This is a genomic window from Xanthomonas sp. JAI131 (assembly GCF_013410075.1).
GTDB classification, from domain to species: Bacteria; Pseudomonadota; Gammaproteobacteria; order Xanthomonadales; family Xanthomonadaceae; genus Xanthomonas_A; species Xanthomonas_A bonasiae.
This window is the reverse complement of the sequence record NZ_JACCCN010000003.1, coordinates 109334-224676: the sequence shown is the minus strand read 5'-3', so window position 1 is coordinate 224676 and position 115343 is coordinate 109334. Positions and strand designations below refer to the sequence as shown.

Sequence of the window (115343 nt, the reverse complement as noted above, 5' to 3'; positions counted from 1 at the left end):
GACGTCACTGAACGCCCCGAGGCGGTCCAGGCCGGGGTGGTGACCCTGGTCGGCACCGATCCGGCGCGGATCGTGGCCGCGGTCGCGGCGGCCTGCGAGTTGCCGGCGCGGCCCGCGCGGTTCCTGCCCCACGCCAGCCCCTACGGCGATGGCCGCGCCTCGGCGCGGATCGTGGCCGCGCTGCGCGGCCAGTCCTTCGACAGTTTCGTGCCCGGCCGTGCCGCGCCGGTGTCCCACCTCCCTCTTTTTTCAGAATCGACGCCATGACCCAGACCCGCCGTTCCACCGCCCGTTTCCCCCAGGGTCTGCCGCTGGCCTTGGTCCTGTCGACCGCGCTGACTCCTGCCGCTGCCGCCGATTCCGTCGCCGGCCAGTTCGGCGAGTGGGCCGGCACCACCACGGTCACCCGCTCGATGACCCTGCGTGAGCTGGGCTTCAAGCAGCCGCTGGTGCTCAGCGGCCAGGAAAGCCAGCGCGACATCTACCTGCCGGTGCCGGCCGGCGTGCCGACCCGCGATGCGCAGTTGCAGGTCGATGCGCGCTACGTGCGCGGGCATACCGGGCGCACCTCCAGCCTGCTGTCGATCGACGGCGACCCGGTGTCGGCGCGTTCGATCACCGATGCCCAGGGCGACGTCAGCCAGCTGATCGGCATCGACGGCTTCGCGCGCCCCAACGGCTTCGTGCGCTTCGGCGTGGGCTGGTGGTCGGTGGTCTCCGAATACCAGTGCGCCGATCAGAGCGCGCCGGCCAACGTGCTGCGGCTGTCGCCGGATTCGCGCTTCAGCTACCGCTTCGACGGCCGCGCGATCGACACCGTGGCCAAGGCCTGGGGCGCGTTGCCGGCCACGGTGCGGCTGCTGGTGGAAGGCCGCGCCACCAGCGTGCAAAGCTACGACACCGCGTGGCGCGTGGGCACGGCGCTGGAGAACGGCGGCAAGCGCGTCGACGTGGTCGCGCTGCCGGCGGTGGGCGCGAGCGTGGACCTGCGCGGGCTGGCGATCCCGGCCAGCCTGGCCGGCATCCCCGCCTACGCGGCGTTGGCCGATGGCAGCGCCAGCCACCGCATCGGCAGCCTGGCCGAAGTCGGCGCGCTGCTGTCGCTCGGCGATGGCGGCCCGCTCGCGGTCGACGTGGCGGTGCTGAGCGATCCGTTGCGCGCCGGCGTGCGCGCCGCGCTGGATGCGCTGGGCAGCGAGGTCGCCAGCGCCGCGCCGGACGCGGCCGGCGCGTTCGCCGCGTGGCGCAAGGCCGACATGGCCGGGTTCGAACAGCCGGCCGGCACCGCGTCGGTGCAGGTGGCGCTGGTCGGCGGGCATCCGACCCTGCTGGTCGCCAGCGGCGCCGGCGCCAAGGTCGCCGGCCTGCTGACCCAGCAATGGCGCGCCTATGCGCAGGGCCGTGCGCTGCTGGTGAGCACCGCGCTGCTGCCGCCGGCCGACAAGGACGTGGTGCTGCTCGGCCGCCTCGGCGACATGGCCGGGACCCAGGACATCGTCTCGCGCGGCGACCGCACCGCGAACTTCGACCTGGGCGCGCTGTCCAGCGAAGGGCGCCTGCCCAGCGAAGTGGTGGTCGACGTCAGCGCGGCGCCGAACCCGGCCGGGCAGGGCGCGGTCGCCTCGATCTTCTTCAACGACTACCTGCTGGGCGCCAAGGTGCTCGACGCCGACGGCAAGCCGCAGCGCCTGGTCGCCAAGGTGCCGAGCTTCGCGCTGGCCGCGCGCAACCAGGTGCGGATCAGCTTCCTGCGCCAGCCGGCGCGCCCGTACTGCCATGATCCGGCCACCGGCTATCCGGTGTCGGTGCTGCCCAGCAGCCACATCCGCCTGGCCGATCGCAGCCTCGCCGCCGATTTCGTCGGCGCGGCCTCGCAGCTGGCCGGCGCGCACGAGGTGTTCGTGCCCAGTACATGGCTGCAGGACGCGCCGGCTTCGCTGGCCAAGGTGATCCATCTCGCCGGTGCGACCGGCGCCTCGCCGATGCAGGCGGTGCTGAAGGTCGGCGATGCCGGGACCGCGATCGCGCCGACCGGTGCCTACCTCAGCTTCGTGCTGGCGCCGCAGGGGCTGGCGCAGAGCGGGGCGGTACGCGACGGCAAGCTGGTGGTGTCCGGCCCGGGCAAGCAGGTGCTGCTGGACCTGGCCGGGCTCGATCGCGCCGCGCTGGTCGAAGTGGTCGGCAGCGGCGCCAACACCGGGGTGATCTACCGCGAGTTGGGCACGCAGGGGCCGCAGATCGCCGAACCGTTCCGGCTGATCCGCGGCAATCTGGCGCTGCTGGATGCCGACGGCGTGGTGCAGGACTTCGACGGGCAGGACCCGACCGGCGCGCGCATGGCCGAGCAGAGCAACCCGCAGCCGCTGTGGCAGCAGCACATGGTGTGGCTGGTGGTGCTGGTGGGCGTGATCGTGTTCATGCTGCTGGCCGCGCGGGTGGTGCAGGTGCGTCGCCGCCGCAAGTCCGCGCAGACCAACGGGCACTGATCGCCTGTGGACGGTCTGTACTGGAACATCTACCTGGCCAACTACTACGCCTTCCTGGAGACGGCGGCCGTGGTGGTCGCGGTGGTGATCCTGATCTCCAGCCTCGACGACCTGTTCATCGATGCCTGGTATTGGGCGCGCGAAATCTGGCGCAGCGTGATCCTCAAGCAGCGCAGCGAATACCGGCCGCTGACCCAGCAGGACCTGCTGCAGCGCCCGGAACAGACGCTGGCGATCATGGTGCCGGCCTGGGCCGAGTTCGACGTGATCGGGCAGATGGTCGAGAACATGATCGACGTGCTCGATTACCACGACTACATGGTCTTCGTCGGCACCTATCCCAACGATGCGCAGACCATCGCCGAAGTGGAACGCATGCGCCGCCGCTACAAGCGCATGCGCCGCATCGAGGTGCCGCACGACGGCCCGACCAGCAAGGCCGACTGCCTGAACTGGCTGGTCCTGGCGATCTTCGAGTACGAGAAGCAGAACGACATCGAGTTCGCCGGCGTGGTCCTGCACGACAGCGAGGACGTGCTGCACCCGATGGAGCTGCGCTTCTTCAACTACCTGCTGCCGCGCAAGGACATGATCCAGTTGCCGGTGACCTCGCTGGACCGCGAGTGGTACGAACTGGTGGCCGGCGTGTACATGGACGAATTCGCCGAATGGCACGCCAAGGACCTGGTGGTGCGCGAAAGCGTGTCCGGCATGGTGCCGTCGGCCGGCGTCGGCACCTGTTTCTCGCGCAAGGCGCTGCTGGCGCTGAGCGAGGCCAGCGACAACCAGCCGTTCAACACCGACAGTCTGACCGAGGACTACGACGTCGGCGCGCGCCTGGCGGCGATGGGCATGCACTCGATCTTCGCGCGCTTCCCGGTGCAGTTCCGCGTGCGCCGCCCGTCGTGGTTCGGTTGGGGCCCGGTGCGCGAGCGCACCCTGCACATGGCGCTGTGCGTGCGCGAATACTTCCCCGACAACTTCCGCGCCTCGTACCGGCAGAAGGCGCGCTGGGTGCTGGGGATCGGCCTGCAGAGCTGGGAAACCCTGGGCTGGCGCGGTTCGCTGGCGACCAAGTACCTGCTCGCGCGCGACCGCAAGGGCATCGTCACCTCGTTCGTCAGCGTGTTCGCCTATCTGATCTTCCTGCAGCTGTTGCTGTTCTGGCTGCTCAAGGTCGCCGGCGCGTGGGAGACCCAGTTCCCGACCATCTTCCAGAGCGGCACCTGGCAGATGAACGTGGCGCTGCTGACCACCGCCGCGCTGGCCACGCGCGTGGCGCAGCGCTTCTACTTCGTCAACCGCCTGTACGGCTGGGAACATGCGCTGATGTCGATCCCGCGCATGGTGGTCGGCAACATGATCAACTTCATGGCCACCGCGCGCGCCTGGCGCCTGTTCCTGCTGTACCTGCTGTTCGGCAAGCGCATGGTGTGGGACAAGACCATGCACGATTTCCCCAGCGCCGCGCAGCTGGTGCATACCCGCAGGCGCCTGGGCGAACTGCTGACGACCTGGGAAGCGGTCGAGCCCGAGCGCCTGGTGCAGGCGCTGCGGCAGCAGGAGGGCGGACGCCAGCAACCGCTGGGACGGATCCTGGTGGCGCAGGGCTGGCTGGACGACGAAACCCTGGCCGAAGCCATCGCCTTCCAGGGCGATCTGCCGCGCGCGGCGATCGACGTGGCGTATCTGCAGGCCGGGCAGTTCCCGTTGTCGGTGCAGGCCTGCGTGCAATGGCGGCTGCTGCCGCTGCCGTCGGACGTGCCCGGCGAAGTGGCGGTCGCGGTCTCCAACGCATTGTCCGAAGAGGAGCAGCAACGGTTGCTGCACGACCTGGACGCGAGCGTGCTGCGACAGGCGATCGCGCGCGAAAGCGAAATCAACGCCGGCCTGCGCCTGATCAGCGGCGAAAGCTACCGCGTCGACGCGGTGCCGCTGCTGGGCGATCTGCTGGTGGAACTGCGCCTGATCGCGCGCGACCAGTTCGAGCGCGTGCTGGACGAATACAGGCCGCAACGCGACGGCCGCATCGGCGACTACCTGGTCAAGCACGGCGTCGCCACCCAGGCGGCGATCGCCGCCGCCGTGCGCGAGCAGCATCGCCGTGCGGCCAACCCCCAGTACAGCATCGGCGGAGAGCTGAGCGCATGAGAATCAGCCTGCTCTCCAGCGTGATCGCCCTGAGCCTGCTCGGCCTGGGCAGCGCCACCGCGCACGCGCAGCAACTGCCGTTGGCCGGCGCCGCCTATCGCATCGCCGAGGATGCCTACGCGTCCTACGCCCGCGGCGATTACCAGCAGGCCAACCGCCAGGCGGCCGAAGCGGCGCGGCTGCGCCCGGACGTGGTGCGCCTGCGCCTGTTGCAGATCTACGCGCTGCAGAAGCTGGGTCGCGGCGACGAAGCGCGCGCGCAGGCGCGCCGTGCGCTCGCCGACGGGCTGCAGGATCCGGCGTTGCCGCGTCTGGCGGCCGCCGCGAACGCGGCATCCACGACGGCGTCCGGCGCAACGGCCGCGCGCGCCGGCGGCGCCCCCGCGCCACGCGTCACCACGCATCCCAGTGCCGCCGAGCAGGCCTATCGGCACGCCTTCGCACTCGCCACCCAGGCCTACGACGCCTACAACAACGACCGCATGGCCGAGGCCGCCGACAAGGCCGAACAGGCCTTCCGCCAACAGCCGCAGCAGGGCGCGTGGGCGGTCCTGTGGGTGTCGGCGCTGGAAACCCAGCAACGCTTCGAACAAGCCGAGGCCGCGGTCGCCACGGCGATCCAGCTGGGCGCGCCGAATGTCGCCGATCTGCAGGCCAAGCGCGTGGCGCTGGGCCGCCAGCGCGCGGTCAGGCCGGCGCAGCAGGGCTACCAGGCGTTGATCGAGCAGGAGTTCGGCGCGGCCGCCGGGTTCGCCCGGCAAGCGGTGGCGTATGCGCCGGACGTGGCGTCGCACCGTCTGCTGCTGATGACCGCGCAGTTGCTGGACGGGCAACTGGCCGCCGCCGAGGCCACCGCCGACGCGGCCCTGGACAACGACAGCGACAACACCGTGGCGCTGGTGATGCGCGCGTACCTGCGCCAGCGCCAGTTGCATACCGCGCAGGCCAATGCCGATTTCGACGCCGCCCTGCAGCAGGACTGGCTGGATGCGCAGCAGCGGCGCAACGTGCGCCTGTTGGCGGTGGATGCGGCCATTGCGGCAGGCGACCGCGCGCGTGCCGCACGCCTGTTGCAGCCGCTGCAGGGCGATTCGCTGGCGGACGAGGATGAGTCGGCGCGCAAGCAGATCGGCCAGGCCATCGCCCAGCGCGAGAAGGCGCTGCGCAGCGCCCGCCCGGCGCCGACACTGACCCTGGCGACGTACCCGGCACCGTTCCAGCAATGCCGCGATACGCCCTACGGCACCCAGTGCGAACTGACGCCGGCCGACCTGCAAGGCAACGGTGGCGCCGCGTCACGCGCCTATGCCGCGTACGCGCGGCAGGATTACCAGGACGCCATCCGCGAAGCGCAGCAGGCGCTGCTGCAGAGTCCGGACGACGGCAGCCTGCAGAACCTGCTCACCACCTCGCTGGCCGCCGGCGACCGCGCCCAGCGCACCCAGGCGCGGCAGCGCCTGGACAGCGCATTGCAGCAGCGTCCCGCCGACGCCGGCCTGCTGATGCAGCGCGGCTACCTGCAGCAGCGTGCCGGCCAACCGGCGCAGGCGCTCGACGATTTCCGCGCGGCCGAGGCCACCGGCAAGGCGCCGCCCAGCGTGATGCTCGACCAGGCCTATGCGAGCGCCGCCAACGGCGACAACCCGCAGGCGGTGGCGCTGCTGCGCAGCGCGATCGACCGCGCCGACCAGGGCACGCTGCCGCTGGACAAGGCGCAGCGCTACACCACGCGCAGTTCGATCGCCAACCTCGGGCGCGAGTGGGGCATCACCGCCGCGGCCGGCTACCGCGGTGCGCGCCAGGCCGCGAGCAACCTGGGCGGCACGGCGATCAGCACCCCGGGCGATTCGGTGTTCAGCACCCTGGAAGCGTTCTGGCGGCCCGAGGCGCTCAACAACCGCTACGGCACGCTGGAAGCGTATGCGCGCGCGGCCAACACGCTGTACGACGAGGGCGGCACGTTCGAATCGGTGCTCGCCGTGGACCCGTGCACCGGCGAAGCCACCGAGGACGCACGCGCGCGTGCCGAGCGCTTGAGCCGCTCGCGTTCCAGTGCCGGCTGGCCGTCCACGATCGGCTCGTTCGGCGTGCGCTACGCGTTCGGCCGCACCGGCCTGAGCGCGGGCATCGAGCGCCGCCAGTTCCTCGGCAGCGGCACCCGCAACGGCGGCGTCTATCCGGACGCGACCGCGATCCAGTGCCGCATCCAGCGCGACTCCAACCAGCCGCAGCAGATCAATACGCAGGCGCGCTATCGCCTGGACAGCGATGCCGGCGGCTGGATGTCCTACCTGACCTACGGCTTCTACCACGGCACCGGCGTGCGCACCGACGTGAACCAGTGGTGGACGCTGAGCGGCTATGCGCAGGCCGGCTACAGCTGGGACGACAACCGCGCGCGCTTCAGCGTGGATCGGCTGGACAGCAGCGGCGCGCCGGTCGAAACCCTGCTCGATTCCGATGGCCGCCTGCATCGCGCGCAATGGTTCGCCGCCGCGGAACTGCATGCCGGGCGCAGCTACCGCTTCGGCGCCGAGCAGACCCGCTGGGTGCTGACCCCATCTCTGGTGGTGGCCGCGGACTGGCTCGACCAGCGCTCGCGGGTCAGCGGCATCGACTACCCGCTGATCGGCGAGCAGGCGTTCGCCCTGTCCGACACCGACCGCAGCTGGTCGCTCGGCGCCGGTCCCGGCGTTGGCGTGCGCTACTGGTTCCGCGAGGACCGCTACAACGCGGCGCGGTCCTACCTGGACCTGAGCGTGCAATACCGCTTCGCGATCGGCGGTGGCGATACCCAACGCGCCAAGGGCCTGTTCGCCACCGCCACCTTCTCCTACTGATGCCTGCCGAAACAACTGCCATGACCGATCCTGTCGCCCCGATTGTTCCCGTGCCTACCCGCGCGCTGTGGCTTGGCCTGCTGTGCGCCTTCGCCGCCGCGCCGGTGCTGGCGCAGGCGCCAACTGCCCCAGCCAGCGCCAGCGCCAGCGCGGCGCAGGATTCCTCGATCGTGATGGTCGGCAAGGACGGCTGGTTGTTCCCTGCATGGGGCAGCCTGAGCGAGGTCGATGGCGCCGCGATCGGGCGCAACACCGCGTTGATCGCCGAGGCGCGCGCGGCGCTGGCGGCGGCCGGAATCACGCTGGAGGTCGTGGTGCTGCCGGACAAGGCGCTGTTCTACGAGGACAAGCTGCCCGACGGCAAGCGCATGAGCGATGCCGTCCGCGGCCGCTATGCGTTGGTCCGCGCCGATCTGGTGACGGCGCAGGTGCCGGCGGTGGATGCGCTGCAGGTGCTGCGCCAGGTCAAGCAGGGCGGGCAGGACGTGTTCTACCGCAGCGACCAGCATTGGACCCAACCGGCCGCCGACGCGGTGGCGATGGCGGTCGCCGCGCAGATCCGCCAGCAGCTGCCGCACCTGCAGGGCCAGGACGGCACCGGCATGGCCCTGGGCAGCGAGATCAAGGAACGCCGCTTCGGCGATCTGGCCGAACTGTTCCTGACCGATGCGCAGCGCAAGGCGGTCGGCCGCGACACCTTCAGCGTGCGCCGCCAGTCCGAGCAGCAGGCGCTGCTGGACGACGCGCCGGCACCGGTGCACGTCACCGGGCACAGCATGGTGCAGCCGTATTTCGGTTTTCCGCAGAAACTGTCCAACGCGCTCGATCGCCCTGTATCGGTCAACTGGAAGCCCGGCAATGTCGGCCACTGGACGACGCTGCTGGAGTATCTGGAATCGCCCGAGTTCCAGCAGCGCAAGCCGCAGGTGCTGGTGTGGCAGATGTTCGAGCCGACCTATGGGCAGGGCCCGGACGCGCGCGGCCAGTGGGACAACGCCTCGATCATGAGCGTGCAGCAGTGGCAGGCGCGCCTGCACAAGGCGCTGGGAAAGTAAGCCGATGAGTGCACGTCCCGGCGCGCCTGCGCCACTGCCTGTGGCGGCCCCGGCGCGCGCGCATATCGCCACGGCTGCGGTGCTGGTCGCGCTGCTGGTCGCCGGCCTGGCGTGCGGGAGCTGGATGCTGGGTCGCGCCCAACTGCCGGCGGCATCGCTGGCGCCGGCACGCTGGGCCGATGGCGAGGCCGGCCGCGCGATCAATGCGGCATTGAAGCTGCCGCTGCAGGAGCGTGCCGACCTGGTCGGCGCGGCGGTGCGCTATCGGCTGCTCGGCGATCCGGGACCGCAGGTCGCGCTGGGTTGTCCGGACTGGTTGTTCTACCGCGATGGCCTGCGTCCGCCTGCGGGCGCAGGCGCGGCGGTGTTCGCCCAGCGCGTGCGCCTGATGCGGCACTGGTCGCGGCAACTGCAGGCGCAGGGCGTGCACCTGCTGGTGGTGGTGGTGCCGGACAAATCGCGGATCGAGCAGGCGCATACCTGCGGCCTGCGCCATTCGGCGCCGATGCGCGCGCGGTTGGGGCAGTGGCAACAGGCGCTGGCCGCCGCGGGTGTGGCCTCGACCGATCTGCTGCCGGTACTGCAGGCAGGGCAGGCGCCGGTGTTCTTCCGCACCGACGTGCACATGAACCGCATCGGCGCGCAGCGCGCCGCCGACGCGGTGGCCGCCTCCGCGCTGCCGCTGCTTGGCGGGCGCGGCGGGCAGGCGTTCGCGGTCGGCGTGCCCGGCGCGCCGACGCCGCGGATGGGCGACCTGATCGTGCTGGCCGGGCTGGAGCATGCGCCGCCGGCCTGGCGCCCGGCACTGGATCGCGAACCGCAGCAGACCATCGCACCGCTGCGCAGCGGCGGCTTGTTGGATGACACGCCGCCGGTGGAGGTATTGCTGCTGGGCAGCTCCAACGGACGCCGCAGTCTGTTCGCCGAGCGCCTGGGCAATGCCCTGGGCCGCGAAGTGTGGAACCAGAGCCTGGACGGCGGCCAGTTCTCCGGTGCGCTGCTGGCGGCCTGGCCGCAGCGCGCGCACTGGCCGCCGAGCCTGAAGCTGGTGATCTGGGAATTCTCCGAAATGGCCCTGTCCCTGCCGCTGACCGAGGGCGAGCAGGCGGCATTGGCCGGGATCGACTGAGCGCCGACCGATGCTGTTCAATTCCTTCCTGTTCCTGCTGATGTTCCTGCCGATCGCGCTGGGCGTGCACTACCTATTGGGTGCGCTGCAGCCGCGCCTGGCCGCGCTGTGGCTGTGCGTGGCCTCGATCGTGTTCTATGGCTGGTGGAATCCGCAGTTCGTGGTGCTGCTGCTCGGCTCGATCGTGTTCAATTACCTGGTCAGCCTGCTCGTGCTGGCGCTGGCCCAGCGGCCACGGCTGCAACTGCTGGTGGTCGCGCTGGGCGTGGCCGCCGACCTGGCGTTGCTGATGCACTACAAGTACGTCGCGGCGATGGTCACCTTCGCGCACGGCCTGGGTGTCGACATCGGCCCGATGGATGCGTTGATCCTGCCGCTGGGCATTTCCTTCTTCACCTTCACCCAGATCGGCTACCTGCTCGACTGCCGCGCCGGTCTGGTCAACGACCGCAGCCCGCTCAGCTACGTGTTGTTCGTGACCTTCTTCCCGCACCTGATCGCCGGCCCCATCCTCCACCACAAGGAAATGATGCCGCAGTTCAGCAGGCGCGAGACCTACCGTTTCCACGCCGACAATCTGTCGGTCGGCGGCATGCTGTTCGTGATCGGCCTGGCCAAGAAGGTGTTGCTGGCCGACAGCATCGCGCCGTACGCCGACGCCGGTTTCGCCAGCACCGGGGAGCTGCAGTTCTGGGGCGCATGGGCCACCGCGTTGAGCTACGCACTGCAGCTGTATTTCGATTTCTCCGGCTACTCGGACATGGCGCTGGGGCTGGCGCGGATGTTCGGCATCCGCTTCCCGCTCAACTTCAATTCGCCGTACAAGGCGACCAGCGTGATCGACTTCTGGTCACGCTGGCACATGACCCTGACCCGCTACATCACCGCCTACCTGTACTACCCGGTGGCGATGGCGGTGACACGCTGGCGCAGCCGCCACGGGCGCGCCAGCGGCCCGGCCGCGGTGGCCTCGGCGGGCGGCTTCCTGTCGTTGATCGTGCTGCCCACGGTGTGGGCGATGGGCCTGGCCGGCATCTGGCATGGCGCCGGCCTGCAGTTCCTGATCTTCGGCCTGCTGCATGCCGCCTACCTGGCGATCAACCATGCCTGGCGCATCTTCGTCGTCGGCCGCACGCCGGCGGCGCTGCGCACGTTCAATCCGCTGCAGCATGTCGGTTACCTGTTGCTGACCTTCGCCGCGGTGCTGGTGGCGCAGGCGTTCTTCCGCGCCGACGGCGTGGGCGATGCATGGCAGTTGGTGCAGGGCATGGCCGGCCTGCGCGGCGCGGAAAGCCGGCACGGCCTCGGCCATGTCGCCGGCATGGGCCTGGGCGATGCCTGGCGCCTGCTGATCGGCCATCACGTGCAGTTGCTGTACATCGCGCTGCTGCTGGCGATCGTATGGCTGGCGCCGAACGCGCACCAGATCATGGGCGTGTACTCGCCCGCGTTGAGCAAGCCGAACCCGGCGCCGCGCGCGTGGATGCGCTGGCAGCCCAACCTGCCGTGGTTGCTGGCGATGCTCTCGCTGCTCGTGCTGTGCCTGTCGAGCCTGCACAAGGCATCGCGTTTCCTCTATTTCCAGTTCTGACAAGGTGAACCCCATGGACATGCAGACCCTCCAGACCCAGCTGAGCGACATCGTCGAGAGCGTGATCGGCACCCGCGTGCAGCCCGACGAATACATGGAATCGCTGTTCGATTCGATGTCCAAGGTGCAGCTGATGGTCGAGGTCAAGGACCGTCTCGGCGTGACCCTGCCGATCGACGAGATCGACACGCTGGTCGAATCGGTGCAGGTGCTGGCCGAGTACGTGGCCGCCCACCGGCGTTGAGCGCGGACCGCGCGAGGAGCCGCATGCATGCGCTTTGATTTCGAGCGATGCCGTTTCGTCGAGCGCGAACACGCCGCGCAGGCGCCCGCGCTGCGCGATGCCGATGGCGTGCTGGACTGGGCCGGGGTGTACCAGGCCACGCAGGAGTGGGTCGCCCGCGCGCAGCGCGCTGGCGTGCAGCCGGGCCATGCGCTGGTGATCTGGGGCCACAAGCAGTCCGCCTTCGTGGTGGCCATGCTCGGCTGCCTGCAACTGGGCGTGACCTACGTGCCGGTGGACACCATCAATCCGCCGGCGCGGCTGCAGCGCATCGTCGCGCTGGTGCATGCCGCCGCGGTCTACGACGCCGCCACCGATGCGTTCGGCCCTGGTGCCGACGACGCGCGCGGGCTGGCGGTGCCGGATCTGGCCTACATCATGTTCACCTCCGGCAGCACCGGCGATCCCAAGGGCGTGCAGATCGGCCGCGACAGCGTGGCCCTGTTCGCCGGCTGGATCCGCGACTGCCTGGCGCTGGGGCCGGCGCCGGCGTTCCTCAACCAGATGCTGTTCAACTTCGATTTCTCGCTGTTCGATCTGTGCGGCGCGCTCGGCCTGGGCGGGTGCTGCGTGCTGTGCCCGCGCGAGGTGATCGCCGACAGCGACCGTTTCGTCGACCATCTGCGCCAGTCCGACGTGGCGGTGTGGGCGTCCACGCCCTCGTTCGTGCGCCAGCAGCTGCTCAATCCGCGCTTCAGCGCCGAGCGCCTGCCCGCGCTGCAGGTGTTCGTGTTCGGCGCCGAGTCGCTGACCCCGCGTGTGGCCGAAGAGGTATGGGCGCGCTTTCCGCAGGCGCGCATCGTCAACTCCTATGGCCCGACCGAAGCGACCTGTTCCACCACCTGGGTGGAGATCGATGCCGCACTGCGCGCGGCCGCACCCAACCCGTTCCCGATCGGCGTGGCCAAGCCGTATGCCGAGGTGTTCCTCGACGCCGGCGAGATCTGCATGGCCGGCGACCACGTGATGCGCGGCTATCTGGACCGCCCCGACCTCGACCAGGGCGTGCTGTTCGAGCACAACGGCAAGCGTGCCTACCGCAGCGGCGACCTGGGCGAGGTCGATGCGCAGGGCCGGCTCTACTTCCGCGGCCGCAGGGACGACCAGATCAAGCTCAACGGCTATCGCATCGAACTGGCCGAAGTGGATGCGGCGCTGTCGACCCTGGACGGCGTGGTCGCCGGTGCTGCCGTGGTGCTGCGCCGGCCCGATGGCAGCCTGGTGCGGATGATCGGCTTCGTCGAACTGTCGGTGCCGGGCCTCGGCGCGGTACAGCCGCTGCCGGATGCGCTGCGTGACTGGAAGCAGCAACTCGGCCGCCGCGTGCCGGCCTACATGATTCCCTCCGAACTGATCGCCGTGGACGCGTTGCCCACCGGCAACAGCGACAAGGTCGATCGCAAACAATTGGAGCAGCGCTATGCCATGGCGCGCACGCTCCGCAGCCAGGAAACGCCACGATGAAATTGATGTTCGCATTGCTTGCCGCCACCGCGCTCGCGCCACTGGCCGCCACCGCCCAACAGGGCGCCGCGGAAGGCCGCCTCGCGCAGCTGTACGCCGCGCGCCCGCCGGCCGGTTCGGCGTTCGTGCGCGTGCTCAACCCGGGCGATGCCGCGCTCGAGGTCGGCATCGGCAATGGCGCTGCACAGCGCATCGGTCCGGCCACCCGCGCCACCCGCTACGCCATCGTCGAAGGCGGCAAGCCGTTCGCGCTGCGCGTGGCCGGCAAGGCGCGCGAGCAGGCGCAGGTCGCCGCGGGCAGCTTCACCACGCTGGTGCTGGACCCGGCCACGCCGTCGCGGCCGCTGGCGGTGCTGGCCGATGGCGGCGGCAGCAGCGACGCGCTCAAGGCCGAGATCCGCTTCTACAACCTGGCCGGCGGCTGCGGCCAGGCGCGGCTGGCGATCGCCGACGGCGGCGCGGTGGTGTTCCCGGCCGTCGCCGCGGGCGCCAGCAGCGCGCGTGCGATCAACCCGGTCAAGGCCCGCCTGGTGGCCACGTGCGGCAGCAAGGACAGCGCGCCGCTGGCGCTGCCGTCGCTGCAGCCCGGCGACCACTACAGCCTGTTCCTGAGCGGCAGCGGCAATGCGCCGGTGCTGCAGGGCCAGCTCAGCGGCACCGATCCGGTCGGCCGCTGAGCCATGCGCGAGCGCCCCGTGTTCCGCGAAGACCACACCCTGTTCCGTGCGCAGGTGCGGCGTTTCATCGACAGCCAGATCGCCCCGCACTACGCGCAGTGGGAGCGCGACGGCATCACCCCGCGCGCGCTGTGGCGTGCGGCCGGCGCGGCCGGCCTGCTCAACTGCCAGCTGCCCGAACCCTACGGCCTGGGCGGCGACGCCGGGCATGCCGCCTGCGTGATCGAGGAACTGGCGCGGGCGAATTTCCTCGGCATCGGCTTCTCGATCCATTCGGACATGGTCGCGCCGTACCTGATGCAGTACGGCAGCGACGCGGTGCGCGCGGCATGGTTGCCGAAGATGGCGCGCGGCGAGGCGATCGGCGCGATCGCGATGACCGAGCCCGGCGCCGGCAGCGACCTCAAGGCGATCCGCACCCGCGCCGTCCGCCACGGCGAGCACTACCTGCTCAACGGCCAGAAGACCTGGATCACCAACGGCAGCAACGCCGACCTGGCGGTGGTGGTGGCGACCGTGGCGCCGGAACTGGGCGCGCGCGGCTTGAGCCTGTTCTGCGTCGACACCGCACTGCCCGGCGTCGTCCGCGGCGCGCCGATGGCCAAGATCGGCCAGCACGCGCAGGACACCAGCGAGCTGTTCTTCCAGGACGTGGCGGTGCCGGTCTCGCACCTGCTCGGCGCGGAACAGCGCGGCTTCGATTACCTCGGCGAACAACTGGCCGCCGAACGCCTGGCGATCGCGCTGCGCGCCGCGGCCTCGGCCGAAGGCATGCTCGACCAGACCCTGGCCTACGTGCGCCAGCGCAAGGCGTTCGGCCGCCACCTGATCGACCACCAGAACACCCGTTTCGTGCTCGCCGACGCGGCGTCGCGGCTGGCGATGCTGCGCAGTTTCCTCGACCAGTGCCTGGGCGAGCACATGCAGGGCCGGCTGCAGGCGACCACCGCGGCGATGGCCAAGCTCAACGCCACCGAGATCCAGGGCCAGGTGCTGGACGCGCTGCTGCAGCTGCACGGCGGGTACGGCTACAGCAGCGAGTACGGCATCGGCCGCGCCTGGGCCGATGCGCGCGCGCTGCGCATCTTCGGCGGCACCAGCGAGATCCTGCGCGACATCATCGGCCGCGCCCTGTAGGCGCGCGCCGGGCGGCTATTGGCGCCCGGCGCGCCACTGCCGGCGCAGCGCCTGCGCGCGCGGCGAGTCCTGCGACAGCCACGGGTCCAGCGCGAACGCGAAGATGCCGGCGGCGCCGCTGCGCTGCGCCCACGCCAGCTGCTTCTGGATGCGTGCGGCATCGGCGGTCTGCGCCTGGAAGTGGCTGCCGTCGGCCGCCGAGCTGGGCAGTTCCTCGAACAGTTCGACCACCACGTCGAAGGCGACCTGGCGCGCGCGCAGCGACGCCAGCAGCGGATCCACGCCGTCCAGGTTGTCCAGCCCGGCGACGCCGACGCCGTCCTGCACCATCGGCCGCAGCGGCACCTGGTCGAGGATGCGGTTCCACAGCTGCGGCAGCGAACCGCTGGTCTGCAGCCGGCTGAAATACGTGGAGATCGCGGTGACCTTTTCGGTGCCGGCGCTGGCCGCTGCGCACAGCGCGGCCAGCCAGCTGCACAGGCGCTGCTGCCGCGCGTCCTGCGCCCAGTGGAACTGTTCCAGTTCGTACGGCAGGTACCAGCCGTCGAAGTTGGCCTGCCTGCGCCACGGCGCGGCCTGCAGATAGGCGCGCGCGTTGTCCAGGGTCAGCGCCAGGAACGCATCCAGCGTGGCCAGGTCCGGCGCCTGCAGCGCCTTCCACCAACCGCTGTGATACGGCAGGCCGACCCGCACCTGCAGGCCGGCGGCGGCCGCCGTGGAGAAGATCAGCTGCAGCGTGCTGTCCGGCAGGGTCCAGTCCGCATCGCCGCCGCTGCCGTACAGCCCGGCCCACTGCACCACGATCTGCCGGCAGCCCAGGCGCTGGGCGAGCGCCATATGCTGTTGCCAGTCCTGCGCGCCCAGGTCGAGGTGGCTGCGCCACGGCTGGATGAAGCTGCCGTCGAAACGCGGCGGATTCGAACAGCCCGGCAGCAGGCCCAGTCCGATCGCCGCCGGGGCCAGCACGGCCAGCCGCAGCAGGTCGCGCCGGCTCGGCGAGAAGAAAGAGGATCCAGGGCGATCGTTGTGCATTGCCTGCGCGCGGCGGAGTCCAGGTCGTTGTTCTACAGCATCGCCACGAAAAATCGCGTCGCGCCGCATACGCGATGCGGCGACGGTCGCCGCAAACGCGCCGCTGCAGGTGGATTTCGCAGTGGCGCGCGGTGCCGGCCTCGCGTCCCGCTCGATGAGGCGCCAAGCACGCCGGCTGGGAAAGGCCGCCACACGGCGGCCGACACCACCGGCCACCGCTGCTGCACAGGACTTGCGAAGGGTCGGCCGGGTGCAGTGTGGGAGGGGCCTCGGCCCCGGCCCCATCCGCAGCCGCGAACACCCACGGTCACGCTGACCGGACCAGGCTGCAAGCGCGCGCCAGTCGGCGGATAATCGGCGCAGCACTCGGGCACAGGAGCAGGGCATGATCCGCGACATCATCCGCATGGGCGACCAGCGCCTGCTGCGCATCGCGCAGCCGGTCGATACGTTCGGCAGCGCGCAGTTGCACGCCTTGGTCGCCGACATGTTCGAGACCATGGACGCCGCACGCGGCGTCGGCCTGGCCGCGCCGCAGATCGCAGTGGACCTGCAGTTGATGGTGTTCTGCTTCGACAGCAATGCACGCTATCCCGATGCGCCGGCGGTGCCGCGCACCGCACTGGCCAACGTGCAGATCGAGCCGCTGTCCGACGAACTGGAGGATGGCTGGGAAGGCTGCCTGTCCATTCCCGGGCTGCGCGCGGTGATCCCGCGCTACCGGCAGATCCGCTACCGCGGCCTGGACCCGGACGGCAACGCGGTGGTGTGCGAGGCCGAAGGCTTCCATGCGCGGGTGGTGCAGCACGAGCACGACCACCTGATCGGCCGGCTGTACCCGTCGCGGATCCGCGACTTCGGCAAGTTCGGCTTCGAGGACGTGCTGTCCTACGAGCTGTAGCGCTTTGGTCGGCGCGTCCCCCTGTAGGAGCGGCTTCAGCCGCGACCGGGCGTTACCGGTAATGCCCGGTCGCGGCTGAAGCCGCTCCTACAGGTCCAGGCGGCCGAGAGGACCCGAGCGCCGGAATGCACACGGCCCGCTGTGCGCGGGCCGTGGCAAGGTGCATCTGCGCGTTCCGCGCTCGCTTACTTGAGCGCCTTGAAACGCAGCCGCTTCGGACCGGCGTCGTCGCCCATGCGGCGGCGCTTGTCGATCTCGTACTCGCGGTAGTTGCCCTGGAAGAACTCCACGTGCGAGTCGCCTTCGAACGCCAGGATGTGGGTCGCGATGCGATCCAGGAACCAGCGGTCGTGCGAGATCACGAAGGTGTTGCCGGGGAACTCCAGCAGCGCGTCTTCCAGCGCGCGCAGCGTCTCGATGTCCAGGTCGTTGGACGGTTCGTCGAGCAGCAGCACGTTGCCGCCCTGCAGCAGGGTCTTGGCCATGTGCAGGCGGCCGCGTTCGCCGCCGGACAGGCTGCCGACCAGCTTCTGCTGGTCCTGGCCCTTGAAGTTGAAGCGGCCCAGGTAGGCGCGCGACTGGATCTCCACGCCGTTGATGTTGAGGATGTCCAGGCCGCCGGAGACTTCCTGGAACACGTTGTGGTTGCCTTCCAGCTTGTCGCGGCTCTGGTCCACGTAGGCCAGCTTCACCGTCGGCCCGAGCACGATCTCGCCCGAGTCCGGCTTCTCCTTGCCGATGATCATCTTGAACAGCGTCGACTTGCCGGCGCCGTTGGGGCCGATGATGCCGACGATGGCGCCGGACGGCACCAGGAAGCTGAGGTCGTCGATCAGCAGGCGGTCGCCGAACTTCTTGGTGACGTGCTTGAACTCAAGCACCGCGTTGCCCAGGCGCTCGCCCGGCGGAATGAAGATCTCGTTGGTCTCGTTGCGGCGCTGGTAATCGACCGACTGCAGTTCTTCCAGGCGCGCCAGACGCGCCTTGCCCTTGGTGCGGCCGCCCTTGGCGTTCTGCCGCGACCACTCCAGTTCCTTCTGGATCGCCTTCTGCCGCGACTTCTCCTGGTTGTCTTCCTGCTTCAGGCGCTCTTCCTTCTGCATCAGCCAGTCGGTGTAGTTGCCCTTCCACGGGATGCCGCGGCCGCGGTCCAGTTCCAGGATCCACTCGGCGGCGTTGTCGAGGAAGTAGCGGTCATGGGTCACCGCCACCACGGTGCCGGTGTAGCGCGCCAGGAACTGTTCCAGCCATTCCACCGACTCGGCGTCCAGATGGTTGGTCGGTTCGTCGAGCAGCAGCATGTCCGGCTTCTGCAGCAGCAGCCGGCACAGCGCCACGCGGCGCTTCTCACCGCCCGACAGCGGGCCGATCACCGCGTCCCACGGCGGCAGGCGCAGCGCGTCGGCGGCCACTTCCAGCTGCTGTTCCAGCAGGTGCGCATCGCCGGCGGCCAGGATCGCTTCCAGCCGTTGCTGCTCGGCGGCGAGCTTGTCGAAGTCGGCGCCTTCCTCGGCATAGGCCTCGTAGATCTTGTCCAGCGCGGCCTGCGCCTGCAGCACTTCGCCGACGCCTTCCTCGACCGCTTCGCGCACGGTCTTGGCCGGGTCCAGCTCCGGCTCCTGCGCCAGGTAGCCGACCTTGATGCCCGGCTGCGGGCGCGCTTCGCCGCTGAAATCGGTGTCCACGCCGGCCATGATCTTCAGCACCGTCGACTTGCCGGCGCCGTTGAGGCCGAGCAGGCCGATCTTGGCGCCCGGGAAGAACGACAGCGAGATGTCCTTGATGATCTGGCGCTTCGGCGGCACCGTCTTGCTGACGCCGTTCATGGTGTAGATGTATTGCGACATGGGGTCTCCGGAAGGCGCAGGACGCCCGCCGGCCGGGGCCGGAAGGCGCGAAATGGATGTCCGCGATTATAGCGGCACCGGCGCAGGCACGTCGGCGGCCGGCGCGCATGCGCCGCGTACCGATGCGGTACCGGCGCGGTCGGGTTCAGGCGGCCGCGGCCTGCACCTGGCGGCGCTGGCGCTGCCGGTAGACCAGCGTGCACGCCACCAGCAGCAGCATCGCCAGCCACTCGCTGCCCAGTGCCGCCTGCATCGCCGCCAGGCTGCCGCCGCCGCGCGTGTGCGCGTAGACCGCGCCCAGCGCCGCCGGGCCCAGGCCCATCGCCGCCTGCAGGACGGTGGAGAGCATGGCGCTGCCCGCACCCGCATGTTCGGTCGGTACCTGCGACAGGCCGATGCGGTAGAAGCAGGCCACGATCCACGCCTGTCCGGCGCCGATCAGCGCGGTCGCCGGCGCCAGCGCGCGCCAGCCGGGATGCGGCCACACCGCGTGCAAGGTCCACGCCAGCGCGAGCAGGCCCAGCATCTGCACCATGCAGCCCAGCAGCAGCGTCGGCAGCAGCCCGAACCGGGCCACCCCGCGCGCGCTGACCAGCGCCGAGCAGAAGTACGCCGCGCCGAGCACGATGAAGGCATTGCCCGACTGCAGCGGCGACAGCCCGGCGCCGGACTGCAAGGTCAGCGCGAGCACGAACATGAAGCCGCTCCAGCAGGCGAAGAACACCCCGCCCAGCAGCAGCGCGAAGCGCACGCTGGGCAGGCGCAGCAGCGCCGGCGGCAGCAGCGGCACGCGGCCACGGCGCTGCTGCCAGGCTTCGGTGCGGGCCAGCGCCGCCAGCAACGGCACGCTCGCGGCCAGCACCGCCAGGCACGGCGCCGACCAATGCAGCGTGGGGCCGAGCGCCAGCGGCAGCAGCAGGCAGGCCAGGAACAGCCCCAGCAACCCGGCGCCGGCCAGGTCGGGCGGCATCCGCCGCGCCGCGCGCGTCTCCGGCACCGCGCGCAGGCCCGCCAGCGCCAGCACGCAGAACGGCAGGTTGATCAGGAAGATGGCGCGCCAGCCGGAACCGGCGATGTCGGCCGTGACCAGGGTGCCGCCCAGCACCTGGCCGATGACGAAGGCGATTCCGCCCAGCGAGCCGTACAGCGCCAGCGCCCGCGCATGCGCCGCGCCGCGCAGGCTGACGTGGATGGTGGCGAGGATCTGCGGCACCGCCAGCGCCGCGCCCAGGCCCTGCAGCACGCGGCCGGCGAGCAGGGCGGGCACCGACCCGGCCAGTCCGCACAGCAGCGAGGCCACCGCGAACAGCAGCACGCCGGCGGCGAACACCCGGCGCCGGCCCAGGTTGTCGCCCAGCCGCCCGCCCGCGGCCAGGCCCACCGCGAACGCCACGCCGTACACCGCCACGATCAGTTCCAGCGCCGTCGCCGAGGCGTGCAGCGTGTGGGCGATGGAACCCAGGGCGACGTTGATGATGGAAAAGTCGATCAGCGGCAGCATCTGCCCGAGCAGCAGGATCGCCAGGCCCCAGGCGCCCAGCGTCGGCGGCGAGGCGCTGGGGCAGGCGCATGCAGGCGGCTGCCGGTCGAGGCGATCGAGGGAATGGGGCGTGGTGGCGGGAGCGGAGGAGGTGGTCATGGCGGGCAGTATCCGGACCGATTAAACTGGTACAAGTAGTTATTTATCCTGGTATTGGCGCTTCCTGCCTGAGGCTGGGATCGCTGCGGTGGAACAGGGAGAACAGCAAGATGTTGAGTGATCGGGTGAATCCCATGACCGACGCGGCGGGCGGTGGCGCCGCTGCCGCGCACGGTGCTGCGCTGGCGGCCGAACGCGCGCGCGCGCTCGGCGCCTTCCTGCGGGCGCGCCGCGAGAGCCTGGATCCGGCGCGGCTGGGCCTTCCGCGTGCCGGCAGGCGCCGCACGCCGGGCCTGCGCCGCGAGGAGGTGGCCGCGCTCGCCGACGTCGGCGTCACCTGGTACACCTGGCTCGAACAGGGACGGCCGGTGCGCGCCTCCGCACGCGTGCTGACCGCCATCGCCGGCGCCTTGCAGTGCTCGGAGGTGGAAACCGGTCACGTGCTGGCGCTGGCCGGATTGGGCGATGCGGCGCTCCGGCTGCAGCCGCTGTGCGAGCAGTTGACCGACACCGGGCGCATGCTGCTCGACCAGCTCGGCCCCTGGCCGGCGATGCTGCAGAGTCCGCGCTTCGACATCCTCGGCGCCAATCCGGCCTTCGAGCGACTGATGGGGGTGACCCTGGCGGATCTGCCGGACGCCGACCGCAACTGCGTCTACCAGGCGTTCACCAACCCGCACTGGCGCGCGCGCCTGGTCGATCGGGACAACGTCCTGCAGCACATGGTGGCGCTGTTGCGCGCCGCCATGGGCGAGCACCTGGGCGAGCCGGCCTGGGAGCGCCTGCTGGCGCGCTACCGCGCCGCCTCGCCCGAGTTCGACGCCTTGTGGCAGCAGCGGTGCGAGGTGCGCGGAGTGGAAAACCAGCTCAAGCGCTTCCACCACCCGCAGGCGGGCGAACTGCACCTGCAGCAGGTCAACTGGTGGTCGGCGCCGCGCAACGGCAATCGGCTGGTGGTGTACCTGCCTGCCGACGAGGCGGCGCGGGTCGCGCTGCTGCAACTGCATGCGCAGTCGGCCGAGGTCGCCGCGCCGGCCCATCGCCATTGAGCGCAGGCGCGCAGTCCGGGACCAGGGGCCTTGGACGGCGCAGGTGGCGGCTGCGTGCCGGGTTGCGGCGGACAGGCCCGCGCCGGTGGCGCCGATCACGTCGAAACGCCGCTGTGGACAGGAAAAAGAGGGCCGAAACGTAATGCGCGCTTACCCGTTTCGGGAAAGCTGAATACGTAACCGGTTCCAGCAGGAAGCGGTTCAGACGACAAGCGCATTAATGCAGTCGTGACACCAAAAGTGACGGAGCAGCCATGAACATCAAACGCATTGCCACCCTTGCCCTTTCGTCCCTGCTGGCGCTGGGTTTCATGGCGCCCGCCGCATTCGCCCGCGACGGCTGGGACGACCGCGATCCGCGCGGCTGGCACGACCGCGATCACGACCGGCGCGACTACGACCGGCGCGACCGCGACCGCGATCGCTACTGGCGCGAACGCGAACGCCACGACGACCGCCGCTACTACAGCCAGGGCTATCGCGACGGGTATCGCAGCCGTCCGGACGTCGTCTACTACCGTCCGGGTCCGCCGCCGTGGGCGCGCGGCCAGCGCTACTACGGTCCCAACTACGTGGTCTACGACTACGACCGCTACCAGGTGCGGCGCCCGCCGTACGGCTACCGCTGGGTGCGCGACGACCGCGGCAACCTGCTGATGGTCGCCATCGCCAGCGGCATCATCGCCGACCTGGTGCTCAACGGCCGCTGATCCTGGCCGCACGGCACGCCACGACGGCCTCCTTCGGGAGGCCGTCGTCGTTTTGGTTCGCCGCCGGCCCTGCGCGGGGCTTAAACTAGCGGTCTGCCTTTTGTCCATGCCCCTGGAGACCCGATGTTCCCGCGTGCCGCCCGCATCGAAACCTACGATCCCGAACTGGCCCAGGCCATCGCCGCCGAAGCCGGCCGCCAGGAAGACCATGTCGAGCTGATCGCCAGCGAGAACTACTGCAGCCCGCTGGTGATGGAAGCCCAGGGCAGCCAACTGACCAACAAGTACGCCGAGGGCTACCCGGGCAAGCGCTACTACGGCGGCTGCGAATTCGTCGACATCGCCGAGCAGCTGGCGATCGACCGGGTCAAGCAATTGTTCGGCGCCGACTACGCGAACGTGCAGCCGCATTCGGGTTCGCAGGCCAACCAGGCGGTGTACCTGGCGCTGCTGCAGCCCGGCGACACCATCCTGGGCATGTCGCTGGCCCACGGCGGCCACCTGACCCACGGCGCCAAGGTCAACGTCTCCGGCAAGCTGTTCAACGCGGTGCAGTACGGCGTGAACGAGCAGGGCCTGATCGACTACGACGAAGTCGAGCGGCTGGCGCTGGAGCACACGCCGAAGATGGTCGTGGCCGGCTTCTCCGCGTATTCGCAGAAGATCGACTGGGCGCGCTTCCGTGCCATCGCCGACAAGGTCGGCGCGGTGCTGTTCGTGGACATGGCGCACGTCGCCGGCCTGGTCGCCGCCGGCGTGTATCCGAGCCCGCTGGAGCATGCGCACGTGGTCACCTCGACCACCCACAAGACCCTGCGCGGCCCGCGCGGCGGCATCATCCTGGCCAAGGGCGCGAGCGAGGACCTGGTCAAGAAGCTGCAGTCGATCGTGTTCCCGGGCATCCAGGGCGGTCCGCTGATGCACGTGATCGCGGCCAAGGCGGTGGCGTTCAAGGAAGCGCTGGAGCCGGAGTTCAAGGACTATCAGCAGCAGGTGGTGAAGAACGCGCAGGCGATGGCCAACACCCTGATCGCGCGCGGCTACAAGATCGTCTCCGGTGGCACCGAGAACCACCTGATGCTGGTCGACATGATCGGCAAGGACGTGTCCGGCAAGGATGCGGAAGCGGCGCTGGGCAAGGCCCACATCACCGTCAACAAGAACTCGGTGCCCAACGACCCGCGCTCGCCGTTCGTGACCTCGGGCCTGCGCCTGGGCACCCCGGCCATCACCACCCGCGGCTACCTGGAGCAGGACAGCATCGACCTGGCCAACTGGATCGCCGACGTGCTCGACGCCCCGGCCGACGCCGCGGTCATCGCCCGCGTGCGCGACGCGGTGACCGCGCAGTGCAGGAAGTATCCGGTGTATGGCTGAGCGGCGGGGATTCGGGATTGGGGATTCGGGATTGGCCAACGGCCGTTCCCGTGGACCCGCGCGTTCCCGAATCCCCAATCTCCAATCCCCAATCCCGGCACTCTGAATGCACTGCCCCTTCTGCCAGCACACCGACACCCGCGTGATCGATTCGCGGGTGTCCGAGGACGGCGCGACGATCCGTCGCCGCCGCGAGTGCGAGGCGTGCGGCGAACGGTTCAGCACGCTGGAGACGATCGAGCTGAAACTGCCGACGGTGATCAAGAGCGACGGTGGCCGCGAGGCCTTCGATGCGCGCAAGCTGCGCACCAGCTTCGATCGCGCGCTGCAGAAACGGCCGGTGGCCGAGGAGCAGATCGAGGCGGCGGTGCGTGCGGTGGTGCACCAGCTGCGCATGTCCGGCGAGCGCGAATTGCCGTCGATCCGCGTCGGCGAGTACGTGATGGCCGAGCTGCGCAAGCTCGACCACGTCGGCTACGTGCGTTTCGCCTCGGTCTACCGCAGCTTCCAGGACGTGGCCGATTTCCGCGAGGAGATCGAGAAGCTCGAGCGCGAGCTGCCGGTGGGCAGCGAGCAGTTGCCGCTGCTGGAGCTGGTCCGCGCCGACAAGCCGGGCGACAAGTCCGGCAAGCGCTGAGGGCGGCATGCGCATCGTCTGCCTGGCCGAGGCGCCGCAGCACATTCCGGCGCTGGCCCGCGAACACCTGCAGGCCTTCGGCGACATGCTGCCGGAGTGGAACGTGGTCGAGGCCGAGGCCGACCTGCGTAGCCATCGCTGCGACAGCCGCATCCCGACCAGCTGGATCGCGCTCGAGGGCGACGACTGGCTCGGTTCGGTCAGCCTGCTGCAGAACGACGACGCGCGCATCCGCCAGTTCTCGCCGTGGCTGGCGACGCTGTACGTGCGCCCGCAGGCACGCAGCGGCGGCGTCGGCGCGCGGCTGGTCGCGCATTGCGTGCAGGCCGCGGCGCGGCTGCAGGTGGGGTATCTGTATCTGTATTGCGAACCGCGGCTGGTGCCGTACTACGAAGGCCTGGGCTGGCAGCCGCATGTGCAGCTGCCGCTGGGCCCGCTGCAGGTGACGGTGATGCGCATCGACGCCGGCGCGTTGGCGGCACCGGCGCAGACCGCATGAGCGCGGACGTCGTGAGCGCGAACGTCATGAGCGCGAACGTCATGAGCGATTTCTCCGCCGACGATCATCGGCACATGGCGCAGGCGCTGCGCCTGGCCGAGCGCGGCGCCTACACCACGCGTCCCAACCCGATGGTCGGCTGCGTGATCGTGCGCGACGGCGCCGTGGTGGGCGAGGGCTTCCACCAGCGCGCCGGCGGCCCGCATGCCGAGGTGTTCGCGCTGCGCGCCGCCGGCGCGGGCGCGCGCGGCGCCACCGCCTACGTGACCCTGGAACCGTGCGCGCACTACGGGCGCACCCCGCCGTGCGCGCTGGCGCTGATCGAAGCCGGGGTGACGCGGGTGGTGGCGGCGATGGCCGATCCGTTTCCGCAGGTCAACGGCGGCGGTTTCGCGCTGCTGCGCGAGGCCGGCGTCGAGGTTCGCTTCGGGCTGATGGAAGCGCAGGCGCGCGCGCTGAATCGCGGCTTCCTGTCGCGGGTGGAACGCGCCCGGCCGTGGCTGCGGGTCAAGCTCGGCGCCAGCCTGGACGGGCGCACCGCGCTGGCCAGCGGCGAATCGAAATGGATCACCGGCGCGGCCGCGCGCCAGGACGTGCAGCATTGGCGCGCGCGCGCCGGGGCCATTCTCACCGGCGCCGGCACCGTGCTGGCCGACGACCCGTCGCTGAGCGTGCGCCTGGACGATGGCGCCGAGGTCGTGCCGCCGCTGCGCGTGGTGCTGGATGCGCAGCTGCGCACGCTGCAGCAGGCCAAGGTACGCGACTCCGCGGCGCCGACCCTGTACCTGCATGCGCCGGGCGTGGCGCCGCCATCGCTGCCCGGGGTCGAGTTCGCCGCGGTCGCGCTGCAGGCCGGCCGCTTCGATCTGGGCGCGGTGCTGCAGTTGCTCGCCGCGCGCGGCATCAACGAGGTGCAGGTCGAGGCCGGCGCGACCCTGAGCGGTGCGCTGCTGCGCGCCGGCCTGGTCGACGAGCTGCTGCTGTACCTGGCACCGCTGCTGCTCGGCGACGCCGCGCGCCCGCTGCTGGCCGGGCTGGGCATCGACACGATGGCGCAGCGCGTGCCGCTGCAGCTGCTGGAGACGCGCCAGGTCGGCGACGACCTGCGCCTGCTGCTGCGGCCGGCGGCGACGGACGCCTGAAAGCAGCGTGTGGTCGCGGCGGCTCCGCGTTTCGAGCGACCGACGTTGCGTCGCAGATGGCCGGTCGCGCGCCAAAAAGAAAGGTCCCGTGCGGGACCTTTCCAGGTGATGCTTGCGCAGCGATCAGAAGCTTGCGCGGACGCCCAGCCAGCCCTGGTTGCTGTGCTCGACGAACTGGAATTCGGCGACCAGGCCCCAGGTGCGAGTGAAGTTGACCTGGCCGCCAAGCACGCCGAGGAACTTGCCCTCGTCCAGCGCATTGCTGTCGAAATAACCGCCCTTGATCCAGGCTTCGGTGCGTGCCGACGGCTTGCCGCGAACGCCAGCGGTGACCTGGCCGATGTTGGCGTGGCCCTTTACCGTCTGTCGGTCGCCGAGGAAGTTCGACTTGATTTCCGCTTCGCTGCGCTGGAACGCAGCATCGGTCACGAAGTCCAGCTTCTCGGTGAGTTCCATGTGGTAACCGATGCCGATCTCGGCATCGCTGCTGATGTACTTTTCGTTCAAGTCGTTGCTGCCATCGCCGAAAATCGAGTAGCGCTGGGTGTCGGTGACGCGGGTGTAGCCGCCGAAAACGAAAACCTGCGGGGCGATGGCGAACGAACCGCGGACGTAGGCGCCATCGAGATCGTCCGACTTCGGATCCAGGCGCGAGTAGCCAGCTTCGACATAGGTATAGCTCAGGCCTTCGGCGTGAGCGGCGAACGGGGCGGCCGCCAGCATGGCAGCAAGAATCAGGGTGTTGCGCATTGAGTGCTTCTCTCCGAATTGATGTCCGTGTCTTTGCCTCGTTGCGAGGCAAAAAAAGCGACGTCTCCCGTCGCGGCGCGCACCTTAACCGATTTTTCACAAGACAGGCCATCAGGGATTTCCCGACGCGATGCAGCGTCCTATCGGCATTGCAGGGATGGACGCTCGTCGCGCCGAACACCCCTGCTAGAATGCGCGAGCCGGTTCGCCGGCAACCACAAACGTCTTCAGGGCGGGGTGCGATTCCCCACCGGCGGTAGGTGCGTTCGCGCACGAGCCCGCGAGCGCTTGGGTCGTCGGACCGGCACGCAGGTGCGGTTCGTGGGCGCAAGGTCAGCAGATCCGGTCCGATGCCGGAGCCGACGGTATAGTCCGGATGAAAGAAGACGGCCTTCGCGCAGCCTTGCGGCTGTGCGCGTGCCTGTTTGCCTTGTGGCGTTTTTCGCTCACCATGCTTGCGAGAAACGTTTATGTTCACCGGAATCATCGAAGGCGTCGGCCGCCTGGCCGCGCGCCAGCCGCAGGGCGGCGATATCCGCTTCACCTTTTCCACCGGCAGCCTGCCGTTCGCCGACGTGCAGCTCGGCGAGAGCATTGCGGTCAACGGCGTGTGCCTGACCGTCGTCGCCTTCGACGCGGCGTCGTTCCAGGCCGATGCGTCCACCGAAACCCTGTCCTTGACCACGCTCGGCGCGCTCGCCGAAGGCGCGGCGCTGAACCTGGAGCGGGCGATGCGTCCGACCGACCGGCTCGGCGGGCATCTGGTCAGCGGCCATGTCGATGGCCTCGGCAGCGTGCTGTCGATCCACGAGGATGCGCGCGCGCAACGCTGGCGCTTCGCCGCGCCGCCGGCGCTGCTGCGCTATATCGCCAAGAAGGGCTCGATCTGCGTGGACGGGGTCAGCCTGACCGTCAACGAAGTGGACGATGCCGGCTTCGAGGTGGCGCTGATCCCGCACACGGTGGCGCACACCGCGTTCGCGCACACCGCGGTGGGATCGGCGGTGAACCTGGAAATCGACCTGGTCGCGCGCTACGTCGAACGCCTGCTGCACGGCCGCCAGGACTGACCTGCGCCTACCCGTCGTCTGCCGTGCCGTCGCCGCTGCCCGCGGCGGCGCGCGGCGCTTTCCGTCTTCTGCGAGTCCCTCATGTCGCCATCCACCGCCCCTAGCCTGAACTTCGCCCCCGTCCCCGAGCTGCTGGAGGAAATCCGCGCCGGCCGCATGGTGGTCATCGTCGACGACGAGGACCGCGAGAACGAGGGCGACCTGATCATGGCCGCCGAGCTGGTCAAGCCCTCGGACATCAATTTCATGGTCACCCATGCGCGCGGCCTGGTGTGCCTGTCGCTGACCCGCGAGCGCTGCGCGCAGCTCGGGCTGGCGCCGATGGTCCAGCACAACACCGCGCAGTTCCACACCAACTTCACCGTCAGCATCGAGGCCGCCGAGGGCGTGACCACCGGCATTTCGGCCTACGACCGCGCGCATACCGTGCGCACCGCGGTCAAACCCGACGCCAAGCCGCACGACCTGAGCCAGCCGGGCCACATCTTCCCGCTGATCGCCCAGCCCGGCGGCGTGCTGACCCGCGCCGGCCACACCGAGGCGGCCGGCGACCTGCCGCTGCTGGCGGGGCTGGAACCGGCCGGGGTGCTGGTGGAAGTGCTCAATCCCGACGGCAGCATGGCGCGGCGCCCGCAGTTGGAGGAGTTCGCGCGCCTGCATGGGCTGAAGATGGGCTCGATCGCCGACCTGATCGCCTACCGCCTGGCCACCGAGCACACCGTCGAGCGCATCGACGAGCGCCCCATCGAGACCGAGTTCGGCAGCTTCTCCCTGGTCACCTACCGCGACCGCATCGCCCACGACCTGCATTTCGCGCTGGTCCGCGGCACTCCCGACGCCGAAACGCCGACCCTGGTGCGGGTGCAGGTGGAGAACCCGCTGGCCGACCTGCTGCACTGGCGCCGCGACGATTTCGGCGTGGCCGCCAGCGACGCGCTGCGCGCGATCGCCGCGGCCGACAGCGGGGTCATGGTGGTGCTGTCGGCGCCGCGCGACAGCCAGGCGCTGCTGGCGCGGCTGCGCAAGCAGCCCGACGTGGCCGCCAACAGCAAGGACGTGGGGCAGTGGCGGCGCAATGGCGCCGGCAGCCAGATCCTGGCCGACCTGGGCCTGGGCAAGCTGCGCGTGCTGGGCACGCCGCGCCGGCAGGTCGGCCTGGCCGGGTTCGGGCTGGAGGTGGTGGAGCATGTGGAGTTGGAGCCGGGATTGGGGAGTCGGGAGTCGGGAGTCGGGAAAGGCTGATTCCCCTTACGCGGCTTCGCTATCGGCGTTGCAAGCGCTTCCGGGGCCCGAGCCCGGAACACGCCGCCTGCTAAACTCTCCCACCCACTGAACCTGCCACCGCCATGACCCACTACGAAGGCGACCTCCGCGCTCCCGAAGCGGCCCGTTTCGCGATCATCGCCAGCCGCTGGAACGCGCGCATCACCGACGTGTTGGTCGCCGGCGCGCGCGCGAGCCTGTCCGGCAACGGCATCGCCGACGACGCGGTGGACGTGATCCGCGTGCCCGGCGCGTGGGAACTGCCGCTGGCCGCCGCGCGCCTGGCCGCCGCCGGCCAGCACGCGGCGATCATCGCGCTGGGTTGCGTGATCCGCGGCGACACCCGCCACTACGAACACGTGGCCGATGGCTGCGCCGAAGGCCTGCTGCGGGTGTCGCTGGACTTCCGCATCCCGGTGCTCAACGGCGTGCTGGCGGTGGAGCAGGTCGAGGACGCCGAGGCGCGCGCCGGCGGCAGCCATGGCAACAAGGGCGAGGAAGCGGCGCTGACCGCGCTGGAAATGGTCAATCTCCTGGAGCTGCTGCCATGAACAAGCCCGCTGGCCACAAGCATGTCCGCCGCGACGGCGTCGATCCGGTGCTGCGTTCGCGCGCGCGCCGGCGTGCGCTGCAGGCGATCTACGCCTGGCAGATCGCCGGCGGCACCGCGCAGCACGTGATCGCGCAGTTCGCGCACGAGCAGGCGCACGAGATCGCCGACCTGGTCTACTTCGAGAACCTGGTCGAAGGCGTGCTCAAGCACCGCGCCGAACTGGACGCGGCGCTGGTCGGCTACCTGGACCGTACCGTCGAGGAAGTGGACGCGATCGAGCGCGCGGTGCTGCGCCTGGCCGCCTACGAACTGCTGCACCGCCACGACGTGCCGTACCGCGTGGTGATCAACGAAGCCATCGAGACCGCCAAGCGTTTCGGCTCCGAACACGGCCACACCTACGTCAACGGCGTGCTCGACCGCGCCGCGCTGGAATGGCGCACGGTGGAGTCGGGTGGCGCGGGCGCCTAACGGCGCGGGATTGGGCATTTGGGATTGGGGATTCGCAGGCGCTGCATTCCCTCCCGAGCCACGGCTGTGGCCTGGCTGTTGCCAATCCCCAATGCCGAATCCCCAATCCCGGCTCCCAAAATGCCTGAATTCGATCTGATCGATCGCCTGCGTGCCCGGATCGGGACGCACGCGGACGTGCCGTTGGGCATCGGCGACGATGCGGCGCTGCTGCAGCCGCCGCCGGGCGAGCAGCTGGCGATCACCACCGATACGCTCAACGCCGGCGTGCACTTTCCGCTTGAGACCGCGCCTGCCGACATCGGTTGGAAGACGTTGGCGGTGAACCTGTCCGACCTCGCTGCGATGGGCGCGCAGCCGCGCTGGTGCACGCTGTCGCTGTCGTTGCCGCACGAGGATGCGCGCTGGATCGACGCCTTCACCGACGGCTTCTTCGCGCTGGCCGATGCGCACGGCATCGTGCTGGCCGGCGGCGACACCACGCGCGGGCCGCTGTCGCTGTCGGTCACCGCGATCGGCAGCGTGGCGCCCGGCGCGGCGCTGCGCCGCGACGGCGCCCAGCCGGGCGACGAGATCTGGGTCAGCGGCCGTCCGGGCGAGGCTGCCGCGGCGTTGGCGCTGTGGCAGGCCGGGCGGCTGGATGTGGCCCGTGCCGCCGCCGATCCCGTCCACGAGCATCTGCGCCAGCGCCTGCTGCGGCCGTCGCCGCGGGTGCAGGCCGGGCGGCGCCTGCGCGGCCTGGCGCACGCCTGCGTGGACATTTCCGACGGCCTGCTGGCCGACCTGGACCACATCTGCGCGCGCAGCGGCGTCGGCGCCGAACTGTGGCTGGCCGCGTTGCCGGTGGTCGCCGCGCCGGCGGAGGCGAGCGCCGCGCAGGTGCACGCCTGGCAACTGGGCGGCGGCGACGACTACGAGCTGTGCTTCACCGCCGCGCCGGCGCAACGCGCGGCGATCGTGCAGGCATTGCAGGCGATCGGCGAACAGGCGACGCCGATCGGGCGCATCGTCGCCGGCGGCGGCATCGTCGTGCGCGACGCGGACGGTCAGCCGTGGCAGCCGCCGCGGCGCGGCTACGAGCATTTTTTCGCCGGTTAGCGGAAGTCCGCGAGTCGCTTCGCGCCGTACCCTCACCCCAACCCCTCTCCCGGTGGGAGAGGGGCTAAAGCACGCCGCGGCTGTTCCCTTCACCCGTCGGGAGAAGGTGCCCCGCAGGGGCGGATGAGGGTCCGGCCGAAGCAGAGACGGTGGACCACAGATGGACCTGCTGGGCGGCCACAAGAGCCCCACCATACCGTGCCGCACTGCGGCGTGAAGTTGTCCGTACCGGCTGGTATGGTCGCGACGTCCGATCCCCACGTCGCGCACCCGTAACCGTTTCTGGCAGCTGGGCCATTCCGACCCGGCGCCGTTTGGGAGGCAGTACATGCGTATGTCCGTGTCCCGCTGCATCGCCCTGTGCGCGATGCTGTTGTTCTCCGCCGCCGCGTCCGCCGGAGGTTTCAGCAAGCAGTACCAGACCATTTCCAGTTGGGACGGCACCAAGCTCGGCGCACTGGTGCTGGTGCCGCAGGGGCAGGGGACCGGGCCGTTCCCGCTGGTGGTGATGCCGGCCAGCTGGTCGCTGCCCAACCTGGAATACGTGGGCCGCGCCAGCGAGCTGGCCAGCAACGGCTACGTGGTGGTCAGCTACACCTCGCGCGGGTTCTGGGATTCGGCGGGCGTGATCGACATCGCCGGGGCGCCGACGGTGGAAGACGTCAGCACGGTGATCGACTGGGCGCTGGCCAATACCCCGGCCAATGCCAAGGCGATCGGCGTGTCCGGCATTTCCTACGGCGCCGGCACCAGCCTGCTCGCCGCCGCGCGCGATCCGCGGATCAAGGCGGTGGCCGCGCTCAGCGGCTGGGCCGACCTGCAGGCCTCGCTGTACGCGAACGCCACGGTCAGCGAACAGGGCGTCGCCCTGCTGGTGGCCTCCGGCGCGATCACCGGCCGGCCCGGGCCGGATCTGGCGCAGATCAGCGCGCGGGTCGCGGTCGGCGACTACGACGGCGCGGTGCAGGGCTTCCTGCCCAAGGCGGGCGAGCGCAGCGTGATCAACGAAGTGCAGGCGCTCAACCGCAACGGCCCTGCGGTGCTGATGGCCAATGCGTTCAACGACGGCCTGTTCCCGCCGAACCAGTACATCGACCTGTACAACCGCCTGAGCGTGCCCAAGCACCTGATGTTCAGCCAGGGCGATCACGCCACGGCCGAACTGCCGGGCGCGCTCGGCCTGCCGAACGAGGTGTACACGGAAACCACCCGCTGGTTCGACCACTACCTCAAGGGCCAGGCCAACGGCGTGGACAGCGAGCAGCCGGTGCAGCTGGCCACGCTCGACGGCACCTGGCTGCGCTACGCCGATTGGAACAGCGTGCAGGCCGGCGCGACCCGCTATGGCCTGACCCGCCCGAGCGGCCTGATCGCGACCGGTGCGCTGAGCACCGGCACCAGCACCGGTTGGAGCAAGGGCATCGCCACCGGCGTACCGACCCTGGCCGATTCGGGCGTGCTGCTGGTCAGCGGCCTGCTGCAGGGCCTGGGCCAGCCGGTCACCACCTCGATCCCGCTGGTGGACCGCAACGGCGCGGCGGTATGGAGCGGGCCGGTGTACACCAGCGCCAAGCGCCTGGCCGGCAGCCCGTCGCTGCGGGTGACGGTGACCCCGAGCCAGGCCAACGTGTCGCTGTTCGCCTACCTGTACAGCATGAACGGGCTCGGCGTGGCGCAATTGCTGAGCCACGCGCCGTACTCGCTGCGCAACGCGACCCCGGGCGTGGCGACCACGATCGACCTGCCGTTGCAGGCGACCGCGGTCGATATCCCGGCCGGCAACCGCCTGGTGCTGGTGGTGGACACCACCGATCCGCGCTATACCTCGGCCAGCCGCTTCGGCGGCAGCGTCAGCTTCAGTTCGCCGGCGGCCGCGCCGTCGAGCCTGAGCGTGCCGCTGCACTGACCTGCGTTTGACGGAAAGGCCGGCGCAATGCCGGCCTTTCCCGCGTCTTGCCGTAGCCGCACGGCCGCGGAAATTACGCGGAATTTACGCGGCCGCCGGTATCGGCCGATAGCGACTTTACGGCCCCGCGCCCGAACATGACCAGGTCGGCGGAATGGTTCCGCCCTGGATCCGACGTCATGCGTTCCCCGCTTTCCTGTGCCGCCCGCCGACTCCTGTCGCGCGGCGCGCTTGCGCTTTTTTTCCTTGCCGGCAGCGCAGCGGCCAACGCCGCCAGCGTCAGCGGCAATGCCACGCTTACCAGCGACTACGTCTGGCGCGGCAGCACCCAGAGCGACGCCGATCCTGCCGTGCAGGCCGGTCTGGCGCTGGCCGCCGACAACGGCGCGTACGCGTCGCTGTGGGCCTCGTCGATCAAGTTCGACAGCACCCCGCATGCCAGCACCGAAGTCGACGGCGTGCTCGGCTGGCGCGGCCAGTGGACGCCGGACTGGGCCTGGGACGCGAACCTGACCCGCTACCAATACCCCTCGGCCGCCGCACTGAACTGGACCGAGCTGGGCGCCACCGTGACCTGGAAGCAGCGCGTGTGGGCGCAACTGGGCTGGTCCGACGATGCGCTGGCCAGCGACACCACCGGCACCTACGCGCAGCTCGGCGCGCGCTACCCGTTCAACGAGCGCTTCCGCGTCGAGGCGGCGGTGGGCCATTACTGGCTCGCCCGCAGCTACGCGGATAGCTACACGCATGGGCTGGTCAGCGCCGTGTTCACTCTGCCCGGCATTCGCCAGGGCGGACCGGGGCTGGAGCTGCGGCTGACCGCGCACGACACCGACCGCGCCGCCGAGCGGCTGTTCCCCGACATGGCCGGCACGCGGGTCGAAGCCGCGCTGCAAGCCACCTTTTGAGTCCTGAGGAGAGATGACATGCCGACCTGGCTATCGCTGATCTGCGGCGTGGCGGTGATCGTCGCCGCCGGCTACCTGTTGTACGTGATTTTGCGTCCCGAAGATTTCTGAGCCGAGTGCTACTGCCATGATCGATACATTGCTTGTCTATGCGCTCGCGCTGCTGCTGGGTTGGCCGCTGGGCCTGTACCTGGCCAAGGTGATGCGCGGGGCGCCGATGCGCGGCGACACGCTGTTCGGCTGGGTCGAACGCCCGCTGTACCGCCTGCTCGGCACCGATCCGGCGCGCGGCATGAACTGGCGCGGCTATGCCGGCGCGTTCCTGGCCAGCAACCTGGTGCTGGGCGCGCTGGTGTTCGCCCTGTTCGTGACCCAGGCGTGGTTGCCGCTCAATCCCGATGCGGTGCCGAACATGCGCTGGGACGTGGCGCTGCACACCATGGTCTCGTTCCTGACCAATACCAATCAGCAGCACTACTCGGGCCAGGCGCAGCTGTCGTATCTGTCGCAGGCGGTGGGCGTGGTCGGTTTGCAGTTCATCACGCCGATGATGGGCCTGGCGCTGGTGGTGGCGACCTTGCGTGCGCTGTTCGGTGGGCGAGCGGCCGCCGCGAACGCTGGGACCCAGCAGGCGACGCTCAGCGTCGACGAAGCCGACGTCGGCAACTACTGGGCCGACGTGATCCGGCCGACGCTGCGCTTCCTGCTGCCGCTGTGCCTGCTGTGGACCGTGCTGCTGACCCAGCAGGGCGTGCCGTCCACGCTGGCCGCCGGCCCCACCGCGACGCCGCTGGACGCCAGCGCCGGCATGGCCGCGCAGAAGATCCCGCTCGGCCCGGTCGCGGCGATGGTGGCGATCAAGCAGCTCGGCACCAACGGCGGCGGCTGGTACGGCCCGAACAGCGCGATGGCGCTGGAGAATCCGACCCCGTTCTCCAATCTGCTGGAGATGCTGGCGATCGTGCTGATCCCGGTGGCGATCGCGTTCATGGTCGGCCCGTTCACCGGGCGCCGCAAATTCACCGTGCTGGTGTTCGGCAGCATGCTGGCGATGTCGCTGGCCTCCACCGCGGTGTCGGTGTGGTCCGAAGGCCATTCGGCCAGTACCGCCAGCGTGGCACTGATGGAAGGCAAGGAAGTGCGCTTCGGCGCCGATGCCTCGGCGGCGTGGTCGTCGCTGACCACGCAGACCTCCAACGGCTCGGTCAATGCGATGCACGATTCGCTGGCGCCGCTGACCGGCGGCGTGGCCATGGTCAACATGCTGGTCAACGCGATCTGGGGCGGCATCGGCTGCGGCCTGCAGCAATTTCTGGTGTACCTGCTGCTCAGCGTGTTCCTGGCCGGGCTGATGACCGGGCGCACGCCGGAACTGTTCGGGCGCAAGATCGAGGCCGGCGAAGTGCGCCTGCTGGCCTTGCTGATCCTGCTGCAGCCGCTGGTGCTGCTCGGCTTCACTGCGTTGACCCTGGCCATGCCGGCGGCGATCACCGCCACCTCCAATCCCGGCTTCCACGGCATCAGCCAGGTGTTCTACGAGTACACCTCGGCCTTCGCCAACAACGGCTCCGGTTTCGAAGGCCTCGGCGACGGCATTCCGTGGTGGAACCTGACCTGCACCCTGGTGCTGATCCTGGGCCGCTATCCGGCGCTGATCGTGCCGCTGATCGTGGCCGCGCAGATGGCGCGCAAGCGCGTGGCGCCGGAAACCGGCGGCAGCCTGCAGGTGGAAACGCCGACCTTCGCGCTGACCCTGATCGCGGTCATCGCGGTCCTGACCGTTCTGCAATTCACGCCGGCACTGGTGTTGGGCCCGATCGCCGATCACCTGACGCTTGCCGCGCACTGAGACCACGACCATGAGCACCCCGCTTCCGCAAGCTTCTTCCTCCGTCCACAAGCCCGGTCTGCTCGACGGCCCCGCACTGCGTGCGGCGCTGCGCGCCAGCGTTCTGAAACTCTCGCCACGCCATCTGCTCGGCAGTCCGGTGATGGCGGTGGTGTTCGCCGGCACCTTGCTGTCGGCCCTGATCACCGTGGCCGGGCAGGGCGCGCCCGCGTTCGGCTGGGCGGTGACCGCGATCCTGCTGATCACCGTGCTGTTCGGCAATTTCGCCGAAGCGGTGGCCGAGGCGCGCGGCCGCGGCCAGGCCGCCTCGCTGCGGCGCGCACGCAAGGACCTGGTGGCGCGCCGGGTGAGCAGCGCGCAACTGGACGGCGAAACCAGCATTCCTGCCGCCGAACTGAAGCCAGGCGACCTGGTAGTGATCTCCGCCGGCGAACTGATCCCGGCCGACGGCGAGATCGTGCACGGCGTGGCCACGATCAACGAAGCGGCGGTCACCGGCGAATCGGCACCGGTGCTGCGCGAGGCCGGCACCGACCGTTCCGGCGTGATCGGCGGCACCAAGGTGCTGTCCGACGAGATCGTGGTGAAGGTCACCGCCGAACCCGGTCACAGCTTCCTGGACCGCATGATCGCGCTGGTCGAAGGCGCCAACCGGCAGAAGACCCCGAACGAGATCGCACTGACCATGCTGCTGGCGGCGATGACCCTGACCTTCCTGATCGTGGTCGCGACCTTGCCGGTCATCGCCGGCTACGTCGGCGTGCGCATCGATCCGCTGCTGCTGATCGCGCTGCTGGTGTGCCTGATCCCGACCACCATCGGCGGGCTGCTGCCGGCGATCGGCATCGCCGGCATGAACCGCGCGCTGTCGGCGAACGTGCTGGCCAAGTCGGGCAAGGCGGTGGAAGTGGCCGGCGACGTCGATGTGCTGCTGCTGGACAAGACCGGCACCATCACCTACGGCGACCGCCAGGCCACCGCGTTCCATGCGCTCAGCGGCGTCGATGCGGTGCAACTGCGCGAGGCGGCGATGCTGTCCTCGCTGGCCGACCCGACCCCGGAAGGCAAGTCGATCGTGCGCCTGGCCCGCGAGCAGGGCATGCCGCCGGCCGATCCGGACGGCGCCAGCTTCGTCGCCTTCACCGCGCAGACGCGCATGTCCGGCGTCGATCTGGCCGCGCAGGGGCAACAGCCGCCGCGTTCGATCCGCAAGGGCGCGGCCGATGCGGTGATCCGCCACGTCACCGCGCTGGGCGGGCTGGTGCCGGCGGAACTGAAGGGCCGCGTGGAGCAGGTCGCGCGCAGCGGCGCCACCCCGCTGGTGGTGGCCGAGGGCCGGCACGTGCTCGGCGTGGTCGAGCTGTCGGACGTGGTCAAGCATGGCGTGCGCGAGAAGTTCGCACGGCTGCGCGCGATGGGGGTGAAGACGGTGATGATCACCGGCGACAACCCGCTCACCGCCGCGGCGATCGCCGCCGAGGCCGGCGTCGACGACTACATCGCCGAGGCCACGCCGGAAGACAAGCTCGCGCGCATCCGCGCCGAGCAGGCCGGCGGCCGGCTGGTGGCGATGGTCGGCGACGGCACCAACGATGCGCCGGCACTCGCGCAGGCCGACGTCGGCCTGGCGATGAACTCGGGCACGCAGGCGGCCAAGGAAGCCGGCAACATGGTCGACCTGGATTCGGATCCGGCCAAGCTGCTGGCGGTGGTGGAAGTGGGCAAGCAGCAGCTGATCACCCGCGGCGCGCTGACCACCTTCTCGCTGGCCAACGACGTGTCCAAATACTTCGCGATCCTGCCGGCGCTGTTCGCCGCCTCGATCCCGCAGATGGCGGCGCTGAACGTGATGCGCCTGTCCAGCCCTGTGCATGCGGTGCTGGCCGCGTTGATCTTCAACGCGCTGGTGATTCCGGCGCTGATCCCGCTGGCGTTGCGCGGCGTGCGCTTCACCCCGGCCACGGCGACCTCGCTGCTGCGCCGGAACATGCTGATCTACGGCGTCGGCGGCGTGCTGCTGCCGTTCGTCGGGATCAAGCTCATCGACCTGCTGCTGGTGGCGCTGGGCTGAGCCCCGCGCCGATCTTCCGCTTCCTTTTCGGGCCACCTGCGATGAACGTTTCCCCGGTTTCCTCTTCCTACCGCGAACCGCTGCGCTGGCGCGCGGCGCTGCTGCTGCCGCTGCTGGTGCTGGGCGCCGCCGCGCTGTACTCGCTGCTGTCCACCCTGCTCGCCGGCGCGCTGTTCCCGGCGCAGGCCAACGGCAGCCTGCTGCAACGCGATGGCCGCGTGCTCGGCTCGGCGCTGGTCGCGCAGCCGTTCGCCGCGCCCGGCTATTTCCAGCCGCGTCCGTCGGCGGCCAAGTTCGACCCGATGGCCGCGGCCGGCAGCAACCAGGCGCGCAGCAATCCGGAGCTGCAGCAGCGCATCGCCGACGCGCGCGCCAGCGTGGCCGCGCGCGACGGCGTCGCCGCGGCGCAGGTGGCGGACGATCTGCTCACCCAGTCCGGCAGCGGCATGGACCCGGACATCAGCGTGGCCGCGGCGCAGCAGCAGGTCGCGCGCGTGGCCAAGGCGCGCGAATTGCCGGTGGCGACCGTCGCCGCGCTGGTCGCCGCGCAGGCGCAGCCGCGCCAGTTCGGCGTGCTCGGCCAACCGCGGGTGAATGTGCTGGAGCTGAATCTGGCGTTGGATGCCGGGGAAGCCGGGAATGGGGAAAAGAGAATCGGGAATGGGGATGAGCAAAAGCGGTAAAGCCTGGGTCCCGACCCTGTAGGCTTTGCGATTCCCCATTCCCCATTCCCAGCCTTCAAATGTCCGATCCCCGTACCCAACAGGCCGACGCCTTGATCGGCGCGCTCCAGCGCGAGCGCGGCGGGCGGCTGACCGTGTTCCTGGGTGCGGCGCCGGGCGTGGGCAAGACCTACGCGATGCTGTCGCGCGCGCGCCAGCTGCAGCAGCAGGGCAGCGAGGTGGTGGTCGGGGTGGTCGAGACCCACGGCCGCGCCGAGACCGCGGCGCTGCTCGACGGGCTGGCCGTGCAGCCGCGGCGGCGCGTGGAATATCGCGGCCGCACGCTCGAGGAAATGGACCTGGACGCGCTGCTGGCACGGCACCCGCCGCTGGTGCTGGTCGACGAGCTGGCGCACCGCAACGCGCCCGGCAGCCGCCACGAGCGGCGCTGGCAGGACGTGCAGGAACTGCTCGACGCCGGCATCGACGTCTACAGCACGGTCAACATCCAGCACCTGGAAAGCCTCAACGATGTGGTCCACCGCATCACCGGCATCCGCGTCGGCGAGACCGTGCCCGATGCGATCTTCGACCGACTGCGCGACATCGTGCTGGTCGACCTGCCGCCGCGCGAACTGATCGAACGCCTGCAACAGGGCAAGGTGTATCTGCCCGAGCAGGCGGGACAGGCGCTGCAGGCGTTCTTCTCGCCGTCGAACCTGGCCGCGCTGCGCGAACTGGCGATGCAGACCGCGGCCGACCGCGTCGACAACGACCTGCGCGACGTGCAGGCCGCACAGGGCCGCACCGGCGTGGCGCTGCGGCGGCGGGTGCTGGTGGCGATCGACGGGCGCGGCCAGTCCGACTACCTGGTGCGGGTGGCGCGGCGCCTGGCCGAGCGCCGCGGCGCGCCGTGGAGCGTGGTCACCGTGCAGACCCAGGCGCAGCCGGAGGAAGCCTGGCAGCTGGAGGTCGATCGCGCCTTCGCCCTGGCGCGGCGGCTCGGCGGCGACGCCGCGCTGCTGCACGGCGCCAGCGTGGCCGATGCGCTGCTCGACCACGCCGCGCACAACGGCGTGTCCACGCTGCTGCTCGGCCGCACCCGCGAACGGCCGCTGGCGCGGATGATCAACCGCACGCTGACCCAGCAACTGTTGCAGCGCGGCGCGCACTACGAGCTGGTCATCATCAGTTCGCCGGAGGCGCGCGCGCGTGCGCGGCGGCGTTGGCGCAGTCCCGGCCACTGGCTGTCGCGCGACGACCTGGTGTTCGCCACCGTCGCCTCGCTGCTGGCGGTGGCGGTGGGCTGGATCGCCGAGCGCTGGGTCGGCATCGACGACCTGTCGATGGTGTTCATCGTCGCGGTGGTGATGGTCGCGGCGAAGACGCGCATGGCCGCGGCGGTGCTGTCGGCGCTGCTGAGCTTCTTCGCCTACAACTTCTTCTTCATCGAACCGCGCTACACGCTGCACATCGGCGCGCGCCAGGGCGTGGTCACGGTGCTGCTGTTCCTGGTCGCGGCGCTGGTCGCCGGGCGCCTGGCGTCGCGGCTGCGCATGCAGGTGCTGGCGCTGCGCGCGGCCAACGCGCAGACCACCGCACTGCAGCGGCTGGGCCGCGAACTCACCAGCGCCGCCGACCTGGGCCAGGTGCTGGAGGCCGGGCGCCGCGCGCTGGCCGCCACGCTCGAGGCCGAGGCCTGGGTGCGGCTGCAGCCGCTGGAGGCGGCGCACGCCGCCGCGCAGGACGGCGCGCACGACTACGCGGCATCGATGGCGGCGGTGGATCGCAGCGCCGCCGACTGGGCGCAGCGCCACGGCCAGGCCACCGGCCGCTTCACCGACACCCTGGCCGGCGCGAGCTGGTGGTTCCTGCCGGTGCGCCACGAGCGCGGCGCGATCGGCGTGGTCGGGCTGAAATTCGCCGCCGGTGTGCAGCGTCCCGGGCTGGAGCAGCAGCGCCTGGCCGAAGCCATGGTCGAGGACATCGGCCAGGCCGCGCTGCGCACGCGGCTGGTCGCCGACCTGGAAAGCGCGCGGGTCAGCGGCGAGACCGAGCGCCTGCGCTCGGCGCTGCTGTCGTCGGTGTCGCACGACCTGCGCTCGCCGCTGGCGGCGATGATCGGCGCGGCCAGCAGCCTGTCCAGCTACGGCCAGGCGATGGACGCCGACGACCGCCGCAGCCTGCTGGAGACGATCCAGCTGGAAGGCGAGCGCCTGGACCGCTACATCCAGAACCTGCTCGACATGACCCGGCTCGGCCACACCGGGCTGACCTTGAACCGCGACTGGATCGACGTGGACGAACTGATCGGCTCGGCCGCGCGGCGGCTGCAGCGCTACCAGCCGCAGGTGCGGCTGGACATCGCCCTGGCCGCCGAGCTGCCGACGCTGTGGGTGCATCCGGCGCTGGTCGAACAGGCGATCTTCAACGTGCTGGAGAACGCGGCGAAATTTTCGCCGGAGGGCGAGGCGATCCGCGTCGCCGCGGCGATGGTCGACGGGCGCCTGCGCATCGACATCGGCGACCGCGGCCCGGGCATTCCCGAGGACGAGCGCGCGCGCATCTTCGACATGTTCTACAGCGTCGAACGCGGCGACCGCGGCCGCCACGGCACCGGCCTGGGCCTGACCATCTGCCAGGGCATGATCGGCGCGCACGGCGGCAGCGTCGAGGCGCTGCCCGGCGCCGATGGCTGCGGCACCACGATCCGCATTACTCTGCCGTTGATCGAACCCGCCGCCCCTCCGCCCCGCCCCGATGCCGACTGAGTCCCACGCCGATCCGATTCCGCCGCCGCGCGTGCTGGTCATCGACGACGAGCCGCAGATCCGGCGTTTCCTGGACATCAGCCTGCGCGCGCAGGGCTACCGCGTGCTGCAGGCGGCCACCGGCGGCGACGGCCTGGCGCAGCTGGCCGCGCACGGCGCCGAACTGGTGGTGCTCGACGTGGGCCTGCCCGACCAGGACGGGCACAGCGTGCTGCGCGAACTGCGGCAGTGGTCCGCGGTGCCGGTGATCATGCTCACCGTGCGCGCCGGCGAAGCGGAGAAAGTGCAGGCGCTGGACGCCGGCGCCAACGACTACGTGACCAAGCCGTTCGGCGTGCAGGAACTGATGGCGCGCATCCGCGTGCTGCTGCGCATGCAGCCGGCCGCCGGCGAGGCCGAGCCGGTGTTCGACGACGGCCACCTGCACATCCACCTGGGCCTGCGCGAGGTGCGCCTGGACGGCGAGCCGCTGCCGCTGAGCCGCAAGGAATACGCGCTGCTCGCGCTGTTGCTGCGGCACAGCGGGCGCGTGCTCACCCAGCCGCAACTGCTGCGCGAAGTGTGGGGGCCGACCCACCAGGAAGACACCCACTACCTGCGCATCCTGGTCGGCAAACTGCGGCAGAAACTCGGCGACAGCGCGGTGGCGCCGCGCTACATCGCCACCGAGCCGGGCGTGGGCCTGCGTTTCATCGGCGTGAGCGAACGCAGCGGCTGAGCCGCGCGGTTAATCGAGCCGGTTCTGCAAGACGGTCGATAACCCGGCCCGGTGCACTGTAGGAGGGGCTTCAGCCCCGACAGATTCCGAAGCCGTCAGCTTTTTCCACTTCGTTCGTCGCGGCTGAAGCCGCTCCTACAAAAAGCGGTCGCCGGTCGCCTGCGCGCGGTATCGGGCCGATTCTTGCGAGTCCCGAGTCCCGAGTTCCGAGTTCCGAGTCCCGCTATCTGTCCGGCAACACCTTGCCCGGATTGAGGATGCCGTCCGGGTCCAGCGCGCGCTTCACCGCGCGCATCGCGTCCAGCGTGGCCGCGTCGAAGGCCTGCGCCATGTAGTCGCGCTTGGCCACGCCGATGCCGTGCTCGCCCGACAGCGTGCCTTCCAGCGCCAGCACCAGCGCGAACAGGCGCGGCAGCGCGGCATGCGCACGCGCGGTTTCGCTGGCGTCGTCGGGCGCGTACATGATGTTGACGTGCAGGTTGCCGTTGCCGGCGTGGCCGAAGGCGACGATCGGCAGCTCGAATTCCGCCGCCAGTGCCTCGACTCCTGCGACCAGCTCGGGAATGCGCGACACCGGCACCACCACGTCTTCGTTGATCTTGCCCGGCTTGATCGTGCGCAGCGCCGGCGACAGCGCGCGGCGCGCCGCCCACAGTCGGTCGCGCGCGGCGCCGTCGGTGGCCACGTCCAGCGACAGCAGGCCGTCGCCTTCGGCGGCGGTGCCCAGCGCCTGCAGCGCGTAGGGCAGGGTGTCGTGGTCGCCGTCGGCCTCGATCAGCAGCATCGCGCCGGCCTCGGGTACGTCGCTGCCGTTGCGGCGCAGCAGCGCGATCGCGCTGCGGTCCATGAATTCCAGCATCGCCGGCGTGGTCGGCTGCGCCATCAGCCGCGACACCGCCGCCGCGGCGCTGCCGGCATCGCGGTAGAACGCGCGCAGCCCGGCCTGCGCCAGCGGCCGCGGCGACAGTTTCAGCGTGGCCTCCACGATCAGCGCCAGGGTGCCTTCGCTGCCGACCAGCAGGTGGGTCAGGTCGTAGCCGGTGGCGTCCTTGGTGTAGGCGCCGCCGCAACGGATCAGTTCGCCGGCGCCGGTCACCGCGACCATGCCGAGCACGTTGTCGCGGGTGGCGCCGTACTTCACCGCACGCGGGCCGCCGGCGTTGGTCGACAGGTTGCCGCCGACGCTGCAGATCTCGGCGCTGGACGGGTCCGGCGGCCAGAACAGGCCGTGCGGCGCCAGCGCCTGCTGCAGGTCGCCGTTGAGCACGCCCGGCTCGACCACCGCGCAGCGGTCCTGCGGGCGCAGCTGCACGATGCGGTTCATGCGCGCGAATGACAGCACCACGCCGCCGCCGAACGGCACCGCGGCGCCGGCGGTGCCGGTGCCGGCGCCGCGCGCGACGATCGGCACGCGGTGTGCGCGGCAGGCGCGCACGATCGCCTGCACCTGGTCGCGGGTCTGCGGCAGCGCCACCGCGTCGGCCAGCGCCCAGCGCCGCGAATCGTCCTCGCCGTAGCTGCGGCGGCTGGCGTCGTCGGTGCGCCAGCCGTCGGCACCGAGCAGTGCGGCGAGGGTGTCGGTCAGGGCGGCAGGCAGCGGCGTGGTCATGGCTGGGATCGCGAAGCGGAAGAGGGAGGCGGCTGCAGCAGTTTCCAGGTGCCGACCGTCACTGCCAGCGGCAGCCACACCCAGCGCAATTCGGACAACAGGGTGGCCATGCCGCGCGCGCCGAAGAAGCCGTTGGCGAACGGCGAGACGCGGATCGGCCGCCACGGCGCGAACCAGCGCTGCTCGCTCCATGGCCAGGCCAGCGCGACGCCGAGGCCGCCGGAGGTCAGCGCATCGAGCAGCGGGTTCGAGACGGTACAGACGCACATCCAGGTCGCCGCCTGCAGCGCGCCGGCGCGCAGCGGCCGGTGCAGTAGCGCGCCGAGCACGCCCAGCACCGCGGCGAACAGCAGCGAATGGCTGGCGCCGCGATGGCCGAACGCATCGGCATAGGGAATGTGCAGCGCGAACGCGACCACGTCCAGATCGGGCAGCATCGATGCGACGATGCCCGCGCTGAGCAGGCGCGCGGAAATGCGTCCGCGATCGGCGGCGGCCCACAGCGCCAACGGGATCGCGGCGTGGGTGAAGATGCTCGGCATGTCAGCAGTCGTCGGCGCGAAACGCGTCGCGCAGCCAGGTCAGCCGCGGCGGTTCGCCTTCGGCCTCGACCACGTCGAAGCGGCACGGCCAGTCCGCGTAGTGCGGATGCGCGGCCAGGAACAATTGCGCCGCCAAGACCAGCCGGCGGCGCTTGCGCAGGTCGACCGAGGCGGCGCCGCCGCCGAACGCGTCGTTGCGCCGGTAGCGCACCTCGACGAACACCAGGCACTGCGCCTGCTGCATCACCAGATCCAGTTCGCCGCCGCGATAGCGCACGTTGGCGGCGATCAGTTGCAGCCCGGCGCGCTCCAGTTCGGCGCGCGCCGCCGCTTCCACATCGTTGCCGCGTTGCCGGCGGTCAACGCCCATCGGGCAGCGGCGTCGCGCGCCCGCCGCTGAAGGTGGACCAGGCCGGGGTGCGCAGGATGTTGCCGAAGCCGTCCAGGTGCAGCACGCCGGTGGCGCCGCGCAGATTGGCCTCGGCGCCGGTGGCGAGCTTCTCCAGGTAGGCGCTGATCTGCCAGGCGTCGTAGCCGAACGCGAACAGGCGCGCGGCCGGGCCGCGCGCGGTCGGCAGCGTCTCGGCCACGCTGGTCGCCGCCGGCAGGCCGCCGACGCCGCGCACGCTCCACAGTTCGCTCGGGTAGGCGATGCCGTCCAGCACCAGGTCGTCCTCCGGCTTGCCGGTGCCGAGCACCAGCTGCGAGGTCGCCACCCGGCTCTTGCCGGCGAAACCGGCCAGCGCCAGCTGCGGCGCCAACGCGCGCGCGGTGCTGCCCTTCACCGCCAGGAACACCGCGTCGGCGGCGCCGGCGTTGCGCAGCTGCGCGCCGACATCGCCCGGCACCTCGGCCACGCTGACGCTGGCCGCGACCTTGCCGCCGCGCTCGCTGAAGCGCTCGCGGAACGCGGCCACCGCGCGGCGGCCGTTGTCGTCGTTGCTGCCGATCACCAGCGCGTTGCGGCGCTCGTGCGCCAGCAGGTATTCGGCGGCGGCGATGCCGTCGTCTTCCGGCGCCAGCGAGAAGCCGGCGCTGCCGGCGGGCGGGGCGCCGGTGCCGCGGTTCAGCGCCAGCAGCGGCACCGGCAGCGCGTCGCGCGCGAACAGCGCCGTGACCTCGTCGCGGCCGAGTGGGCCGACCACGAAGTCGGCGCCGCCGTCGATCGCCTTCTGGTAGGCGGCCAGCGCGCCGGCGGGGGTGCCGGTGGTGTCGATGAAGTTGATCTCCGGACGGCGCCGGGTCTCGCCGTAGTAGCCGGCGAGCAGGCCGTCGCGCACCGGCGCGGCCGCGGTGGCCAGGGTGCCGCTCAGCGGCAGCAGCACCGCCAGCTTGGCCGGCGGGCGGTAGCCGTCGCGCTCGGCCGGCGGCCGCTTGCTGGTGTCGAAGCCCCACTGCTCGCCGCGGTCGAACGGCCGCGGCAACGCCAGGCCGCGGCTGATCAGCGCGCGTCCGGCGAAGTTGTACAGCGGATCGCCGGCCGGCACCGCGGCGGCGCGCGCCTGCAGCGTGGCGTCGTTCAACGCCGCCAGCTGGCGCACGATGGCGCGCTGGTTGTCGCTGCGCGCCTGGCCGGTCAGGCCGATATCGGCGCGGGCGCGTTCGTCCAGCGCCGCGGTGGCGTCGCCGGTGCCTTCCAGCGCCTGCGCGCGGGCCAGGTGCCAGCGCGCGCGCAGGTTCTGCGGCACCGCCTGCGGATCGCTGCCCAGCGCCTGCAGCGCCTGCGCCGGCTGGCGGTCGACCAGGGCCAGCTCGGCGTTGACCAGGGCGAGCCGCACCTTGCTCAGGCCCGACAGCTGGCGCGGCTGCACTTGCGCGGCCAGGCTGCGCGCGCGGGCGACGTCGCCGCCCTCGTACCAGGCGAAGGCGGCATCGGCCAGCAGCTGGTTGCGCTCGCTGCCGGTGGCCGTGGCGGCCTGCGCCTCGAGCTGCTGCGCCGCTTCCCGCGGCTTGCCCTGGTCGAGCAGCGCCAGCGCCGCGGATTGGGCCGGCGAGGACGCGCTCTGCGTCACGCTGGTGGTGGCGCAGCCGGCGAACAGCAGCGCCAGCAGCGACAGGGCGGAAATCCTTGCGAATCGCTTGTTCATTTCTGGTCCATTCGGCAGGGCACGCCGAGGCGCGCCGGGGAAAACCGCTACGATTCTACCCTTGACCATGGAAAGCCGTAGATGAGCGCCCAGCCCGGAACCCTGCATGTCGTCGCCACGCCGATCGGCAATCTCGCCGACCTGACGCCGCGCGCGCAGGAGGTGCTGCGCGCGGTCGCCGCGATCTGCGCCGAGGACACCCGCCGCAGCGGCCAGCTGCTGGCGCATTTCGGCATCGACAAGCCGCTGGTCGCGCTGCACGAGCACAACGAGGACGCGCTGGCGCAGCGCATCGTCGCGCGCCTGCTCGGCGGCGAGTCGCTGGCCCTGGTCAGCGATGCCGGCACCCCGCTGGTCAGCGATCCCGGCTACCGGCTGGTGCGCGCGGCGCGCGAGGCCGGGGTGCGGGTCAGCCCGGTGCCCGGCGCCTGCGCGGCGATCGCCGCGCTCAGCGTGGCCGGCCTGCCCAGCGACCGTTTCAGCTTCGAGGGCTTCCTGCCGGCCAAGGCCTCCGGCCGCCGCGAGCGCCTGGCGCGCCTGGCCGGCGAGCCGCGCACCCTGGTGTTCTACGAATCGGCGCACCGCATCGTCGAATCCCTGGCCGACTGCCGCGCCGCGTTCGGCGACGCGCGGCCGGCGGTGCTGGCGCGCGAGCTGACCAAGCTGTTCGAGACCGTGCTCGACGGCAGCCTGGCCGAGCTGCAGGCGCAGGTGGAAGCCGACGACAACCAGCGCAAGGGCGAGTTCGTGCTGATCGTGCAGGGCGCCGGCGACGATGCCGACGCGCAACTGGCCGAGGGCCGCCGCGTCTATGCCACGCTGAGCGCGCACCTGCCGCCGTCCACCGCCGCCAAGCTGGCCGCGGAGATCACCGGGGCGCCGCGCAAGGCGTTGTATGGGGGATGAGGCGGCTGTAAACCGAGCCGGTGCCGACTGGCCTGCAACAGGCAATCGCAAACCTGCCGTTCCCAGGCGAATGCGCTGTCAGGCCACTGCCGGGAATCGGAACCCTGCCTGTTCGGCTTCCCATCCCAGCATCGCCAACCCGATGCTCCTGGGGACGGGTTTCTCGCCGCTGCGGTAGTAGGCCAGCATGCGCCGGCTCAGACCCAATGCCGCGGCGGCCGAATCCAGCGTCAGGTCGTGGCGATGCATCCAGGCGATGATCTGCTGGTGCGAGTAGTCGCCGGCCTGCTCGATGGCGAGTGCCGGCAGGTTGTCGCTGGCGAGCGCCAGGTCATCAATGAGATGCCTTGGGCGTTTGCGTCAGTCTGAAAGAGGCGTCACAGAGGCTAAAGCCTCCGAACCCGGGAGTCTGGCCCGGAGTCTGGAGATTTTTTGAGAAAGTGGCGGAGCCGGCCGATAAGCCGGGTTCTGTCGTGGACAGTCATTCTTCTAGGCGCCGCGTCACCGCGGCGCTCGAGCAACCTACCCGGACCCGACGCGGGCAGCGCCATGAGGTCCCTATTTGGTCTTGCTCCAGGTGGGGTTTGCCGTACCGGTCCGTTACCGGACTCGCGGTGCGCTCTTACCGCACCATTTCACCCTTACCGGTCTGCTTGCGCAGACTTAGGCGGTATCTTTCTGTTGCACTGATCCGTCGGCTCGCGCCGCCCAGGCGTTACCTGGCACCTTGCCCTATGGAGCCCGGACTTTCCTCGGCACCCCACTGCACCGAAATGCACCGGGATGACGCGACTGTCTGGCCGACTCCGCCGTGGGCATTGTCGCATGTGCGGCGCCACTGCGCCGCGCGGAATCGGATGTCCGGAACAGCGAATGGCCGCAACGCAACTCTTACCGGGTCCCGAGTCCCGAGTCCCCGGTCCCGAGCCCCTGCAGCCGCGTCTCCCCCAGGAACACCCCATCGGCGCCGAAGCGGCGCTCGTGGATCCAGCCGTATCCGTCGCCGTCCACCGCAACGATGGTGCTGGCGCGGGTGCCGTAGTCGTGGCCGCGGATGAAGGCCGGCGACAGGCGCCGCTCCAGTTCCAGGCCCACGCCGGTGTCGGGCAACTGCGCGTCGGCGGCGATGGTCTCGTCGGCCAGCGCGCGCCATAGCGGGGACAGGTCCTCGTCGCCGGCGGCGATCCACCCCGCCAGGACCTCGCACAGGCGCACCGTCTTCGGCCATGGCGCGTCCAGCGCGCCATTGGACATGCCGTGGATGCCGGGCGCCAGGCGCTGCCGGGCAGGCGGGTGGTTGCCCAGGTAGTGCGCGCCTTCGGCGTCGGCCAGCAGCAGGTTGAACGGCGGGTAGGTGTCGGCGCGAAGCGCCAGTGCGTCGGCGAAGGCGGCCGCCGGCGCGGCGCCGGCCAGGTAGTCGGCGACCAGGGCGCCGCGCGAGGCGCCGGACATCGACGCCAGCGGGTCGCGCACGTTGGTGACCACGGTGCAGCGGCCGGCGTCGTCCAGGCCCACCCAACTGCCGCCGGAACGCAGGTCGCGCCCGGCCAGCACGCGCTGCGCCGGCGCCGCCCAGCGCTGCAGCGGCGCGGTCGGGCGGGCGTGGAATTCGTCGCGGTTGCCGACCAGCAGCAGGCGCCAGCGCGGGTGCGATTCGAGGGCGAGGGCGACCAGGCACATAGGCCGCCGATTGTGCGGTTTTGCGCAGCGGCAGGCGAGCCGGTCGGTCGTGGCCGCGGCAGCTGGCCGCTGTCTTAACGCCTTGTGCACAGGGCTGAATTTCCGCTCAATCTCAAAATATGAGACGAAACAGCAACTTGTGGATAAGCTTTGAACAAGTCTCTAAAGAATGGCGCAAGCCATTGATGTGGCTAGCGATTTATCGCTCGCAAAGTTGTTGACAACCTTTCGCGCGCTGCTAAGGTGGGCACTCGAGGGAAAACCGGGTTTTTTGTGGTTTTTCGTGGTTCAATGACCGTCCAGGCGGATTTGAAAGGTGTAGGCGTCGTGTTTCAGGGCGAGACCGCAATCACAGTGGACGACAAGGGGCGTATGGCGGTTCCCACCGCGTACCGCGACCTCGTCGTGCGTGCGAGCGGCAATCGGCTGGTGCTGACCTACAACCCGTTCGAGGCCGGATGCCTGTGGCTGTACGCGGAAAAGGAATGGGAGCGGGTCCGTGACGACGTCATGGCCAAGCCCAACACCCAGCGCGTGGTGCGGGTCCTGCAGCAGAAGCTGGTCGGTTCCTCGGCCGCGCTGGAGCTGGACGCCAACAGCCGCATCACCATCCCGCCGAGCCACCGCGCCGCGGTGGGCATCGAAAAGCGCGCCGTGCTGTTGGGCATGGGCGACAAGTTCGAACTATGGAGCGAGCAGGCTCATCGCGCACTGATCCAGCAGACATTGTCTGACGAGGATCTGGGCGATGGATTGCTCGATCTGAAGTTGTGAGCCGGGGTGTCCGGATGCGCGGACAGGCGCAGGCCGGTCACCTTCCGGTGTCGCAACCGCCGGCGGCGCATGTGCCGGTGTTGTTCGCGCAGGTCATGGACGGGCTGCAGGTGATCGAAGACGGAATCTATCTGGATGGCACGTTCGGGCGTGGCGGACACGCGCGCGGGGTGCTGCACAAACTCGGCCCAGGAGGCCGGCTGCTGTTGATGGACAAGGATCCCGAGGCGATCGCCGAAGCCGAACATGCGTTCGGTGGCGACGCGCGCGTGCGCATCCGCCGCGGCAGCTTCGCCGAACTGGCGCAGTGGGACGCCGCCGCCGATCTGGACGGCGTGCTGTTCGACCTGGGCGTGTCCTCGCCGCAGCTGGACGTGGCCGAGCGCGGCTTCTCGTTCGGCAAGGACGGCCCGCTGGACATGCGCATGGATCCGGACGCCGGCGAGAGCGCCGCGCAGTGGCTGGCTCACGCCAGCGAGCGCGACATCGCCGACGTGCTGTGGACCTATGGCGACGAACGCCAGAGCCGGCGCATCGCCCGCGCGATCGTGGCGCGCCGCGCCGAGCAGCCGTTGACCCGCACCGCGCAGCTGGCCGACCTGATCGCCAGCGTGATGCCGCGCGGCGACAGCAAGACCCATCCGGCCACGCGCAGCTTCCAGGCGATCCGCATCCACATCAACCGCGAACTGGCCGACCTCGAAGCCGGGCTGGACGCGGCGCTGGCCAAGCTCAAGCCGGGCGGGCGCCTGGCGGTGATCAGCTTCCACTCGCTGGAAGACCGCATCGTCAAGCAGTTCATGAACCGCCACGCCAAGGCCCCGCCGAGCAACCGCCGCCTGCCCGAGGCGCAGCCGTTCGTGCCGACGCTGCAACTGCACGGCGGCGCGATCAAGGCCGACGGCGCCGAGCTGGCGCTCAATCCGCGCGCGCGCAGCGCGGTGCTTCGGGTGGCCGAGAAGCTGGGATTGGGGATTGGGGATTCGGGATTGGGCGAGCGCTCTTCTCCAATCCCCAATTCCGAATCCCCAATCCCGGCGTCTCCGCCAGGAGACGCCCAATGAGCCGGCTCCTGCTCATCGTCCTGCTCGCCTGCACCATCGCCTCGGCGATCGGGGTGGTGTACATGCGCCATCGCCATCGCCAGCTGTTCGTCGAGCTGTCGCGGCTGGAGCACAACCGCGACGAGCTGAACATCGAGTTCGGCCGGCTGCAGCTGGAGCAGGCGACCTGGGCCGAAAGCAACCGCGTCGACCAGGTCGCGCGCGAGCGGCTGGGCATGAAGTTTCCGGAAACCGGCGACATCGTGGTGGTGCGGCCATGAGCAAGACCGGCCGCAACCGCCCGCGCAGCAACTTCAATCTCCGTGGCCGGCTGGTGCTGGTCGGTGCGGCGCTGAGCCTGTGCTCGGTCACCCTGATCGGTCGCGCCGCCTACGTGCAGATCATCAACAGCGACTTCTACCAGCGCCAGGGCGAGGCGCGCTACCTGCGCGAGCTGCCGATCGCGACCTCGCGCGGCATGATCACCGACCGCAACGGCGAGCCGCTGGCGGTGTCCACGCCGGTGGAGTCGATCTGGGTCAATCCGCAGGAGCTGCTGCGCAATCCCGACCGCATCCCGCAGCTGGCGCAGGCGCTGGAACTGCCCAGCGACGAGCTGACCGCCAAGCTGTCGCAGAAGTCGGACAAGGAGTTCATGTACCTCAAGCGCCGGATCAATCCGGACAAGGCGCATGCGGTGGTCGCGCTGGGCATCCCGGGCGTGTTCTCGCAGCGCGAGTTCCGCCGCTTCTACCCGCAGGGCGAAGCGATGGCGCACGTGCTCGGCTTCACCAACATCGACGACCGCGGCCAGGAAGGGCTGGAGCTGGCGTTCGACGAATGGCTGCGCGGCAAGCCCGGCTCCAAGCGCGTGATCCGCGACCGCAAGGGCGCGATCGTGGAAAGCATCGACCTGGTCAAACCGGCCGAGCCGGGCAAGGACCTGACCCTCAGCATCGATCGCCGCATCCAGTTCCTGGCCTACAAGGAACTGCGCAACGCGCTGGTGGAAAACAACGCCGCCGGCGGTTCGATCGTGGTGATGGACGTGGCCACCGGCGAGATCATGGCCATGGTCAACCTGCCGACCTACAACCCGAACTCGGTCACCGGGGTCAATTCCGATGCGCGCCGCAACCGCGCGGTCACCGACCTGGTCGAGCCGGGTTCGACGATGAAGCCGTTGACCATCTCCACCGCGCTCAAGGCCGGGGTGGTGACCAAGGACACGCTGATCGACACCAACCCGGGCTACATGGCGATCGGCCGCTTCACCATCAAGGACGTGCCGCGCAACAACGGCGTGCTGACCGTGACCGGCGTGATCACCCGCAGCTCCAACATCGGCGCGGCCAAGATCGCGGCCAAGCTGCCGGACCAGACCTTCTACGACCAGATCCACAGCTACGGCTACGGCAGCGCCCCGCACAGCGGCTTCCCCGGCGAATCGGCCGGCGTGCTGCCCTCGCCGGCACGCTGGAGCGGGTCGTCCAAGACCACCATGTCCTACGGCTACGGCCTGTCGGTGACGCCGCTGCAGATCGCACGCGCGTACTGCGCGCTGGGCAACGGCGGCAAGCTGGTCACGCCGACCTTCGTCAAGGGCCAGCACGAGGACACCAAGGAAGTGCTGAGCCCGGCGATCGCCAAGGAAGTGGTGTCGATGATGGAAACCGTGGTGACCCAGGGCGGCGCCAAGGGCGCGGCGATCCTCGGCTACCACGTCGCCGGCAAGACCGGCACCGCGCGCCTGAACGGTCCCGGCGGCTATATCCGCGGCCACTACAACGCGCTGTTCGCCGGCCTGGTGCCGGCGACCAATCCGCGCTTCGCCACGGTCATCGTGATCAACGATCCGCAGGGCGCCAAGTACTACGGCGGCCTGGTTTCGGCGCCGGTGTTCCACAACGTGATGGAAGGCGCGCTGCGGCTGATGGACGTGCCGCCGGACGACATCCAGGCGTGGCTGGCGGCGCAGGCCGCCGGCAAGAGTGGCCATGCGCCGCCGCCGGCGCCGGTGGAGCCGGATCCGGCCGTGGTGCCCGATGCCGCCGCCGAAGTGGAAGCGGCGCTGCCCATCGCCCGTGCCGTCACGCCGCCGCCGGCCGCGCAGCCGGTGCCGTTGCAGGAGACCCGCCAGTGAGCCGCGCGCTGCCGCTGTCGCAGCTGCTGCCGGACGTGGCGCTGGCGCGCGACGTGCAGGTGTCCGGGCTGGTCATGGACAGCCGCGCGGTGCGCGCCGGCGATGCGTTCGTGGCGATCGCCGGGTTCGGCGCGCACGGGCTGGGCTTCGTCGCGCAGGCGCAGGCCAAGGGCGCCGCGGCGATCCTGTTCGAACCGCCGGCCCCGGCCGAATTGCCGGCGCCGGCCGACGCGATCGCGGTGCCGGGTCTGCGCGCGCGCATGGGCACGATGGCCGACCAGTTCCACGGCCATCCGTCGCAGACGATGACCATGGTCGGGGTCACCGGCACCAACGGCAAGACTTCCACCGTGCAGTTGCTGGCGCAGGCCTGGCAGTGCCTGGGCACGCGCAGCGGCAGCATCGGCACGCTCGGCGTCGGCCTGTACGGCGACGTGGTGCCGACCGGTTTCACCACGCCGCTGGTGCTGCAGACGCACGCCCTGCTGGCGCAGCTGCGCGACGCCGGCGCGCAGGCGGTGGCGATGGAAGTGAGTTCGCACGCGCTGGACCAGGGCCGCGTCGATGCGGTGCACTTCGACGTGGCGGTGTTCACCAATCTCACCCGCGACCATCTGGACTACCACGGCGACATGGCCGGCTATGGCGCAGCCAAGGCGCGCCTGTTCGCCACGCCGGGGCTGAAGGCGGCGGTGGTCAATCTCGACGACGCGTTCGGCCGCGAGCTGCTGGCGACGCTGGACCCGGCGCTGCGCCGCATCGGCGTCAGCTCGCGCGGCCAGGCCGACGCCACGCTGCGCGCCGAGGCGCTGCGCCTGGACGCGCGCGGCATCGGTTTCGACCTGCTGATCGGCGACGCGCGGCATCCGCTGCAGTCGCCGCTGCTCGGCCGCTTCAACGTGGACAACCTGCTGGCGGTGGCCGGCGCGCTGCACGCGCTGGACGTGGCGCCGGCGCGCATCGCCGCGACGCTGTCGCAGCTGCAGCCGATCCGCGGGCGCATGAACCGCCTCGGCGGCAGCGACGCGCAGCCTTTGCTGGTGATCGACTACGCGCACACCCCGGACGCGCTGGAGCAGGCGCTGGACAGCCTGCGTGGCCACGCCCACGGCCGCCTGCTGTGCGTGTTCGGTTGCGGCGGCGAGCGCGACACCGGCAAGCGCCCGCAGATGGCGGCGATCGCGCAGCGCCTGGCCGATGCGGTGATCGTCACCGACGACAATCCGCGTGGCGAGGATGGCGATCGCATCGTCGCCGACATCCTGGCCGGGTTCACCGACCTGCAGGCGGTGCGCGTGCAGCGCGACCGCGCGCAGGCCATCGCCCTGGCCGTGGCCGAAGCCGGCCCCGACGACATCGTGCTGATCGCCGGCAAGGGCCACGAGCCGTACCAGGAGATCGCCGGCATCCAGCATCCGTTCGACGACACCGAGATCGCAGCGCAGGCGCTGCAGGCACGCGCCGCAATGCCAGTGGAGCACGCCCGATGAAGCGTCTGCCGCTGTCGATGATCGCGCACTGGGCCGGCGCCGAGCTGCACGGCGACGACGTGGCGATCGACGCGATCGCCCACGACACCCGCACGCTGGCGCCGGGCAGCCTGTACGTGGCGCTGCGCGGCGAGCGTTTCGACGGCCACGACTTCGTCGCCGATGCCGCCGCGCGCGGCGCCAGCGCATTGCTGGTGGAACTGTTGCAGCCGCACAGCGAACTGCCGCAGATCCTGGTCGCCGACACCCAGTTGGCGCTGGCGCGGATCGCCGCCGGCATGCAGCGCGGCCGCGCCACGCGGGTGGCCGCGATCACCGGCAGCAACGGCAAGACCAGCGTCAAGGCGCTGCTGCTGGCGATCCTGCAGCATGCCTGCCGGGTCCAGGGCGGCAGCGTCTACGCCAATCCCGGTAACCGCAACAACGAGATCGGCCTGCCGCTGGCGGTGATCGAAGCGCCGGACGCGGCCGACTACGCGATCTACGAGATGGGCGCGGGCAAGCCGGGCGACATCGCCTACCTGACCGACATCGTGGCCCCGCACGCGGCGCTGGTGAACAACATCGCCCCGGCGCATCTGGAGCGGATGGGCAGCCTGCTCGGCGTCGCCGCGACCAAGGGCGCGATCTATGCCGCGCTGACCGCCGACGGCACCGCGGTGATCAATGCCGACGACGCGTTCGGGCTGTGGTTCGAACAGCGCCTGCCGGCACCGCTGGCCCCGCGCGTGCTGCGCTTCGGCCTGCAGGCCAGCGCCGAGGTCACCGCCACGCAGCTGCGCATGCGCCCGGACCGCTCGCAGTTCGTGCTGGTCACCCCGCAGGGCGAGATCGAAACGACGCTGCCATTGCCGGGCCGGCACAACCTGATGAACGCACTGGCCGCCGCCTCGCTGGCGCTGGCGCTGGACATCGCGCCGGCGCTGATCGCCGCGGGCCTGGCGCAGGTGCAGCCGGTGCCGGGCCGGCAGATCGCGCATACGCTGCCCGGCGGCGCGGTGCTGATCGACGACAGCTACAACGCCAACCCCGGTTCGCTGGCCGCGGCGATCGACGCGCTGGCCGCCGCCGGCGGCGAGCGCTGGCTGGTGCTGGGCGACATGCGCGAACTCGGCGACGGTGCCGAAGCACTGCACGCCAGCGGCGGCCGTCGCGCCCGCGACGCCGGCCTGACCCGGCTGTACGCGCTGGGCCCGCTCAGCGCCGTCGCCGCGCAGGCCTTCGGCGAGAACGGACGCGTGTTCGACAGCCATGCGGCGCTGATCGCCGCGCTGCGCGCGGATCTGCGTGCGGCCGGGAGTAGGGATGGCCAGCCTGCGGCTGTCGAACAGCGAGCGGGATTGGGGATTCGTGAAGAGCAAGATCAAGAGCAGGAAACAGAGCTGATGGATGAGAACACCGGCGCGGTGGCAGACGACGTTTTGCCCCCCCGACTCCCGATTCCCGATTCCCGATTCCCGGCTCCTCCCACCCTCCTGATCAAAGGTTCGCGCGGCAGCGCCATGGACAAGATCGTGAGCGCGCTGCTGGCGCAGGGAGAGGAGGCGCCGCATGCTGCTTGAACTGTCCCGCTGGCTGCAGCAGCTGGAGAGCCTGTTCGGGCTGTTCGGCTACCTCACCTTCCGCGGCATCCTCGCGGCGCTGACCTCGCTGTTCCTGTCGCTGTGGCTGGGCCCGGCGGTGATCCGCAAGCTGGCGCAGTTCAAGGGCGGCCAGCCGATCCGCCAGGACGGCCCACAGAGCCATTTCTCCAAGGCCGGCACGCCAACCATGGGCGGCTCGATGATCCTGCTGACCGTGCTGCTGTCGGTGCTGCTGTGGGGCGACCTGCGCAACCGCTACGTGTGGCTGGTGCTGGCGGTGATGCTGGCGTTCGGCGTGATCGGTTGGTACGACGACTGGATCAAGATCGTGCGCCGCGACCCGAACGGGCTGAAGTCGCGCTGGAAGTACCTGCTGCAGTCGATCTTCGGCCTGGCCGCGGGCCTGTTCCTGTACTACAGCGCCGACGTGCCGGCCGCGATCACTTTCTACATCCCGATGTTCAAGTCGATCGCGCTGCCGCTGGCCGGGATCAGCTTCGTCGCCATCGCCTACTTCTGGATCGTCGGCTTCTCCAACGCGGTCAACCTGACCGACGGCCTGGACGGGCTGGCGATCATGCCGACCGTGCTGGTGGCCTGTGCGCTGGGCGTGTTCGCCTACGCCTCGGGCAACGCGGTGTTCTCCGCCTATCTGAAGATTCCCTCGATCCCCGGCGCCGGCGAGCTGATCATCATCTGCGCGGCGATCGCCGGCGCGGGCCTGGGCTTCCTGTGGTTCAACACCTACCCGGCGATGGTGTTCATGGGCGACATCGGCGCGCTGGCGCTGGGCGCGGTGCTCGGCACCATCGCGGTGATCGTGCGCCAGGAACTGGTGCTGGTGATCATGGGCGGCGTGTTCGTGGTCGAGACGCTGTCGGTGATGATCCAGGTCGCCTCGTTCAAGCTCACCGGCAAGCGCGTGTTCCGCATGGCGCCGATCCACCACCACTTCGAACTGAAGGGCTGGCCCGAGCCGCGGGTGATCGTGCGCTTCTGGATCATCTCGGTGGTGCTGGTGCTGGTCGGCCTGGCCACGTTGAAGGTGCGCTGATGAACGACGCCGCGCGCCAGGCAACCCGACTCGAGGCCATCGGCGGCCGCTACGACCCGTGGCTGCTCGGCGCCGTGGTGGCGCTGGCGTCGCTGGGCGTGGTGATGGTCGGCTCCAGCTCGATCGAGCTGACCGTCAGCCCGTTCTACTACTTGACCCGGCACCTGCTGTTCCTGGCCGGCGGCATCGGCCTGGCGATCTGGGCGATGCGCACCGAGCTGAAGAACATCGAGCAGTACAACCAGCTGCTGCTGCTGGCCTGTTTCGGCCTGCTGCTGGTGGTGTTCGTGCCGGGGCTGGGCAGCACCGTCAACGGCGCGCGGCGCTGGATCAACCTGGGCATCTCCCGCTTCCAGACCGTGGAAGCGGTGAAGGTGCTGTACATCGTGTGGCTGTCCAGCTACCTGGTGCGCTTCCGCGACGAGGTCAACGCCACCTGGCCGGCGATGCTCAAGCCGCTGGGCGTGGCGGTGGCGCTGGTCGGCCTGCTGCTGCTGCAGCCGGACTTCGGTTCCTCCACGCTGCTGCTGGCGATCACCGCCGGCATGCTGGTGCTGGGCGGGGTCAACCTACCGCGCATGTCGATGCCGATCGTGATCGGGCTGCCGGTGTTCGCCTTCATCGCGATCCTGGAACCGTATCGCCTGCGCCGCATCACCTCGTTCCTGGACCCGTGGGCCGACCAGCTCGGCTCCGGCTACCAGCTGTCCAATGCGCTGATGGCGGTGGGCCGCGGCGAACTGTTCGGGGTCGGCCTGGGCGGTTCGGTGCAGAAGCTCAACTACCTGCCCGAGGCGCATACCGATTTCATCTTCTCGGTGATCGCCGAGGAGCTGGGCTTCACCGGCGTGTGCCTGATCATCGCGCTGTACGCGCTGCTGGTCGGGCGCGCGTTCTGGCTGGGCATGCGCTGCGTGGAAATGAAGCGCCACTTCTCCGGCTACATCGCCTTCGGCATCGGCCTGTGGATCAGCCTGCAGAGCTTCGTCTCGGTCGGCGTCAACCTGGGCATCCTGCCGACCAAGGGCCTGACCCTGCCGCTGATCTCCGCCGGCGGTTCCAGCGTGCTGATGACCTGCGTGGCGATGGGCCTGCTGCTGCGCGTGTCCTACGAACTCGATCGCGCCGAACGCCAGGTGGCGAAGGTGCGCAGCGATGCCGCGCCGCCGGTCAGGCAGACCGTGGACAGCGCCGAGGACCTGCAGGCCGCACGCGAGGCCAGCGCCAGCGCGGTGGCCGCGGCGATCCAGGCCGGCACCCCGGCGCGCGGCACCAGCCGCATGCAGCCGCGGGTCGAGCCGACCTTCGGGAGGCTGGGATGAGTGTGTCCGTGCCGATGACCGGCACCGCCATGACCGACGCTGCGTCGCGTCCGGTGATGATCCTCGCTGGCGGCACCGGCGGGCACATCTTCCCGGCGCTGGCGGTGGCCAAGGTGCTGCGCGCGCGCGGCGTGCCGGTGGTGTGGCTGGGCGCGGCCGGGCGCATGGAAACGCAACTGGTGCCGCAGCACGGCATCGAGATCGACACCATCGAAATCGGCGGCCTGCGCGGCAAGGGCGCGCTGGCGCTGTTCGGCGCGCCGCTGCGGGTGATGCGTGCGATCAGCGCCGCCGGCTTCGTGTTGCGCCGGCGCATGCCGCGCGCAGTGGTCAGCTTCGGCGGCTTCGCCGCCGGCCCCGGCGGCATCGCTGCGCGCCTGCTGAAACTGCCGCTGCTGGTGCACGAACAGAACCGCGCGCCGGGCCTGACCAACAAGGTGCTGTCGCGCGTCGCGCGGCGCGTGCTGACCGGGTTCCCGGGCAGCTTCGCCGCGCGCGAGGAAGCGGTGGGCAATCCGGTGCGCGCCGAGATCGCCGCGCTGGCGCCGCCGGCGCAGCGCTTCGCCGCGCGCGACGGCGCGGTGCGCCTGCTGGTGCTCGGCGGCAGCCAGGGCGCGCGCGCGCTGAACCAGGCGCTGCCGCGCGCGCTGGCCGCGCTCGGTGCGCAGGTCGAAGTGCGCCACCAGTGCGGCGAAAAACTGCGCGACGAAGCCGCCCAGGCCTATGCCGAGGCCGGCGTCGCCGCCAGCGTCGAAGCCTTCATCGGCGACATGGCCGCCGCCTATGCCTGGGCCGACCTGATCGTGTGCCGCGCCGGCGCCTCGACCCTGGCCGAACTGTGCGCGGTCGGCATCGGCAGCGTGCTGGTGCCGTTCGCCGCCGCCGTCGACGACCACCAGACCCGCAATGCCGAATACCTGGTCGAACGCGGCGCCGCGGTGCTGCTGAAGCAGGACGACGCCCTGGCGACCAACCTGCAGGGCGTGCTGCGCGACCTGCTCGGCAACCCCGCACGCCGCCTGTCGATGGCCGACGCCGCCCGCAGCCTGGCCAAGCCGGATGCGGCCGAGCGGATCGCGGACATCATTCTGGAAGAGGCTGGGAATCGGGATTCGGGATTGGGGATTCGTAAAGAGCAGGAGCACAAGCAGGACACTATGCAGACATCCGTACATGGCGATGCGCCGCGGCAACAGGCCACCGGCGACGCCACCAATCCCCAATCCCGAATTCCGAATCCCGGCACCTCCGCAGGAGGTGCCCTGTGATCCGCCGTCTCCACGACACCGGCGACCTGGTCCGCGCGTTTCCGCGTGTGCACTTCGTCGGCATCGGCGGCACCGGCATGAGCGGCATCGCCGAGGTCATGCTGACCCTGGGCTACGAGGTGTCCGGCTCGGACAACGCCGACAACGCGGCGACGCGGCGCCTGGTCACGCTCGGCGCGCGGGTGATGCGCGGGCATTCGGCGGCCAACGTGCTCGGCACCGACTGCGTGGTGGTGTCCAGTGCGATCCGCGACGACAACCCGGAGCTGATGGAGGCGCGCAGCCAGCGCATCCCGATCATGCCGCGCGCGGCGATGCTGGCCGAGCTGATGCGCTTCCGCCGCGGCATCGCGGTGGCCGGCACGCACGGCAAGACCACCACCACCAGCCTGGCCGCGGCGGTGCTCAGCGAAGGCGGGCTGGACCCGACCTTCGTGATCGGCGGGCAGCTGCTCGCCGCTGGCGCCAACGCCAAGCTCGGCGGCGGCCAGTGGCTGGTGGCCGAGGCCGACGAGAGCGACGGCAGCTTCCTGCGCCTGAATCCGCTGATCTCGGTGATCACCAACATCGACGCCGATCACCTGGAGAACTACGGCAACGATTTCGCCCGCGTCCAGGCCGCGTTCGCCGAATTCCTGCAGCGGCTGCCGTTCTATGGCCTGGCCGTGCTGTGCATCGACGATCCGGAAGTGGCCGCGCTGGCCGCCAAGACCCCGCGCCACGTGATGAGCTACGGGCTCAGCGAGAACGCCGACGTGCGCGCCGAGGACGTGGTCCAGGACGGTCCGCGCATGCGCTTCACCCTGCGCCTGCCGGAAGGCAGCAGCACCCCGGTGACGCTGGCCCTGCCGGGCCGGCACAACGTGCTCAATGCGCTCGCCGCCGCCGCGATCGGCTGGCAGCTGGGCGTGGCGCCTGAGGCGATCGCCAGCGCGCTGCAGAGCTTCGCCGGCATCGGCCGCCGCTTCAACGACCTGGGCGAAGTGACCACCGCCGCCGGCGCACGCGTGCGCCTGGTCGACGACTACGGCCACCATCCGCGCGAACTGGCGGCGGTGTTCGCCGCCGCGCGCGGCGGCTGGCCGGACAAGCGCCTGGTGGTCGCGTTCCAGCCGCACCGCTACAGCCGCACCCGCGACCAGTTCGACGCGTTCGCCGCGGTGCTGTCGGAAGTGGACGCACTGGTGCTCAGCGAGGTCTATCCGGCCGGCGAAGTGCCGATTCCCGGCGCCGACGCGCGTTCGCTGGCGCGCGCGATCCGTGCGCGCGGGCGCAGCGAGCCGGTGGTGGTCGGGCAGGTCGCCGAACTGAGCGAAGTGCTGCCGGACGTGCTGCAGGACGGCGATCTGCTGCTGATGATGGGCGCCGGCGACATCGGCTACGTCGCCCAGCACATCGCGCAGGACGGGTTCGTCGTCGGAGCCAAGTCATGAGCGCGCAGAACTTCCCGCCGCCGCGCCACACCGACCCGGCCGTGTTCGGCCGCGTCGCGGTGCTGCTCGGCGGTACTTCCAGCGAACGCGAGGTGTCGCTGGATTCGGGCCGCAACGTGCTCGAGGCGCTGCGCGCGCGCGGCGTCGATGCGGTGGCGGTGGACGGCATCCCGGCATTGGCGCAGGCGCTGGTCGACAAGCGCTTCGATCGCGTGTTCAACGTGCTGCACGGCCACAACGGCGGCGGCGAAGACGGCATCGTGCAGGGTCTGATGGACGCGTTCGGCGTGCCCTACACCGGCTCGCCGGTGCTCGGCTCGGCGCTGAGCATGGACAAGGTGCGGACCAAGCAGGTGTGGCTGTCGCTGGGTCTGCCGACGCCGCGCTACGTGCGCCTGGCGGCGACCGCGCAGGCGGACGCGATCCGCGCCGCGGCCGCGCAGTTGGGGCTGCCGGTGATCGTCAAGCCGGCCAACGAAGGCTCCAGCGTCGGCGTGACCCGCGTGTTCGAGCCAGCGCAGCTGGACGAGGCGGTGGCGCTGGCCGCGCGCTACGACGGCGAACTGCTGATGGAGCAGATGATCGTCGGCGACGAACTGACCGTGGCCATCCTCGGCGACACCGCGCTGCCTTCGATCCGCATCGTGCCCAAGGGCCAGTGGTACGACTACCACGCCAAGTACGTGGCCGAGGACACCCAGTACCTGTGCCCGGGCCTGGACGGCGAGGACGAGCTTGCCCTGGGCGAACTGGCGCTGGCCGCATTCCGCGCCGCCGGCTGCCGCGGCTGGGGCCGCGTGGACGTGATGCGCGACGGTGCCAGCGGCGATTTCGCCCTGCTGGAAGCCAACACCGCGCCGGGCATGACTAGCCACTCGCTGGTGCCCAAGGCCGCATGCCAGGCCGGCATCGGCTTCGAAGAGCTGGTGTGGCGCGTGCTGGAGCAGACGCTGTGAAGCCGGGATTCGGGATTCGGGATTGGGGATTCGCACAGCGGCAGCGTCGCGCTGCCGGTGCGCTCGCGTGCGTGTCTTGCGCGAATCCCGAATTCCGAATCCCGAATCCCGCGGCACGGAGTGCCGCATGACCGCCCTCCTGCGCATCCTCGCCTGGCTGCTGGCGCTGGCGCTGGTCGCGTTGCCGGTGGTGGCGGTGCTCAACGGCTGGGTCGGTGCCGAGCGCTGGCCGCTGAGCCGGCTGCAGGTCAGCGGCGATTTCAAGCGCGTGCCGGCCGAGCAGTTGCGCCAGGTGGTGCTGCCGTATGCGCGCCGCGGGTTCTTCGCGGTCCGCCTGCAGGACGCGCAGGACGCGATCGAACGGTTGCCGTGGGTGGAAAGTGCGCGGGTGCGCAAGCGCTGGCCGGACGTGCTGGAAGTGCGCGTCACCGAACACCGTCCGTTCGCGCGCTGGGGCAGCGACCGCATGCTGTCCGAGCAGGGCCGCATCTTCGCGCTGCCGAGTGAACTGCGCGGCATGGCGTTGCCGCAACTGGCCGGCCCGGACGCCAAGGCGCAGGACGTGGTCGCGCTGTACAACGAATCGCGCGCGCTGTTCGCGCCGGCCGGGCTGCAGGTCGACGGCGTGGCGATGGACGCGCGCGGCAGCTGGTCGCTGCAGCTGGGCAACGGCGTGCAGGTCGTGGTCGGCCGCGACGACGCCCGCGCCCGCCTGGCGCGCTTCGCCCGCGTGCTGCCGCAACTGGCCACGCCGGAACAGGCGCCGATCGCGCGCGCCGACCTGCGCTACACCAATGGATTCACGGTGGAGCGGGGAATCGAGAATCGGGAACCGGGAATGGAGAAAAAGCCCACGGCTCCGACCCAACCCGCGCGCCATGCGGCATTGGCCGACCCTCCATCCCCGCGCATGAGCCCGCTCTTCCCCATTCCCCATTCCCCATTCTCTATTCCCGGCTCCAAGACATGAACCGCAAAGGCGACAAATCCCTCATCGTTGGACTGGACATCGGCACCTCCAAGGTCGTCGCGCTGGTCGGCGAGTACTCGCCCGGCAATCCGATCGAGGTGATCGGCATCGGTTCGCACGAATCGCGCGGGCTCAAGCGCGGCGTGGTGGTGGACATCGAATCCACCGTGCAGTCGATCCAGCGCGCGGTCGAGGAAGCGGAGCTGATGGCCGGCTGCGAGATCCGCTCGGTGTACGCGTCGATCTCCGGCAACCACGTGCAATGCAAGAACTCGCCCGGCATCGTGCCGATCCGCGACGGCGAGGTCACCTGGAACGACCTGGACCGGGTGCTGGAAGCGGCCAAGGCGGTGGCGATCCCGGCCGACCAGCGCATCCTGCACGCGATCCCGCGCGAGTATGTGCTCGACGATTCGCAGGAAGGCATCCGCAACCCGGTCGGCATGACCGGCGTGCGCCTGGAGGTGCACGCGCACCTGGTGGTGTGCGCGCAGTCGGCCGCGGCCAACATCAGCAAGTGCGTGCAGCGCTGCGGCCTGCAGGTGGACGACCTGATCCTGTCCTCGCTGGCGTCCTCGGTCGCGGTGCTGACCGCCGACGAGCGCGAGCTGGGCGTGGTGCTGGTCGACATGGGCGCCGGCACCACCGACCTGGCGGTGTTCGTGCAGGGCGCGATCTGCCACACCGCCTCGCTGCCGATCGCCGGCGACCACGTCACCAACGACATCGCGCACATGCTGCGCACGCCCACCCCGGAAGCCGAGCAGATCAAGGTGCGCTACGCCTGCGCGCTGGCGCAGCTGGCCACCGCCGAGGAAAGCATCCAGGTGCCGAGCGTCGGCGACCGCCCGCCGCGGCGCATGCCGCGCCATTCGCTGGCGCAGGCGGTGCAGGGCCGCTACGAGGAGATCTTCGAGATGGTGCAGGCCGAACTGCGCCGCTCCGGTTTCGAGGAACTGGTGCGCGCCGGCATGGTGCTGACCGGCGGCGCCTCGAAGATGGAAGGCGTGGTCGAACTGGCCGAGGAAATGGTGCAGATGCCGGTCCGCGTGGGCATCCCGCAGCACGTCACCGGCCTGGGCGAAGTGGTCGGCAACCCGGTGCACGCCACCGGCGTGGGCCTGCTGCTGATGGGCAGCCAGATCGAACACCCACGGCGCCCGTCGCTGCCCACCGGGCGCGCCGGCAGCCTGTTCAAGAAATTGAAGAACTGGTATCGCGGTGAGTTTTGAGGGCCGGGATTCGGGATTCGGGATTTGGGATTCGTAAGAGCAATAGCAAAAGCAAAAGCAAGAAAGCGGAGAGCGGAGAGCGGAGAGCGGAGAGAGGGTAGGCGACAGGTTTTTTTTGTAGTGATTCCGCCGCGGAGCGGGCAACGGTGTTGGGCGATCGCGCTTTTGCGAATCCCCACTCCCGAATCCCGAATCCCGGCTTCCAAACAACAACACTCGCCGGACGGAGAGGCGGGATGCAGGATCGGAGTGCTTCCGAATCCCCAATCCCGAATCCCGAATCCCGGCTCAAAGAGGACACGGACATGGCGCATTTCGAACTGATTGAAAAGATGGCACCCAACGCGGTAATCAAGGTGGTCGGCGTGGGCGGCGGCGGCGGCAACGCGGTCGCGCACATGGTCAGCAGCAGCGTGGACGGCGTGGAGTTCATCACCGCCAACACCGACTCGCAGGCGATCAAGAACTGCGGCGCCAAGCTGCAGTTGCAGCTTGGCACCAACGTCACCAAGGGCCTGGGCGCCGGCGCGAACCCGGAAGTCGGCCGCCAGGCCGCGCTGGAAGACCGCGAGCGCATCATGGACGCGCTGCAGGGCGCGGACATGGTGTTCATCACCGCCGGCATGGGCGGCGGCACCGGTACCGGCGCTGCCCCCGTGGTCGCGCAGCTGGCCAAGGAGATGGGCATCCTGACCGTCGCCGTGGTCACCAAGCCGTTCCCGTTCGAAGGCCGCCGGCGCATGCAGGTCGCGCTGAAGGGCATCGAGGAACTGAGCCAGCATTGCGACTCGCTGATCACCATCCCCAACGAGAAGCTGATCACCGTGCTCGGCCGCAATGCCACCATGATCCAGGCGTTCCGCGCCGCCAATGACGTGCTGCAGGGCGCCGTGCAGGGCATCGCCGACCTGATCGTGCGTCCGGGCCTGATCAACGTCGACTTCGCCGACGTGCGCACCGTGATGTCGGAAATGGGCCTGGCGATGATGGGCACCGGCTCGGCCCGCGGCGACGACCGCGCGCAGGCCGCGGCCGAAGCGGCGATCCAGAATCCGCTGCTGGACGACGTCAACCTGGCCGGCGCCAACGGCATCCTGGTCAACATCACCGCCGGTCCGGACTTCACCATGGCCGAGTTCGACGAGATCGGCCGCACCATCGAAGGCTTCGCCTCGGAAGACGCGACCGTCGTGGTCGGCACCGTGCTCGACCCGGACATGCAGGACGAAGTGCGCGTGACCGTGGTCGCCACCGGCCTGAACCGTGCCGTGTCGCGCCAGACCCAGCGTCCGGAGCAGCGCGCGCCGATCAAGCTGGTGCGCAACGCGACCACCGGCCAGCCGGAATTCGGCGACTTCGAGCATGGCGGCGACGCCGTGTCCAAGGCGGTCGGCGGCGCGATGGGCCTGGGCCTGCGGCGCCCGAGCAGCGATGCGATGGGGTCTTCGGCACCGGCACCGGCGGCGGCCGATCTGCCCAACGATTACCTGGATATTCCCGCGTTCCTGCGTCGCCAGGCCGACTGATGCCGTCCCTGGCGCGACAGGTCGGCTTGCGGATGGCCCAGCCTGGCCATCCGTGGCCAGGCGCGGGTCGGCGTGCGAAGCAGTGCTTCGCAAGCACGCCGCCCGCCCTGCGCCGCCAGGCCGACTGACGTTTCGCCAGGCCGGCCCTGCGCCGGCCGCAACACCGCCGATCGGGCATGTCCGCCCGGGCGGCGCGCCGTGTCCTTTGCTGCCGGGTCGTTTCGACCCGGCAGGTTTTTGCGACCGCGACGCCGGCCTGCGCCAGCGTTGCGCAAATAGGACGCTGTGACCGTCTTGTTAAAATTTGGCTAAACGCGTGATATTCTCAATTCCGTTCAGTTCCCGTCTGAGCGGACGTTCCCAGACTGTCTCCCATGACCCAGCAACGCACCCTCAAGAACACGATCCGCGCCACCGGCGTGGGCCTGCATAGCGGCGACAAGGTGTACATGACCCTGCGTCCTGCGCCGGCCGATCACGGCATCGTGTTCCGGCGCGTCGACCTGGAACCGGCAGTGGAAGTGCCGGCCGATGCCGAACTGGTCACCGAGACCACGCTGTGCACCGGACTCAGTCGCGGCGACGCCAAGATCCAGACGGTGGAACACCTGATGTCGGCGATGGCCGGCCTCGGCGTGGACAACGCCATCGTCGAGCTGTCCTCGGCCGAATTGCCGATCATGGACGGCTCGTCCGGCCCGTTCGTGTTCCTGCTGCAGTCGGCAGGCATCGTCGAGCAGGGCAAGCCCAAGCGCTTCATCCGCATCAAGCGTCCGGTGGAAGTGCGCGACGGCGACAAGATCGCCCGCTTCGAGCCGTACGACGGCTACAAGCTGGGCTTCACCATCCAGTTCGACCACCCGATGATCCCGGCCAAGCAGTCGCGCCAGGAAATCGAGTTCTCGACCATGGCCTACATCAAGGAAATCTCCCGCGCGCGCACCTTCGGGTTCATGCGCGACCTGGAGTACATGCGCGAGCGCAATCTGGGCCTGGGCGGGTCGATGGACAACGCCATCGTGCTCGACGAGTTCCGCGTGCTCAACGACGATGGCCTGCGCTACGCCGACGAGTTCGTGCGGCACAAGATCCTCGATGCGATCGGCGATCTGTACCTGGCCGGCGGCGCCATTCTCGGTGCCTACGAAGGCTACAAATCCGGCCATGCGCTGAACAACAAGCTGGTGCGCGCGCTGCTCGCCGAGCAGGCCGCGTGGGAGTGGGTGAGCTTCGATTCCAAGGCCGTGCCGGCACCGGTGGCCTACGGGGCCGTGGCTTACGCCTAAAGTTTTCCGCCCCGCGGCCGGGGCGGTCCGGGATCACGGAATGGGCGATCCGTCGCACCTTTGATCCCTCTTAACTTCTATTTAACGAATCGATAACGACCTCGACGCCGGCGCCCGCTAGGATGCGTCGGGTCGTGACGTGCGTGTCTACGTACGCAGACCGCGCCGGCCGGAGGCCGTCGCTGCTTCAGGCGTCATGGAATCGACGTCCTGCAAGGACGCCAGCGCGTCGCGCAATCCCTTGTGCGTCGCCGCGGAAACCGGTGCTGGCTTGCTTCTTGCCTGTTGCATTGGGGAATGCGCGGATGCAGTCGCAATCTTGACGGTCACCCTGGTGGCCTTCAGCCCGAGGGACCGGGCCGCAGCGAGGATATCGGCCTCGGCGAGCCTTACCCGGGCGTGCCAGACCGGAGAGTCAACGAGAAAAACGAGCTGTTCGCCGTTCACATTGGCCAACCGACACCGGGAGGCCAGGTTCGGCGGCAGATGGGGGCGCAACTGTCGGTCCAGCGCGTCGAGCCACAAGGCACGCCGCAACGGGTCGCCCACCTTGTCCGCCAATGCGGCGTCCAACGCCGGCATCGGCGCGGTGGTATGGCCCTCGCCGGACTTTCGCTTAGACATGAAAACTCATATGGCGTTTAAGAAGATCGTAATCAATTCGCGTGAAAAGGGGATAAAGGACCTGCCGTGGCGGCTGCGCGAGTTCGCAGACCGGCGTCCCCTGGCCGTGCTGGGCACGGTGCTGGCGGTGGGCATGGTACTCGGCATCGGCGTCAGTGCCGCGACCGGCTTCGTCGGTTCAGCGCAGCTGCGGGCCAAGGTGGAGCGGCAGGACGCGGAGCTGGCGCAGGTGCGCCGCGACGCGCAGACCCAGGTCAACGCGCTGGCCGCGCGGCTGGGCGAGCTGCAGGCGCAGGCCACGCGCCTGAACGCGCTGGGCGAACGCCTGACCCGCATGGGCAAGCTGCAGGACGGCGAATTCGACTTCGACCAGCCGGTCGGCGTCGGTGGCGGCGACGACGAGGTCAGCCAGGACATGCCGGCGCCGCAGCTGAGCAAGGAACTGGACGGGCTGCAGCAGCAGTTCGCCACCTCCGGCCAGCAGCTGTCGGTGCTCGAATCGCTGCTGTTCGACCACCAGCTCGACCAGAACGCGGTGCCGTCGCGGATGCCGATCCGCAACAGCTACATCACCTCCGGTTTCGGCGGCCGCGCCGATCCGTTCGGTCGCGGCGCCGGCAACCACAAGGGCATCGACTTCCACGCCAACGTCGGCGACCCGGTGCTGGCCGTGGCCGACGGCGTGGTCAGCTACTCGGGCGTGCGCGGCGGCTACGGCAACGTGGTCGAGGTCGATCACGGCAACGGGTATGTCACCCGCTACGCGCACAATTCGCGCTTGTCGGTGAAGGTCGGCGACCTGGTGCGGGTCGGCCAGGAAGTGGCCAAGGCCGGCTCCACCGGCCGTTCCACCGGTGCGCACGTGCATTTCGAGGTGTGGAAGGACGGCGTGGTGATGAATCCGGCCAAGTTCCTCGGCGATGGCGCCACGCCGGTGGGCCGCCGCGGCCGCGGCTGACGCAGCGCTGGGGCGGCGATGCCGGCGCTTGAATCGCCGGAGCCCGCCCCAAGCTACAATAGGCTTTGCCACGACAGGGCGCCTCGCGCCCTGTTTCGTTTGCGGCCCGCCGATTCCCTGGGGGATCGGGCCGTATGGGCGTTCCTTTCCAACCGGTTCCTTCAATGATCAACAGTCTGCTTACTCGCGTTTTCGGTAGTCGCAACGAACGCCAGCTGCGTCAGCTCCACCGTATCGTCGCCAAGGTCAATGCGCTGGAACCGGAGATGGAGCAGCTCTCCGACGCGCAGCTGCAGGCCAAGACCCCGGAACTGCGCGGGCGCATCGCCGGCGGCGAGAGCCTGGACAAGGTGCTGCCGGAAGCGTTCGCGGTGTGCCGCGAGGCCAGCCGCCGCGTGCTCGGCATGCGCCACTACGACGTGCAGCTGATCGGCGGCATGGTCCTGCACCTGGGCAAGATCGCGGAAATGCGCACCGGCGAAGGCAAGACCCTGGTGGCGACGCTGCCGGTGTACCTCAACGCGCTGGAAGACAAGGGCGTGCACGTGGTCACCGTCAACGACTACCTGGCACGCCGCGACGCCGCGCAGATGGGCAAGCTGTACAACTGGCTGGGGCTGAGCGTGGGCGTGGTCTATCCGGGCATGCCGCACAGCGACAAGCACGCCGCCTACGCCGCCGACATCACCTACGGCACCAACAACGAATTCGGCTTCGACTACCTGCGCGACAACATGGCGCTGTCCAAGGCCGACCGCTACCAGCGCGGCCTGAACTACGCCATCGTCGACGAAGTGGACTCGATCCTGATCGACGAGGCGCGCACCCCGCTGATCATCTCCGGCCCGGCCGACGATTCGCCGGAGCTGTACATCCGCGTCAACCGCATCGTGCCGCAGCTGACCAAGCAGGAGTCCGAGGAAGGCGAGGGCGACTTCTGGGTCGACGAGAAGGGCAAGCAGGTGCACCTGTCCGAGGCGGGCATGGAGCACGCCGAAGAGCTGCTGCGCGCCGCCGGCATCCTGACCAACGACGAGGACCGCCTGTACGGCGCGCAGAACCTCAGCGTGGTGCATCACCTCAACGCCGCGCTGCGCGCGCATGCGATCTACCAGCGCGATGTGGACTACATCGTGCGCGACGGCGAAGTGGTCATCGTCGACGAATTCACCGGCCGCACCCTGCCGGGCCGGCGCTGGTCCGACGGCCTGCACCAGGCGGTGGAAGCGAAGGAAGGCGTGCCGGTGCAGCGCGAGAACCAGACCCTGGCCAGCATCACCTTCCAGAACCTGTTCCGCATGTACAAGAAGCTGTCCGGCATGACCGGTACGGCCGACACCGAAGCCTACGAATTCCAGAGCATCTACAACCTGGAAGTGGTGGTGATCCCGACCAACCGCCCGACCATCCGCAAGGACTGGCCGGACCAGGTGTTCCTCAACCGCCAGGGCAAGTTCAACGCGGTGCTCGCCGACATCGAGGATTGCGCCAAGCGCGGCCAGCCGGTGCTGGTCGGCACCACCTCGATCGAGACCTCGGAGATGCTGTCCGAGCACCTGCGCAAGGCCGGGGTCAAGCACGAGGTGCTCAACGCCAAGCAGCACGAGCGCGAGGCGCAGATCGTCGCCAACGCCGGCCAGCCGGGCGCGGTGACCATCGCCACCAACATGGCCGGCCGCGGTACCGACATCGTGCTCGGCGGCTCGCTGGAAGCGGAGCTGCACGCGCTGGGCGAGGACCTGAGCGACGCCGAGCGCGCGCGCCTGAAGGCGGCCTGGCAGGAGCGCCACGACGCGGTCAAGGCCGCCGGCGGCCTGCACATCATCGGCACCGAGCGCCACGAGTCGCGGCGTATCGACAACCAGCTGCGCGGCCGTTCCGGCCGCCAGGGCGATCCGGGTTCCTCGCGCTTCTACCTGTCGCTGGAAGACAACCTGATGCGCATCTTCGCCTCCGACTGGGTGCAGAAGGCGATGCGGATGATGGGCATGAAGGAAGACGACGTCATCGAGGACCGCATGGTCAGCCGCCAGATCGAGAAGGCGCAGCGCAAGGTCGAGGCGCACAACTTCGACATCCGCAAGAACCTGCTCGACTTCGACGACGTCAACAACGACCAGCGCAAGGTGATCTACGCGCAGCGCGACGAACTGCTCGACGCCGAGTCGGTCAAGGACAACGTCGACGGCATCCGCGACGACGTGATCTACGACCTGGTGGCGCGCTTCGTGCCGCCGAATTCGATCGACGAGCAGTGGGACCTGGCCGGGCTGGAAGCGACCCTGGCCAGCGACCTGGGCCTGTCGCTGTCGCTGACCGACCTGGTCAAGCGCCACGAGGAACTGGACGCGGCCGGCATCGCCGAGAAGGTGCGCGAGGAAGTCGATCGCCACTTCCAGGAGAAGGAGACCGCGGTCGGCGGCGAGACCATGCGCGCGCTGGAGAAGCACGTGATGCTGACCGTGCTCGACCAGAGCTGGAAGGAGCATCTGGCGCGCATGGACTACCTGCGCCAGGGCATCCACCTGCGCGGCTACGCGCAGAAGCAGCCCAAGCAGGAATACAAGAAGGAAGCCTTCGAACTGTTCTCGGAGATGCTCGAGCACGCCAAGCGCGAGGTGGTGACCTTGCTGGCGCGCGTGCGCATCCGCAGCGAGGAAGAGGTGGCGGCGCTGGAAGCGCAGGAACGGCAGCAGATGGAGGCGCAGTTGCGCCAGGCGCAGTTCCAGCACCAGGACGTCGGCGGCTACAGCGCCGACGAGGAGGCCGAGCAGGTCGCGCTGGGCGCCAATTCGCCGCAGGTGGCGCAGGTCACCCGCGAGGCGCCCAAGGTCGGCCGCAACGATCCGTGCCCGTGCGGCAGCGGCAAGAAGTACAAGCATTGCCATGGGCAGTTGAGTTAAGAGCGCTGTTGCGCAATCGCGCAACAGCCCCACGCTTTGCTTCGCAAAACGCGGGCCCCAGCTCATCTTTCCCCAAATCCCCGCGCCTATCGGCGCGCCCCCTTTACTAAAGGGGGCGCGGCTCCAGACGGGGTGCGGTGATTGGTCAAACCCTTGTATCTGCAGCCCCGCCTTGTGCGGGGCGCTTTGTTTTGGGGACGGCCCGGACGGGGGGCTTGTCTGTGTGGCGTGTCGCGCGTTCTGCGGGTAGGGTGCCGGGTGTCGCCATTGCCGTTGGATGCATGCCGTGGAGCGTTCCGCCAGTCTTGAATTGAAGGTGTTCGTGCCGGCGCGGGACTTCGCGCTGTCCGTGGAGTTCTATCGCGAGGTGGGATTCGTGCCGGAGCCGCTTGGCGACGGCCTCGTCTGTTTCCGCCATGGCGAGCGCTGTGCGTTCCTGCTGCAGGATTCCTACGAGCAGGCACTGGCGCACAACCTGATGCTGCACCTGTGGGTGGAGGACGCCGATGCCTGGTGGCGGCGGCTGGGTGCCGCGGATCTGGCCGGCCGCTTTGGCGCGCGCCTTGGTGAGCCGGAGGATCGGCCGTGGGGCATGCGCGACTTCACCCTGCACGATCCGGGCGGGGTGCTGTGGCGGATCGGGCACGACTTGCCCGGGTGAGCGGGGAGCGGGCGTCCGGGCGGTGGCGGTACCGCCGGCACAGCTGTCCGTGGGTGTATCCATTCGCATGGCCGCATGCGGTCGGTTTCGTCGTTGTTGCCGCGTCGTCCAGGCCGTCGCCTCGCCGTACGTTGGCCGAATGCGTGCGGATCGCTGCCGCGATACGCGGATCGCCGACGATGTGAACCGGATTCATTGCGTTGGCACCGCCGAAGACGGCAAGCTTGCGCCATGTCCGAACCGCTCAGATCCATCCATGTCGTCGCCGGGGTCATCACCGATGCCCGCGGCCGTATCTTGCTGGCCCGGCGTACCGAGGGGCGCGACCTCGCCGGCCTGTGGGAGTTCCCCGGTGGCAAGCGCGAACCGGGCGAGACCTCCGAGCAGGCCCTGGTGCGCGAGCTGCAGGAGGAGCTGGGCATCGAGGCGACGGTCGGCGCGCAGCTGATGGAAGTGCCGCAGCGCTATCCGGACAAGCGGCTGCGCCTGGAGATGCGCCAGGTGCTGTCGTGGAAGGGCACCGCCCGCGGCCGCGAGGGCCAGGCGCTGACCTGGGTGGCGCCGGACAAGCTGAGCCGCTACGCGATGCCGCCGGCCGACCAGCCGGTGGTGGCGATGCTGCGCCAGCCCGATCGCTATCTGGTGACGCCGGAGCCGGTCGATCCCGAGCGCTGGCTGGCGTCGCTGGAACGCGCGCTGCAAGGCGGCGTGCAGCGCGTGCAGTTGCGTGCGCGCAGCCTGCCGGCCGGGCACTGGCAGCCGCTGGCGCGGGCCGCGGCGGCGCTGTGCGCGGCGCGCGGCGCGCAGGTGCTGGTCAATCGCGATCTCGCGCTGGCGCAGGAGTTGGGGGTCGGCGTGCACCTCGGCGCGGAGCAGTTGCCGCAGTTCGACGCGCGTCCGTTGCCGGCGGGGCAATGCGTTGCCGCGTCCTGCCATCGCGTCGAAGAGCTGCACGCGGCGCAGCGGCTCGGCTGCGATTTCGCCGTGGTCGGCCCGCTGGCCGCCACCGCCAGCCATCCCGGCGCCGCGCCGCTGGGGTGGGAGGCGTTCGAGCGCCTGCGCGAGGAAGTGGCGCTGCCGCTGTACCCGATCGGCGGCCTGCTGCCGGCGCAGGTGGCCGAAGCGCGCCGCCATGGCGGCCAGGGAATCGCCGCGATCCGTGGGCTGTGGCCGTTGGACGTGGACGCCGCCTGAGCGGGGGTTGTGGGAGCGACTTCAGTCGCGACGGGCAGTACAAGTGATGCCTGCCGCGATCGAAGTAACTCCTCCAGCATCGCGCCGATTGCGAATTCCCAAGCCGAAAGCGCGCTAGAAACTGATCCAGAAGCAGTTGTACTGGCGGCGCAGGCCCAGCACCGTCGATGTCGGGGTCGCACTGCTGCCGAGGGTCTGCTCCAGGCGCAAGCCGGTCGCGCGTGCGCGCGGTGGTGCGGCGTTGTCGCCGGCCGATGTTTGGGGTGTTCCGGCGGCGGCATCGGGTGTGCGTTGCTCGGCAGCGGCCAACGTGCCGGACGCCGGGCGCGTGGCCGCGGGGTAAGCCGCCTGCGCCGACGGGTCCGGCAACACCGGCACGATCGCCACCAACGGACGCTGGGTGATCGCGTCGAGGCGGTCGAGGATGCGACGCGCCGCCTCGTCCGAGACGCCGTTCCACCAATACAGCGTGGACAGGCGATTGACGTCGCGCGCGTCCACCGCGGTGCGGATCTGCTGCGCCAGTTCGCTGAGCCGGCGCACGCATTGCGGCCGGTACAGGCCGCTGGCGCCTTCGCTGGCCGCACTGGGCGCGGTGCGCGGCGGCAAACGGTCGATCGCACCCAGGTCTTCGCAACGGCGATCGCTGAACACGGTGGCGCCGTCGGCGCCGGTGCAGCGATTCACCTTCTGCGCGGCGGCAGGCGCGGCGCACAGGCACAGCAACAAGAGGATCGACGGGGGCGCGCGCATCGCGCCAGCCTAGCCGCAGGCCTGGTGTGTGGGAAGCTGCGCCAGGTGAAGATGCAGGCGGCAGCGTTGGCGAGGCGTGTCAGTGCGCACTGAGGGATAAGGACATCGGTCCTGATCCTTCGCGAGGACCGTGTGCCTGACTGCTTCGCTCGTCGCGGCTGAAGCCGCTCCTACAAGGTTCGGCCGGGCGGGCGCCAGGAGTCTTGTAGGAGGGGCTTCAGCCCCGACCGGTTGGTTCCGACGCCGGCCAAGTTTCCCACTCCGTTTGTCGCGGCTGAAGCCGCTCCTGCAGGGGATTCTGCGAGGCGCTGCGAAGGCTCTTTGTGGGAGGGGGACTTCAGTCCCGACGCCGTGCAGTATCGGGATGCTGCTGCTTCGCCGATTCGCGCTGAAGCTGCAGGCGCAGGCGCCGCTCACGCCAGGCGCGACAGCACGCCGACGGTGGGCTTGGCCAGGTTGAGCGTGTAGAAGTGCAGCGACGGCGCGCCGCCGGCGAGCAGGCGTTCGCACAGCGCCGCGACCAGGTCGGCGCCGAACTCGCGGATCGCCTCGGCATCGTCGCCCAGGGCCTGCATGCGCTTGCCGATCCAGCGCGGGATCTCCGCGCCGCATTGCTCGGAGAAACGCCGCAGCTGGCTGAAATTGGAGATCGGCATGATCCCCGGCACGATCGGGATCTGCACGCCGAGCTTGCGCACCGCGTCGACGAAATGGAAATACGCGTCGGCGTTGTAGAAGTACTGGGTGATCGCGCCGTCGGCGCCGGCGTCGACCTTGGCCTTGAAGTGGCGCAGGTCGCTCAACGCGTCGCTGGCCTGCGGATGCGTCTCCGGATACGCACCGACCTCCAGATGGAAGGCATCGCCGTGCTCGGCGCGGATGAAGGCGATCAGGTCCGCGGCGTAGCGCAGGTCGCCGGGATGACCCATGCCCGAGGGCAGATCGCCGCGCAGCGCGACCAGGCGCCGGCAGCCGATCGCGCGGTAGAGCTTGAGCAACTCGCGGATCTCCTCGCGGCTGCCGCCAACGCAGGACAGGTGCGGCGCCGCCTCGAAGCCGTGGTGCTGCTTCAAATGGCGCACCGTCTCGGAGGTGTAGCTCAGCGTCGAGCCGCCAGCGCCGAAGGTGCACGACACGTACTCCGGTGCGTAGGTCTTCAGGCGTGCGGCGGTGCGGTCCAGCTGCGCACGCTGTTCGTCGGTCTTGGGCGGATAGAACTCGAAACTGATGGCGGTCATGGGCGCGGCGCGTCAGGTGATTGCCGGAGTATATCTCTTCATCCGGATGGATGTGCGATCAGGCCCGGTTCCGGCTGTCCGCTGGCCGGCCGGCTCACGAGCGGCGGTGCTGCATGGAAGATGGTCGAAATGCCGCCCATATGCGTCATCGCACGGTCGATGAGCGCCGTGGCAAGCGCGCAATGCAGTCGGCTGCGACCGATGTGCATGGCATGCGCGCGAATCGCCGCTGTTCGTGAGTGCCGGCCTGCAAACGCCAGCCGGAATCGCGCGGGGGGCACTGGCTGCGGCACAGCCGTGCGGCAGCGGGCGCCGCTGCACGGCTACGCAAGGTGCGCCAGGATCAGCGCTTCCACATCCGCGCCTGCCGCGGCGGCAGGCTGAAGGTGTAGCTGCTGCTGGAAATGCGCACCACGCTGCCCGAGCCGAGCGCGTCGCTGTAGTCCACGTTCCAGCGCAACACGCTGCCGCTCATCGCCACCGTGGCGCTGACCGCGGTACCGCACTTGTTGATGCCGACGATGCCCAGATCGCCGCGGCGGAACAGCAGGTGGCAGGCATCGTGCGACAGCACCTGCATGTCGCTGCCCTGCGCGGCGTTGTGGAAGCCGATCATGCGCTTGAGGTCGTCGCGCTGGTAGGCGTCCACCCAGCGGTTGTCGCCGCTCTCGTTGTTGTCCGAGTACACCATCGGCACGCCGCCGTCGCGGCCGAGCAGATACGCGTAGGCCAGGGTCTCGTCGACCGGGTCCAGGATCGCGTAGCGGAAGCCGGCGTTGTTGGGAATGTCGTGGGTGACCGCGAAGGTCACCGCACGGTTGCCGGGCAGCGCCTGGCCGTAGGCGCCAGGATCGACCAGCAGGTCCATGCTGCCGCCGTAGGCGAAGGCGTTGCGGATCGAATTGAACAGCGGGAAATCGTAGGCCGCGTGCGGCGTGGCCTGCAGGTAGGGCGCGAGGAACTGGTCGTAGTCGGCGTTGCCGCTGCCGCCGCCGGTGATGACCTCGCCGAACACGTGCACCCCGGAACGGATGCCGGCATCGAGCACGCGGTTGAGGTGGTCGAAGGTCATGTGCTTAGCCGCGTCGATGCGGAAGCCGGTGACGCCCAGCGCCTTCAGCGACTGCAGATAGCTGCGCTCCTGCTGCACCACCCAGTCGTTGCCGACCAGGTCGGGCAGGCCCGGATCGCTGCCGCCGCCGCAGATGCGGTAGGTGCGGACCTGGTAGGCGTCGGTGTAATCGGTGATGCATTGCGCCGGACCGAAATCGCCGGCGCCGAGGAAGTTCACCGACAGGTCGCCGAACAGCCGCAGCGATGCGTAGCGCGACGGATCCGCGGCGTACTGCGACAGCACCGCGCTGCCGGGATAGTTCAGGTCCGGGCGCGTCGCCGCCTCGTTGGCCATGTGGTTGAGCACCACGTCGGCATAGGTTTCCACGCCGACATCGGCCAGCGCCTGCACCATGCTGGCGAAGTCCTCGGTGTCGCCGAGCGGGTTGTCGATCACGCGCATGTCCTGCGGCTGGTAGCGCGCCCACCAGGCGCTGCCCTGCGAGCGGTAGGCCGGCGCCACCATCACCTTGTGATAGCCGGCAGCGGCGATCTGCGCCGCGCGCGCTTCCACGGTGGCGTAGGGCCAATTGAAAGCGTGCAGGATGACATCGGCCTGGGCGCTGGCGGTGGCCAGGGTCAGCAGCAGGCCGACGAGGAACAGGCGCCAGCGGTGCGGGCGCAATGGAGCGATTGCAGCGGCGGGCAGTTCGCGCATCACACAGATCTCCTTCGGTCGGGACGCCGCGCATGCCGGGCGCGCTGCGTGGCGTCGGGAAATCCGGCCCCCTTCCGGACGCGCCGCACACGGCGTGCGGCGCTGCGTGGATGCTAAGCGCGCATCGCGGCGCAGCATGCGCGGGCTACATACGTATTCATTGCATTGGCCGATGCAAAGCGGGATCGGCATCTGGTTCTGTCGGCGCTGTGCGGCGCGCGAGCGCATTGCATGCGAGGCATACATGTCGATGCGGCCGCGAGCTTACGTGGCCGCGGTGGCCGGCGTTTCCCGATGCTAAAGTCACCCGCCTCACCTGCAGATGCGGACTCGCACGATGACACTCGAAACCTTCTATCCGATCGGCACGCCCGGCATTCCCTGGGGGCAAGCGGAAAAGGCGGCGTGGCTGGCGCGGCAGCGTCGCCAGCGCAGCTACCAAACGGACGTGGTGGCGGCGATCGAGCGCATGCGCGGGCCGCTGGAGATCGTCGAGTACGGTGTGCTGGAGTACGCCGGGGAGCGTTATCCGCTGCTGGCGTTGCGCAGTCGCGCGTGGGACGACGCGTTGCCGTGCATGCTGGTGACCGGCGGCGTGCATGGCTACGAAACCAGCGGCGTGCATGGTGCGCTGCAGTTCGCCGACCGCCACGCGGCCGAGCACGCCGGCCGCGTCAACCTGCTGGTGGCGCCGTGCGTGAGTCCATGGGCCTACGAGCGCATCCATCGCTGGAATGCCGACGCCATCGATCCCAACCGGTCGTTCCGCGAGGACAGCCCGGCGCAGGAATCGGCCGCGCTGCTGCGCTTGGTCGCGCCGCTGCGCGGGCGCGTCGCGATGCACATCGACCTGCACGAAACCACCGACAGCGACGAATCCGAGTTCCGGCCGGCGCTGGCCGCGCGCGATGGCGTCGCCTACGAGCCTGGCGGCATTCCCGACGGCTTCTATCTGGTCGGCGACAGCGAGAATCCGCAGCCGGCGTTCCAGCAGGCGGTGGTGGCCGCGGTCGCGCAGGTCACTCATATCGCGCCCGCCGATGCCGAGGGCGAGATCATCGGTTCGCCGGTGGTGGCGCATGGCGTCATCAACTACCCGGTGAAAAAGCTGGGCTTGTGCGCGGGCATCAGCGATGCGCGTTACACCACGACCACCGAGGTCTACCCCGACAGCCCAACGGCGACGCCGGAGCAATGCAATGCCGCGCAGGTGGCGGCGATCCGTGCGGCGATCGGCTACGCGTTGGCGCATCCGCAATAGACGCCGGGCGTTTAAGTCGGCACATGCTGCGTGGCTGCGCACTGGCAGGCATCGCCGCGCCGCGCCGACTCTTTTGCAGGACCGGTTTCGACCAGGGGCTCTAGCGGCAAGGCGTCCGGGTTGAAACCCCTCCTGCAGAAGGCGGTGCGCAACGGCGGCCTGGCCGAATCGATGCGATGACGCTCCCCACCCTGGGGGACGGTGGTCATGGTGTGCATCGCCCGGTGAGCGCGCTACGCTTGATCTCTCCTCGTGACCGTCGCCGCCATGTCCATCGTCCTGACCCCCTTCGCCCGCACCCGCCTGTTCCCGCGCGACGCGCGCCGCAACGCGATCCAGGACTGCACGCCGGAACAGTTCGAGCGCCAGCTCAACGACGCCACGCCGCTGCGGGTGCTGGACGGCTACGCGCCGTTCTGCAAGCTGCACGTGCATCCCAACTGGACCTCCACCCGCTGCCTGACCGTGCCGATCACCGAGGCCAATCGCCACCTGCTGCGTTCCGGCTACGAAGCGCGCAGCAGGGAAGAGTTGCCGGTGCTGGTGCGCTGGTTCGAAGGCGTCGAGCCGCCGGTCGCTTCATATCTACTGCCGATCCTCTACAGCCGCGAACAATTGGCGCGCGAGGGTGCGCCGATCGACGCAGAATGGGGCGTGGTCGGTTGCCTCTACACCGCCGAACCGCAGGAGATCCCGATGGCACCGATCACCATGCTGCGCAACGCGCTGGGCGTGGAAGAGGGCGGCTCGGGCGTGGCGCTGGATCGTGAGGCCTACCGGCGCAGCGTGGCGTTCTGGGAGAGCAATGCGAATTGGCGGCCATAGTGGCCACGAGACGCTAGGCCGGTCACGGCATTTCGCCCGAACGTGTCAATGTCTGGTTTGAGCTCGGGCCAGCAGAAGGTCTCGGCGCCGTTCCAGGCGCGACTTGTCGTGCAGATAGAGGCCCGGTGCCCAGAGGATGGCAACGACCGTGGCCGCTTCGGCATCCGACAGCGCACTGGCAGGCTTTGCGTAGAGTTTCTGCGACAGCTGGCTGATGCCATGTCCGGCGCCGTTGTAGGACAAGGTGCTGTACAACGCCAGGATTTGGTCCTGCGACAGGTGCAGCGACACCAGAAGATCCCACAGGACGACGCGCACATGCCAGGAAAGCGCGTTCTCGTGACGTAGCGTCCCCAGGCGCGCCAGCAGCAAGCGGGCGACGGCGGTGGATGGCGGATAGGTGGAGCGATGCGCCGCATCGATGTAGCGGCGGATCGACGCCGGTGGATCGCGATCTTCTGGCGGAGCGCGGTTCAGAAGCGCTCGAATTTCCAGTTGGCGCGGCTGAAATGCCAGGACGTCGTAGGCGGCGATCGCGGCGATTGATGCCAGCAAAAGTGCCGCGACAGATTTCAGCGTCGATAAGGCGATGCTTTTCATCGGCAACCTCCCATGAGAATCAGGTCAAGCCGCGAAGCCGGCTCGGCGCGCATGGGATTCCCCGTCTGTTGGCTGAAAGCGCTGGGTGAGAAGGCTGCCAGCATCATTGCCTTATCAACGATCGCCGAATTCGGGGTGGATATACCGTCGGCGCAACAATGAGCAGCGATGAAGCCTCTCTGCGGTCCGGCCCAACGTCAACGTACGCGAGCGAGGCTGGGAAATGGTCAGTCTGCGCACATCGCATGGACGCGGCCGCCTTCGATGTATTTGTAACAACCGAAGGTTGCGACCCACGCTGAACAACTGCCGATTGCTGCTACGCCCAGCGGCAAGTTTTCAGCAACCAGGCAGCTTCCCTGGCACTGCGCGCTATCGGTGCATATCTTGAGTGCATCGGTCGTCCTGACCGCGCAAGATTTCGGACCGCCGGGCAAGCCCTGTTCCGACCAGAACTGGCCGGCCGCCTTGCATGCGGACTCGGTCGAAGGGATGGCTGGTTTTTCGGCCAATGGAATCTCTGTCAATTGCTTATGCTGCAGATCTCTGACGCAGCCCATGGAAAGCAGAAACAGGGCGAGGCACGGCAATGATCGTTTCATGATCGCCGCCTGTCGATTCGTTGGTGGGGGACCGCTCGAGTAGCGGATCCGAGTAGGCTTTCAAGCCATCGGGACGCCCTGCCGGTGTCACGCGCGGGTCTGATCATGATATCCGTTCCCTGGATGCAGGCCGATGCGACGCTATCACCGGCCTCCATCGTGTACAAGCGACCGCTGGTCAGTGGAACTCGGCCGTTTCCGCGATGACCGGATTTTTCTCGAAAGCGCCTGGCCACCAACAAAGAACGGGCGCCTTTCGGCGCCCGTTCTCTTAGCTCTTCGCGTTAGACGGATAAACCCGCCAACCACTCAGTACCGGTAATGCTCCGGCTTGTACGGCCCGTCGACCGACACGCCGAGGTAGGCGGCCTGGTCGTCGCTGAGCTTGGTCAGCTTCACGCCGATCTTTTCCAGGTGCAGGCGCGCCACTTCCTCGTCCAGCTTCTTCGGCAGGCGGTAGACCTGCTTTTCGTAGCTGTCCTTGTTCTGCCACAGGTCGATCTGCGCCAGGGTCTGGTTGGCGAAGCTGTTGGACATCACAAAGCTGGGATGGCCGGTGGCGCAGCCCAGGTTGACCAGGCGGCCTTCGGCCAGCAGGAAGATCGCGTTGCCGTTCGGGAACACGAACTTGTCCACCTGCGGCTTGATGTTGATCTTCTGCACGCCGGGATACTTGTACAGCGCCTCGACCTGGATCTCGTTGTCGAAGTGGCCGATGTTGCAGACGATGGCCTGGTCCTTCATCTGCGTCAGGTGCTCGATGCGGATGATGTCCTTGTTGCCGGTGGTGGTGACGTAGATGTCGGCCTGGCCCAGGCTGTCTTCGACGGTGTTGACCTCGAAGCCTTCCATCGCCGCCTGCAGCGCGCAGATCGGGTCGATCTCGGTGACGATGACGCGGGCGCCGTAGGCGCGCAGGCTGTGCGCAGACCCCTTGCCGACGTCGCCGTAGCCGCAGACCACCGCGACCTTGCCGGCCAGCATCACGTCCATCGCGCGCTTGAGGCCGTCGGCCAGCGACTCGCGGCAGCCGTACAGGTTGTCGAACTTGCTCTTGGTCACCGAGTCGTTGACGTTGATCGACGGCACCAGCAGGGTGCCGGCTTCGGCCAACTGGTACAGGCGGTGCACGCCGGTGGTGGTTTCCTCGGACACGCCCTTCCAGTCCTTGACCACGCGGGTCCAGTAGCCGGGGCGCTCGACCGCCACGCGCTTGAGCAGGTCCTTGATCACCTGCTCTTCGTGCGAGGACGCGGGTTCGTCCACCCACTTGGAGCCGTTCTCCAGCTCGTAGCCCTTGTGGATCAGCAGGGTGACGTCGCCGCCGTCGTCCACCACCAGCTCCGGGCCGGTCTGGGTGCCGTCGGCCAGGGTGAAGGTCAGCGCGTCGAGGGTGCAATCCCAGTATTCCTCCAGGCTCTCGCCCTTCCAGGCGAACACCGGAGTGCCGGTGACGGCGATCGCCGCGGCAGCGTGGTCCTGGGTGGAGAAGATGTTGCACGAGGCCCAGCGCACGTCGGCGCCGATGTCCTTCAGGGTCTCGATCAGCACCGCGGTCTGGATGGTCATGTGCAGCGAGCCGGTCACGCGCACGCCGGCCAGCGGCTTGGCGGCGGCATACTGGCGGCGGATCGACATCAGGCCCGGCATCTCGTGCTCGGCGATGTCCAGCTCCTTGCGGCCCCAATCGGCCAGGGAGATGTCGGCGACCTTGTAGTCGCCCTCGGTGGAAAAGCTCTTGCGTACAGCGTTCATCGGTAGTGCTCCGGTCAATGGCGAGAAAACTCGCGAAGGTCCGGGCGCCGTTGTCGCTCAAGCCTGCCGCCGAGCCTGGCCGGGTCTGGAGGCGGGAAACCCACCTCGACACGGTCGCAGCGCCCCTCGGCGGAGGAACACCCGATTATAGCGGCTGCGGCGTGAGGCACTTGAATGGGGCGGTGGCCCTGGGACGTGGCGCACGCCCAAGGCCCGGTTCGGCGACCACGGCCGCGCCGCCGCCTGCCGGCCGGTGCGCCCCCGGAGCCAGCGCTTCGATTCGCTGGTGCGTGCTCCTGGTGTCGCCAGGCCTCCCCGTGGGTGGGCTTCAGTCGCGACGAGGCTTCCCTGGAAAGCCTCGCGACCGAGATCGCTCCCGCAGGGGGGGCGCCTGCGCCGGCACACGATGGTTCGCTTTGTAACCGTTACCAGGCCGGGCGAGGGACTAATACTTTTGGGTTAGTCTTGCGGCGCCCCCACTGCCGAGCCATGCGTTTCCGATGAACGAGTACCGCAGCAGCATCGTGTTTGCCACGCCCGACATCCCCTTGCGCGACGACGTCCGCCGACTGGGGGCGCTGGTCGGCGACCTGCTCGCCGAGCAGGTGTCTGCGGAGTTCCTCGACGAGATCGAAACCGTCCGCACCACCGCGATCGCGCGCCGCGAGAGCGATGCGCCGCCGTCGTCGCTGAGCGAGCAGCTCTACGGCCGCACGCCGCGCGACGCCGAGGCGCTGGTGCGCGCCTTCAGCACCTACTTCCAGGTGGTCAACATCGCCGAGCGCGTGCACCGCATCCGCCGCCGCCGCGACTACCAGCGCAACAGCGCCGATACGCCGCAGCCGGACGGCCTGCACGACGCGCTGCGCCGGCTCAAGGCGCAGGGCGTGAGCGCGCAGGAACTGGGCGAATGGCTGCCGCGCATCGACGTGGAGCCGGTGTTCACCGCGCACCCGACCGAGGCGGTGCGCCGTGCGCTGCTGGAGAAAGAACAGTTGATGGTCGCAAGCCTGGTCGACAACCTCGACGGCATGCGCACCCCCGGCGAGCGCGCCACCGATGCGGCGCGCTTCCGCATGGCGCTGACCGCCTCGTGGCAGACCGCCGATTCCTCGCCGGTGCGACCGACGGTGGAAGACGAGCGCGAGCATGTCGGTTTCTACCTGACCCAGGTGCTGTACCGGGTGGTCCCGGTGATGTACGAGACCCTGGAGCACGCGATCGAGGAAACCTACGGCGAGCCGGTGCCGTTGCCGCGGCTGCTGCGGTTCGGCACCTGGGTCGGCGGCGACATGGACGGCAATCCGAACGTGGATGCCGGCACCATCACCGCCACGCTCGACGCGCAACGCCGCGCGGTGCTGGACCGTTATCTGAAGGAACTGTGGCAGCTGGCCAGCCTGCTCAGCCAGTCGACCACGCTGGTGGCGGTCAGCGATGCGCTGCTGGCGCAGCTGGAACGCTACCGGCACCTGCTGCCCGAGGCCGCGGCGCGCTCGCGGCCGCGGCATGGCGACATGCCGTACCGCCTGCTCAACGACCTGATGCGCGCGCGCCTGCAGGCGACGCTGGACGATGCGCCGGGCGCCTACGCCACGCCTGCCGAACTGGAGCAGGACCTGCAGTTGATCCTCGACAGCCTGCAGGCCAACAAGGGCCTGCACGCGGGCTGGTTCGCGGTGCGCCGGCTGCTGTGGCGGGTGCGCAGCTTCGGCTTCCACCTGGCGCGGCTGGACGTGCGCCAGGAGTCCAGCGTGCACGCGCGCGCGGTCGCCGCGGCGCTGGGCGAGGACGAGTGGGACGCACGTTCGGCGCAGGACCGTGCCAGCGTGCTCGGCGCCTATGCCGGCGGCGAGCAGATCCTGCCGGCCGCCCCCGAGGATGCCGGCAACGCACGCCTGGACGCGGTGTTCGCCGCGCTCGCCGACGCGCGCGCGCGGCATGGCGCCGATGCGCTGGGCAGCTACATCATCAGCATGGCGCACAACCGCGCCGACGTGCTGACCGTGCTGGCGCTGGCGCGGCGCGGCGGCCTGGTCGATGCGCAAGGCGCGGTGCCTTTGGACATCGTGCCGCTGTTCGAGACGGTGGACGACCTGCGCGGCGGCACCGACACGCTGCGCGACCTGCTCGCCGACCCGGTCTACCGGCGCCACCTGGCCGCGCGCAACGACGTGCAGATGGTGATGCTCGGCTACTCGGACAGCGGCAAGGACGGCGGCATCGCCGCCTCGCGCTGGGGCCTGCAGCGCGCGCAGGTGGAACTGCTCGATGCGGCCGCCGACCTCGGCATCCGCCTGACCTTCTTCCATGGCCGCGGCGGTTCGATCGTGCGCGGCGGCGGCAAGACCACGCGCGCGCTGGAAGCGGCGCCGCGCGGCAGCGTCGACGGCCGCCTGCGGGTGACCGAGCAGGGCGAGGTGATCCACCGCAAGTACGGCATCCGCGCCCTGGCGCTGCGCTCGCTGGAGCAGATGACCGGCGCGGTGCTGCTGTCGAGCATGCGTCCGCGTGCGCTGGACGCGCGCGAGGACGCGTGGCGGCCGGTGATGGACATCGTCGCCGAGCACAGCACCCGCGCCTACCGCAGCTTCGTCGGCGATGCCGAATTCATGCGCTATTTCCGCCTGGCCACGCCGATCGACGTGATCGAGCGCATGACCCTGGGCTCGCGGCCGTCGCGGCGGCTGGGCCAGGATGCGGCGCTGGACAACCTGCGCGCGATCCCGTGGGTGTTCGCCTGGAGCCAGGCGCGGGCGGTGATCCCGGGCTGGTACGGCGTCGGCAGCGGCCTGCGCGCGGCGGTGGAGGCCGGCCACGAGGACACGCTGCGCGAGATGGCCACCGATTGGCCGTTCTTCCGCACCTTCCTCGACGACATCGCGATGGTGCTGTCCAAGGGCGACCTCAACATCGCCGAGATGTTCTCGCGCCTGGCCGGGCCGCTGCACGAGCGTTTCTTCCCGCGCATTCGCGACGAACTCGCGCTGACCAAGGGCTGGGTGAAATCGCTGACCGGGCAGGCGTCGCTGCTGCAGCACGACCCGCGGCTGGCGTTGTCGATCCGCCTGCGCAATCCCTACATCGATCCGATCAGCGTGTTGCAGGTGGACCTGCTGCAGCGCTGGCGGGCCACCGACGGCGAGGACGAGGACCTGCTGCGCGCGTTGGTGGCCTGCGTCAACGGCGTCTCGCAAGGCGTGCAGAACACCGGCTGAGCAGCGGCCGGACCGGACCCGGTGGCCGTGCTTCCAGCATCGCCGCCGGGCCGCCGGATGCGGTCCGGCCAGCACTGCGCTTGCAAGTGGACAAAATTGTCCGATAATCCCGGCATGGATCTCCGTGCCGATGCCGCCCAACGTCGCCGCCTGCTGCTCGATGCGGCCGACGAAGTATTCTGCGAGCACGGCGTGCTCGCGCCGCTGGAGTTGGTGGTCGAACGCTCCGGCGTGGGCCGGGCCACGCTGTACCGCAATTTCGCCGACCGCACCGACCTGATGATCGCGCTCCTGCAGCGCGCCCTGGACGGGCTGGAATGCTGCGCGCGCGATATCGGCGAGCGCCCCGACGGCCTGTTCCTGCTGCTGCGCGATGTCGCCGAGCACATCGCGATGTCCGCGCCGCTGGCCGATTGCTGGCGCTCGATGCCGCGCGACCATCCGCAGATCGAAGTGGCGCATGCGCGGCTGATGGCGATCCTGCTGCCGTTCCTGCAGCGCGCCACCGACGCCGGCCTGTGCCGCCAGGGTCTGGACGGCGACGACCTCACCTTGTTGATGGACATGCTCGGCGCCTGCCAACGCGGCAGCGACGAAGCCGAACGCAAGGCCTTGGCGCTACGCGGTTGCCGGCTGCTGTGCCATGCGCTGGCCACGCCCGCGGCGGCGGCGACGCTATGAGCCTGCGTCGCGAGCGAGGACAGGCCCGCGCCGTCGCCGCGATTGCGGCGCGCAACGCCGCGCAGCGGGGTTGGCCGGCACGCCTGTTGCGCGCAACGGTGGCGCTGGCGATCGTGCTGGCCGGCGTCTGGGGCGCGCTGTTCCTGGCCTACCTGCCGCATACCGGCAGCCTGGTGCGCTACGCCTCGGCGTTGCTGTGGCTGGCGATGGGCGGCGCCGCGCTGTGGGGCCTGCGCCATCCCCGCGACTACCGCGTGCTGCCGTGGATCTTCGCCGTCGCCTGCGCCGGCCTGGTGTTCGGCTGGTCGCAGTTGCTGCCCGAGCAGAACCGCGACTGGGCCGACGACGTGGCGCAGCCGCTGCAGCCGCAGGTCGAAGGCCACCTCGTCACCCTGCACAACGTGCGCAATTTCGCCTGGCGCAGCGACAGCGACTACACGCCGCGTTGGGAAACCCGCCAGTACGACCTGGACCGGCTGGCCTCGGCGGACCTGGCGCTGTCCTACTGGATGGGGCCGGCGATCGCCCACACCCTGGTCTCGTTCGGCTTCGACGACGGCCGCCGGGTGGTGTTCTCGCTGGAGATCCGCAAGGAGCGTGGCGAATCGTTCTCCGCGCTGGCCGGGTTCTTCCGCAATTTCGAGCAGGCGATGATCGCCGCCGACGAGCGCGACATCCTCGCGGTGCGCAGCAACGTGCGCGGCGAAGACGTCTATCTGTACCGGCTGAACATTCCGCGCGCGCAGTTGCGCCAGCTGTTCATGGGCTACGTGGCGCAGGCGCAGCAGCTGCAGCGCACGCCGAAGTTCTACAACACCGCCACCAGCAATTGCACCACCATCGTGTTCGAGCTGGTGCGCAAGTTCGAGCCGCAGCTGCCGCTGGACTACCGCCTGCTGCTGTCCGGCTATCTGCCGTCCTATGTCTATGCGCAGCACGGCTTCGTGCCGGGCTACGCGCTGGCCACGCTGCAGGCGCGCGGACGCATCGGCGAGCGCGCACGCCAGGCCGGCGCCGGCGCCGACTTTTCGCAGCGCATCCGCGAAGGCATCCCCGGCGAAGAACCGCCCGGAGCGCCGCGCTGATGCGCGCCGCGCGCGCGGTGCGGCAGCTGGCGGCGCGCGCGCTGCTGGCGGTGGGCCTGCTCGCCGGGTCCGGCTGCGCCATGGTCACCGTGCAGTCGCGCGCGGCCGGCGACTACATCGCGACCAAGCGCGGCGACGTGCTCAGCACCGGCGAACTCAGCGACGCCAGCCAGGAAACGCTGCGCGTGGTCGCGATCGAGCGCAAGCCCTGCGAGGCCGACATCCCCGCCTGCGCCGCGCAACTGCGCACGGTGCAGGGACTGGACGAGGAACGCCGCCTGGCGACCTTGTCGGAGCTGTGGTTGCGCGCGGCGACGACGCGTACGCCCAAGGGCAACGTCGCACTCGACGATGCAGCCTTGCAGGCATGGCTGGAAACCGCGCGCTACGCCTATGCCTACCTGTTCTATACCGAACGCCCGGCCAGCGCGCGCGCCTTCGAGGACCGGCAGACGCAGGTGCGCGACTACTACAACTACGCGGTGCAGCACGTGGTCGGCGCGATGTTCGAACGTTGGCGCGCGCGCAGCGCCAGCGGCGAATTGCGCGACGACGACACGCTGGCTGCCGCCGGCTGGCAAGTGCGCGCGCAGCTGGACAGTTTCCGCCTGCCGGGCGGCGTGGCGCGGCCGAATGCGATGGTGCCTGCCGCCTCGCTGCGTTTCGACGGCCTGCGCAGCACCTATCGCCGCGATGGCTTCGGGGCCGAGCTGGTGGCGGAAGTGTCGCCGGCGCAGGTCGGCGATCCGACCGCGATCATGGCCGCTGCGAAGCCAGGGCAAGCGGCTACCGATACCGCCGGCTACAGCGAACTGTCGTACGCGCCGACCACCGTGCTGCTGCGCTTCGATGGCGACAGCCTGGCGCAGGTGCTGGACACGCGCAGCGTGGTGATCGCGCCCTACGATCCGTATCGCGACAACGAGGTCGTCGTGCACGGCCAGCGGCTGCCGCTGGCCGCCAATTTCACCGCCGCCTACGGCCTGTGGCTGGCGCGTTCGGGTTTCGCCAAGCAGTCGTTGCGCTCGATGCTGGGGCGCGAACACGGCATCGAGCAGCCGCACCTGTACCTGATGCAGCCCTACGACCCGAACCGGCGCATCGTGCTGATGCTGCACGGCCTGGGCAGCAGCCCCGAGGCCTGGGTCAACGTCGCCAACGAGATCATGGGCGACGAGCAACTGCGCCGCCACTACCAGATCTGGCAGGTCTATTACCCGACCAACATGCCGATCGCCTGGAACCGCGCGCAGATCGAAACCTTGCTGCAGCAGACCCTGCACAATTTCGATCCGCAGGGGCAGGCGCCGGCCTCGCAGCACATGGTGCTGATCGGCCACAGCATGGGGGGAGTGATCGCGCGGCTGCTGGTCAGCAGCTCCGGCGAGCGCATCTGGAACGCGTTGCTCGCCGGCCGCGACCTGAGCGGCGAACGTGGCGCGCGGGTACGCGAGCGCCTGCAGCCGCTGTTGCGCTTCGCGCCGCTGCCGCAGGTGGACCGCGCCATCTTCATCGCCGCGCCGCACCGCGGCACCGCCATCGCCGAGGGCAGCATCGGGCGCCTGGTCGGCGGACTGATTCGCTTGCCGGTGACCTTGCTGCAGCGCTTCACCGAGGTAATGCAGGACATCGCCGGCCAGGACGGCGTGCCGCAGCGCCTGCCCAACGGCATCGACAATCTGCGCGATACCGATCCGTTCGTGCGTGCGGCCGCCGAGCTGCCGATTTCGTCAGCCGTGCGCTACAACTCGATCATCGCCCGGCGCAACCCGGCGCTGCCGCTGGCCGTCGCCGACGATGGGCTGGTGCCCTACCGCAGCGCGCACCTGGATGGCGCCGAATCGGAACTGGTGATCACCTCCGGACACAGCGTGCAGGAGACGCCGCAGGCGATCCTGGAGATCCGCCGCATCCTGCATGCGCAGATCGCGTCGGAGTGATGCGACGGAGTCGATAGGCACCCGGTTAGATCCCTCCGTGGGAGCGCCTTCTGCGGGAGCGCCTTCAGTCGCGACGCGCACTATCGGTAAAACTCGTTGCGACCGATGGTGAATGTCGCCTGGCGTCGCTCCCAAGGGCGTACACGACGCCATCTGGGTGCACTGTAGGAGCGGCTTCAGCCGCGACAGTCTCCGTCGCCGTCAGGCCCGCCGCGTCGTTCGTCGCGGCTGAAGCCGCTCCTGCGGTGGCGTTATGGCGCGCCGGATGTCAGCGGAAAAAGCGCCGCAGCCATGCGCACTTGCGATACGCACGCGTATGCATCACTGACGTATCGCATTTCCGTTCACCTATGAACTCCGTCACGCATCTGCAAACATCGACGCACACAATGCGCCGCAGTTGTTAACGGACCGTCAGTTCGCACGGTCCAGCTCCGACACGGAACTCCCCCAGATGTTCGCCCAGTTGCCGGCTCCGCGCCGGCGATACGGGCAGCGCTTTGCCTTCTCCGGCCGCGGCGTCGTCGCGTGCCGGGACACCACCCCACGTCCTGATGGAATTTCCATGAACCACGCATCGCACCGCGCCAGGCCGCACCGGCTTGCCGGATCCATCGCCCTGGCCCTGAGCCTGGCCCTCGCCGCCGCCGCCCATGCCGAAGACCCCGCGCAGGAGCAGGCGCAGAACACCGCCGGCGACGACACCGCGCCGGCCGCCGCCAAGGGCAATGCGCAGACCCTGTCGACCGTGACCGTCGCGGCGAACCGCTACACCGCCGCCGACATGCAGATGGCGGCCAGCAACACCGCCAACGTGCTGTCGGCCGACGACCTGAAGTACACCGCCGTGCACAACATCGCCGAGGCGCTGGGCCTGTTGCCGGGCGTCAACGTGGTCAACACCGGGCAGTCGTATTTCGGCGGCGTCGACGGCGCCGCGCGCGGCGAGGGCATGTTCGCCTCGGTGCGCGGCCTCAACGCCGAATACAACGTCAACCTGATCAACGGCGTCAACGTCGCCCAGGGCATGCCGTACAGCCGCAGCGTGCAGCTGAGCCTGCTGCCGCCGTCCGGCCTGCAGACCATCGTGTTGAACAAGACCTCCACCGCGGCGATGGACGGCGATGCGATCGGCGGCACCATCGACTACCGCACTCCCAGCGGTTTCGACTACAGCGACGCGATCGGCGGCAGCATCACCGCCAGCGGGCGCATGGAAAGCCGCGCCCGCGACTACGACGAGAGCGGCCTGGGCAAGGGCGCGGCCGGCGAGTTCCACGCTAAGTTCGGCAGCGAGCACCAGTTCGGCATCTACGCCAGCGCGTACTACGACGAGCGCCACTACGTGAACAGCGAAGTGGCCAGCGCCTCCGCTGCGCGCAACGACGGTTCGTGGGAATTCTCCCGCACCACCGCCAATGGCGCGCTGGCGGCCGGCTACGACGCGGAAGATTCGCTGCAGTCCACCGGCACCAACATCGGCTATTCCGGCGGCGACACCAAGCGCTACGGCGGCAACGTCTCCTTCGACTGGCATGTGGACCCGAGCCTGCAGCTGTACGCACGGGCGACCTACGCCTACGCCAAGACCGAGCAGAACACCGGCTATACGCAGTTCGTGCCGGCCAGCGTCAGCTACACCCAGATCGGCAGCACCGGCGTGTACCAGCCGCAGATCAACCGCGTCGCGGTGCGCTACTGGTACGAGACCAATCCGGAAGTGGCCGACCTGGCCACGTTCCAGTTCGGCGGCGACAAGCAGCTCGGCAACTGGACGCTGTCGCCGAACCTGTTCTACAGCTTCGGCGACAACGATCGCCCGGACCACATCGAAGTCTCTGCGCGCGTGGATCAGTACAGCTCCACCCAGTTCCCGTACGGCGCCAACAGCTTCATCAGCTACGACAGCGAAGGCTTCCCGGTGCCGCAGCTGACCACCGCGATGCAGAACCAGGCCGACGACATCGGCAGCCTGTACGCGCGCCGCCACGGCCAGCTGACCAAGTCCTACAGCGGGCAGAAGAAGGGCGGCGCCAAGTTCGACGCGCGCTACGACTTCGACGAGGGCGCGCTGAGCAGCCTGCAGTTCGGCGTGAAGTACGTGGACAGCTCGCGCGAGTTCACCGAGCGCGACTGGACCACCGCCAAGTTCACCGACGGCACGCTGCTGGAGAACACCGGCCTGGTCAGCGGCAGTTACGACTCGGTGTATCCGGGCAAGTACGACTACCCGACGGTCAAGCTGAGCAATTCGGCGCTGAAGGCCTCGATCGCCAAGTACCTGACCGCGAGCAGCTTCGACACCTGCGGCAGCCTGGCGGTCAACAATCAGAACTGCGACACCATGCGCGGTACCGAGGCGGTGGCCGCGGCCTATGCGATGGCCACGTTCAAGACCGGCGACCTGGAGATCATCCCCGGCCTGCGCTTCGAACAGACCAGCATCCGCAACACCTACTGGACCATGCCCAAGGACAGCAGCGGCAACGAGCTAGCCGGCTACTTCCAGAACAACCACACCACCTACGACGTGCCGCTGCCCAGCGTGTTCCTGAACTATCGTCCCGGCAACGCCAACGCGGTGTACCGGGCCTCGGTGTGGACCAGCTACACGCGCCCGGCGTTCGTGCAGCTCGGCGGCGGTTCCAGCTACAGCGTGTCCAGCGACGGCATCACCACCATCACCGAAGGCAATCCCGACCTGAAGCCGATCAAGGCGGTCAATGTCGACGTCTCCGGCGAGTGGGACAACGGCGTCGGCGGCCACGCGATGCTGGCCGGCTACTACAAGCGCCTGTCCGACTACATCTACGAGAACGGCTCGGATGCGGCCAATGCCGGGGCGAGCACCAGCGGCAGCGTGCGCTACGTGCGTCCGCAGAACGGCGGCGACGGCAAGGTCCTGGGCGTGGAAGCGGCGGTGCGGCAGACCCTGCAGGGCATGCCGGCGCCGCTGGACGGCTTCGGCATCGGCGCCAACGTCACCCGCCAGTCCACCCGCGTCGATCTGGGCATGACCGGCTTCCACGACGAGCGCATCCAGAACGCGCCGGACCTGATGGCCAACGCCGAGCTGTTCTACGAGAAGGGGCCGCTGTCGGTGAACCTGAGCTACCACTACTCGGGCGAATACGTGTCGGTCTACGACTACCTGGACCAGGGCGCCAGCTGGGACGACCTGTGGGTGAAGCCGATCACCCGCGTCGATCTGCACGTGGGCTATGCGGTGAACGAGCACCTGCGCGCCGACCTGTCGGTGGCCAACCTGACCAATCGCCTGAGCTACTGGGCGCATGTGGGCCGCAACAGCACCGCGATCTCGGACATCGTCGATGCCGGGCGCACCAGCCTGCTGACCGTGAAGTACACGTTCTGAGCCAACGGCCGGTACATGGGCCGGCTTCCCTCGCGCGTCGCGGCATGTCGCCGCGGCGCGCGTCGGCATGCATGCGGTCGTTGGGCGCGTGGCGCGCGCGCACGATCGCCAGTGGGCCGGCGCGCGTAGCTGGCGTCGGTGTCCGCAGCGCAATGTTGCGGCAGCGATGAATTGCGGGTGTGTCCGGCCAGCCGCAGTGCGGCGACCGACACGCGATCGCCATGGACCTGCGCTGCAATCGCACCGGCATGCAGTGCGATGGATGCCGCGCAGTGAGTGATTTCTTTCCCCTTTTTTCTGGAACGACGATGAGCAAGCGGATGCGGTGGATGCTGTTGACAGTGCTGGCGGCAACCGCCGGCGCGCAGGCGCGGCCCGCGCGCGAAGCGTCTGCGCCGTCACTGCAGGTCGAGCAGGTGGTGATGCTGTTCCGTCATGGCGTGCGTGCGCCGCTGGACGGCGAAGCCGCGGCGGCGGCGTTGGCCGACCGTCCGTGGCCGGTGTGGAACACGCCGGCGAGCCTGCTCACCGCGCACGGCCGCGTGGCCGTGCAGCTGAGCGGCGACTACACCCGGCAATGGCTGGTCCGCGACGGCGTGCTGCCGGCCGCCGGCTGCCCTGCCGACGGCGCGGTCAGCGTCTACGCCAACACCGACCAGCGCACCATCGCCAGCGCGCAGATCCTGGCCGAGACGCTGGCTCCGGGCTGCGGACTGCAGGCCGGGCATCAGCCGCAGGGCAGCGACGATCCGCTGTTCCGTCCGGTCGAGGCCGGTGCGGTGGACTTCGACGCGGACGCCGCGGTGGCGTCGATCCAGCGCCAGACCGGCGGTCCCGGCGCGGTGCTCGCGCCCTACGCGAAGGAACTGCGCACGATGCGGCAGATCCTCGGCTGCAGCGCCAAGGACTGCGATTTCGCGCGCATGCCGTCGTCGCTGAGCGCCAGCGGCAACGGCCGTGGCATCGCCATGCATGGCCCGCTGGACCTGACCTCCGGCACCGCCGAGGTGTTCATCCTGCAATACGCCGAAGGCCTGCCGCTGGACCAGGTCGGCTGGGGCCGCGCCACCCGCGAACGCATCGGCGTGGTGTCGCGTCTGCATGCGCTGCTGTTCGAGATCTACGCGCGGCCGCAGTACATGGCCGCGCGCGCCGGCGCGCCGCTGGCGCGGCGGGTGCTGGACACGCTGGGCGTGGCGGAGGCGCCGAAGCTGAGCGTGCTGGTCGCCAGCGATACCCACATCGCCGCGCTCAGCGGCTTGCTCGACCTGCACTTCCATCTGCCCGGCTTCGGCCGCGACGACTCGCCGCCGGGCGGCGCGCTGGTGCTCGAGCAACTGCGCGACACGCGCAGCGGCCAGCGCTACGTGCGCCTGCGCTACCAGGCGCAATCGCTGGACCAGCTGCGCGAGTTGACCCCGCTGAGCCTGCGCAAGCCGCCGCTGCTGCAGACCCTGCACGTGCCGGGCTGCAGCGACGCCAAGACCCAGCTGTGTACGCTGCAGCAGTTCCAGAAGGTGTTGCAGGACTCGTTGCAGCGGCGCGGGTGAGAGGGCATTCCCGCGGCTTGCCTTGGCGTGAGGCGTGTCGCCTGCCGGAAGAGAGTTGCCGCCGCTTGTTGTAGGAGCGGCTTCAGCCGCGAGCGGGCGCTTCCGGTAACGCCCGGTCGCGGCTGAAGCCGCTCCTACAGGGGAGATGCGCGTTCTGCCACGATGCCGAGGCGAACAAAAAAAACGGGCCGCGATGCGGCCCGTTTTCGTGCAAGCGCCGAAGCGCCGGCTTACTTCAGCTTCGCGTCCGCGCGCAGCGCGTCGGCGCGGTCGGTCTTTTCCCACGAGAACGAGGTGGCGTTGTGCTGCGCGCCGGTGCCGTCGGTGTAGGTGAACGCCTTCGGGGTGCGGCCGAAGTGGCCGTACGACGCGGTCTGCTGGTACATCGGGTGGATCAGGTCGAGCATCTGGATGATGCCGAACGGACGCAGGTCGAAGTGCTTGCGGATCAGCTTCTCGATCTTGTCGTCGGCGATCTTGCCGGTGCCGAAGGTGGTGACCGAGATCGAGGTCGGCTCGGCCACGCCGATGGCGTAGGAGACCTGCACTTCGCAGCGGTCGGCCAGGCCGGCGGCGACCACGTTCTTGGCCACGTAGCGCGCCGCGTAGGCCGCGGAACGGTCGACCTTGGACGGGTCCTTGCCGGAGAACGCGCCGCCGCCGTGGCGCGCCCAGCCGCCGTAGGTGTCGACGATGATCTTGCGCCCGGTCAGGCCGCAGTCGCCGACCGGCCCGCCGATCACGAACTTGCCGGTCGGGTTGATGTGGAACTTGGTGCCCTTGTGCAGCCACTTGGCCGGCAGCACCGGCTTGAGGATCTCTTCGCGCACGGCTTCGACCAGGTGCTTCTGCTTGATGTCCGGGTCGTGCTGGGTGGACAGCACCACCGCGTCGATGGCGGTCGCCACGCCGTCTTCGTAGCGCAGGGTGACCTGGCTCTTGGCGTCCGGGCGCAGCCACGCCAGCGGCGAGTTCTTCTTCTTGCGGATCTTGGCCTGCTGCTCGACCAGGCGGTGCGACAGGTGGATCGCCGCCGGCATGAAGCTGTCGGTCTCGCGGGTGGCATAGCCGAACATCAGGCCCTGGTCGCCGGCGCCCTGTTCTTCCGGCTTCTTGCGGTCCACGCCCTGGTTGATGTCCGGCGACTGCTTGCCGATCAGGTTGAGCACGCCGCAGGTCTCGCCGTCGAAGCCGACGTCGGAGCTGTTGTAGCCGATGTCCAGGATCACCTTGCGGGTCAGCGCTTCCAGGTCGATCCAGGCGCTGGTGGTGATTTCGCCGGCGACGATCGCCACGCCGGTCTTGACCAACGTTTCGCAGGCCACGCGCGCGCGCTTGTCCTGGGTCAGGATCGCGTCGAGCACCGCATCGGAAATCTGATCGGCGATCTTGTCCGGGTGGCCTTCGGAGACCGACTCGGAGGTGAAGAGATAGCTGGACATCGCGGCTATATCCTTGTATTCGGATGAAAAGATGGACGCGCATGATACACGGGCGCGCGGTGCTGTGCATTGTGGCCCGGCCGCCGTTGGGCAAGGTTAACCGGTCAGCCGGCGGGGCCGCGGGCGTCACTTTGCCGTAGTCATATTGCAAGATCGGTGTCGCCGCGGGGGCCGAAGCTGTGCGCAGTCAGCAAGGGGGCTTGCCGTGCTCGCACTCGAACGTCGTCTGCAGGATCGCTACCCGCACTGGTTCGCCGGGCGCCGCTCGCGGCTGGTGCGGCCGCTGTTGCGCGGCCTGCAGAAATGGTCGGGCCTGGACGCGCTGGAGGCGTTCCTCGACGCCAGTCACGAACTGCGCGGCTTCGCCCTGGTCCAGGCCGGGATGGATTTCCTGCAGGCGCGCTACGTGGTCGCGCCGACCCCCGCCGAGTGCATTCCGGCACGCGGGCGCCTGCTGATCGTCGCCAACCATCCGTCCGGCGCGCTGGACGCGCTGGCGCTGCTGGATTGCGTGGGCCAGGTGCGGCGCGACGTGAAGATCGTCGCCAACGACTTCCTGTGGGCACTGGAAGGCCTGCGCGAGCTGCTGCTGCCGGTGCGCATCCTCGGCGGCGCGCCGTCGCCGGCCAGCGTGCGCGCGATCGAGCAGGCGCTGGAGCAGGAGCAGTGCGTGATCGTGTTCCCGGCCGGCGAAGTGTCGCGGCTGGGCTGGGGCGGGGTGGCCGACGGGCGCTGGCGCCGCGGCTTCACCCGCTTCGCGCTGCGCACCGCCACCCCGGTGCTGCCGGTGCGCATCCATGCGCGCAACTCGGCGCTGTTCTATGGCGCCTCGGCGCTGTTCAAGCCGGCCGGCACCGCGTTGCTGGCGCGGGAGATGTTCGCCCGCCGCGAGCGGCGCATCGCGCTGAGCCTGGGCCGCGCCCGCGTGCTGCCGCAGGGGCAGTCCGACGCCGAACTGATGCGCGGCCTGCGCCGCGAACTGTATGCGCTGGGCCGTGCCGGCGCCGACGTGCCCGCGCCGAGCGAGGAACCCTTGGTCGCGGCGGAGGATCCGGCCGCGGTGGCGGCGGAACTCGCCACGCTGCGCAGCCTGGGCCAGACCGTGGACGGCAAGCAGATCCGCGTGGGCCGGCTGCGTGCCGGCTCGGCGCTGCTGCGCGAGATCGGCCGCCTGCGCGAGCTGACCTTCCGCGCGGTCGGCGAGGGCACCGGCCGGCGCCTGGACCTGGACGACTACGACACCTGGTACGAGCACATCGTGCTGTGGGACGGCGCCGCCGCGCGCGTGGTCGGCGCCTACCGCGTGGCCCGCGGTGCGCCGGTGCTGGCCGAGCGCGGCCTGGCCGGCTTCTATACCGCCGGGCTGTTCCGCTACGGCGAAGCGCTGCTGCCGCGCATCGCCGCCGGCATGGAGCTGGGCCGCAGCTTCGTGGTGCCCGACTACTGGGGCAGCCGCAGCATCGACTACCTGTGGCAGGGCATCGGCGCCTACCTGCGCGACTACCCGCAGGTGCGCTATCTGTACGGCGCGGTCTCGATCAGCGCGGCGCTGCCGCGGCAGGCGCGCGAGCAGATCGTGGCCTACTACGCGCGCTACTACGGCGATGCGCTGGGCGAAGCCGCCTCGGCGCGGCCGTTCGACTATTCGCAGGCGCCGCCGGCGTTCGACGCGCTGGACGCGGACACCGCGTTCAAGGTGCTCAAGGGCAACCTGGACGCGCTCGGCGCGGCGGTGCCGATGCTCTACAAGCAATACACCGAGCTGTGCGAGCCGGGCGGCGCACGCTTCCTCGCCTTCGGCGTCGATCCGGCGTTCAACGACGCGGTCGATGGCCTGATCGAACTGGATCTGCAGCGCATTCGCAGCAAGAAGCGCGTGCGCTACCTGGAACGGCCACGTAGCGAAGCTGAGGTGATGGCATGAACAATGTGAGCAGCTTGTCTGTGCCCCCGCGTCGGGCGGTGTTCGTGTCCGACGTGCATCTGGGCGCGCCGCACTGCCATGCGCGCGAACTGGCCGACTTCCTCGGCGGCCTGCAGTGCAAGCAGCTGTATCTGGTCGGCGACATCGTCGATTTTTGGTGGATGGCGCAGCGCCGCGCGGTGTGGGGCGCGGCGCACCAGCGCGTGATCGATGCGCTGCACGCGCTGGCGCGCGGCGGCACCGAACTGATCTACGTGCCCGGCAACCACGATCGCCCGATCCGCCGCTTCTGCGGCCTGGCGCTGCCGGCGATGCAGGTGCGCCGGCGCGCAGTGCACGTGACCGCCGACGGCCGCCGGTTGCTGGTGGTGCATGGCGACGACTACGACGCGGTCACCCAGTTCGGCGGCCTGCAGGAGAAGTTCGGCGACTGGCTGTACTACCGCATCCTCACCGGCAACCAGTTGACCAACCGCGTGCGCCGCCGCTTCGGCATGCGCTACTGGTCGCTGGCCGACTACCTGAAGCGGCAGAGCAGCGCCGCCGAGCGCTACATCGAGCGCTTCGTCGACGCCGGGCTGGACGATGCGCGCCGCCGCGGCCTGGACGGCGTGGTCTGCGGCCACGTGCACCGCGCCGGCCTGTTCGAGCGCGACGGCCTGGTCTACGCCAACGACGGCGACTGGGTCGAGAGCCTGACCGCGCTCGCGGAAGAGGCCGACGGTACCCTGCGCCTGCTCTCGCATCGCGACGAAGTGCTGGCCGAACTGCCGCCGCGCCTGCGCTCGGTGCAGGACAGCGCCTGGCCGCGGGCGGCCTGAATCCGGCGGTTTGCGCGAGACGGCGCATTGCCAGGGCAAGCGCTTCGGCAGGTCATGCGTCCGTGCCTGCGCATGCTGGTGCGGAGCGTTTGCGTCCGCGACCAGTGCCGCCCGCGATTGACCGCCAGATTCGACGCCGCGCATTCGCGCTGAGGGACGCGGCGCATCACGGCGTGCCGTACATCCCATGATCGATGCGTCGCGTTCGTGAAACGCGGCTTGCGCTTGATCGGCATGCGTCCCATCGGGTCTACTGCGTTTCGTCGGAGCGGCAAGCCCGGGCAGGACGCCACGATCGAGCCTGGTTGTCGCGCCGACGCACGGCGCCGCGCAAGCTTGTCGCATCTCGATCACGTCGGGGGTCATGGAGAAACTGAAGCCAGGGAAGGAACTGTCCGGCCGGTCGCTGCGATCCGCGTGGAACTGGATGAGCCCGACCGCACCGGCTCCTTCCGGCGTCGCTGCCCGGCATCCGGCAAACCTGGGACTGTCGTGCACGTTCATCCTGCTCATGGCGAGCGGCACCTCGATCGCGCGAAACACGGTATACGGCTGCACGGACGCCAAGCTGGCCCGCACACTTCCGGACTCGGTGCTGTGCGTCCAGCGTGCGGGACTTTCGCCTTCGGCAGCGGCGGGCGACGGACAGGTGGAAGCGTTGTTCGCACAAGCCAAGGAACGCCTGGACATCGGCCGTTTCGAGGCTGCCGAACAGGCGCTGGACTGCGCCGACGCCAACATCGGCGACGGCGGCGACGAACGCTTGCGCTACGAACTCACCCGCCGCCGCGGCATTCTCGATTTTCGCCGCGAACGCATTGCGCAGGCGCTGGAGCGGTTCGAGTGCGCGGTCACGCTGTCCAGGGCGCTCGGCGATCGCGAGGCGGAGGCGCGCGATCTGAACAACGTGGGCGCGGCGCTGCGCCGTCTCGGCGATTTTCACGGCGCCCTGCGCAACATGACGGTCAGCCTCGGGATCCAGCGCGCCCAGGGTGGTGCCGCGGCGTCCGTGCTCAACAACATCGCCGACGTGTATCGCGAATTGCGCGAGCCCGACACCGCGATGCGCTACTACCGCGATGCGCTCGCAGCCAACCGCGCGAAGGGCGACTCCATCGAGGCGGCGCATGTGCAGGAGACCATGGCAGAGCTGGCCCTTGACAGCGGCGATACACGCCAGGCGCTGGCCTGGCTGCAGGAGGCCCTGGCCGTCTACCGCGAGAAGGGCCGCCGGGCCTATGAGCTGCGGGTCCATGACGGCCTGATCCGCGCGGCGCTGGCGTTGGGCGACGTGCCGCAGGCGCGGCGCTGGAGTTCCGGTGCGCTGGCGCTGGCTGACGCATGGAAGCTGCCGCTGCCTTCGGCGCTGCAGCTGCAGATGGCGCGGACGACACGGCTCGACGGCAACGCCGCCGCCGCCGCCGCGCGCCTGCGCGAGGCGCTGGCATCGGCCGCCAGCGGCGATCCGGTGCGGGTGCCGCTGCTGGAGGAACTGGCGCGGCTGCAGGAAAGCACGGGCGATGCCGTGGCCGCCAACGCCACGCTGCGGCGTGCGAACGCGGACGCCGCCGCGCTGATGCGCGCACAGCACGACCGCCAGCTGGACTGGCTGCGGATCCGCTTCGAGAGCGCCGAGCAGCAGCGCACCATCGACCGGTTGGCGAGCGAGAACAGCCTGCGCAAGGCGCAACTGCGCCAACGCACGCTGCTGCTGTGGCTGGTACTGGTGTCCGGTCTTGCGGCCGCGCTTGGCGGCTGGCTGCTGCTGCAGCGGCGCCGGCAACGCGCGCGCCTGCTGGAGGAAGCGCGGCGGATCCGCCACGAGGAGGAACTCGCCCGCTACCGGCGCGAGGCCGGTGCGCTGGCCGAGGATCGCAGCCTGCTGCAGACCCTGCTCGACAGCCGCGAGGACGCGGTGTGTCTGCTCGATGCCGAAGGCCAGGTCCTGGTCGTCAATCGTGCCGGCCGTCTGCTGCTGGGCGGCGCCGACGACGCCGAGCCGGTGGGGCAGCCCGTCGCCGCCTTCGTGTGCGCGGCCGATCGTGCCGCGTTGCAGTCGGCGCTGGAGCGGATGGAGGACAGCGCGGCGCAGCAGGTCGCCTTCGCCGCGCAGCACGGCAAGGCGCTGCGCGCCACGCTCGCACCCTGGTCCGGAGGCGACGGCCTGGTCGTTCTCGCCCTGCAGGAACGCGACGGCGTCGCAGTGCAGACCTCCCCGGCCGCGGGCCGGCAGGCAGGCCAGGAAGCAGACCAGGAGGCAGGCGCAGCCGCGCCGCCAGCGCGCGATGCGTTCCGGCGCACGCTGGTCGAGCTCATGCTGGCGGTCATCGATACCTGGGAGCGGACCACCGGCACCGGCCGCCTCGAGCTGGCCGAGCGCAGCCGGATCTGGCGCGTGAACATCGACGACGGCCGCCTGCGCGCACGCGCGATGGAGCGCTACCTGGCGGTCTCCAAGTTGCCGCAAAACCCGCGCTGGCGGGATGTGCTGCGTTCGGCCTATTTCGTGCTCGCCCAATGCGACGGGCTGCCGGCCGACGCGCGCGCCGCGCTGCAGTCGCGGATCGACGCGGTGTTGGCCTATACGCGCCGCGACGCGCTCGTCTGACGCGAGCGCGCATCCGGCCGTCAGCGGCGGCGCTTGGCCGGGCAGACCACGCAGGCGCCCTTCAGGCCCTGCTCCATGCGGTACGCGCTGTGGTGGTCCCGCGCCAGGAAGGTCGTCGGTCCGAGGATCAGCGGCTTCGCCGCTCTCGACGGCGCCACGATGTCGCAGTAGGCGCCAATGGTCTCAAGGGCGTTCATGTATGGCTGCTCGTGGTCGACCACGCCGCACTTGTCCATCAGTTCCCGCAGTTGCCCGCCGTTGAAATCGAACTCCATCACGATCTGCGGTTCCTGGCCCTCTTCCAGGCACCAGTCCGGTGGCAGCGTGTCGTGGCCGAGAGCGGCCACGGGCAAGGCGAGGAGCGCGACGAGGGCGGTAGCGACGTTGGGGCGGAACGCAAGCATGGGGAGCCTCGCAATGGTGGAAACGGGACCGGCAGGGTAAGAGCGGCCACGCCGCCAATGCCAGCGCGCCTGCGGGTATAGACCGGGAATAAATCCGCGTAAGGCGTTGATTCTTCGATATGCCTGCCGCGCTGCGGGCGCGCGTCCGCGGTCCATCGCGGCGTGGTGCCGCCGCCGAGGGTTGGGCGATCGACCCGGTTCGCTCCCGTGGCGACCCGGTTTCGCCCTCGTCTGCCGAGGCCTGGCTGCCTAGCCTGACATCGCCGCATCGCGCCAGTGGCCGATGCGGTGCATAGCGGCTTCGGGAGGCCCGCGCCACGTCCACTGACCCATCGCCGGAACATCCCAAGGTCTGCGCAAGACCGCATCACCCCATCCTTCCATCCAGAGAGAACGTTCATGACCAAGAAGCTCCTTGCCGCCACCCTTGCCCTGCTGGCCGGCAGCGCCGCCTGCGTCCCCGCGCTGGCGGCCGAGAATCCGGTGGACCAGGCCGGTATCCAGCACAACATGTACCTCGGCTGCCTGATGGATCTCAACGCCTCGCCCGACGATGCGCTGACCCTCCTGGTCAAGAAGTGCGGCTACGCCCCTGGTGTGCCGCTGGAGCGATTCATCGCGACACAGCAGCCGATCGTCGACTCCATCGATCCGACGCGGCCGTTGACGGAAAACCTGCCCGGGCTGCGTCAACAGTTCAACAGCTACGAATATTCGTTCCTCGTGCGCATGGACCAGATCGTCGAAAACGCCGTGGACATGGATGCCGCGGCGGCGCAGTTCGAGGCGCTGGAGCGCGAGGCCATCGCGCGGCTCGATCCCAAGTCAGAGAACGGCGCGCTGATCCTGGGCGGGCTGAGCGTGGCCAGGCATTCCAACCGCTACTGGTCCAAACAGGCGGCCGAGAGCGGCGTCACCTCGAAGGGACGGTTCTGGAAATGGCTGGCCGTCGTCGCGGCCGACGTGGGAGGCTTCTTCGCCTCGGCCAACAATGCCGCCACTGCGGCCACCGTCTCCCACGAGGCTCACGACATGATCTTCGGCACGACCACCACCACGCCGCCCAACTGAGTCCATCTGACTCGGAAGCGAGCGGTCTGGCGCTGCGCGCCGAAGGGAAGGGCGCCCTGACGGGCGCCCTTTCCGTGTTAGGCGTCGCTTTTCGCGGCCGCCTCAATCGGCTCACCAGTTCACCATGTCGCACAACCAGAGCCCATTGGAGCTGCATGGCGTGACGATGCACGCAGACCCACCCGCGTCTCGTCCCGCACCGTATCTGCTGCTGCGTTCACTGCCCGCTCTTGCCTGCTGCGCGGGCAGACCCGCGTCAGTGCCGCGCCCCCGCAGCACCATCGCTGCTAGCATCGGCCGATGGATTCCCTTTCCCAGATCGTACTCGGCGCCGCCGTCGCTGCCGTCATTGCCCCGGCCGCGCATCGCCGCGCCGCGCTGCTGGCCGGCGCCGCGCTCGGCACCGTGCCCGACCTCGATTCGCTGCTCCTGCTGCCGCTGACCCGCGACCCGGTCACGCTGATGACCGTGCACCGCAGCTTCAGCCATTCGCTGTTCGTGCTGCCGTTGCTCGGCTGGCTGATCTGGTGGCTGTACCGGCGCTTCGGCCATGGCCGCGTGGCCGCAGCGCCGCGGCGCTGGTTCTGGGCGATCCAGCTGGCGCTGATCACCCATCCGCTGCTCGACGCGTTCACCGTCTACGGCACGCAGCTGTGGTGGCCGTTGCGGCCGCCGCCGACGATGTGGTCCAGCGTCTTCATCATCGATCCGGGCTACACGCTGTGGCTGATCCTGGCCTGCGCCATCGCCTGGTGGGCGCGCGCACGGCGCGGGGCGCAGCAGGCGCTGCTGGCCGGGCTGATCCTGAGCAGCGCCTACCTGGGCTGGTCGCTGCTGGCCAAGCACCTGGTCGATCGCCAGGCCGATCGCGCGCTGGCGGCGATGGGCCTGCAGCACGCGCCGCGTTTCTCGGTGCCGATGCCGTTCAACACGCTGTTGTGGCGGGTGGTGGCGATGACGCCGGGCGGCTATGTGATCGGCGAGCGCTCGCTGGTCGCCGACCGCGGACCGATGCGCTTCCAGGGCTATCCGTCCAACACCCAGGCGCTGGGCGAAGTGCGCGCCTTGCCGGCGGTGCAGCGGCTGACCTGGTTCAACCGCGGTTTCATGCGCGCCCAGGTCAAGGACGGCGAACTGGTGCTCAGCGACCTGCGCATGGGCCTGGAGCCGGACTACAACTTCAACTTCGCGGTGGCGCGGCAGCACGGCGATGGCTGGCAGGCGATCGCGCCGCGCCAGCTGCAGGCCGCGTATCGCGCCCCGGTGGCGCGCGGGCAGATCGGCGCGGCGCTGGCGCGGATGTGGCGGCGGATCTGGACCGAACCGGCAGCGACGACACCGGTCGGCGCGCCGGCGCAGTCCGAGCTGCACTGAGCGGCTAGGGGATCGCCGCCGCCTCCCGGTCCGCGTGCGGATGCCTGCTGTCCGCGTGGCGCTGTGGTCGATCTGGCCGAACGGGCACGGCGCCACGCGGGCGCGCTCGTTGCAGCCGCCGCGCCTGCGTGGTTGCGGGCAAAGCCGCACAGTTGGGACAGGAACCCGCTGCGAACGCCTGGCGTGGTGCTGTGTCGCGCCGCTCAGGCCGCGGCGGGCAAGTCGGGCGACACGCCGGCGATCAGCGCGTCGAAGTAATCGGCCGTCAGCCGCAGTTGCGCATCGGCGCTCTCGGCGCGATTGACCACCGCGCGGAACGCCGCGTTCTCGGGGCGATCCTTGGCATACCAGCCCAGGTGCTTGCGCGCGATGCGCACGCCCTGCGCTTCGCCGTAGAAATCGTGCAGCGCCCGCAGGTGGCCGAGCATGGTGTCGCGCACGAACGGCAGCGCCGGCGCCGGTAGCAGTTCGCCGGTCGCCAGATAGTGCGCGATCTCGCCGAAGATCCACGGCCGGCCCTGCGCGGCGCGGCCGACCATCACCGCATCGGCGCCGGTCGCGGCCAGCACCTGCGCGGCCTTGTGCGGCGAATCGATGTCGCCGTTGGCGATCACCGGGATGCGCAGTGCGGCCTTGATCTGCGCGATCGTGGCGTATTCGGCCTGGCCACTGTAGTGCTGGTCGCGGGTGCGGCCGTGCACGGCCAGCGCGGCGATGCCGCAGTCCTCGGCGATGCGCGCGATGGCTGGGCCGTTGCGGTGGTCGCAGTCCCAGCCGGTGCGGATCTTCAGCGTCACCGGCACCGGCGAGGCGTTCACCACCGCGCTGAGGATGCGCGCCACCAGCGCCTCGTCGCGCATCAGCGCCGAGCCGGCCCAGGCGTTGCACACCTTCTTCGCCGGGCAGCCCATGTTGATGTCGATCAGCTGCGCGCCGTGGTCGGCGTTGTAGCGCGCCGCCTCGGCCAGCCGCTGCGGCTCGGTGCCGGCGATCTGCACGCTGACCGGGTCCGGTTCGCCGGCATGGTCCATGCGCTGCAGCGATTTGCGGGTCTGCCACAAGCGCGGATCGGAAATGGTCATCTCCGACACCGCCAGGCCGGCGCCCAGGCGCTTGCACAGCAGCCGGAACGGCTTGTCGGTGACCCCGGCCATCGGCGCCAGGATCACCTTCGGTTCGATCGTGTAGGGGCCGATGCGCATGCGGCCATTGTCGCCGCCGCCGCGGCCGCTGCCAACTCGGACAGCCATGTTGGCGGCGGCCAGCGCGGCGACCAGGCTGGGACAGGCCCGAGCGCGTGCGCCGACCGGATCGCGCGCGCGCGACCCGGCCGCAGGTCGCGGATTCAGCGGATCAGCTGGTACAGCTCGAAGCCCTTGGCGTTGCCGTCCAGGATCAGCAGCAGTTCGTCGGGGCCCAGCGCCACCAGGCGCCCGACGCTGTTGCCATTGGTGCCGTCCGAGACGTTGCCGGGCGCGTAGTGGCCCTGCGGATCGTCGTTGACCGTGCTGGCGCCGAGGAACGCGAACTCGCGGCTGTCCTTGGCCAGCGGATACAGCGTGCCGCTGCGGCGCTGCGAGCCGCTGGTCTTGCTCAGGCGATAGCCGCAGGGATCGCGCGCGATCTCGGCCTTGAAGTAGGGGTAGGCATAGGCGAAGCGCTGGTCGACCTGGATCGAGCGCACCTTCCAGCGGCCTTCCAGCTTGCCCGGCAGCTGCGGCGACTGCGCGCGCTGCAGCAGCGTGCGCGCCAGGGTCGCGCCGTCTTCCTGGTCGGCGTCGTCGTAGTGCGCCGCGATCGCCTGTTGCAGGCTGTCGGCGGAGACGGTCACCGCGGCGCGGTCGGCGTCGCCGGCAGTGCTGTTCCAGTCGCAGCGCTGCGCGGCGACGGCGGACAGCGGGGCAAGCAGCGCGCACAGCGCGCCGAACGAGATGGCGGAAAAACGCGGCATCGGAAACTCCTTGTCGGGATGCAGGCCCGGCGCGGCGCCGGGCGGTGGGTCGGTGGTCTGGGGGCGCGGGAACGGATGCCGCGATCGGCGCGGACGGCTCAGCCGGCGTCGGGCACCAGTCGCGGCATCGACGCGGCAGCGCCTTCGGCTTCGGTCGAACGCGCCGCGTAGTGGTTGGCGAAGCGCACATGGGTGGCGAAGCTGGCGTTCGGCGATTGCGCCAGCGAAGCCGCCAGCGCGCCGTTGAACGCATCGCCGGCGCCGGTGGTGTCCACGGTCTGCGCGGCCTCGGCACCGATGCGGTAGTACGGCTGCGTGTCGCCGCGCTGGCGCTCTTCGGGGTGCGAGATGAACGCGCCCACCGCGCCCAGCGTCACCACCACGGTGCCGCCCGGCAGCAGCTTGCGGCACAGCGCGTGCAGGCTGCCGCCATCGGTGGCGGCGACGTCGTCGGCATCCACGCGCTCGCCGACATGGCGCGTCAGCAGCGCGGCGAACTCGGTTTCGTTCGGGGTCAGCACGTCGGCCAGCTTGAGCAGGCCGATGCTGGTCTGCGCATTGGCCGGCGCCGCGTTGAGGACCGTGGTCAGGCCGGTCTCGCGCGCCAGCGCCAGGGTCGCCTCGATGGTCTCGATCGGCGATTCCAGCTGCGCCAGCAGCACCCGCGCCGAGCCCAGCAGCGCGCGTTGCGCCTGTACGAAGCCCAGGCTCAACGCAGCGTTGGCGCCGGCGCCGATGACGATGGTGTTGCGGCCGTGGCCGTCGACGTAGATGCCGCCGGTGCCGGTCGGCTCGGTACTGGCCTCGGCGGCCAGATCGATGCCGTCCTGCGCCGCCAGCGCGCGCGCCATCGCGCCGCCGGCGTCGTCGCCGAGCGCGCACACGAAGGTGGTGCGGGCGCCGGCGCGCGCCGCCGCCACCGCCTGGTTGAAGCCCTTGCCGCCGGGGCCGGTGCTGTAGCGGCCGGCGATGGTCGCGCCGGGGGCGGGCAGGGTCTCGCAGCGCCAGACGTGGTCGACATTGAACGAACCGACGACGATGACCGAACTCATAGGCATGTGCTGCTTCTCAACAAGTACTGGGGAAAGGGGAATCGCATCAGCCGAAGTGCGACAGCACGCCGGCGATGGTGGCGGTCATGAAGGTGGCGATCGAACCGCCGAGCACCGCGCGCAGGCCGAACCGCGCCAGGTCCTGGCGCCGCTCCGGGGCCAGCCCGCCGATGCCGCCGATCTGGATCGCGATCGAGCTGAAGTTGGCGAAGCCGCACAGCGCGTAGGTGGCGATCAGCCGGCCTTCCTCGCTCAGCTGCATGCCGGGGATCTCGCCCTTGACGATTTTCGACAGCTCGCTGTAGGCGACGAACTCGTTGATCACGACTTTCTGCCCGATCAGCGAGCCGACCGTGGTCGCGTCCGCCCACGGCGTGCCGATCACCCAGGCGATCGGCGCCAGCAGGTAGCCGAAGATGGTGGACAGGTTGGTCGGGCGGCCGATCGCCGCGGCCAGGCCGGTGACGTCGCCGAACCAGGTCAGCGGCGCGTTGACCAGCGCGATCAGCGCGATGAACGCCAGCAGCATCGCGCCGATGTTCAGCGCCAGGCGCAGGCCGTCGCCGGCGCCGGCGGCGGCCGCGTCGATGATGTTGCTGGTGGTCTTCTCCACTTCCATCTTGACCGTGCCGCGGGTCAGCGGCGTGCCGGTCTCCGGGATCAGCAGCTTGGCCACCACCAGCGTCGCCGGCGCGGCCATGATGCTCGCCGCCAGCAGGTGCTTGGCGTAGAACGCCTGCTGCTCCGGATCGCTGCCGCCGAGCATGCCCACGTAGGCGGCGAGCACGCCGCCGGCAATGTGGGCCATGCCGCCGATCATCATCGTCAGCAATTCGGACTCGGTCATCTTCGGAATGTACGGGCGCACCGTCAGCGGCGCCTCGGTCTGGCCGATGAACACGCTGGCGCAGACGCTGGTGGTCTCCGCGCCGGACACGCGCATCACCTTGGTGATCGCCCAGGCCATCACCCGCACCACCGCCTGCATCACCCCCAGGTGGTAGAGCACGCCCATCAGCGCGGAGAAGAAGATGATCGTCGGCAGCACCTGGAAGGCGAAGATGAAGCCGTTGCTGGTGGTGTCCATCAGGCTGCCGAAGATGAAGTTGGAGCCTTCGTTGACGAAGCTCAGCACCTTCACGAACAGCTGTCCCAGCCAGTTGAAGACCTCGCGCCCGCCCGGCACCAGCAGCACCAGCGAGGCGAAGCCGATCTGCAGGACCAGGCCGGTCGCGACCAGCTTCCAATCCACCGCGCGCTTGTTGTTCGAGAACAACCAGGTGATCCCGATCAGCACCGCCAACCCGAACAGGCCGAAGCCGATCCTCCCCAAACCCTCGACCATCTGCTTCCCCTGGATCGCCGGACCAAAGAGAGGGAGCGTAGTGCAGGGGGTGACGGGCGGCAAGGCAAACCCCGTTCAGCGCCGGAAATCGGTTGCCGATCAAGGCAGTGCGTGGAGTGCGGGCACGTGCCGGTCGCCTCGCTACACTGTGCGGCCGCCCGCCGGCCACGTTCGCCGGCTCGCACCGCAGGAGGAATTCGCATGCATTACCGTCGCCTTGGCGCCACCGGCCTGCAGCTGTCGGCACTGTCGTTCGGCGCCTGGATCAACTTCGGCGGACAGATCGGCCGCGACGAAGCGCGCAACCTGATCGCCGCCGCCTGGGACCACGGGGTCAACTTCTTCGACAACGCCGAGGTCTACGCGCGGGGCCGCGCCGAGCAGGTGATGGGCGATGTGATCGCCGACCTGCGGCTGCCGCGCGACGGCTATTGCGTGTCCAGCAAGGTGTACTTCGGTGCGGTCGACGCACCGCGCCCGACCCAGCGCGGGCTGTCGCGCAAGCACGTCACCGACGCCTGCCATGCCGCGCTGAAGCGGCTGCGGATGGACTATCTGGACCTGTACTACTGCCATCGTCCCGACGCCGACACGCCGGTGGAGGAAACCGTGCGCGCGATGGACGCGCTGATCCGGCAGGGCAAGGTGCTGTACTGGGGCACCTCCGAATGGCCGGCCGAACGCATCCGCGAAGCGGCGCAGGTGGCGCAGGCGCTCGGCCTGCAGGGGCCGTCGATGGAGCAGCCGCAGTACAACCTGCTGCACCGCCAGCGCGTGGAGCACGAATACGCGCCGCTGTACGCCGAACTCGGCCTGGGCACCACGATCTGGTCGCCGCTGGCCTCGGGCCTGCTGACCGGCAAGTACAACGACGGCATCGACCCGGCCTCGCGCCTGGGCCAGGCCGGCAACGCCTGGCTGCACGAGGAGGTGATCGGGCCGCCCGCGCAGCGCCGCGTGGAGCGCGCACGCCGTTTCACCGCCCTGGCGGCCGCCGAAGGCGTGGCCCCGGCGGCACTGGCGATCGCCTGGTGCCTGCGCAACCCGCACGTGTCCACGGTGATCCTCGGCGCCAGCCGCGTCGCCCAGTTGCTGCAGAACTTCGAAGCGCTGCCGTTGGCCGCGCGCGAGGATCCGGCGTGGTGGGCGCAGGTCGAGGCGGCGGTGGCCTGAGCCGGCGCCGCTTCGGCGCGAAGTGCGTGTGCGCACGGCTCGCGAGAGCCGTGCGCAATGGTCGATTCGTCGGGACTGTCGAAGTTCGATTTCCTATTCGCAGCTTGAATCGCCGCAAACGAGAACGGCTCTTGCTTAATTATTGAGAATCATTATCATCCGTATCGACCCCTGTGTACGGAGCCCGACCATGACCGCTCAACCCGTCCTGTTGCGTCACCCCGAAACCCTGAGCCTGCGCGAGCGTGCGCTGCCGCGCGCGGTCCCGGTCGAAGAGACGATCGGCAGCGAAGCGCTGCTCAAGGGGCGCCGCGAAGTGCTGATCCAGCATGGCGACCGCGTGTATCGCCTGCGCCATACCAGCAACGACAAGCTGATCCTGACCAAGTAAGCCGGCCGGCCGCGCAACGCGCGGCCAGGCCACCCGCTCGACACTGCCGCCACCTGGCCGGACCCGATGGGTCCGCTGCGGCCGCCCGCAGTCGCGACCGTTTCTCTCCTCGGCCCTTGCGCCGGCTCGCGCCGGCGTGGCCGGGATTTTTTCGCGACCCACCGATTACTTCCATGATCCGTACCGCTCCGCTCACCGGCGCGCTGTGGCTGGCCCTGGCCGCCTGCGCGCATGCCGCACCCGTCGACGCCACCGATGCCGTCGATGCCGTCGATGCATCCAGTTCCGCCACGCCGCGCGACTTCGACCGCCTGCAGGTCACCGCCACGCGTACCCAGCGCGCCATCGTCGATGTCCCCAGCAGCGTCGACGTGATCGACCGCGAGCAAATGGACCAGGAGCTGGTCTACGACCTGAAAGACCTGCTGCGCTACAGCCCCGGCGTCTCGGTCACCGGCAACAGTGGCCGCTTCAGCGGCATCGGCGGCATCCGCATCCGCGGCCTGGACGGCAACCGCGTGCTGATGCTGACCGACGGCATCCCGGTCGCGGACACCTTCAGCTTCGGCAGCTATCTCAACGCCAACCGCAACTTCGTCGATATGGAAACGCTCAAGCGCGTCGAGATCGTGCGCGGCCCGGCCAGCTCGCTGTACGGCTCCGATGCGCTCGGCGGCGTGGTCGCCTACGTGACCAAGGACCCGGCCGACTACCTGGCGCCGGGCAAGAACAGCTACGTGGGCCTGAAATTCGGCTACGAAAGCGAATGGGACGGCCTGTTCGCCGGCGCGCTGGTCGCGTTCGGCGGCGAGCGCTGGAGCGGCATGGCCGCGGTCAGCCACCGCCAGGGCCAGGAAAGCGAGACCCAGGGCGACAACCGCAGCACCGGCGCGGCGCGCACCGCGCCCAATCCGCTCAGCAGCGACGGCCGCAGCCTGCTCAGCAAGCTGGTCTACGCGCCGAGCGCGAACCAGCGCTTCAAGCTGACCGTGGAGGGCAACGAGGACTACTCCAGCATCGATGCGTTGAGCAACGTCACTTCCAGCATCCTGTCGCAGCGCGGGCGCGACCATCAGACCCGCGCCCGCGTGTCGCTGACCCACGAAGTGGACCAGCTCGACACGCTGCTCGCCGACGACCTGCAGTGGCAGCTGTACCGGCAGGACAGCGAAAGCCTGCAACGCACCGACGAGCGCCGCAGCAACAACACCCTGCGACACATGGAGCACGACTTCGACCAGCGCCTGTACGGGCTGCAGGCCAACCTGCACAAGCAGGTGGACCAGGGCCGCGTGGTCCACGACTTCAGCTACGGCATCGACCTGTCGTGGAGCGACACCCACGAAAAGCGCGATGGCTACGCGCAGAACCTGACCACCGGCGCGATCAGCAAGACCGTGGGCGTGGAGACGTTCCCGGTGCGCGATTTCCCGGTCACCGAGACCACCAAGGCCGGCGCCTACCTGCAGGACGAGATGCGCCTGGCCGACGGCCGCTTCAGCCTGATTCCGGGCCTGCGCGTGGACTATTACCGGCTGTCGCCGCAGGTCGATGCGATCTTCGCCGTCGACAACCCCGGCGTGGCCGCGGAGAAGGTCACCGACAGCAACGTCTCGCCCAAGCTCGGCGCGATCTGGCGCATCGACGATGCGTGGTCGCTGTACGCCAACTACGCGCACGGCTTCCGCGCGCCGCCCTACAACGACGTCAACATCGGCTTCACCAACCTGCAGTTCGGCTATACCGCCATCGCCAATCCGGACCTGAAGCCGGAGACCAGCAAGGGCGCCGAGCTGGGCCTGCGCTACACCGCGGCGGCCGGGTATTTCGGCCTGAGCGGCTACTACAACGACTACCGCGACTTCATCGAGTCCTACAGCTTCGTCGGCTACAACGCCGACGGCCTGATGCTGTACCAGTCGCGCAACGTCGACCACGTGGTGATCAAGGGCGTGGAGGCCAAGGCCGGCGTCGATTTCGGCGCGCTGTCCGCGCGCTGGGCCGGTTGGTCGCTGCATTCCAGCGCCGCCTATGCGCGTGGCGACAACAAGACCGACGCCACGCCGCTGAACTCGATCGATCCGCTGCGCGGCGTGCTCGGCCTGGCCTACGACCGCGAGACCTGGGGCGCGCAACTGGTCGGCACCTTCGTGGCGAAGAAGAAACGCCCGGCGTCGGCGACGTACTACACGCCGTCCGGCTATGCGACGCTGGACCTGCTGGCGCACTGGAACTTCACCCCTGGCGCGCGGCTCAACGTCGGCGTGTTCAACCTGGCCGATCGCCGCTACATCGACTGGAACACCCTGCCCAGCGCGACCCTGGCCAGCAGCGCGGTGCTGGACCGCTACACCGGCGCCGGACGCAACGTCTCGGTCAGCCTGGCGCTGGACTGGTAGCGGCGCATGGGCAAGGCGGCGCCAGCGACCACCGACGCGACCCGGATCGCCGCATCCGCGCCGCTGCCGCGCCCGGCGCAGCTGGCGGCGCTGGGCACCGTGCTGTGCCTGTACCGCGCGCAGCTGGGCACGGAACTGATGGGCTGGAACCATGCGCTGCGCGTCGGCGCGCAGCTCGGCGTGGACAGCGACGGATTGCTCGAAAGCCTGTGTTTCTACGATCGCCAGGAACGCTGCTGCTGGCGCCTGTACCTACTGCCGGACAGCGATTTCGTCGCCTGGGACGCCTTGCTGTCCGCGTTGCCGGCGGTGCACAGCGGCAGCGCCGATGCCGGCGTCGCCGAACGCCTGTGGCGGCGCGTGGCCGGCCGCCTGAGCGGCGACAGCTGGCGCGCGCGGGCGCTGCGCCTGCATGCCAGCGACGGCGAACTGGCGGCCAGCGTCGCCAGCGTGTCGCCGCTGGGTGCCAGCATCGCCCGGCGCATCGCGCGGCTGGAGGCGGCCGAGGGCGAAGTGCTGGTCGACGACTGCTGCTGCGCCCGCGCCGGCCTGGCGGCCGCGCGCCACGATCCGCAACGGCCGTGGCCGCTGCTGCGCCTGTAGGGCGCAGTTCTCCTTTTTTCCTCAGCTACCGCAACCGACCACGACGATGAAATCACCGCTGCTGCTGCTCCTGCTCGCCGCTACCGGCCTGGCCCACGCCCAGGACGCCGATCCGCAACGCGACCGCACCAGCATCCTGGCGATGCAGGGCGAGTACATGGTGGATTTCGCCTTCGACGAGACCGTCCTGCTCAAGCCCGGGTACGAGCGCGCGCCGGCGATGCGCAGTGGCGCCAACGAAGTGGTGATCGTGGTCGAGGACAGCCCGCGCAAGGTGGTGCTGCAGCATCTGCTGGTCGACACCAAGAGCGGCCACGTGACCAAGCACTGGCGCCAGGACTGGAGCTACGAGGCGCCGCAGCGTTTCGAATTCAGCGCCGACCAGACCTGGCAGGTGCGCCCGCTCGCCGCTGCCGCGACCCGCGGCGCCTGGACCCAATGCGTGTACGAAGTCAGCGACGCGCCGCGCTACTGCGGCACCGGCCGCTGGGACTACGCCGACGGCCACCCGACCTGGACCAGCGACCTGAGCTGGCGCCCGTTGCCGCGTCGCGAATACACCAAGCGCAGCGACTACAACGCGCTGGCGGTGATCAACCGGCACACGCTGACCCCGGCCGGCTGGACCCACGAGCAGTTCAACACCAAGGTGCTGCGCAAGCCCGACGGCAGCCAGCAGCCGATCGCGCGCGAATTCGGCTTCAACGACTACGTCAAGACCGACGAGGTCGACTTCACGCCGGCCTACGCCTACTGGAAGGCGACGCAAGGCTACTGGGCCAAGGTGCGCGCGCACTGGGACGCCTTCCTCGGCAAGCCGCCGGGCGTGCACCTGAAGACCAAGCTCGACGGCATGGCGATGATCATGCCGCTGTTCGAGCAGGCCGAGGCGGTGCAGCAGGGCAAGCCGGTGGCCGATGCCAGGATCGCCGCGGTGTTCGCGCAGTGGGTGGAGCCGGCGCCCGCCGAGCGTTGAACGTCGCTGCCGGCGCAGCGCCAGGGTGGGAAGGCGGCCGGGACTGGCGCCTTCCCTTTTTTTGCCAGGCGCAGGCAGCGCGCCGCGGCGCCGGGCTACAGGTCGGTCACCAGGTGGTAGCTCAATCCCTTGCGCTCGGGCAGGGTGAAGATCCATGGAAAACCGACCGATAGCCCGCTGAGGTCGAGCCACTGCGGGTTGAACGACTCGATCAGGCCGCGTTGCCAGCAATGGCTGAGCCGGGAGATCTCCGCGGCGCGGAGCAAGGCGGCCACTTCGTTCTCGCACTCCTCGTACCACACCGCAAGGATCGCGACCGGATCTTCGGTTTGCCCGCGCACGCTGTTGCGCTCGCGCAGGGTCTTGCCCAAGCCATCGAGCGCCTGCGGCGTCGGTGCGGTGGCGATGTAGTACGGGCCGCTGCGGGTCTCGGCCATGATGCAGGCCAGGTACGGCACGCCGTTGCGTGCAACGACCACGTTCGCTGGGGCGGACGCGCTGTGCGATGGACTGTCGCTTGCCGGCATGGTCCTCGTGCTCGCCGATGCTGACCGGGCGCGGGCCGGTCTGCGCACGAAGCGGCAGCGGCAGTCGCCGCGATGCTCGGCGAAGGCGAGGGCGGCCGTCAAGTTCCGCGCCCGCTGCGCGCAGCGGGCATGTGCCGCCCAGCGTCTCAGCGCTGCATGCCCCAGCGGCGCACGGTGAGCCGCTCCAGCACGCGGAAGCCGGCGCCTTCCACCAGCAGGCCGAGCAGGATCACCATCGCCAGCCCGGCGAACACGCGGTCGGTGTACAGCTCGTTGCGGTTCTGGAAGATGTACCAGCCCAGGCCGCCCTGGCCGGAGGTGGCGCCGAACACCAGTTCGGCGGCGATCAGCGTGCGCCAGGCGAAGGCCCAGGCGATCTTCAGGCCGGACAGGATCGCCGGCAGCGCGGCCGGCACCAGGATCGCGACGACGTAGCGCAGCCCGCGCAATCCATAATTGCGCCCGGCCATGCGCAATGTCTCCGGCACGCCCTGGAAGCCGGCGTAGGTGTTCAGCGCCAGCGGCCACACCACCGCGTGCACCAGCACGAACACCAGGCTGCCGTTGCCCAGGCCGAACCACAGCAGCGCCAGCGGCAGCAGGGCGATCGCCGGCAGCGGATTGAACATCGCGGTCAGCGTGCCCAGCAGGTCGCGGCCGATCCGGGTCGAGACCGCCAGCGCGGTCAGCGCGAAGGCCAGCACCACGCCCAGCGCATAGCCTTGCGCCAGCAGGCGCAGCGAGGCGCCGACGCGGCCCGGCAGTTCGCCCGACCACAGCCCGTCGGCGAACGCGCGTGCGGTCTGCACGAAGCCCGGCAGCAGCAGGTCGTCGTTGAGCCAGTACGCGGCCGCTTCCCACACTCCGGCCAGCGCGAGCAGGATCAGCGCCTGGCGCAGCCAGTCCGGCAGCCGCCGCTGCGGCAGCGCCAGCGGCGATGCGGTCGCGACGTAGGCAACAACCGGGCGTTCGTACTCGGCGCGGATCGGCGGCCGCAGCGGCGCGGCGGCGCTCACGGCGCGACCTCGCGCAGCGGCGCGCGCCGGCGCAACGGCGCCACGTTGCCGGCGGCCGCCTCGGAGGCAGAGGCGTCGCCGCCGGGCGGGTCGAACAGCAGCCGGTGAATGCGTTGCGCGGCCTGTTGGAACGGCGCACTGCCGAGACTGGCCGGGCCGAAGCCATGGCTATTGAGTTCGGCGCGGACCTGGCCCGGATGCGGCGACAGCAGCACCACGCGGTTGCCGACCAGCAAGGCCTCGTCGATCGAATGGGTCACGAACAGCAGGGTGAAGCGCAACTCGTCCCACAGTTCCAGCACCTGTTCCTGCATGCGCTGGCGGGTCAGCGCGTCGAGCGCGGCGAACGGCTCGTCCATCAACAGCACGCGCGGCTGCATCGCCAGCGCCCGCGCGATCGCCACGCGCTGCTTCATGCCGCCGGACAAGGTGTGCGGATAGGCATCGGCGAACGCGGACAACCCGACCTTCTGCAGGTAGTGGTCCGCGCGCTCGGCCGCTTCGCGACGCCCCAGCTTGCGCGCCGCGCGCAGGCCGAAGGCGACGTTCTGGCGTACCGTCTTCCATGGCGCCAGCTGGTCGAACTCCTGGAACACCACCACCCGGTCCGGTCCCGGCGCGCGCAGCGTCT

At 69.8% G+C, this 115343-nt stretch carries 95 protein-coding genes, 1 other RNA gene and 2 riboswitches (2 of these 98 running past the window's edge); of the genes, 69 read left to right on the top strand and 27 right to left on the bottom strand.

The window, feature by feature from the left end; translation table 11 throughout:
• The 11 genes in view from wecB to HDC36_RS13985 are tightly spaced (at most 27 nt apart) and all read left to right on the top strand, a layout consistent with a single transcriptional unit that may run on beyond the window.
• A protein-coding gene (gene wecB / locus HDC36_RS14035; RefSeq protein ID WP_179568469.1) for a UDP-N-acetylglucosamine 2-epimerase (non-hydrolyzing) crosses the window boundary here: on the top strand, positions 1-267 show its end. 918 nt of this gene lie to the left of the window's left edge; only the last 267 of its 1185 coding nucleotides appear in the window; its start codon lies off the left edge, out of view; the stop codon is at positions 265-267.
• Complete coding sequence (locus tag HDC36_RS14030; protein WP_179568467.1) at positions 264-2486, top strand: hypothetical protein; 2223 nt, start codon at positions 264-266, stop codon at positions 2484-2486. Before wecB ends, HDC36_RS14030 begins: the two co-directional genes overlap by 4 nt.
• Positions 2487-2492: 6 nt before the next feature.
• Entirely contained in the window at positions 2493-4637 is a 2145-nt protein-coding gene (locus HDC36_RS14025) for a glycosyl transferase family protein (protein WP_179568465.1), read from the top strand.
• A complete protein-coding gene (locus tag HDC36_RS14020) occupies positions 4634-7477 on the top strand; it encodes a hypothetical protein (protein WP_179568463.1) in 2844 nt (947 codons plus the stop codon). Before HDC36_RS14025 ends, HDC36_RS14020 begins: the two co-directional genes overlap by 4 nt.
• A 20-nt stretch (positions 7478-7497) precedes the next feature.
• Complete coding sequence (locus HDC36_RS14015; RefSeq protein WP_179568461.1) at positions 7498-8532, top strand: twin-arginine translocation pathway signal; 1035 nt, start codon at positions 7498-7500, stop codon at positions 8530-8532.
• A 4-nt stretch (positions 8533-8536) separates the two neighbouring features.
• Entirely contained in the window at positions 8537-9661 is a 1125-nt protein-coding gene (locus HDC36_RS14010; RefSeq protein ID WP_255432749.1) for a cell division protein FtsQ, read from the top strand.
• Positions 9662-9671: 10 nt separating this feature from the next.
• A complete protein-coding gene (locus HDC36_RS14005) occupies positions 9672-11252 on the top strand; it encodes an MBOAT family protein (protein WP_179568459.1) in 1581 nt (526 codons plus the stop codon).
• A gap of 13 nt (positions 11253-11265) precedes the next feature.
• Positions 11266-11496: a phosphopantetheine-binding protein gene (locus tag HDC36_RS14000; RefSeq protein WP_009576418.1), complete on the top strand. Its 231-nt coding sequence runs from the start codon at positions 11266-11268 to the stop codon at positions 11494-11496.
• A 27-nt stretch (positions 11497-11523) separates the two neighbouring features.
• Positions 11524-12999, top strand: a complete 1476-nt coding sequence (locus HDC36_RS13995) for an AMP-binding protein (protein ID WP_179568457.1) — start codon at positions 11524-11526, stop codon at positions 12997-12999.
• Positions 12996-13676, top strand: a complete 681-nt coding sequence (locus tag HDC36_RS13990; protein WP_179568455.1) for an alginate O-acetyltransferase AlgF — start codon at positions 12996-12998, stop codon at positions 13674-13676. The genes HDC36_RS13995 and HDC36_RS13990 overlap by 4 nt, the downstream gene beginning before the upstream one ends.
• A gap of 3 nt (positions 13677-13679) precedes the next feature.
• Positions 13680-14813 (top strand): acyl-CoA dehydrogenase family protein, encoded by a 1134-nt coding sequence (locus HDC36_RS13985; protein ID WP_179568453.1) that lies wholly within the window; start codon positions 13680-13682, stop codon positions 14811-14813.
• A 15-nt stretch (positions 14814-14828) separates the two neighbouring features.
• Here the strand turns inward: HDC36_RS13985 and HDC36_RS13980 are convergent, their stop codons facing one another.
• Positions 14829-15845 carry a DUF4434 domain-containing protein gene (locus HDC36_RS13980; protein WP_179568451.1) on the bottom strand — a complete coding sequence of 339 codons (1017 nt, stop codon included), beginning with the start codon at positions 15843-15845 and terminating at the stop codon, positions 14829-14831.
• Positions 15846-16230: 385 nt separating this feature from the next.
• Here HDC36_RS13980 and def point away from each other — a divergent pair, with 385 nt between their 5' ends.
• Entirely contained in the window at positions 16231-16746 is a 516-nt protein-coding gene (gene def, locus HDC36_RS13975; protein ID WP_179568449.1) for a peptide deformylase, read from the top strand.
• Between the two features lie 185 nt (positions 16747-16931).
• On the opposite strand, the gene ettA is transcribed toward def, so the two are convergent.
• Together ettA and HDC36_RS13965 are read right to left on the bottom strand one after the other, a co-directional pair.
• Entirely contained in the window at positions 16932-18593 is a 1662-nt protein-coding gene (ettA, locus tag HDC36_RS13970; RefSeq protein ID WP_179568447.1) for an energy-dependent translational throttle protein EttA, read from the bottom strand.
• 145 nt (positions 18594-18738) lie between these two features.
• Positions 18739-20232 carry an MFS transporter gene (locus tag HDC36_RS13965; RefSeq protein WP_179568445.1) on the bottom strand — a complete coding sequence of 498 codons (1494 nt, stop codon included), beginning with the start codon at positions 20230-20232 and terminating at the stop codon, positions 18739-18741.
• A 134-nt stretch (positions 20233-20366) separates the two neighbouring features.
• Here HDC36_RS13965 and HDC36_RS13960 point away from each other — a divergent pair, with 134 nt between their 5' ends.
• From HDC36_RS13960 to ribD, 6 genes are all read left to right on the top strand, one after another.
• Positions 20367-21281, top strand: a complete 915-nt coding sequence (locus HDC36_RS13960) for a helix-turn-helix transcriptional regulator (RefSeq protein ID WP_179568443.1) — start codon at positions 20367-20369, stop codon at positions 21279-21281.
• Positions 21282-21535: 254 nt separating this feature from the next.
• Positions 21536-21991 carry an RcnB family protein gene (locus HDC36_RS13955; protein ID WP_179568441.1) on the top strand — a complete coding sequence of 152 codons (456 nt, stop codon included), beginning with the start codon at positions 21536-21538 and terminating at the stop codon, positions 21989-21991.
• A gap of 123 nt (positions 21992-22114) precedes the next feature.
• Entirely contained in the window at positions 22115-23368 is a 1254-nt protein-coding gene (gene glyA, locus HDC36_RS13950; RefSeq protein ID WP_179568439.1) for a serine hydroxymethyltransferase, read from the top strand.
• Between the two features lie 106 nt (positions 23369-23474).
• Positions 23475-24005, top strand: coding sequence for a transcriptional regulator NrdR (gene nrdR / locus HDC36_RS13945; RefSeq protein ID WP_009576486.1), 531 nt, complete (start codon positions 23475-23477; stop codon positions 24003-24005).
• A gap of 7 nt (positions 24006-24012) precedes the next feature.
• Complete coding sequence (locus HDC36_RS13940; protein WP_179568437.1) at positions 24013-24504, top strand: GNAT family N-acetyltransferase; 492 nt, start codon at positions 24013-24015, stop codon at positions 24502-24504.
• A gap of 26 nt (positions 24505-24530) precedes the next feature.
• On the top strand, positions 24531-25646 hold the full coding sequence (gene ribD / locus HDC36_RS13935) for a bifunctional diaminohydroxyphosphoribosylaminopyrimidine deaminase/5-amino-6-(5-phosphoribosylamino)uracil reductase RibD (RefSeq protein WP_179569401.1): 1116 nt from the start codon (positions 24531-24533) through the stop codon (positions 25644-25646).
• Positions 25647-25769: 123 nt separating this feature from the next.
• On the opposite strand, the gene HDC36_RS13930 is transcribed toward ribD, so the two are convergent.
• Positions 25770-26396, bottom strand: a complete 627-nt coding sequence (locus tag HDC36_RS13930) for a hypothetical protein (protein WP_179568435.1) — start codon at positions 26394-26396, stop codon at positions 25770-25772.
• Between the two features lie 219 nt (positions 26397-26615).
• Positions 26616-26788: riboswitch (FMN riboswitch) on the top strand.
• A gap of 78 nt (positions 26789-26866) precedes the next feature.
• Between HDC36_RS13930 and HDC36_RS13925 the strand changes: the two genes are divergently transcribed.
• The 13 genes from HDC36_RS13925 to HDC36_RS13865 all read left to right on the top strand — a co-directional run bounded on the left by HDC36_RS13925 (position 26867) and on the right by HDC36_RS13865 (position 41736).
• Positions 26867-27466 (top strand): riboflavin synthase, encoded by a 600-nt coding sequence (locus HDC36_RS13925; protein WP_179568433.1) that lies wholly within the window; start codon positions 26867-26869, stop codon positions 27464-27466.
• Positions 27467-27571: 105 nt separating this feature from the next.
• Entirely contained in the window at positions 27572-28708 is a 1137-nt protein-coding gene (ribB, locus tag HDC36_RS13920) for a 3,4-dihydroxy-2-butanone-4-phosphate synthase (RefSeq protein ID WP_179569399.1), read from the top strand.
• Positions 28709-28812: 104 nt separating this feature from the next.
• Complete coding sequence (gene ribH, locus HDC36_RS13915) at positions 28813-29280, top strand: 6,7-dimethyl-8-ribityllumazine synthase (RefSeq protein WP_179568431.1); 468 nt, start codon at positions 28813-28815, stop codon at positions 29278-29280.
• On the top strand, positions 29277-29753 hold the full coding sequence (nusB, locus tag HDC36_RS13910) for a transcription antitermination factor NusB (protein ID WP_179568429.1): 477 nt from the start codon (positions 29277-29279) through the stop codon (positions 29751-29753). The genes ribH and nusB overlap by 4 nt, the downstream gene beginning before the upstream one ends.
• Before the next feature lie 120 nt (positions 29754-29873).
• On the top strand, positions 29874-30851 hold the full coding sequence (gene thiL, locus HDC36_RS13905) for a thiamine-phosphate kinase (RefSeq protein WP_179568427.1): 978 nt from the start codon (positions 29874-29876) through the stop codon (positions 30849-30851).
• 328 nt (positions 30852-31179) lie between these two features.
• A complete protein-coding gene (locus HDC36_RS13900; RefSeq protein ID WP_179568425.1) occupies positions 31180-32757 on the top strand; it encodes a CocE/NonD family hydrolase in 1578 nt (525 codons plus the stop codon).
• 179 nt (positions 32758-32936) lie between these two features.
• Positions 32937-33665: a TorF family putative porin gene (locus tag HDC36_RS13895; protein ID WP_179568423.1), complete on the top strand. Its 729-nt coding sequence runs from the start codon at positions 32937-32939 to the stop codon at positions 33663-33665.
• 18 nt (positions 33666-33683) lie between these two features.
• Positions 33684-33776 (top strand): potassium-transporting ATPase subunit F, encoded by a 93-nt coding sequence (locus tag HDC36_RS13890; RefSeq protein ID WP_046977662.1) that lies wholly within the window; start codon positions 33684-33686, stop codon positions 33774-33776.
• Positions 33777-33792: 16 nt separating this feature from the next.
• Entirely contained in the window at positions 33793-35514 is a 1722-nt protein-coding gene (gene kdpA, locus HDC36_RS13885; protein ID WP_179568421.1) for a potassium-transporting ATPase subunit KdpA, read from the top strand.
• A gap of 10 nt (positions 35515-35524) precedes the next feature.
• Positions 35525-37585, top strand: a complete 2061-nt coding sequence (gene kdpB / locus HDC36_RS13880; protein WP_179568419.1) for a potassium-transporting ATPase subunit KdpB — start codon at positions 35525-35527, stop codon at positions 37583-37585.
• 41 nt (positions 37586-37626) lie between these two features.
• Entirely contained in the window at positions 37627-38268 is a 642-nt protein-coding gene (gene kdpC, locus HDC36_RS13875; RefSeq protein WP_179568417.1) for a potassium-transporting ATPase subunit KdpC, read from the top strand.
• A 59-nt stretch (positions 38269-38327) separates the two neighbouring features.
• Entirely contained in the window at positions 38328-41018 is a 2691-nt protein-coding gene (locus HDC36_RS13870) for a sensor histidine kinase KdpD (protein ID WP_179568415.1), read from the top strand.
• On the top strand, positions 41008-41736 hold the full coding sequence (locus HDC36_RS13865) for a response regulator (RefSeq protein WP_179568413.1): 729 nt from the start codon (positions 41008-41010) through the stop codon (positions 41734-41736). Before HDC36_RS13870 ends, HDC36_RS13865 begins: the two co-directional genes overlap by 11 nt.
• Before the next feature lie 223 nt (positions 41737-41959).
• Here the strand turns inward: HDC36_RS13865 and HDC36_RS13860 are convergent, their stop codons facing one another.
• The 4 genes from HDC36_RS13860 to HDC36_RS13845 are packed head-to-tail and all read right to left on the bottom strand — an operon-like array spanning position 41960 to position 45974.
• On the bottom strand, positions 41960-43345 hold the full coding sequence (locus tag HDC36_RS13860; protein ID WP_179568411.1) for an FAD-linked oxidase C-terminal domain-containing protein: 1386 nt from the start codon (positions 43343-43345) through the stop codon (positions 41960-41962).
• Entirely contained in the window at positions 43342-43887 is a 546-nt protein-coding gene (locus tag HDC36_RS13855) for a metal-dependent hydrolase (RefSeq protein ID WP_179568409.1), read from the bottom strand. Before HDC36_RS13855 ends, HDC36_RS13860 begins: the two co-directional genes overlap by 4 nt.
• A 1-nt stretch (position 43888) precedes the next feature.
• Positions 43889-44257, bottom strand: a complete 369-nt coding sequence (locus tag HDC36_RS13850) for a YraN family protein (protein WP_179568407.1) — start codon at positions 44255-44257, stop codon at positions 43889-43891.
• Positions 44247-45974, bottom strand: a complete 1728-nt coding sequence (locus tag HDC36_RS13845; RefSeq protein ID WP_179568405.1) for a penicillin-binding protein activator — start codon at positions 45972-45974, stop codon at positions 44247-44249. Before HDC36_RS13845 ends, HDC36_RS13850 begins: the two co-directional genes overlap by 11 nt.
• A gap of 81 nt (positions 45975-46055) precedes the next feature.
• On the opposite strand from HDC36_RS13845, the gene rsmI reads away from it, so the two are divergent.
• Positions 46056-46880, top strand: coding sequence for a 16S rRNA (cytidine(1402)-2'-O)-methyltransferase (gene rsmI, locus HDC36_RS13840; protein ID WP_179568403.1), 825 nt, complete (start codon positions 46056-46058; stop codon positions 46878-46880).
• Positions 46881-46958: 78 nt separating this feature from the next.
• Here the strand turns inward: rsmI and HDC36_RS13835 are convergent, their stop codons facing one another.
• From HDC36_RS13835 to HDC36_RS13825, 3 genes are all read right to left on the bottom strand, one after another.
• Positions 46959-47129 carry a hypothetical protein gene (locus tag HDC36_RS13835; protein WP_255432747.1) on the bottom strand — a complete coding sequence of 57 codons (171 nt, stop codon included), beginning with the start codon at positions 47127-47129 and terminating at the stop codon, positions 46959-46961.
• A 192-nt stretch (positions 47130-47321) separates the two neighbouring features.
• Positions 47322-47688: RNase P RNA component class A (rnpB, locus tag HDC36_RS13830), an RNA gene on the bottom strand.
• A gap of 83 nt (positions 47689-47771) precedes the next feature.
• Positions 47772-48560 (bottom strand): NRDE family protein, encoded by a 789-nt coding sequence (locus tag HDC36_RS13825; protein WP_179568401.1) that lies wholly within the window; start codon positions 48558-48560, stop codon positions 47772-47774.
• 291 nt (positions 48561-48851) lie between these two features.
• Between HDC36_RS13825 and HDC36_RS13820 the strand changes: the two genes are divergently transcribed.
• The 15 genes from HDC36_RS13820 to lpxC all read left to right on the top strand — a co-directional run bounded on the left by HDC36_RS13820 (position 48852) and on the right by lpxC (position 66640).
• The gene (locus tag HDC36_RS13820) at positions 48852-49334 is read left to right on the top strand and encodes a division/cell wall cluster transcriptional repressor MraZ (RefSeq protein ID WP_179568399.1); all 483 of its coding nucleotides are present in this window, start codon (positions 48852-48854) and stop codon (positions 49332-49334) included.
• Between the two features lie 14 nt (positions 49335-49348).
• On the top strand, positions 49349-50398 hold the full coding sequence (gene rsmH / locus HDC36_RS13815; RefSeq protein WP_179569397.1) for a 16S rRNA (cytosine(1402)-N(4))-methyltransferase RsmH: 1050 nt from the start codon (positions 49349-49351) through the stop codon (positions 50396-50398).
• Positions 50395-50658, top strand: coding sequence for a cell division protein FtsL (gene ftsL, locus HDC36_RS13810; RefSeq protein ID WP_009576670.1), 264 nt, complete (start codon positions 50395-50397; stop codon positions 50656-50658). Before rsmH ends, ftsL begins: the two co-directional genes overlap by 4 nt.
• Positions 50655-52520, top strand: coding sequence for a penicillin-binding transpeptidase domain-containing protein (locus HDC36_RS13805; protein ID WP_179568397.1), 1866 nt, complete (start codon positions 50655-50657; stop codon positions 52518-52520). Before ftsL ends, HDC36_RS13805 begins: the two co-directional genes overlap by 4 nt.
• Positions 52517-54010: a UDP-N-acetylmuramoyl-L-alanyl-D-glutamate--2,6-diaminopimelate ligase gene (locus HDC36_RS13800; protein ID WP_179568395.1), complete on the top strand. Its 1494-nt coding sequence runs from the start codon at positions 52517-52519 to the stop codon at positions 54008-54010. Before HDC36_RS13805 ends, HDC36_RS13800 begins: the two co-directional genes overlap by 4 nt.
• Positions 54007-55572: a UDP-N-acetylmuramoyl-tripeptide--D-alanyl-D-alanine ligase gene (gene murF / locus HDC36_RS13795; protein WP_179568393.1), complete on the top strand. Its 1566-nt coding sequence runs from the start codon at positions 54007-54009 to the stop codon at positions 55570-55572. The genes HDC36_RS13800 and murF overlap by 4 nt, the downstream gene beginning before the upstream one ends.
• Positions 55562-56647 carry a phospho-N-acetylmuramoyl-pentapeptide-transferase gene (gene mraY, locus HDC36_RS13790; RefSeq protein ID WP_179568390.1) on the top strand — a complete coding sequence of 362 codons (1086 nt, stop codon included), beginning with the start codon at positions 55562-55564 and terminating at the stop codon, positions 56645-56647. Before murF ends, mraY begins: the two co-directional genes overlap by 11 nt.
• The gene (ftsW, locus tag HDC36_RS13785) at positions 56647-57969 is read left to right on the top strand and encodes a putative lipid II flippase FtsW (RefSeq protein WP_179568388.1); all 1323 of its coding nucleotides are present in this window, start codon (positions 56647-56649) and stop codon (positions 57967-57969) included. Before mraY ends, ftsW begins: the two co-directional genes overlap by 1 nt.
• Positions 57966-59237 carry an undecaprenyldiphospho-muramoylpentapeptide beta-N-acetylglucosaminyltransferase gene (gene murG / locus HDC36_RS13780; RefSeq protein WP_179568386.1) on the top strand — a complete coding sequence of 424 codons (1272 nt, stop codon included), beginning with the start codon at positions 57966-57968 and terminating at the stop codon, positions 59235-59237. The genes ftsW and murG overlap by 4 nt, the downstream gene beginning before the upstream one ends.
• The gene (gene murC, locus HDC36_RS13775) at positions 59234-60670 is read left to right on the top strand and encodes a UDP-N-acetylmuramate--L-alanine ligase (protein WP_179568384.1); all 1437 of its coding nucleotides are present in this window, start codon (positions 59234-59236) and stop codon (positions 60668-60670) included. The genes murG and murC overlap by 4 nt, the downstream gene beginning before the upstream one ends.
• Entirely contained in the window at positions 60667-61626 is a 960-nt protein-coding gene (locus HDC36_RS13770) for a D-alanine--D-alanine ligase (RefSeq protein WP_179568382.1), read from the top strand. Before murC ends, HDC36_RS13770 begins: the two co-directional genes overlap by 4 nt.
• A gap of 127 nt (positions 61627-61753) precedes the next feature.
• The gene (locus tag HDC36_RS13765) at positions 61754-62596 is read left to right on the top strand and encodes a cell division protein FtsQ/DivIB (RefSeq protein ID WP_179568380.1); all 843 of its coding nucleotides are present in this window, start codon (positions 61754-61756) and stop codon (positions 62594-62596) included.
• Positions 62593-63828 (top strand): cell division protein FtsA, encoded by a 1236-nt coding sequence (ftsA, locus tag HDC36_RS13760; RefSeq protein ID WP_003465508.1) that lies wholly within the window; start codon positions 62593-62595, stop codon positions 63826-63828. The genes HDC36_RS13765 and ftsA overlap by 4 nt, the downstream gene beginning before the upstream one ends.
• A gap of 305 nt (positions 63829-64133) precedes the next feature.
• Positions 64134-65354 (top strand): cell division protein FtsZ, encoded by a 1221-nt coding sequence (ftsZ, locus tag HDC36_RS13755; RefSeq protein ID WP_179568378.1) that lies wholly within the window; start codon positions 64134-64136, stop codon positions 65352-65354.
• A gap of 374 nt (positions 65355-65728) precedes the next feature.
• Complete coding sequence (gene lpxC / locus HDC36_RS13750; protein WP_179568377.1) at positions 65729-66640, top strand: UDP-3-O-acyl-N-acetylglucosamine deacetylase; 912 nt, start codon at positions 65729-65731, stop codon at positions 66638-66640.
• Positions 66641-66787: 147 nt separating this feature from the next.
• Here the strand turns inward: lpxC and HDC36_RS13745 are convergent, their stop codons facing one another.
• Positions 66788-67264 carry a DUF721 domain-containing protein gene (locus HDC36_RS13745; protein WP_179568375.1) on the bottom strand — a complete coding sequence of 159 codons (477 nt, stop codon included), beginning with the start codon at positions 67262-67264 and terminating at the stop codon, positions 66788-66790.
• A 10-nt stretch (positions 67265-67274) separates the two neighbouring features.
• Here HDC36_RS13745 and HDC36_RS13740 point away from each other — a divergent pair, with 10 nt between their 5' ends.
• The 4 genes from HDC36_RS13740 (at position 67275) to HDC36_RS13725 (ending at position 72980) form a co-directional block, all read left to right on the top strand.
• Positions 67275-68222 (top strand): M23 family metallopeptidase, encoded by a 948-nt coding sequence (locus HDC36_RS13740; protein WP_179568373.1) that lies wholly within the window; start codon positions 67275-67277, stop codon positions 68220-68222.
• Positions 68223-68386: 164 nt separating this feature from the next.
• Positions 68387-71125: a preprotein translocase subunit SecA gene (secA, locus tag HDC36_RS13735; RefSeq protein ID WP_179568371.1), complete on the top strand. Its 2739-nt coding sequence runs from the start codon at positions 68387-68389 to the stop codon at positions 71123-71125.
• Positions 71126-71411: 286 nt separating this feature from the next.
• A complete protein-coding gene (locus tag HDC36_RS13730) occupies positions 71412-71786 on the top strand; it encodes a VOC family protein (RefSeq protein ID WP_179568369.1) in 375 nt (124 codons plus the stop codon).
• Between the two features lie 231 nt (positions 71787-72017).
• Positions 72018-72980: a Nudix family hydrolase gene (locus HDC36_RS13725; protein ID WP_179568367.1), complete on the top strand. Its 963-nt coding sequence runs from the start codon at positions 72018-72020 to the stop codon at positions 72978-72980.
• 114 nt (positions 72981-73094) lie between these two features.
• Here HDC36_RS13725 and HDC36_RS13720 read toward each other — a convergent pair whose 3' ends face one another.
• From HDC36_RS13720 to HDC36_RS13710, 3 genes are all read right to left on the bottom strand, one after another.
• Positions 73095-73733 (bottom strand): DUF4124 domain-containing protein, encoded by a 639-nt coding sequence (locus tag HDC36_RS13720; RefSeq protein ID WP_179568365.1) that lies wholly within the window; start codon positions 73731-73733, stop codon positions 73095-73097.
• A gap of 413 nt (positions 73734-74146) precedes the next feature.
• Entirely contained in the window at positions 74147-74971 is an 825-nt protein-coding gene (gene metF / locus HDC36_RS13715; RefSeq protein ID WP_179568363.1) for a methylenetetrahydrofolate reductase [NAD(P)H], read from the bottom strand.
• A 343-nt stretch (positions 74972-75314) separates the two neighbouring features.
• Positions 75315-76742 (bottom strand): alpha-amylase family protein, encoded by a 1428-nt coding sequence (locus HDC36_RS13710; protein ID WP_179568361.1) that lies wholly within the window; start codon positions 76740-76742, stop codon positions 75315-75317.
• A 337-nt stretch (positions 76743-77079) separates the two neighbouring features.
• On the opposite strand from HDC36_RS13710, the gene HDC36_RS13705 reads away from it, so the two are divergent.
• Positions 77080-78003 (top strand): M14 family metallocarboxypeptidase, encoded by a 924-nt coding sequence (locus HDC36_RS13705; protein ID WP_179568359.1) that lies wholly within the window; start codon positions 77080-77082, stop codon positions 78001-78003.
• A 267-nt stretch (positions 78004-78270) separates the two neighbouring features.
• The gene (locus HDC36_RS13700) at positions 78271-78828 is read left to right on the top strand and encodes a DUF3228 family protein (RefSeq protein WP_179568357.1); all 558 of its coding nucleotides are present in this window, start codon (positions 78271-78273) and stop codon (positions 78826-78828) included.
• Positions 78829-78873: 45 nt separating this feature from the next.
• On the opposite strand, the gene HDC36_RS13695 is transcribed toward HDC36_RS13700, so the two are convergent.
• The 3 genes from HDC36_RS13695 to ahcY form a co-directional block, all read right to left on the bottom strand.
• Positions 78874-79428: a transglycosylase domain-containing protein gene (locus tag HDC36_RS13695; protein ID WP_179568355.1), complete on the bottom strand. Its 555-nt coding sequence runs from the start codon at positions 79426-79428 to the stop codon at positions 78874-78876.
• A gap of 227 nt (positions 79429-79655) precedes the next feature.
• On the bottom strand, positions 79656-80030 hold the full coding sequence (locus HDC36_RS13690; RefSeq protein WP_179568353.1) for a hypothetical protein: 375 nt from the start codon (positions 80028-80030) through the stop codon (positions 79656-79658).
• 309 nt (positions 80031-80339) lie between these two features.
• Positions 80340-81785 (bottom strand): adenosylhomocysteinase, encoded by a 1446-nt coding sequence (gene ahcY / locus HDC36_RS13685; RefSeq protein WP_145705491.1) that lies wholly within the window; start codon positions 81783-81785, stop codon positions 80340-80342.
• A 35-nt stretch (positions 81786-81820) separates the two neighbouring features.
• A riboswitch (S-adenosyl-L-homocysteine riboswitch) is annotated at positions 81821-81919 on the bottom strand.
• A gap of 366 nt (positions 81920-82285) precedes the next feature.
• On the opposite strand from ahcY, the gene ppc reads away from it, so the two are divergent.
• From ppc to HDC36_RS13655, 6 genes are all read left to right on the top strand, one after another.
• Positions 82286-85003, top strand: a complete 2718-nt coding sequence (gene ppc, locus HDC36_RS13680) for a phosphoenolpyruvate carboxylase (RefSeq protein ID WP_179568351.1) — start codon at positions 82286-82288, stop codon at positions 85001-85003.
• Positions 85004-85117: 114 nt separating this feature from the next.
• Positions 85118-85684 (top strand): TetR/AcrR family transcriptional regulator, encoded by a 567-nt coding sequence (locus tag HDC36_RS13675; RefSeq protein ID WP_179568349.1) that lies wholly within the window; start codon positions 85118-85120, stop codon positions 85682-85684.
• Positions 85681-86769: a DUF4105 domain-containing protein gene (locus HDC36_RS13670; RefSeq protein WP_255432746.1), complete on the top strand. Its 1089-nt coding sequence runs from the start codon at positions 85681-85683 to the stop codon at positions 86767-86769. Before HDC36_RS13675 ends, HDC36_RS13670 begins: the two co-directional genes overlap by 4 nt.
• Positions 86770-86849: 80 nt before the next feature.
• Complete coding sequence (locus HDC36_RS13665) at positions 86850-88709, top strand: alpha/beta fold hydrolase (protein ID WP_255432771.1); 1860 nt, start codon at positions 86850-86852, stop codon at positions 88707-88709.
• Positions 88710-89274: 565 nt separating this feature from the next.
• Positions 89275-92085, top strand: coding sequence for a TonB-dependent receptor (locus HDC36_RS13660; protein WP_179568345.1), 2811 nt, complete (start codon positions 89275-89277; stop codon positions 92083-92085).
• Positions 92086-92393: 308 nt separating this feature from the next.
• On the top strand, positions 92394-93635 hold the full coding sequence (locus HDC36_RS13655; protein WP_179568343.1) for a histidine-type phosphatase: 1242 nt from the start codon (positions 92394-92396) through the stop codon (positions 93633-93635).
• A gap of 230 nt (positions 93636-93865) precedes the next feature.
• Here HDC36_RS13655 and metK read toward each other — a convergent pair whose 3' ends face one another.
• Positions 93866-95077, bottom strand: coding sequence for a methionine adenosyltransferase (metK, locus tag HDC36_RS13650; protein WP_179568341.1), 1212 nt, complete (start codon positions 95075-95077; stop codon positions 93866-93868).
• A gap of 205 nt (positions 95078-95282) precedes the next feature.
• Between metK and HDC36_RS13645 the strand changes: the two genes are divergently transcribed.
• From HDC36_RS13645 to HDC36_RS13635, 3 genes are all read left to right on the top strand, one after another.
• Positions 95283-97001: a lysophospholipid acyltransferase family protein gene (locus HDC36_RS13645; RefSeq protein ID WP_179568339.1), complete on the top strand. Its 1719-nt coding sequence runs from the start codon at positions 95283-95285 to the stop codon at positions 96999-97001.
• Complete coding sequence (locus HDC36_RS13640) at positions 96998-97822, top strand: UDP-2,3-diacylglucosamine diphosphatase (protein WP_179568337.1); 825 nt, start codon at positions 96998-97000, stop codon at positions 97820-97822. The genes HDC36_RS13645 and HDC36_RS13640 overlap by 4 nt, the downstream gene beginning before the upstream one ends.
• 658 nt (positions 97823-98480) lie before the next feature.
• Positions 98481-100430: a tetratricopeptide repeat protein gene (locus HDC36_RS13635; RefSeq protein ID WP_179568335.1), complete on the top strand. Its 1950-nt coding sequence runs from the start codon at positions 98481-98483 to the stop codon at positions 100428-100430.
• Positions 100431-100450: 20 nt separating this feature from the next.
• Here the strand turns inward: HDC36_RS13635 and HDC36_RS13630 are convergent, their stop codons facing one another.
• Positions 100451-100834: a hypothetical protein gene (locus HDC36_RS13630; protein ID WP_179568333.1), complete on the bottom strand. Its 384-nt coding sequence runs from the start codon at positions 100832-100834 to the stop codon at positions 100451-100453.
• Between the two features lie 399 nt (positions 100835-101233).
• Between HDC36_RS13630 and HDC36_RS13625 the strand changes: the two genes are divergently transcribed.
• Together HDC36_RS13625 and HDC36_RS13620 are read left to right on the top strand one after the other, a co-directional pair.
• The gene (locus HDC36_RS13625; RefSeq protein ID WP_179568331.1) at positions 101234-101905 is read left to right on the top strand and encodes a hypothetical protein; all 672 of its coding nucleotides are present in this window, start codon (positions 101234-101236) and stop codon (positions 101903-101905) included.
• Positions 101906-102205: 300 nt separating this feature from the next.
• Positions 102206-103279, top strand: a complete 1074-nt coding sequence (locus tag HDC36_RS13620) for a metal-dependent hydrolase (protein ID WP_179568329.1) — start codon at positions 102206-102208, stop codon at positions 103277-103279.
• 203 nt (positions 103280-103482) lie between these two features.
• Here the strand turns inward: HDC36_RS13620 and dusB are convergent, their stop codons facing one another.
• From dusB to HDC36_RS13600, 4 genes are all read right to left on the bottom strand, one after another.
• Positions 103483-104481, bottom strand: a complete 999-nt coding sequence (gene dusB, locus HDC36_RS13615) for a tRNA dihydrouridine synthase DusB (RefSeq protein ID WP_179569393.1) — start codon at positions 104479-104481, stop codon at positions 103483-103485.
• Between the two features lie 143 nt (positions 104482-104624).
• Positions 104625-105230 (bottom strand): DUF4893 domain-containing protein, encoded by a 606-nt coding sequence (locus HDC36_RS13610; RefSeq protein ID WP_179568327.1) that lies wholly within the window; start codon positions 105228-105230, stop codon positions 104625-104627.
• A 98-nt stretch (positions 105231-105328) separates the two neighbouring features.
• Positions 105329-106282 (bottom strand): ribokinase, encoded by a 954-nt coding sequence (locus tag HDC36_RS13605; protein WP_179569391.1) that lies wholly within the window; start codon positions 106280-106282, stop codon positions 105329-105331.
• A 46-nt stretch (positions 106283-106328) separates the two neighbouring features.
• Positions 106329-107627, bottom strand: a complete 1299-nt coding sequence (locus HDC36_RS13600; protein ID WP_179568325.1) for a nucleoside transporter C-terminal domain-containing protein — start codon at positions 107625-107627, stop codon at positions 106329-106331.
• 201 nt (positions 107628-107828) lie between these two features.
• Here HDC36_RS13600 and HDC36_RS13595 point away from each other — a divergent pair, with 201 nt between their 5' ends.
• The 5 genes from HDC36_RS13595 to HDC36_RS13575 all read left to right on the top strand — a co-directional run bounded on the left by HDC36_RS13595 (position 107829) and on the right by HDC36_RS13575 (position 113169).
• On the top strand, positions 107829-108800 hold the full coding sequence (locus HDC36_RS13595; protein WP_179568323.1) for an aldo/keto reductase: 972 nt from the start codon (positions 107829-107831) through the stop codon (positions 108798-108800).
• Between the two features lie 190 nt (positions 108801-108990).
• A complete protein-coding gene (locus tag HDC36_RS13590; protein ID WP_179568321.1) occupies positions 108991-109191 on the top strand; it encodes a hemin uptake protein HemP in 201 nt (66 codons plus the stop codon).
• A 173-nt stretch (positions 109192-109364) separates the two neighbouring features.
• A complete protein-coding gene (locus tag HDC36_RS13585) occupies positions 109365-111590 on the top strand; it encodes a TonB-dependent hemoglobin/transferrin/lactoferrin family receptor (RefSeq protein WP_179568319.1) in 2226 nt (741 codons plus the stop codon).
• A gap of 6 nt (positions 111591-111596) precedes the next feature.
• The gene (locus HDC36_RS13580; protein ID WP_179568317.1) at positions 111597-112193 is read left to right on the top strand and encodes a Hemin transport protein; all 597 of its coding nucleotides are present in this window, start codon (positions 111597-111599) and stop codon (positions 112191-112193) included.
• A gap of 46 nt (positions 112194-112239) precedes the next feature.
• Positions 112240-113169, top strand: a complete 930-nt coding sequence (locus HDC36_RS13575) for a DUF6607 family protein (RefSeq protein WP_179568315.1) — start codon at positions 112240-112242, stop codon at positions 113167-113169.
• A gap of 95 nt (positions 113170-113264) precedes the next feature.
• On the opposite strand, the gene HDC36_RS13570 is transcribed toward HDC36_RS13575, so the two are convergent.
• The 3 genes from HDC36_RS13570 to HDC36_RS13560 all read right to left on the bottom strand — a co-directional run.
• Positions 113265-113648 (bottom strand): endonuclease, encoded by a 384-nt coding sequence (locus HDC36_RS13570; protein ID WP_343204347.1) that lies wholly within the window; start codon positions 113646-113648, stop codon positions 113265-113267.
• Between the two features lie 194 nt (positions 113649-113842).
• A complete protein-coding gene (locus HDC36_RS13565) occupies positions 113843-114712 on the bottom strand; it encodes an ABC transporter permease (RefSeq protein WP_179568311.1) in 870 nt (289 codons plus the stop codon).
• A protein-coding gene (locus HDC36_RS13560) for an ABC transporter ATP-binding protein (RefSeq protein ID WP_179568309.1) crosses the window boundary here: on the bottom strand, positions 114709-115343 show its 3' portion. It continues 229 nt past the right edge of the window; the window shows 635 of its 864 coding nt (coding positions 230-864); the start codon falls outside the window, past its right edge; the stop codon is at positions 114709-114711. The genes HDC36_RS13565 and HDC36_RS13560 overlap by 4 nt, the downstream gene beginning before the upstream one ends.

What these genes read in the sequence shown, in the direction of transcription:
- HDC36_RS14030 (WP_179568467.1), top strand. Translation starts at nt 264, where the DNA reads ATGACCCAGACCCGCCGTTCCACCGCCCGTTTCCCCCAGGGTCTGCCG.
- HDC36_RS14020 (WP_179568463.1), top strand. Translation starts at nt 4,634, where the DNA reads ATGAGAATCAGCCTGCTCTCCAGCGTGATCGCCCTGAGCCTGCTCGGC.
- HDC36_RS14015 (WP_179568461.1), top strand. Translation starts at nt 7,498, where the DNA reads ATGACCGATCCTGTCGCCCCGATTGTTCCCGTGCCTACCCGCGCGCTG.
- HDC36_RS14010 (WP_255432749.1), top strand. Translation starts at nt 8,537, where the DNA reads ATGAGTGCACGTCCCGGCGCGCCTGCGCCACTGCCTGTGGCGGCCCCG.
- HDC36_RS14005 (WP_179568459.1), top strand. Translation starts at nt 9,672, where the DNA reads ATGCTGTTCAATTCCTTCCTGTTCCTGCTGATGTTCCTGCCGATCGCG.
- HDC36_RS14000 (WP_009576418.1), top strand. Translation starts at nt 11,266, where the DNA reads ATGGACATGCAGACCCTCCAGACCCAGCTGAGCGACATCGTCGAGAGC.
- HDC36_RS13995 (WP_179568457.1), top strand. Translation starts at nt 11,524, where the DNA reads ATGCGCTTTGATTTCGAGCGATGCCGTTTCGTCGAGCGCGAACACGCC.
- HDC36_RS13990 (WP_179568455.1), top strand. Translation starts at nt 12,996, where the DNA reads ATGAAATTGATGTTCGCATTGCTTGCCGCCACCGCGCTCGCGCCACTG.
- HDC36_RS13985 (WP_179568453.1), top strand. Translation starts at nt 13,680, where the DNA reads ATGCGCGAGCGCCCCGTGTTCCGCGAAGACCACACCCTGTTCCGTGCG.
- HDC36_RS13980 (WP_179568451.1), bottom strand. Translation starts at nt 15,845, where the DNA reads ATGCACAACGATCGCCCTGGATCCTCTTTCTTCTCGCCGAGCCGGCGC.
- def (WP_179568449.1), top strand. Translation starts at nt 16,231, where the DNA reads ATGATCCGCGACATCATCCGCATGGGCGACCAGCGCCTGCTGCGCATC.
- ettA (WP_179568447.1), bottom strand. Translation starts at nt 18,593, where the DNA reads ATGTCGCAATACATCTACACCATGAACGGCGTCAGCAAGACGGTGCCG.
- HDC36_RS13965 (WP_179568445.1), bottom strand. Translation starts at nt 20,232, where the DNA reads ATGACCACCTCCTCCGCTCCCGCCACCACGCCCCATTCCCTCGATCGC.
- HDC36_RS13960 (WP_179568443.1), top strand. Translation starts at nt 20,367, where the DNA reads ATGACCGACGCGGCGGGCGGTGGCGCCGCTGCCGCGCACGGTGCTGCG.
- HDC36_RS13955 (WP_179568441.1), top strand. Translation starts at nt 21,536, where the DNA reads ATGAACATCAAACGCATTGCCACCCTTGCCCTTTCGTCCCTGCTGGCG.
- glyA (WP_179568439.1), top strand. Translation starts at nt 22,115, where the DNA reads ATGTTCCCGCGTGCCGCCCGCATCGAAACCTACGATCCCGAACTGGCC.
- nrdR (WP_009576486.1), top strand. Translation starts at nt 23,475, where the DNA reads ATGCACTGCCCCTTCTGCCAGCACACCGACACCCGCGTGATCGATTCG.
- HDC36_RS13940 (WP_179568437.1), top strand. Translation starts at nt 24,013, where the DNA reads ATGCGCATCGTCTGCCTGGCCGAGGCGCCGCAGCACATTCCGGCGCTG.
- ribD (WP_179569401.1), top strand. Translation starts at nt 24,531, where the DNA reads ATGAGCGCGAACGTCATGAGCGATTTCTCCGCCGACGATCATCGGCAC.
- HDC36_RS13930 (WP_179568435.1), bottom strand. Translation starts at nt 26,396, where the DNA reads ATGCGCAACACCCTGATTCTTGCTGCCATGCTGGCGGCCGCCCCGTTC.
- HDC36_RS13925 (WP_179568433.1), top strand. Translation starts at nt 26,867, where the DNA reads ATGTTCACCGGAATCATCGAAGGCGTCGGCCGCCTGGCCGCGCGCCAG.
- ribH (WP_179568431.1), top strand. Translation starts at nt 28,813, where the DNA reads ATGACCCACTACGAAGGCGACCTCCGCGCTCCCGAAGCGGCCCGTTTC.
- nusB (WP_179568429.1), top strand. Translation starts at nt 29,277, where the DNA reads ATGAACAAGCCCGCTGGCCACAAGCATGTCCGCCGCGACGGCGTCGAT.
- thiL (WP_179568427.1), top strand. Translation starts at nt 29,874, where the DNA reads ATGCCTGAATTCGATCTGATCGATCGCCTGCGTGCCCGGATCGGGACG.
- HDC36_RS13900 (WP_179568425.1), top strand. Translation starts at nt 31,180, where the DNA reads ATGCGTATGTCCGTGTCCCGCTGCATCGCCCTGTGCGCGATGCTGTTG.
- HDC36_RS13895 (WP_179568423.1), top strand. Translation starts at nt 32,937, where the DNA reads ATGCGTTCCCCGCTTTCCTGTGCCGCCCGCCGACTCCTGTCGCGCGGC.
- HDC36_RS13890 (WP_046977662.1), top strand. Translation starts at nt 33,684, where the DNA reads ATGCCGACCTGGCTATCGCTGATCTGCGGCGTGGCGGTGATCGTCGCC.
- kdpA (WP_179568421.1), top strand. Translation starts at nt 33,793, where the DNA reads ATGATCGATACATTGCTTGTCTATGCGCTCGCGCTGCTGCTGGGTTGG.
- kdpB (WP_179568419.1), top strand. Translation starts at nt 35,525, where the DNA reads ATGAGCACCCCGCTTCCGCAAGCTTCTTCCTCCGTCCACAAGCCCGGT.
- kdpC (WP_179568417.1), top strand. Translation starts at nt 37,627, where the DNA reads ATGAACGTTTCCCCGGTTTCCTCTTCCTACCGCGAACCGCTGCGCTGG.
- HDC36_RS13870 (WP_179568415.1), top strand. Translation starts at nt 38,328, where the DNA reads ATGTCCGATCCCCGTACCCAACAGGCCGACGCCTTGATCGGCGCGCTC.
- HDC36_RS13865 (WP_179568413.1), top strand. Translation starts at nt 41,008, where the DNA reads ATGCCGACTGAGTCCCACGCCGATCCGATTCCGCCGCCGCGCGTGCTG.
- HDC36_RS13860 (WP_179568411.1), bottom strand. Translation starts at nt 43,345, where the DNA reads ATGACCACGCCGCTGCCTGCCGCCCTGACCGACACCCTCGCCGCACTG.
- HDC36_RS13855 (WP_179568409.1), bottom strand. Translation starts at nt 43,887, where the DNA reads ATGCCGAGCATCTTCACCCACGCCGCGATCCCGTTGGCGCTGTGGGCC.
- HDC36_RS13850 (WP_179568407.1), bottom strand. Translation starts at nt 44,257, where the DNA reads ATGGGCGTTGACCGCCGGCAACGCGGCAACGATGTGGAAGCGGCGGCG.
- HDC36_RS13845 (WP_179568405.1), bottom strand. Translation starts at nt 45,974, where the DNA reads ATGAACAAGCGATTCGCAAGGATTTCCGCCCTGTCGCTGCTGGCGCTG.
- rsmI (WP_179568403.1), top strand. Translation starts at nt 46,056, where the DNA reads ATGAGCGCCCAGCCCGGAACCCTGCATGTCGTCGCCACGCCGATCGGC.
- HDC36_RS13835 (WP_255432747.1), bottom strand. Translation starts at nt 47,129, where the DNA reads ATGCATCGCCACGACCTGACGCTGGATTCGGCCGCCGCGGCATTGGGT.
- HDC36_RS13825 (WP_179568401.1), bottom strand. Translation starts at nt 48,560, where the DNA reads ATGTGCCTGGTCGCCCTCGCCCTCGAATCGCACCCGCGCTGGCGCCTG.
- HDC36_RS13820 (WP_179568399.1), top strand. Translation starts at nt 48,852, where the DNA reads ATGACCGTCCAGGCGGATTTGAAAGGTGTAGGCGTCGTGTTTCAGGGC.
- rsmH (WP_179569397.1), top strand. Translation starts at nt 49,349, where the DNA reads ATGCGCGGACAGGCGCAGGCCGGTCACCTTCCGGTGTCGCAACCGCCG.
- ftsL (WP_009576670.1), top strand. Translation starts at nt 50,395, where the DNA reads ATGAGCCGGCTCCTGCTCATCGTCCTGCTCGCCTGCACCATCGCCTCG.
- HDC36_RS13805 (WP_179568397.1), top strand. Translation starts at nt 50,655, where the DNA reads ATGAGCAAGACCGGCCGCAACCGCCCGCGCAGCAACTTCAATCTCCGT.
- murF (WP_179568393.1), top strand. Translation starts at nt 54,007, where the DNA reads ATGAAGCGTCTGCCGCTGTCGATGATCGCGCACTGGGCCGGCGCCGAG.
- mraY (WP_179568390.1), top strand. Translation starts at nt 55,562, where the DNA reads ATGCTGCTTGAACTGTCCCGCTGGCTGCAGCAGCTGGAGAGCCTGTTC.
- ftsW (WP_179568388.1), top strand. Translation starts at nt 56,647, where the DNA reads ATGAACGACGCCGCGCGCCAGGCAACCCGACTCGAGGCCATCGGCGGC.
- murG (WP_179568386.1), top strand. Translation starts at nt 57,966, where the DNA reads ATGAGTGTGTCCGTGCCGATGACCGGCACCGCCATGACCGACGCTGCG.
- HDC36_RS13770 (WP_179568382.1), top strand. Translation starts at nt 60,667, where the DNA reads ATGAGCGCGCAGAACTTCCCGCCGCCGCGCCACACCGACCCGGCCGTG.
- HDC36_RS13765 (WP_179568380.1), top strand. Translation starts at nt 61,754, where the DNA reads ATGACCGCCCTCCTGCGCATCCTCGCCTGGCTGCTGGCGCTGGCGCTG.
- ftsA (WP_003465508.1), top strand. Translation starts at nt 62,593, where the DNA reads ATGAACCGCAAAGGCGACAAATCCCTCATCGTTGGACTGGACATCGGC.
- ftsZ (WP_179568378.1), top strand. Translation starts at nt 64,134, where the DNA reads ATGGCGCATTTCGAACTGATTGAAAAGATGGCACCCAACGCGGTAATC.
- lpxC (WP_179568377.1), top strand. Translation starts at nt 65,729, where the DNA reads ATGACCCAGCAACGCACCCTCAAGAACACGATCCGCGCCACCGGCGTG.
- HDC36_RS13745 (WP_179568375.1), bottom strand. Translation starts at nt 67,264, where the DNA reads ATGTCTAAGCGAAAGTCCGGCGAGGGCCATACCACCGCGCCGATGCCG.
- HDC36_RS13740 (WP_179568373.1), top strand. Translation starts at nt 67,275, where the DNA reads ATGGCGTTTAAGAAGATCGTAATCAATTCGCGTGAAAAGGGGATAAAG.
- secA (WP_179568371.1), top strand. Translation starts at nt 68,387, where the DNA reads ATGATCAACAGTCTGCTTACTCGCGTTTTCGGTAGTCGCAACGAACGC.
- HDC36_RS13725 (WP_179568367.1), top strand. Translation starts at nt 72,018, where the DNA reads ATGTCCGAACCGCTCAGATCCATCCATGTCGTCGCCGGGGTCATCACC.
- HDC36_RS13720 (WP_179568365.1), bottom strand. Translation starts at nt 73,733, where the DNA reads ATGCGCGCGCCCCCGTCGATCCTCTTGTTGCTGTGCCTGTGCGCCGCG.
- metF (WP_179568363.1), bottom strand. Translation starts at nt 74,971, where the DNA reads ATGACCGCCATCAGTTTCGAGTTCTATCCGCCCAAGACCGACGAACAG.
- HDC36_RS13710 (WP_179568361.1), bottom strand. Translation starts at nt 76,742, where the DNA reads ATGCGCGAACTGCCCGCCGCTGCAATCGCTCCATTGCGCCCGCACCGC.
- HDC36_RS13705 (WP_179568359.1), top strand. Translation starts at nt 77,080, where the DNA reads ATGACACTCGAAACCTTCTATCCGATCGGCACGCCCGGCATTCCCTGG.
- HDC36_RS13700 (WP_179568357.1), top strand. Translation starts at nt 78,271, where the DNA reads ATGTCCATCGTCCTGACCCCCTTCGCCCGCACCCGCCTGTTCCCGCGC.
- HDC36_RS13695 (WP_179568355.1), bottom strand. Translation starts at nt 79,428, where the DNA reads ATGAAAAGCATCGCCTTATCGACGCTGAAATCTGTCGCGGCACTTTTG.
- HDC36_RS13690 (WP_179568353.1), bottom strand. Translation starts at nt 80,030, where the DNA reads ATGAAACGATCATTGCCGTGCCTCGCCCTGTTTCTGCTTTCCATGGGC.
- ahcY (WP_145705491.1), bottom strand. Translation starts at nt 81,785, where the DNA reads ATGAACGCTGTACGCAAGAGCTTTTCCACCGAGGGCGACTACAAGGTC.
- ppc (WP_179568351.1), top strand. Translation starts at nt 82,286, where the DNA reads ATGAACGAGTACCGCAGCAGCATCGTGTTTGCCACGCCCGACATCCCC.
- HDC36_RS13675 (WP_179568349.1), top strand. Translation starts at nt 85,118, where the DNA reads ATGGATCTCCGTGCCGATGCCGCCCAACGTCGCCGCCTGCTGCTCGAT.
- HDC36_RS13670 (WP_255432746.1), top strand. Translation starts at nt 85,681, where the DNA reads ATGAGCCTGCGTCGCGAGCGAGGACAGGCCCGCGCCGTCGCCGCGATT.
- HDC36_RS13665 (WP_255432771.1), top strand. Translation starts at nt 86,850, where the DNA reads ATGGTCACCGTGCAGTCGCGCGCGGCCGGCGACTACATCGCGACCAAG.
- HDC36_RS13660 (WP_179568345.1), top strand. Translation starts at nt 89,275, where the DNA reads ATGAACCACGCATCGCACCGCGCCAGGCCGCACCGGCTTGCCGGATCC.
- HDC36_RS13655 (WP_179568343.1), top strand. Translation starts at nt 92,394, where the DNA reads ATGAGCAAGCGGATGCGGTGGATGCTGTTGACAGTGCTGGCGGCAACC.
- metK (WP_179568341.1), bottom strand. Translation starts at nt 95,077, where the DNA reads ATGTCCAGCTATCTCTTCACCTCCGAGTCGGTCTCCGAAGGCCACCCG.
- HDC36_RS13640 (WP_179568337.1), top strand. Translation starts at nt 96,998, where the DNA reads ATGAACAATGTGAGCAGCTTGTCTGTGCCCCCGCGTCGGGCGGTGTTC.
- HDC36_RS13630 (WP_179568333.1), bottom strand. Translation starts at nt 100,834, where the DNA reads ATGCTTGCGTTCCGCCCCAACGTCGCTACCGCCCTCGTCGCGCTCCTC.
- HDC36_RS13625 (WP_179568331.1), top strand. Translation starts at nt 101,234, where the DNA reads ATGACCAAGAAGCTCCTTGCCGCCACCCTTGCCCTGCTGGCCGGCAGC.
- HDC36_RS13620 (WP_179568329.1), top strand. Translation starts at nt 102,206, where the DNA reads ATGGATTCCCTTTCCCAGATCGTACTCGGCGCCGCCGTCGCTGCCGTC.
- dusB (WP_179569393.1), bottom strand. Translation starts at nt 104,481, where the DNA reads ATGCGCATCGGCCCCTACACGATCGAACCGAAGGTGATCCTGGCGCCG.
- HDC36_RS13610 (WP_179568327.1), bottom strand. Translation starts at nt 105,230, where the DNA reads ATGCCGCGTTTTTCCGCCATCTCGTTCGGCGCGCTGTGCGCGCTGCTT.
- HDC36_RS13605 (WP_179569391.1), bottom strand. Translation starts at nt 106,282, where the DNA reads ATGAGTTCGGTCATCGTCGTCGGTTCGTTCAATGTCGACCACGTCTGG.
- HDC36_RS13600 (WP_179568325.1), bottom strand. Translation starts at nt 107,627, where the DNA reads ATGGTCGAGGGTTTGGGGAGGATCGGCTTCGGCCTGTTCGGGTTGGCG.
- HDC36_RS13595 (WP_179568323.1), top strand. Translation starts at nt 107,829, where the DNA reads ATGCATTACCGTCGCCTTGGCGCCACCGGCCTGCAGCTGTCGGCACTG.
- HDC36_RS13590 (WP_179568321.1), top strand. Translation starts at nt 108,991, where the DNA reads ATGACCGCTCAACCCGTCCTGTTGCGTCACCCCGAAACCCTGAGCCTG.
- HDC36_RS13585 (WP_179568319.1), top strand. Translation starts at nt 109,365, where the DNA reads ATGATCCGTACCGCTCCGCTCACCGGCGCGCTGTGGCTGGCCCTGGCC.
- HDC36_RS13580 (WP_179568317.1), top strand. Translation starts at nt 111,597, where the DNA reads ATGGGCAAGGCGGCGCCAGCGACCACCGACGCGACCCGGATCGCCGCA.
- HDC36_RS13575 (WP_179568315.1), top strand. Translation starts at nt 112,240, where the DNA reads ATGAAATCACCGCTGCTGCTGCTCCTGCTCGCCGCTACCGGCCTGGCC.